108 protein-coding genes, 1 other RNA gene and 1 riboswitch (1 of these 110 cut by a window edge) are annotated in these 111696 nt (G+C 59.9%); of the genes, 47 read left to right on the plus strand and 62 right to left on the minus strand.

Going from position 1 to position 111696, the window contains the following annotated elements:
- Positions 1 to 3: 3 nt before the first annotated feature.
- Complete coding sequence (locus FAZ30_RS13735) at positions 4 to 774, minus strand: SDR family NAD(P)-dependent oxidoreductase (RefSeq protein ID WP_233578411.1); 771 nt, start codon at positions 772 to 774, stop codon at positions 4 to 6.
- On the minus strand, positions 774 to 1454 hold the full coding sequence (gene rpe, locus FAZ30_RS13740) for a ribulose-phosphate 3-epimerase (protein ID WP_124643410.1): 681 nt from the start codon (positions 1452 to 1454) through the stop codon (positions 774 to 776). Before rpe ends, FAZ30_RS13735 begins: the two co-directional genes overlap by 1 nt.
- Positions 1455 to 1559: 105 nt before the next feature.
- On the opposite strand from rpe, the gene apaG reads away from it, so the two are divergent.
- The 5 genes from apaG (at position 1560) to FAZ30_RS13765 (ending at position 9245) form a co-directional block, all read left to right on the plus strand.
- Positions 1560 to 1940 (plus strand): Co2+/Mg2+ efflux protein ApaG, encoded by a 381-nt coding sequence (gene apaG, locus FAZ30_RS13745; protein WP_103523610.1) that lies wholly within the window; start codon positions 1560 to 1562, stop codon positions 1938 to 1940.
- Between the two features lie 100 nt (positions 1941 to 2040).
- On the plus strand, positions 2041 to 3834 hold the full coding sequence (locus tag FAZ30_RS13750) for an ABCB family ABC transporter ATP-binding protein/permease (protein WP_124643411.1): 1794 nt from the start codon (positions 2041 to 2043) through the stop codon (positions 3832 to 3834).
- Positions 3835 to 4261: 427 nt separating this feature from the next.
- Entirely contained in the window at positions 4262 to 6673 is a 2412-nt protein-coding gene (locus FAZ30_RS13755; protein ID WP_168190848.1) for an EAL domain-containing protein, read from the plus strand.
- Positions 6674 to 6704: 31 nt separating this feature from the next.
- Positions 6705 to 7490, plus strand: coding sequence for an iron-containing redox enzyme family protein (locus FAZ30_RS13760; protein WP_124643413.1), 786 nt, complete (start codon positions 6705 to 6707; stop codon positions 7488 to 7490).
- Positions 7491 to 7787: 297 nt separating this feature from the next.
- Complete coding sequence (locus tag FAZ30_RS13765) at positions 7788 to 9245, plus strand: aminoacyl-histidine dipeptidase (RefSeq protein WP_137009634.1); 1458 nt, start codon at positions 7788 to 7790, stop codon at positions 9243 to 9245.
- Between the two features lie 143 nt (positions 9246 to 9388).
- Here the strand turns inward: FAZ30_RS13765 and xerC are convergent, their stop codons facing one another.
- The 4 genes from xerC to FAZ30_RS13785 form a co-directional block, all read right to left on the minus strand.
- Positions 9389 to 10273 carry a tyrosine recombinase XerC gene (xerC, locus tag FAZ30_RS13770; RefSeq protein WP_370449628.1) on the minus strand — a complete coding sequence of 295 codons (885 nt, stop codon included), beginning with the start codon at positions 10271 to 10273 and terminating at the stop codon, positions 9389 to 9391.
- Positions 10266 to 11117, minus strand: a complete 852-nt coding sequence (locus FAZ30_RS13775; protein WP_124643415.1) for an AAA family ATPase — start codon at positions 11115 to 11117, stop codon at positions 10266 to 10268. The genes xerC and FAZ30_RS13775 overlap by 8 nt, the downstream gene beginning before the upstream one ends.
- Before the next feature lie 131 nt (positions 11118 to 11248).
- Complete coding sequence (locus FAZ30_RS13780; protein WP_124643416.1) at positions 11249 to 11662, minus strand: TerB family tellurite resistance protein; 414 nt, start codon at positions 11660 to 11662, stop codon at positions 11249 to 11251.
- Positions 11663 to 11679: 17 nt separating this feature from the next.
- A complete protein-coding gene (locus FAZ30_RS13785; protein ID WP_124643417.1) occupies positions 11680 to 12108 on the minus strand; it encodes a thioesterase family protein in 429 nt (142 codons plus the stop codon).
- A 119-nt stretch (positions 12109 to 12227) separates the two neighbouring features.
- On the opposite strand from FAZ30_RS13785, the gene FAZ30_RS13790 reads away from it, so the two are divergent.
- The gene (locus FAZ30_RS13790) at positions 12228 to 12677 is read left to right on the plus strand and encodes a universal stress protein (RefSeq protein ID WP_124643418.1); all 450 of its coding nucleotides are present in this window, start codon (positions 12228 to 12230) and stop codon (positions 12675 to 12677) included.
- 102 nt (positions 12678 to 12779) lie between these two features.
- Here the strand turns inward: FAZ30_RS13790 and FAZ30_RS13795 are convergent, their stop codons facing one another.
- Together FAZ30_RS13795 and ffs are read right to left on the minus strand one after the other, a co-directional pair.
- Positions 12780 to 13103, minus strand: coding sequence for a helix-turn-helix domain-containing protein (locus FAZ30_RS13795; protein WP_103525020.1), 324 nt, complete (start codon positions 13101 to 13103; stop codon positions 12780 to 12782).
- A gap of 260 nt (positions 13104 to 13363) precedes the next feature.
- Positions 13364 to 13462, minus strand: an RNA gene (ffs, locus tag FAZ30_RS13800) — signal recognition particle sRNA small type.
- Positions 13463 to 13642: 180 nt separating this feature from the next.
- Between ffs and argE the strand changes: the two genes are divergently transcribed.
- The 3 genes from argE (at position 13643) to FAZ30_RS13815 (ending at position 16786) form a co-directional block, all read left to right on the plus strand.
- The gene (argE, locus tag FAZ30_RS13805; RefSeq protein ID WP_124643419.1) at positions 13643 to 14824 is read left to right on the plus strand and encodes an acetylornithine deacetylase; all 1182 of its coding nucleotides are present in this window, start codon (positions 13643 to 13645) and stop codon (positions 14822 to 14824) included.
- A gap of 123 nt (positions 14825 to 14947) precedes the next feature.
- Positions 14948 to 16336, plus strand: a complete 1389-nt coding sequence (locus tag FAZ30_RS13810; RefSeq protein ID WP_124643420.1) for a sodium-dependent transporter — start codon at positions 14948 to 14950, stop codon at positions 16334 to 16336.
- A gap of 192 nt (positions 16337 to 16528) precedes the next feature.
- A complete protein-coding gene (locus tag FAZ30_RS13815) occupies positions 16529 to 16786 on the plus strand; it encodes a hypothetical protein (RefSeq protein WP_124643421.1) in 258 nt (85 codons plus the stop codon).
- Between the two features lie 5 nt (positions 16787 to 16791).
- On the opposite strand, the gene FAZ30_RS13820 is transcribed toward FAZ30_RS13815, so the two are convergent.
- Complete coding sequence (locus FAZ30_RS13820) at positions 16792 to 17370, minus strand: DNA-3-methyladenine glycosylase I (protein WP_124643422.1); 579 nt, start codon at positions 17368 to 17370, stop codon at positions 16792 to 16794.
- A gap of 44 nt (positions 17371 to 17414) precedes the next feature.
- Positions 17415 to 17858 (minus strand): flagellar assembly protein FliW, encoded by a 444-nt coding sequence (gene fliW / locus FAZ30_RS13825; RefSeq protein WP_124643423.1) that lies wholly within the window; start codon positions 17856 to 17858, stop codon positions 17415 to 17417.
- Between the two features lie 182 nt (positions 17859 to 18040).
- On the opposite strand from fliW, the gene FAZ30_RS13830 reads away from it, so the two are divergent.
- The 8 genes from FAZ30_RS13830 (at position 18041) to FAZ30_RS13865 (ending at position 26687) form a co-directional block, all read left to right on the plus strand.
- Positions 18041 to 18847, plus strand: a complete 807-nt coding sequence (locus FAZ30_RS13830) for a ferritin-like domain-containing protein (protein ID WP_124643424.1) — start codon at positions 18041 to 18043, stop codon at positions 18845 to 18847.
- 36 nt (positions 18848 to 18883) lie between these two features.
- Positions 18884 to 19099, plus strand: coding sequence for a hypothetical protein (locus FAZ30_RS13835; protein WP_124643425.1), 216 nt, complete (start codon positions 18884 to 18886; stop codon positions 19097 to 19099).
- Positions 19100 to 19262: 163 nt separating this feature from the next.
- Positions 19263 to 19682: a hypothetical protein gene (locus FAZ30_RS13840; RefSeq protein ID WP_124643426.1), complete on the plus strand. Its 420-nt coding sequence runs from the start codon at positions 19263 to 19265 to the stop codon at positions 19680 to 19682.
- An 18-nt stretch (positions 19683 to 19700) separates the two neighbouring features.
- Complete coding sequence (gene trhP / locus FAZ30_RS13845; RefSeq protein WP_124643502.1) at positions 19701 to 21044, plus strand: prephenate-dependent tRNA uridine(34) hydroxylase TrhP; 1344 nt, start codon at positions 19701 to 19703, stop codon at positions 21042 to 21044.
- 912 nt (positions 21045 to 21956) lie between these two features.
- Complete coding sequence (locus FAZ30_RS13850; protein ID WP_124643427.1) at positions 21957 to 23057, plus strand: polyamine ABC transporter substrate-binding protein; 1101 nt, start codon at positions 21957 to 21959, stop codon at positions 23055 to 23057.
- Between the two features lie 289 nt (positions 23058 to 23346).
- Entirely contained in the window at positions 23347 to 24255 is a 909-nt protein-coding gene (locus FAZ30_RS13855) for an ABC transporter permease subunit (RefSeq protein WP_124643428.1), read from the plus strand.
- Positions 24256 to 24260: 5 nt separating this feature from the next.
- Entirely contained in the window at positions 24261 to 25097 is an 837-nt protein-coding gene (locus tag FAZ30_RS13860) for an ABC transporter permease subunit (RefSeq protein WP_124643503.1), read from the plus strand.
- Positions 25098 to 25229: 132 nt separating this feature from the next.
- Positions 25230 to 26687 (plus strand): DUF3138 family protein, encoded by a 1458-nt coding sequence (locus FAZ30_RS13865; protein WP_137009635.1) that lies wholly within the window; start codon positions 25230 to 25232, stop codon positions 26685 to 26687.
- 13 nt (positions 26688 to 26700) lie between these two features.
- Here the strand turns inward: FAZ30_RS13865 and FAZ30_RS20895 are convergent, their stop codons facing one another.
- Positions 26701 to 26829 (minus strand): hypothetical protein, encoded by a 129-nt coding sequence (locus tag FAZ30_RS20895; RefSeq protein WP_281279196.1) that lies wholly within the window; start codon positions 26827 to 26829, stop codon positions 26701 to 26703.
- Here FAZ30_RS20895 and FAZ30_RS13870 point away from each other — a divergent pair.
- Together FAZ30_RS13870 and argS are read left to right on the plus strand one after the other, a co-directional pair.
- Positions 26828 to 27862: an MBL fold metallo-hydrolase gene (locus FAZ30_RS13870; RefSeq protein WP_168190849.1), complete on the plus strand. Its 1035-nt coding sequence runs from the start codon at positions 26828 to 26830 to the stop codon at positions 27860 to 27862. The two genes, FAZ30_RS20895 and FAZ30_RS13870, sit on opposite strands and share 2 nt — an antisense overlap.
- Positions 27863 to 28038: 176 nt before the next feature.
- Positions 28039 to 29757, plus strand: coding sequence for an arginine--tRNA ligase (argS, locus tag FAZ30_RS13875; protein ID WP_137009637.1), 1719 nt, complete (start codon positions 28039 to 28041; stop codon positions 29755 to 29757).
- A 107-nt stretch (positions 29758 to 29864) separates the two neighbouring features.
- Here argS and FAZ30_RS13880 read toward each other — a convergent pair whose 3' ends face one another.
- The 5 genes from FAZ30_RS13880 to tyrS all read right to left on the minus strand — a co-directional run bounded on the left by FAZ30_RS13880 (position 29865) and on the right by tyrS (position 36660).
- Positions 29865 to 31661: an aminopeptidase P family protein gene (locus FAZ30_RS13880; RefSeq protein ID WP_205676601.1), complete on the minus strand. Its 1797-nt coding sequence runs from the start codon at positions 31659 to 31661 to the stop codon at positions 29865 to 29867.
- Positions 31662 to 31823: 162 nt separating this feature from the next.
- Positions 31824 to 33188 carry a DEAD/DEAH box helicase gene (locus tag FAZ30_RS13885; protein ID WP_124643431.1) on the minus strand — a complete coding sequence of 455 codons (1365 nt, stop codon included), beginning with the start codon at positions 33186 to 33188 and terminating at the stop codon, positions 31824 to 31826.
- A gap of 361 nt (positions 33189 to 33549) precedes the next feature.
- The gene (locus FAZ30_RS13890) at positions 33550 to 34338 is read right to left on the minus strand and encodes a hydroxypyruvate isomerase family protein (RefSeq protein WP_205676602.1); all 789 of its coding nucleotides are present in this window, start codon (positions 34336 to 34338) and stop codon (positions 33550 to 33552) included.
- 5 nt (positions 34339 to 34343) lie between these two features.
- Entirely contained in the window at positions 34344 to 35342 is a 999-nt protein-coding gene (locus FAZ30_RS13895) for an NAD(P)-dependent oxidoreductase (RefSeq protein WP_246043359.1), read from the minus strand.
- 40 nt (positions 35343 to 35382) lie between these two features.
- Positions 35383 to 36660, minus strand: coding sequence for a tyrosine--tRNA ligase (gene tyrS, locus FAZ30_RS13900; protein ID WP_124643432.1), 1278 nt, complete (start codon positions 36658 to 36660; stop codon positions 35383 to 35385).
- A 286-nt stretch (positions 36661 to 36946) separates the two neighbouring features.
- Here tyrS and FAZ30_RS13905 point away from each other — a divergent pair, with 286 nt between their 5' ends.
- Positions 36947 to 37588: a cytochrome b/b6 domain-containing protein gene (locus FAZ30_RS13905; protein WP_246043360.1), complete on the plus strand. Its 642-nt coding sequence runs from the start codon at positions 36947 to 36949 to the stop codon at positions 37586 to 37588.
- A 65-nt stretch (positions 37589 to 37653) separates the two neighbouring features.
- Here the strand turns inward: FAZ30_RS13905 and FAZ30_RS13910 are convergent, their stop codons facing one another.
- Entirely contained in the window at positions 37654 to 38091 is a 438-nt protein-coding gene (locus FAZ30_RS13910) for a c-type cytochrome (protein WP_137009639.1), read from the minus strand.
- Positions 38092 to 38187: 96 nt separating this feature from the next.
- Entirely contained in the window at positions 38188 to 38628 is a 441-nt protein-coding gene (locus FAZ30_RS13915) for a c-type cytochrome (protein ID WP_137009640.1), read from the minus strand.
- A 151-nt stretch (positions 38629 to 38779) separates the two neighbouring features.
- Here FAZ30_RS13915 and FAZ30_RS13920 point away from each other — a divergent pair, with 151 nt between their 5' ends.
- Genes FAZ30_RS13920 through FAZ30_RS13945 form a run of 6 tightly spaced genes read left to right on the plus strand, consistent with a single transcriptional unit; the run spans position 38780 to position 42855 of the window.
- Positions 38780 to 39214 (plus strand): Fur family transcriptional regulator, encoded by a 435-nt coding sequence (locus tag FAZ30_RS13920; RefSeq protein ID WP_137009641.1) that lies wholly within the window; start codon positions 38780 to 38782, stop codon positions 39212 to 39214.
- Positions 39202 to 40128, plus strand: a complete 927-nt coding sequence (locus FAZ30_RS13925; protein ID WP_168190850.1) for a CobW family GTP-binding protein — start codon at positions 39202 to 39204, stop codon at positions 40126 to 40128. The genes FAZ30_RS13920 and FAZ30_RS13925 overlap by 13 nt, the downstream gene beginning before the upstream one ends.
- 8 nt (positions 40129 to 40136) lie before the next feature.
- Complete coding sequence (locus FAZ30_RS13930; RefSeq protein WP_137009642.1) at positions 40137 to 40343, plus strand: hypothetical protein; 207 nt, start codon at positions 40137 to 40139, stop codon at positions 40341 to 40343.
- Positions 40340 to 41083, plus strand: a complete 744-nt coding sequence (locus FAZ30_RS13935) for a metal ABC transporter ATP-binding protein (RefSeq protein WP_137009643.1) — start codon at positions 40340 to 40342, stop codon at positions 41081 to 41083. The genes FAZ30_RS13930 and FAZ30_RS13935 overlap by 4 nt, the downstream gene beginning before the upstream one ends.
- Entirely contained in the window at positions 41083 to 41958 is an 876-nt protein-coding gene (locus tag FAZ30_RS13940) for a metal ABC transporter permease (RefSeq protein WP_124643439.1), read from the plus strand. Before FAZ30_RS13935 ends, FAZ30_RS13940 begins: the two co-directional genes overlap by 1 nt.
- A gap of 9 nt (positions 41959 to 41967) precedes the next feature.
- Positions 41968 to 42855 carry a metal ABC transporter substrate-binding protein gene (locus tag FAZ30_RS13945; RefSeq protein ID WP_137009644.1) on the plus strand — a complete coding sequence of 296 codons (888 nt, stop codon included), beginning with the start codon at positions 41968 to 41970 and terminating at the stop codon, positions 42853 to 42855.
- A gap of 57 nt (positions 42856 to 42912) precedes the next feature.
- Here FAZ30_RS13945 and FAZ30_RS13950 read toward each other — a convergent pair whose 3' ends face one another.
- Positions 42913 to 43584, minus strand: a complete 672-nt coding sequence (locus FAZ30_RS13950; protein ID WP_137009645.1) for a sulfite exporter TauE/SafE family protein — start codon at positions 43582 to 43584, stop codon at positions 42913 to 42915.
- A 298-nt stretch (positions 43585 to 43882) separates the two neighbouring features.
- Between FAZ30_RS13950 and FAZ30_RS13955 the strand changes: the two genes are divergently transcribed.
- Complete coding sequence (locus FAZ30_RS13955; protein WP_137009646.1) at positions 43883 to 44662, plus strand: enoyl-CoA hydratase; 780 nt, start codon at positions 43883 to 43885, stop codon at positions 44660 to 44662.
- A gap of 86 nt (positions 44663 to 44748) precedes the next feature.
- Here the strand turns inward: FAZ30_RS13955 and FAZ30_RS13960 are convergent, their stop codons facing one another.
- From FAZ30_RS13960 to FAZ30_RS13995, 8 genes are all read right to left on the minus strand, one after another.
- The gene (locus FAZ30_RS13960; RefSeq protein WP_124643443.1) at positions 44749 to 45531 is read right to left on the minus strand and encodes a peptidylprolyl isomerase; all 783 of its coding nucleotides are present in this window, start codon (positions 45529 to 45531) and stop codon (positions 44749 to 44751) included.
- 35 nt (positions 45532 to 45566) lie between these two features.
- On the minus strand, positions 45567 to 46355 hold the full coding sequence (locus FAZ30_RS13965; protein ID WP_124643444.1) for a peptidylprolyl isomerase: 789 nt from the start codon (positions 46353 to 46355) through the stop codon (positions 45567 to 45569).
- Positions 46356 to 46374: 19 nt separating this feature from the next.
- Positions 46375 to 46641, minus strand: a complete 267-nt coding sequence (locus tag FAZ30_RS13970; protein WP_124643445.1) for a BolA family protein — start codon at positions 46639 to 46641, stop codon at positions 46375 to 46377.
- Positions 46638 to 46940 (minus strand): YciI family protein, encoded by a 303-nt coding sequence (locus FAZ30_RS13975; RefSeq protein WP_124643446.1) that lies wholly within the window; start codon positions 46938 to 46940, stop codon positions 46638 to 46640. The genes FAZ30_RS13970 and FAZ30_RS13975 overlap by 4 nt, the downstream gene beginning before the upstream one ends.
- Positions 46940 to 47473, minus strand: coding sequence for a septation protein A (locus FAZ30_RS13980; protein ID WP_124643447.1), 534 nt, complete (start codon positions 47471 to 47473; stop codon positions 46940 to 46942). The genes FAZ30_RS13975 and FAZ30_RS13980 overlap by 1 nt, the downstream gene beginning before the upstream one ends.
- A gap of 68 nt (positions 47474 to 47541) precedes the next feature.
- Positions 47542 to 48483: an SPFH domain-containing protein gene (locus FAZ30_RS13985; RefSeq protein WP_124643448.1), complete on the minus strand. Its 942-nt coding sequence runs from the start codon at positions 48481 to 48483 to the stop codon at positions 47542 to 47544.
- A 2-nt stretch (positions 48484 to 48485) separates the two neighbouring features.
- Positions 48486 to 48923, minus strand: a complete 438-nt coding sequence (locus tag FAZ30_RS13990) for an NfeD family protein (RefSeq protein WP_124643449.1) — start codon at positions 48921 to 48923, stop codon at positions 48486 to 48488.
- 67 nt (positions 48924 to 48990) lie between these two features.
- A complete protein-coding gene (locus tag FAZ30_RS13995; protein ID WP_124643450.1) occupies positions 48991 to 49185 on the minus strand; it encodes a hypothetical protein in 195 nt (64 codons plus the stop codon).
- A gap of 40 nt (positions 49186 to 49225) precedes the next feature.
- On the opposite strand from FAZ30_RS13995, the gene FAZ30_RS14000 reads away from it, so the two are divergent.
- A complete protein-coding gene (locus tag FAZ30_RS14000; protein ID WP_124643451.1) occupies positions 49226 to 49816 on the plus strand; it encodes an IMPACT family protein in 591 nt (196 codons plus the stop codon).
- Positions 49817 to 49882: 66 nt separating this feature from the next.
- On the plus strand, positions 49883 to 50812 hold the full coding sequence (locus FAZ30_RS14005) for an exopolyphosphatase (protein WP_124643452.1): 930 nt from the start codon (positions 49883 to 49885) through the stop codon (positions 50810 to 50812).
- Between the two features lie 65 nt (positions 50813 to 50877).
- Here FAZ30_RS14005 and FAZ30_RS14010 read toward each other — a convergent pair whose 3' ends face one another.
- Positions 50878 to 51537: an HAD family hydrolase gene (locus FAZ30_RS14010; protein ID WP_124643453.1), complete on the minus strand. Its 660-nt coding sequence runs from the start codon at positions 51535 to 51537 to the stop codon at positions 50878 to 50880.
- Between the two features lie 113 nt (positions 51538 to 51650).
- Here FAZ30_RS14010 and FAZ30_RS14015 point away from each other — a divergent pair, with 113 nt between their 5' ends.
- The 3 genes from FAZ30_RS14015 (at position 51651) to FAZ30_RS14025 (ending at position 55241) form a co-directional block, all read left to right on the plus strand.
- Positions 51651 to 52292 carry a nucleotide-binding protein gene (locus tag FAZ30_RS14015; protein WP_233578415.1) on the plus strand — a complete coding sequence of 214 codons (642 nt, stop codon included), beginning with the start codon at positions 51651 to 51653 and terminating at the stop codon, positions 52290 to 52292.
- A gap of 182 nt (positions 52293 to 52474) precedes the next feature.
- Positions 52475 to 53425 carry a GMP reductase gene (locus tag FAZ30_RS14020; protein ID WP_124643455.1) on the plus strand — a complete coding sequence of 317 codons (951 nt, stop codon included), beginning with the start codon at positions 52475 to 52477 and terminating at the stop codon, positions 53423 to 53425.
- Positions 53426 to 53633: 208 nt separating this feature from the next.
- Complete coding sequence (locus tag FAZ30_RS14025) at positions 53634 to 55241, plus strand: methyl-accepting chemotaxis protein (RefSeq protein ID WP_124643456.1); 1608 nt, start codon at positions 53634 to 53636, stop codon at positions 55239 to 55241.
- A gap of 85 nt (positions 55242 to 55326) precedes the next feature.
- Here FAZ30_RS14025 and FAZ30_RS14030 read toward each other — a convergent pair whose 3' ends face one another.
- From FAZ30_RS14030 to lptF, 4 genes are all read right to left on the minus strand, one after another.
- Positions 55327 to 55776: a MaoC family dehydratase gene (locus tag FAZ30_RS14030; protein WP_124643457.1), complete on the minus strand. Its 450-nt coding sequence runs from the start codon at positions 55774 to 55776 to the stop codon at positions 55327 to 55329.
- Between the two features lie 95 nt (positions 55777 to 55871).
- Entirely contained in the window at positions 55872 to 58442 is a 2571-nt protein-coding gene (locus tag FAZ30_RS14035; RefSeq protein ID WP_124643458.1) for a [protein-PII] uridylyltransferase, read from the minus strand.
- 1 nt (position 58443) lies between these two features.
- A complete protein-coding gene (lptG, locus tag FAZ30_RS14040) occupies positions 58444 to 59520 on the minus strand; it encodes an LPS export ABC transporter permease LptG (protein ID WP_124643459.1) in 1077 nt (358 codons plus the stop codon).
- Positions 59517 to 60626, minus strand: coding sequence for an LPS export ABC transporter permease LptF (gene lptF / locus FAZ30_RS14045; RefSeq protein ID WP_124643460.1), 1110 nt, complete (start codon positions 60624 to 60626; stop codon positions 59517 to 59519). The genes lptG and lptF overlap by 4 nt, the downstream gene beginning before the upstream one ends.
- Before the next feature lie 203 nt (positions 60627 to 60829).
- Here lptF and FAZ30_RS14050 point away from each other — a divergent pair, with 203 nt between their 5' ends.
- The 4 genes from FAZ30_RS14050 to FAZ30_RS14065 are packed head-to-tail and all read left to right on the plus strand — an operon-like array spanning position 60830 to position 65361.
- Positions 60830 to 62395: a leucyl aminopeptidase gene (locus tag FAZ30_RS14050; protein ID WP_124643461.1), complete on the plus strand. Its 1566-nt coding sequence runs from the start codon at positions 60830 to 60832 to the stop codon at positions 62393 to 62395.
- Positions 62382 to 62804 carry a DNA polymerase III subunit chi gene (locus tag FAZ30_RS14055; protein WP_124643462.1) on the plus strand — a complete coding sequence of 141 codons (423 nt, stop codon included), beginning with the start codon at positions 62382 to 62384 and terminating at the stop codon, positions 62802 to 62804. Before FAZ30_RS14050 ends, FAZ30_RS14055 begins: the two co-directional genes overlap by 14 nt.
- Positions 62805 to 62821: 17 nt before the next feature.
- The gene (locus FAZ30_RS14060) at positions 62822 to 64810 is read left to right on the plus strand and encodes a hypothetical protein (protein WP_137009647.1); all 1989 of its coding nucleotides are present in this window, start codon (positions 62822 to 62824) and stop codon (positions 64808 to 64810) included.
- The gene (locus FAZ30_RS14065) at positions 64810 to 65361 is read left to right on the plus strand and encodes a cob(I)yrinic acid a,c-diamide adenosyltransferase (protein ID WP_137009648.1); all 552 of its coding nucleotides are present in this window, start codon (positions 64810 to 64812) and stop codon (positions 65359 to 65361) included. Before FAZ30_RS14060 ends, FAZ30_RS14065 begins: the two co-directional genes overlap by 1 nt.
- 62 nt (positions 65362 to 65423) lie before the next feature.
- Here FAZ30_RS14065 and FAZ30_RS14070 read toward each other — a convergent pair whose 3' ends face one another.
- The 5 genes from FAZ30_RS14070 to trxB form a co-directional block, all read right to left on the minus strand.
- A complete protein-coding gene (locus FAZ30_RS14070; RefSeq protein WP_137009649.1) occupies positions 65424 to 66257 on the minus strand; it encodes an alpha/beta hydrolase in 834 nt (277 codons plus the stop codon).
- 4 nt (positions 66258 to 66261) lie between these two features.
- Positions 66262 to 67665 (minus strand): PhoH family protein, encoded by a 1404-nt coding sequence (locus FAZ30_RS14075; RefSeq protein ID WP_124643466.1) that lies wholly within the window; start codon positions 67663 to 67665, stop codon positions 66262 to 66264.
- Between the two features lie 51 nt (positions 67666 to 67716).
- Positions 67717 to 68169, minus strand: a complete 453-nt coding sequence (locus FAZ30_RS14080) for a peroxiredoxin (RefSeq protein ID WP_137010238.1) — start codon at positions 68167 to 68169, stop codon at positions 67717 to 67719.
- Positions 68170 to 68245: 76 nt separating this feature from the next.
- Entirely contained in the window at positions 68246 to 68653 is a 408-nt protein-coding gene (locus FAZ30_RS20790; RefSeq protein WP_233578417.1) for a Smr/MutS family protein, read from the minus strand.
- Positions 68654 to 68888: 235 nt separating this feature from the next.
- The gene (trxB, locus tag FAZ30_RS14090) at positions 68889 to 69842 is read right to left on the minus strand and encodes a thioredoxin-disulfide reductase (RefSeq protein ID WP_124643469.1); all 954 of its coding nucleotides are present in this window, start codon (positions 69840 to 69842) and stop codon (positions 68889 to 68891) included.
- 115 nt (positions 69843 to 69957) lie between these two features.
- Between trxB and FAZ30_RS14095 the strand changes: the two genes are divergently transcribed.
- Together FAZ30_RS14095 and FAZ30_RS14100 are read left to right on the plus strand one after the other, a co-directional pair.
- Entirely contained in the window at positions 69958 to 70152 is a 195-nt protein-coding gene (locus tag FAZ30_RS14095; RefSeq protein WP_124643470.1) for a hypothetical protein, read from the plus strand.
- Positions 70153 to 70241: 89 nt separating this feature from the next.
- Complete coding sequence (locus FAZ30_RS14100) at positions 70242 to 70886, plus strand: tetratricopeptide repeat protein (protein WP_124643471.1); 645 nt, start codon at positions 70242 to 70244, stop codon at positions 70884 to 70886.
- A 64-nt stretch (positions 70887 to 70950) separates the two neighbouring features.
- On the opposite strand, the gene FAZ30_RS14105 is transcribed toward FAZ30_RS14100, so the two are convergent.
- The 6 genes from FAZ30_RS14105 to glnE all read right to left on the minus strand — a co-directional run bounded on the left by FAZ30_RS14105 (position 70951) and on the right by glnE (position 77402).
- On the minus strand, positions 70951 to 71550 hold the full coding sequence (locus FAZ30_RS14105) for a hypothetical protein (RefSeq protein WP_137009651.1): 600 nt from the start codon (positions 71548 to 71550) through the stop codon (positions 70951 to 70953).
- 98 nt (positions 71551 to 71648) lie between these two features.
- Positions 71649 to 72239, minus strand: coding sequence for a TetR/AcrR family transcriptional regulator (locus tag FAZ30_RS14110; protein WP_103525569.1), 591 nt, complete (start codon positions 72237 to 72239; stop codon positions 71649 to 71651).
- A gap of 8 nt (positions 72240 to 72247) precedes the next feature.
- Positions 72248 to 73300 carry a lipopolysaccharide heptosyltransferase II gene (gene waaF, locus FAZ30_RS14115; RefSeq protein WP_137009652.1) on the minus strand — a complete coding sequence of 351 codons (1053 nt, stop codon included), beginning with the start codon at positions 73298 to 73300 and terminating at the stop codon, positions 72248 to 72250.
- 125 nt (positions 73301 to 73425) lie between these two features.
- On the minus strand, positions 73426 to 73626 hold the full coding sequence (locus FAZ30_RS14120) for a zinc-finger domain-containing protein (RefSeq protein ID WP_124643474.1): 201 nt from the start codon (positions 73624 to 73626) through the stop codon (positions 73426 to 73428).
- Positions 73627 to 73676: 50 nt separating this feature from the next.
- Positions 73677 to 74600 carry a branched-chain amino acid transaminase gene (locus FAZ30_RS14125; RefSeq protein WP_124643508.1) on the minus strand — a complete coding sequence of 308 codons (924 nt, stop codon included), beginning with the start codon at positions 74598 to 74600 and terminating at the stop codon, positions 73677 to 73679.
- 87 nt (positions 74601 to 74687) lie between these two features.
- Entirely contained in the window at positions 74688 to 77402 is a 2715-nt protein-coding gene (glnE, locus tag FAZ30_RS14130; protein ID WP_281279199.1) for a bifunctional [glutamate--ammonia ligase]-adenylyl-L-tyrosine phosphorylase/[glutamate--ammonia-ligase] adenylyltransferase, read from the minus strand.
- A gap of 23 nt (positions 77403 to 77425) precedes the next feature.
- On the opposite strand from glnE, the gene FAZ30_RS14135 reads away from it, so the two are divergent.
- The 5 genes from FAZ30_RS14135 to FAZ30_RS14155 all read left to right on the plus strand — a co-directional run bounded on the left by FAZ30_RS14135 (position 77426) and on the right by FAZ30_RS14155 (position 85487).
- Positions 77426 to 81304 (plus strand): YhdP family protein, encoded by a 3879-nt coding sequence (locus tag FAZ30_RS14135; RefSeq protein ID WP_168190851.1) that lies wholly within the window; start codon positions 77426 to 77428, stop codon positions 81302 to 81304.
- Positions 81301 to 82107: a carbon-nitrogen hydrolase family protein gene (locus FAZ30_RS14140; RefSeq protein ID WP_137009655.1), complete on the plus strand. Its 807-nt coding sequence runs from the start codon at positions 81301 to 81303 to the stop codon at positions 82105 to 82107. The genes FAZ30_RS14135 and FAZ30_RS14140 overlap by 4 nt, the downstream gene beginning before the upstream one ends.
- 14 nt (positions 82108 to 82121) lie before the next feature.
- Positions 82122 to 83564 (plus strand): metalloprotease TldD, encoded by a 1443-nt coding sequence (gene tldD / locus FAZ30_RS14145; protein ID WP_137009656.1) that lies wholly within the window; start codon positions 82122 to 82124, stop codon positions 83562 to 83564.
- A 9-nt stretch (positions 83565 to 83573) separates the two neighbouring features.
- Complete coding sequence (locus FAZ30_RS14150) at positions 83574 to 84380, plus strand: substrate-binding periplasmic protein (protein WP_137009657.1); 807 nt, start codon at positions 83574 to 83576, stop codon at positions 84378 to 84380.
- 171 nt (positions 84381 to 84551) lie between these two features.
- Positions 84552 to 85487: a LysR family transcriptional regulator gene (locus FAZ30_RS14155; protein ID WP_137009658.1), complete on the plus strand. Its 936-nt coding sequence runs from the start codon at positions 84552 to 84554 to the stop codon at positions 85485 to 85487.
- 13 nt (positions 85488 to 85500) lie between these two features.
- Here the strand turns inward: FAZ30_RS14155 and FAZ30_RS14160 are convergent, their stop codons facing one another.
- A complete protein-coding gene (locus tag FAZ30_RS14160) occupies positions 85501 to 86217 on the minus strand; it encodes a cellulose 1,4-beta-cellobiosidase (RefSeq protein WP_137009659.1) in 717 nt (238 codons plus the stop codon).
- Positions 86218 to 86767: 550 nt separating this feature from the next.
- Between FAZ30_RS14160 and FAZ30_RS14165 the strand changes: the two genes are divergently transcribed.
- Positions 86768 to 87454 (plus strand): response regulator transcription factor, encoded by a 687-nt coding sequence (locus tag FAZ30_RS14165; protein ID WP_124643482.1) that lies wholly within the window; start codon positions 86768 to 86770, stop codon positions 87452 to 87454.
- Positions 87455 to 87456: 2 nt separating this feature from the next.
- The gene (locus FAZ30_RS14170) at positions 87457 to 88776 is read left to right on the plus strand and encodes a sensor histidine kinase (RefSeq protein ID WP_137009660.1); all 1320 of its coding nucleotides are present in this window, start codon (positions 87457 to 87459) and stop codon (positions 88774 to 88776) included.
- Positions 88777 to 88782: 6 nt separating this feature from the next.
- Here the strand turns inward: FAZ30_RS14170 and FAZ30_RS14175 are convergent, their stop codons facing one another.
- The 3 genes from FAZ30_RS14175 to FAZ30_RS14185 form a co-directional block, all read right to left on the minus strand.
- Positions 88783 to 89208, minus strand: coding sequence for a BLUF domain-containing protein (locus FAZ30_RS14175; RefSeq protein WP_124643484.1), 426 nt, complete (start codon positions 89206 to 89208; stop codon positions 88783 to 88785).
- A 2-nt stretch (positions 89209 to 89210) separates the two neighbouring features.
- A complete protein-coding gene (gene folE, locus FAZ30_RS14180) occupies positions 89211 to 89918 on the minus strand; it encodes a GTP cyclohydrolase I (protein WP_124643485.1) in 708 nt (235 codons plus the stop codon).
- 244 nt (positions 89919 to 90162) lie between these two features.
- Positions 90163 to 90363 carry a hypothetical protein gene (locus tag FAZ30_RS14185; protein WP_124643486.1) on the minus strand — a complete coding sequence of 67 codons (201 nt, stop codon included), beginning with the start codon at positions 90361 to 90363 and terminating at the stop codon, positions 90163 to 90165.
- Positions 90364 to 90533: 170 nt separating this feature from the next.
- On the opposite strand from FAZ30_RS14185, the gene FAZ30_RS14190 reads away from it, so the two are divergent.
- Positions 90534 to 91727, plus strand: coding sequence for a GGDEF domain-containing protein (locus tag FAZ30_RS14190; protein WP_137009661.1), 1194 nt, complete (start codon positions 90534 to 90536; stop codon positions 91725 to 91727).
- A 76-nt stretch (positions 91728 to 91803) separates the two neighbouring features.
- Here FAZ30_RS14190 and FAZ30_RS14195 read toward each other — a convergent pair whose 3' ends face one another.
- From FAZ30_RS14195 to FAZ30_RS14265, 15 genes are all read right to left on the minus strand, one after another.
- A complete protein-coding gene (locus tag FAZ30_RS14195) occupies positions 91804 to 92001 on the minus strand; it encodes a hypothetical protein (protein WP_137009662.1) in 198 nt (65 codons plus the stop codon).
- A 313-nt stretch (positions 92002 to 92314) separates the two neighbouring features.
- The gene (tssA, locus tag FAZ30_RS14200) at positions 92315 to 93406 is read right to left on the minus strand and encodes a type VI secretion system protein TssA (protein ID WP_124643488.1); all 1092 of its coding nucleotides are present in this window, start codon (positions 93404 to 93406) and stop codon (positions 92315 to 92317) included.
- Positions 93407 to 93474: 68 nt separating this feature from the next.
- Complete coding sequence (locus tag FAZ30_RS14205) at positions 93475 to 93738, minus strand: PAAR domain-containing protein (protein ID WP_124643489.1); 264 nt, start codon at positions 93736 to 93738, stop codon at positions 93475 to 93477.
- On the minus strand, positions 93735 to 95180 hold the full coding sequence (locus FAZ30_RS14210) for a hypothetical protein (RefSeq protein WP_137009663.1): 1446 nt from the start codon (positions 95178 to 95180) through the stop codon (positions 93735 to 93737). Before FAZ30_RS14210 ends, FAZ30_RS14205 begins: the two co-directional genes overlap by 4 nt.
- Positions 95181 to 95192: 12 nt before the next feature.
- Positions 95193 to 97838, minus strand: coding sequence for a type VI secretion system ATPase TssH (gene tssH, locus FAZ30_RS14215; protein ID WP_137009664.1), 2646 nt, complete (start codon positions 97836 to 97838; stop codon positions 95193 to 95195).
- A 44-nt stretch (positions 97839 to 97882) separates the two neighbouring features.
- Complete coding sequence (gene tssG, locus FAZ30_RS14220; protein WP_137009665.1) at positions 97883 to 98908, minus strand: type VI secretion system baseplate subunit TssG; 1026 nt, start codon at positions 98906 to 98908, stop codon at positions 97883 to 97885.
- Positions 98872 to 100731 carry a type VI secretion system baseplate subunit TssF gene (tssF, locus tag FAZ30_RS14225; RefSeq protein WP_137009666.1) on the minus strand — a complete coding sequence of 620 codons (1860 nt, stop codon included), beginning with the start codon at positions 100729 to 100731 and terminating at the stop codon, positions 98872 to 98874. Before tssF ends, tssG begins: the two co-directional genes overlap by 37 nt.
- Positions 100732 to 100770: 39 nt before the next feature.
- Positions 100771 to 102714, minus strand: coding sequence for a T6SS phospholipase effector Tle1-like catalytic domain-containing protein (locus FAZ30_RS14230; protein WP_246043361.1), 1944 nt, complete (start codon positions 102712 to 102714; stop codon positions 100771 to 100773).
- Between the two features lie 83 nt (positions 102715 to 102797).
- The gene (locus tag FAZ30_RS14235) at positions 102798 to 103445 is read right to left on the minus strand and encodes a DUF3304 domain-containing protein (protein WP_137009668.1); all 648 of its coding nucleotides are present in this window, start codon (positions 103443 to 103445) and stop codon (positions 102798 to 102800) included.
- A gap of 223 nt (positions 103446 to 103668) precedes the next feature.
- The gene (locus FAZ30_RS14240) at positions 103669 to 104430 is read right to left on the minus strand and encodes a DUF3304 domain-containing protein (protein ID WP_137009669.1); all 762 of its coding nucleotides are present in this window, start codon (positions 104428 to 104430) and stop codon (positions 103669 to 103671) included.
- Positions 104427 to 104882 carry a hypothetical protein gene (locus tag FAZ30_RS14245; protein ID WP_137009670.1) on the minus strand — a complete coding sequence of 152 codons (456 nt, stop codon included), beginning with the start codon at positions 104880 to 104882 and terminating at the stop codon, positions 104427 to 104429. The genes FAZ30_RS14240 and FAZ30_RS14245 overlap by 4 nt, the downstream gene beginning before the upstream one ends.
- Positions 104883 to 104900: 18 nt before the next feature.
- Positions 104901 to 105656, minus strand: coding sequence for a DUF4123 domain-containing protein (locus FAZ30_RS14250; protein WP_137009671.1), 756 nt, complete (start codon positions 105654 to 105656; stop codon positions 104901 to 104903).
- Complete coding sequence (locus tag FAZ30_RS14255; RefSeq protein ID WP_137009672.1) at positions 105656 to 108292, minus strand: type VI secretion system Vgr family protein; 2637 nt, start codon at positions 108290 to 108292, stop codon at positions 105656 to 105658. Before FAZ30_RS14255 ends, FAZ30_RS14250 begins: the two co-directional genes overlap by 1 nt.
- Before the next feature lie 274 nt (positions 108293 to 108566).
- Positions 108567 to 109967: an L-serine ammonia-lyase gene (locus FAZ30_RS14260; RefSeq protein WP_137009673.1), complete on the minus strand. Its 1401-nt coding sequence runs from the start codon at positions 109965 to 109967 to the stop codon at positions 108567 to 108569.
- A 607-nt stretch (positions 109968 to 110574) separates the two neighbouring features.
- Positions 110575 to 110662: riboswitch (glycine riboswitch) on the minus strand.
- Positions 110663 to 110810: 148 nt separating this feature from the next.
- Positions 110811 to 111452: an NAD(P)-dependent oxidoreductase gene (locus FAZ30_RS14265; RefSeq protein WP_124645511.1), complete on the minus strand. Its 642-nt coding sequence runs from the start codon at positions 111450 to 111452 to the stop codon at positions 110811 to 110813.
- A gap of 102 nt (positions 111453 to 111554) precedes the next feature.
- Between FAZ30_RS14265 and FAZ30_RS14270 the strand changes: the two genes are divergently transcribed.
- Positions 111555 to 111696: the 5' end (the start) of a LysR family transcriptional regulator gene (locus FAZ30_RS14270; RefSeq protein ID WP_124645510.1), read on the plus strand. It continues 764 nt past the right edge of the window; 142 of the gene's 906 nt are visible here — the first part of the coding sequence; the start codon lies at positions 111555 to 111557; its stop codon lies beyond the right edge, outside the window.

A 111696-nucleotide genomic window follows, 5' to 3' on the forward strand; every position in this document is an offset into this window, starting at 1 on the left:
AAGTCAGTTCTGGGCTTGATCCGGCAAATGGCGGATGTCGAGTACGGGGTGGTGGCCGAAGTCTGCGCTGAGCAGGTGGTCGGCCAGTTGGCGGGCGGCCTGTTGCGGCGTGCTGAGGCCGCCTTCGCGCTTGAGGGCGTCGAACCGTTCCTTGTTGGGGAACTGGGCCGGGTCACTGTCGCGAATGTGCGCCTGCATGTCGGTGTCTACCACGCCAGGATAGACGGCGGCAATCAGCGCCGGGTTGGCGCAGGCTTGCTGTTCTTCCGCCACATGGCGACAGAAGTGGTCGAGCGCGGCCTTGCTGCTGCCATATACGCCCCAGCCCGGGTAGGCTTTTACCGCCGCACCCGATGAGATGCACAGGATGCGCAGCTGACATTCCAGCTCGTCGCTCAGGCGCAGCAGGGCATCGGTCAGCAGCATGGGGGCTGTCAGGTTGATGGCGATGGCCTGCGTCAACTCGGCCGCCGGATAGAAGCCGGCACTGGCAATGGGCATGACCACGCCGGCATTGTTGATCAGCAGCAATTGCCGTACGGCATTCATCGGTAGCAGTTGCAAGGCCTCGGCCAGCAGGCCGTGCAGGGCAGGGCTGTCGGCCATGTCGGCGCGCAGGTAGTGCAGCTGTTGCGGATATTGCCGTGCCAGCTGGCGAAACCCCTCGCTATGCTGTCTGGCCAGTCCCACCACCACAAAGCCGCGCTGCAGCAGCTCGGCACACAGTGCCAGACCCAGTCCGCGCGAGGCTCCGGTGACGATGGCGGCCTGCATCAGGCCACCTTTGCCAGTTCGGCACGCATGGCGGCAATCACTGCCTGATAGTCCGGCTGGCCGTAAATGGCCGAGCCGGCGACAAAGGTGTCGGCCCCGGCGGCAGCCACGGCGGCAATATTGTCGACCTTGATGCCGCCATCGACTTCCAGCCAGATCTCGCCGCCATGCTTGGCGGTATACTCGTCGATGCGCTGGCGTGCGGCGCGTACTTTTTCCAGTGCATGCGGAATGAACGACTGGCCGCCAAAGCCCGGATTCACCGACATGATCAGCACCATGTCGATCTTGTCCATCACATGGTCAAGGTAAGACAGCGAGGTGCCCGGATTGAATACCAGGCCCGCCTTGCAGCCGGACTCCTTGATCAGGCCCAGGGTGCGGTCGATGTGTTCGGATGCTTCCGGGTGAAAGGTGATGATATCGGCGCCGGCCTTGGCGAACATCGGGGCCAGGCTGTCCACCGGCTTCACCATCAGGTGCACGTCGATGGGGGCTTGTGTATGCGGGCGGATGGCTTCACATACCAGAGGGCCTACCGTCAGATTCGGTACATAGTGATTGTCCATGACATCGAAGTGAATGATGTCGGCTCCGGCGGCGATGACATCGCGCACCTCCTGGCCCAGACAGGCGAAATCGGCGGAAAGGAGGCTGGGGGCAATACGGAAGTCGCGCATGGTCTACCTTGCAAACACGGATGGGGTCATGAAATGGCGTTTATTCTACCGCGCCCAAGGCCAAAGGCGGGATAAAATGCAGTACAACAGCACAAGGAAAACACCATGCCAGATAAAAGCTACCAGATAGAGGTGGAGGCCGAACCACATTACATCGCCGAGCAGTCCAACGTGGCGACCGATGTTTATGTGTTCGCATATCGCATCCGCCTGACCAATACCGGCAGCGAACCCGCCCAACTGGTTAGCCGCCACTGGATCATTGTCGATGCCAACAATCAGGAGCAGGAAGTGCGCGGCATGGGCGTGGTGGGCGAGCAGCCACGACTGGAGCCAGGCCAGTCCTTCGAATACAGCAGTGCCACCCACCTGAAGACGCCGTATGGTTCCATGCGCGGCAGTTACCAGATGCTGGCCGATGACGGCAAGCGTTTCGATGTGACCATCCCCGAAATGACGCTGGTGGCACCGCGCGTATTGCATTGACTCTGCCTGGGCCTGGTGCAGGCCGTTCCTGGAGCCGCCGGCCGGCGGCTTTGCTCATTTTCAGCGTCGGCACTGGCCGGCTTTTCGACAGGTAGTTTCCATGCGTTTCACCCATAGCGGTCCGGCTCCCGGCAATCGCAACGATTTGCAAACCCTCAAGACGCTGCTGCCTTATCTGTGGGCTTTCAAGGGCCGGGTCGTGCTGGCGCTGGCCTGCATGATTCTGGCCAAGGTGGCGGCAGTCACGGTGCCGCTCTATCTGAAAGACATCGTCGATCAACTCTCCGTGCCGGCCACCTTGCTGGCGGTGCCGGTGATGGCACTGGTGGGCTATGGCGTGGCCAGGCTCACTTCCAGTGTGCTGGGAGAGCTGCGCGATGCGGTATTTGCCCGGGTCATCCAGGGTGCGGTACGCAGTGTGGCGCGTAGTGTATTCCAGCACCTGTTTCGCCTGTCGCTGCGTTTCCATCTGGAGCGTCAGACGGGCGGCATGAGCCGCGACATCGAGCGCGGTACCAAGGGTATTGGTTTCCTGCTCAATTTCACCGTGTTCAACATTCTGCCGACATTGCTGGAAATCGGCATGGTGTCGGCCATTCTGTTTCGCCGCTATGCCTGGGAATTTGCTGCGGTAACACTGGCCACCATTGCCATCTACATCGTGTTTACCCTGGTGGTGACCGAGTGGCGCACCGTGTTTCGTCGCAGCATGAACGATCTGGATTCCAAGGCCAATGCCAAGGCCATCGATGCGCTGATCAATTACGAAACCGTCAAATACTTCAATAACGAAGGCTATGAAGAGGCGCGTTATGACCGCAATCTGGCGGCCTGGGAAGCCTCCGCCATCAAGAATCAGGTATCGCTGTCCATGCTGAATGCCGGGCAGGGCATCATCATTGCCAGCGGCGTCACCCTGATCATGGTGCTGGCGGCGCGTGGCGTGGTGAGTCACAGCATGACGGTTGGTGATGTGGTGCTGGTGGCTACCTTCATTACCCAGCTGTATGCGCCGCTGAATTTCCTGGGCTTTGTCTATCGCGAGATCAAGCACTCACTGGCGGATATCGAACGCATGTTCGGCCTGCTTTCCACCAATAAGGAAGTGGATGATGCGCCGGGCGCGCAATGGCTGGATACGCGACAGGCCAGTATCCGTTTTGCTGGTGTGGAGTTTGGCTATGACAGCAAACGCACCATTCTGCATGGTCTGAGTTTCGAGATTCCGGCCGGCAGTTCGCTGGCGGTGGTGGGTGCCAGTGGTGCGGGTAAATCGACCCTGTCGCGCTTGCTGTTCCGTTTTTATGATGTGGGTCGCGGCAGCATCAGCATCAACGGCACGGATATTCGCCAACTGCGCCAGGACAGCCTGCGTGGCCATATCGGCATCGTGCCGCAGGATACCGTGCTGTTTAACGACAGCATCTATTACAACATCGCCTATGGCCGACCGGACGCCAGCCGCGACGAGGTGATGGAAGCGGCGCGTTCGGCGCACATTCACGACTTCGTCATGAGCCTGCCCGATGGTTACGACACTCAGGTGGGCGAGCGCGGGCTGAAGCTGTCCGGCGGCGAAAAGCAACGGGTGGCCATTGCGCGCACCATTCTGAAAAATCCGCCCATCCTGATTTTTGACGAGGCCACCAGCGCGCTGGACTCGCGTACCGAGAAAGCGATTCAGCAAGAGCTGGCTGCGATCTCGGCCAATCGCACCACGCTGATCATCGCCCACCGCTTGTCTACCATCGTCGATGCCGATCAGATCATCGTGATGGAAGATGGCCGGGTGCTGGAGCGTGGCAATCATCGCGAGCTGGTGGAGCATGGTGGGCGTTATGCAGAAATGTGGCATCTACAGCAGGAACAGCAAGCTGGCGCGCTGACTCCTTAGGAGGCGGCCAGTTGAACCTTGCATAGAAAGCTGCTTCGGCAGCTTTTTTCATTGTGAATGCTGAAAATTCAACTGTTACAAGTACTTGTGCCAAATAGGGCTATATCTATTAAATGGCTATGTCAGATGCAAGCTGCCTGATATTGACAGTATGTTTAATTGACATTTAAATGTTAGTAACAAATATGGCGGATGATCCATAAGCGCCGCAGTAGATGGCGAGCAGTCCGCATTGGCAGTATGGCTTTTATCTGCCTGCCCTTGCTCTGAGGGCAGAGAGGGCAGCCGAGATGGATAGTGACGATGGCATGCCCCGGTATGCTATCTGTGGTAAAAATGACCCGGTGTGGATGATAATTCCATAAATGAGCAATGCAGCAAGCGGGGGGCAATCACTGCAATGAGTGCGTACGGCAGCCGCAGGCTGATGCGGGTAGTCTGGCCCTTTGTCGCTATTGTGGGCGCCTTGTTGCTGATCAGTGCCTTCAGCTTCAATGCCTTGTCCACCATCCGTGCCTATGTGGGCGGGGAGGGGCTGTGGTCGAAGGCGCAAAAAGATGCCATCTATTATCTGACGCGCTACGCCGGCAGCCGCTCGGAACAGGATTTTCAGGCCTACAAGGCTGCCATTGCCATCCAGCTGGGGGATAGGCAGGCACGACTGGCACTGGACCGCCCGCAGCCTGATCTGCAACAAGCCAGGGCCGGGTTGCTGCAAGGTGGCAACCATCCTGACGATATCGGCAACGTCATCAATGCTTTCCTGTGGTTTCGTCATGTCAGCTATCTGAGTCAGGCCATCCATTACTGGGAAATCGGCGACAGCTATATCATCGAGATTTCCGGCATTGCCGAAAGGCTGCATGACGGCTTTACCCGCAGCTACATCGGCGAAGATGAACTGATGGTCCTCAGTCGCCGTATTTCGGACATTAATGAAGAGCTGAAGGCTCCGGCGCGCGCCTTTTCCGAAGTGCTGGGTGAGGGTTCCCGTTTTGCCACCACCCTGTTGTGGTGGGTCAACCTGATGGCAGGGGCCGGCCTGTTGCTGCTGACCGTGCGGCAGGTGCAGGTGTTGCTGCGTCAGTCCGCCCGCTTTGAGGCCGAATTGCATGCCGAAAAGGAAAGGGCGGAAACCACGCTCAATTCGATTGGCGATGCGGTGGTCACCATCGATCTGTCCGGCAAGCTGCGCTACCTCAATGCTGTGGCGCACCATCTGGTTGGTGGTGCCGGCAAGGGGGCTATCGGTCGTTATTTCGAGGATGTGTTCTCGATGATCGACCTTTCCGGCAGCAGCATGGACCTGATTACCACCAGCCAGCTGCGGGCAAAGTGTGAAAGCAAGCAGACTTATCCCAGCCTGCGCTTGCAGGGGCTGGATGGCAGCAGTCACATGATCTCGCTGGTGGCCGCACCGATTCATAATTCGTTGGGGCAGGTTGACGGGCTGGTGCTGGCCTTGCATGACAAATCGATCGAGCAGCAGTACATCAATCATCTGTCCTGGCAGGCGGCGCATGATGCGCTCACCGGCCTGTATAACCGGCGGGAATTCGAACAGCGGGTCACCCGTGCACTCAGCCGGCTGATGGTGGCGGAAACATCGCATGCCCTGCTGTTTGTCGATCTGGATCAGTTCAAGTTGGTCAACGATACCAATGGCCATGCGGCGGGTGATGAGTTGTTGCGCCAGGTATGCCGGGTATTGCAGGAACAGCTAGGGCTGTCCGACGTGCTGGCCCGCTTGGGTGGCGACGAGTTCGGCGTCTTGCTGGAAGATTGCCGGGTGGACCAGGCACTGGACAAGGCGGATCGTTTGCGGCGCGCAGTGCAGCAGTCCAGCTTTCAGTGGGAAGGCATTCCCTTCTCCATCAGTGCCAGTATCGGCATGGTTTTCCTTGGTGAAGCCGGCGCCACCCTGGCCGAGGCGCTGCAGGCTGCGGATATCGCTTGCTACATGGCCAAGGAAAAGGGGCGCAATCGCATCCAGCTTTACAGTTCGAAAGACACCGAGCTGGCGGTGCGTTCGGTAGAAATGGCCTGGGTGCAGCGTCTGCGCACTGCCATGGAAGAAGAGCGCTTCTGTCTGTACAGCCAGGAAATCGTGCCACTGCGCCCTGTCGCTAAGGGGACAGGGCGGCACGTCGAAGTGCTGCTGAGGCTACGCGACGAAAGCGGCAACATCATCTTGCCGGGTTCCTTCATTCCGGCGGCCGAGCGTTTTGGCCTGATGCCGGATATCGACCGCATCGTCGTGCGCCAAACCTTTGAAACCTTGTGGAATATGCGTTCGCTGGGGGATCGGTCTATCGATGTCTGCGCGGTGAATCTGTCGGGTGCCACGCTGTGTGACGATAATTTTCTTGATTTCATCCGGCGGCAGTTTGTCAGCTATGACATCCCGGCCGGAATGATCTGCTTTGAAATCACCGAAACCAGCGCCATATCGAATCTGCAGCAGGCTACTCGCTTCATCAGCGAGCTGAAAGGCTTGGGCTGCCATTTCTCATTGGATGATTTTGGTGCAGGCATGTCGTCATTTGCCTATCTGAAGCATTTGCCGGTGGATTACCTCAAGATTGATGGCAGCTTTGTCAAGGACATGGTGGATGACTCGGTGGATCGGGCCATGGTGGAGATGATCAATCATATCGGCCATGTTACCGGCAAGAAAACCATCGCCGAATTCGTCAGTGCGCCAGAAATTCTGGCGGAGCTGCAAAGTATTGGAGTGGATTACGCTCAGGGGTATTTTATTGGCGAACCCGCTCCGTTCATCCCTCCCTTGCATGGCAGGCCGCAGTCGGTTTTGCACCGTCTGCCCGGCGGGGAGTGATACAGGCCCACAGTTGAGAAAGAGGTCCAGAATGAAAGACCAGCATCAATTTGTCAGAACCGGTCCCTTGATGGAGGTTGCCAGCTACCCGGAGTGGACGCAGGAAATGGTGCACTACTGCGATCGCTTCAAAAGCGAGGTGGTTGAGCACGATTTGTTCACCCAGATGAAGGAAGCGCGCCTGGAGCACTCCATACACAAGGCCTTCCTGTCCGGTGGCTGGCCGGTCATCGATCAGTTTCCCCAGTATATGGCGATGAATTTGCTGAAAATCCGCTATGGACAAGGGGAGGGGCATGATATGGCCCGGCGCTACCTGATCCGCAATATCCGTGTCGAGCAGAATCATGCCGACCACTGGGTCAACTGGGCAGCCGAATCTGGCGTGGATATCCAGGCCATGCTGCACAACCAGCATGCGCTGGAAACGCTGTCGTTAAGCCAATGGTGCTGGCAGGTATGTGACCGCGAGTCACTGGCGGTGGCCATGGCGGCTACCAATTACGCCATCGAAGGCGCGACGGGTGAGTGGTCGGCCCGGGTCTGCTCGGAAGACCGCTATGCCAATCTGTTTGACGAGGAAGTGCGCGGCAAGGCAATGAAGTGGCTGAAGCTGCATGCCAAGTATGACGATGCCCATCCGTGGGAAGCGCTGGAAATCATCGTCACCCTGGTAGGGCTGCACCCCAGCCAGGAGACCATCACCAAGTTGCGCAATGCCATCTGCAAGAGTCATCAGTTCATGCGCTTGCTGCTGGATCATTACATGCGCCCGGCCACACAGCTTGGCGGACGACAGCAATTGGCGCTTGCCTGACCCTTCCTTTGATCGTGGCCCGTACTCTGCTTGCCGGGGTGCGGGCCATGTTTGCTGTTGTCACACTGCGTTGTTGAGCGGCGAACTCTTTCCTTTCCTGATCTGCCCTGTACCGGCGTGCCACTGCCCTGGTTTGTCATTTGTCGCTGCGTGGCTGCATTGCAGCATGACCCCGCGTCGCTGTCATGATAAAGTCGATTGTGTACAAAACAGGGCTGTATGCAACAGTCTCTGCCACGTTTCATCGATGATGGCGACGTAATATGCCCATCAGCACGTCAAGACAAAGGATACATTGTGGTCAATATCGCCGAACTCCAGCCTCAGGCGGTCTGGGAGCATTTTCAGACGCTGTGCGAGATTCCCCGTCCCTCCAAACATGAACAGCAACTGCGCGACTATCTCAAGGGCTGGGCTGAGCTGCGTGGCCTGCAGACTGTTGTGGATGCAGCAGGCAACCTGATTGTGCGCAAGCCGGCTACCCCGGGTTATGAGAACCGGGTGGGCGTGGTACTGCAAGGGCATCTGGATATGGTGTGCCAGGCAAATGCCGGCACCGAGCACGACTTTTTCAAGGATCCGGTGCGACCTGTCCTGCAGGATGGCTGGCTGGTAGCAGAAAACACCACGCTGGGTGCGGATAACGGCATTGGCGTCGCCATGGGGCTGGCCGTGCTGGCCAGTGAGGATATTCCGCATGGCCCGGTTGAAGTGTTGATGACGCTGGATGAAGAGGCGGGCATGGGTGGGGCGCTCGGGCTGGAGGCTGGCCTGCTGCAAGGCAGCATGATGATCAATATTGATACCGAGGAGTGGGGCGAGTTCTATATGGGCTGCGCCGGCGGTGTCGATGTCAATGTTACCCGTGATTATCAGACTACCGCGCTGCCCGCCGCTTACGCAGTGAGTGCGCTGTCGGTGCGTGGCCTGAAGGGTGGCCATTCTGGTGCTGACATTCATCTGGGACGAGGCAACGCCAACAAGATACTGGTCCGCCTGTTGCGCGAATTGCAGGCAGATACCGATTTACGCTTGATCAGTTTCAGTGGTGGTACCGCCCGCAACGCACTGGCCCGCGAGGCGCAGGCTGTCGTGGCTTATCCGCAGCAGGATGACGCCAAAGTGGCCGCCAGACTGGATGCCTTCCAGGCCTTGCTGCGTTTCGAACTGGCCGGCGTGGACGAAGGCGTAGCGGTGGAGTTGGCTGCAGCCTCGGCTACCCAGGTGCTGGCTGCTGCGGATCAGCAGGCTATTCTGGCTGCACTGCATGCTGCCCCGCACGGGGTGAAACGCATGAGCCAGCGGGTGAGTGGCGTGGTGGAAACATCGAATAATCTGGGTGTGGTCCGAGTAGAGCAGGGCAAGGTATTTGCCAACCTGATGGTGCGTTCGCTGCTGGATTCCGGTACCTGGATGCTGGCGCGCGAAGTAGAAAGCCTGTTTGGGCTGGCTGGTTTTACGGTGGAGATGGAGGGCGGCTATCCGGGCTGGGCACCCAATCCACAGTCGCCATTGCTGGCGCTGTTCCAGCAGGTCTATGAGCGCGAATTTGCTGCCAAGTCCGGGGTGCAGGTGATTCATGCCGGGCTGGAGTGCGGCATTATCGGCTCCAAGTATCCTGACATGGACATGGTTTCCTTCGGTCCGACCATCCGCGGTGCGCATGCGCCGGGCGAGCGGGTCGAGGTGGAGTCAGTAGGCAAGGCCTGGCAATTGCTCAAGGCCGTGCTGGCTGCGTTGCCCGAGCGCAGCTAAGACCCGCTAGCAAACCCCCCGCGCCTGCGTTGCGCCTTGGCCCGGGTCCTCATCAAGGCTTTGTTCGCCGCGCTAAGCAGCCTTGCTGTTGTTGAAAAGCTCCGTTTGACGGAGCTTTTTCTTTATCCATACCGCGCTGGTGCTTAGTCTTTCTTTTTGGCGCGCGGGTGGGCTGCATCATAGACCTTGGCCAGGTGCTGGAAATCCAGTGCGGTGTAGATCTGGGTGGTCGACAGATTGGCATGGCCCAGCAGTTCCTGTACCGCCCGCAAGTCGCCGGAGGACTGCAGGATGTGGCTGGCAAAGGAGTGGCGCAGCATGTGTGGGTGAACGTGGCGGTCCATGCCTGTGCGAATCGACCACTCGGCCAGGCGCTTTTGTACCTGGCGGCCACCCAGGCGCTGGCCATGGCGCCCGACAAACACCGCCAGGCAGTCCGGAGTGCTTTGACGTTCTGCCAGCCATTGCTTCAGGTAGTCCAGTGCCGTGCGGCCTATTGGCAGCAGGCGTATCTTGTTGCCCTTGCCGCGTACCCGCATCAGTTGCTCGGTCAGGTCCAGGTCCGGCAAGTCCAGATTGACGGCCTCGGACAAGCGCAGGCCAGAAGAGTACATCAGCTCGAACAGGGCGCGGTCGCGCAGGCTGAGGCTGTCATCGGGCGCAATATGCTCCAGCAGGGCAGCCGTGCCATCTACCGGCAGTGCCTTGGGCAGGGGTTTGTCCTGGCGGGGCGCGCGCAGGCCCAGGCAGGGATTGCCGCTGACCCGTTGTTGCTGCAGCAGCCAGTCGTAAAACTGGCGCCAGGATGACAGCTTGCGCGCCAGGCTGCGGCTGCCGAGGCCGCGGGCGTGCAGGGTGGCCATTGCTTTGCGGATGTCGTCTGCTTTGATCTGCAGGCAATCACGTTCGCCAAGCAGTGGCTGCAGGCTGTGCAGATCGCGCAGATAGGCATCCAGCGTATGCGGGCTTTTCCCTTCCAGTCGCAGCTGGTCGGCAAAGCCCTGTAGCAGCGGGAGGATGTCAGCCACGGCGCAGCTTGGTCATTTGCGCCAGGCGCTCAAACAGCGACAAGTCCTGCTCGTTTTTCAGCAAGGCCCCGGCCAGTGGCGGCAGGCTGGCATTACCATGCCGGCTGGCCAGCTCTTCGCTGCTGATATTCTCGCTGCCCAGCAGTTTCAACCAGTCCAGCAATTCGGATGTGGTGGGCTTTTTTTTCAGGCCGGGCAGCTCGCGGATGGAAAAGAACACTTCCATGGCCTGGCGGATCAATTGCTGCTGTAGTCCCGGATAGTGCACGTCGATAATCGCCTGCATGGTTTCGTGGTCCGGGAAGCGGATGTAATGGAAGAAGCAGCGTCGTAAAAAGGCATCGGGCAGCTCTTTTTCATTATTCGAGGTAATGATGATGATGGGGCGTTGTCTGGCGCGCACGAATTGCTGGGTTTCATGGACGAAGAACTCCATCTGGTCCAGTTCGCGCAGCAGGTCATTGGGAAACTCGATGTCCGCCTTGTCGATCTCGTCGATAAGCAGCACCGGTGCTGTATCTGCTTCAAAAGCCTGCCACAGCTGGCCCTTGACGATGTAGTTGCCGATATCCTGCACTTTGGCGTCACCCAACTGCGAATCGCGCAGGCGGGATACCGCATCGTACTCATAGAGGCCGTGCTGGGCCTTGGTAGTGGATTTGATCGGCCAGACAATCAGCTTGCGGCCAAGGCCGGCAGCAATTTCTTCTGCCAGCATGGTTTTGCCGGTACCCGGCTCACCCTTGACCAGCAGCGGGCGTTGCAGGGTGATGGCGGCGTTCACTGCCATCATCAGGTCATCGGTGGCAACGTAGTGTTCGCTGCCGCTAAAACGTGTGCTCATGTGGGTTGGCCCGGTGGTGATGACAACACAAAGCCGCCAGGGTGTTCCGGGCGGCTTTCATTTGGCTGGCTGGAGCGCTGGGTGAGAGGTCCCGATCAACGGCCGGCCTTGTTTGCAACTGCAAAGGGCGCTCAGCGAACGAACTGGCGTTCCAGGTCTTCCAGGCTGATGTTCCATTCCTTCATCATGTGGCGCAGCAGGACAATTTCCGGGTCGCTGATGGTGCCATCCGATTTGCTGATGTCCATGGCCAGCACGCAAGTGAGAATGCGCTTGTTGTGGTCGGTGACTTCAGCCAGCATGAATTCGATGCGGTCGGTATCCAGCAGGTGGATGGTGCCATCCTGTTCGGCCTCGTCGGAAATGTCGTCGCAATAGTCCACCAGTACCTGGGCAAACTGTTTGCGGGGCAGGCCGATCAGGTCGTAGACGTTGACGTTCTCCAGCAGGTCCAGCTCACGCGGATCCATATTGCCGTCGGTAATCATGAACATCGCCAGCAGGCGGGCAATGGCTTGCGGACTGTTGTTTGGGTATGGACGCATGTCGGAATTTCCTGTTGTTATTGCTTATTGAGTTTGGCGACAAAGGCCGCCGGCATGGTGCTTACCTGACGAGTCTGGTAATCAAAGAAAACGATGCCGGTCTTCAATCTTGCCACTTCTTTGCCATTGTTGCCATCGATTGCCTGGTAGACGATGTCCAGTCCGTACTTGTTCAGGTCGCAGACGCCGAGCCTGAAATGCAGATTGTCGCCGTGGAAGGCCTCCGCGCGATACATGACTGCGGCATCCGCCATGATGATCCCCACGCCTTCTACATCCAGTTCGCTGTAAGCAAGGCTTTTCAGAAAACGCAAGCGGGCTTCATGGGCCAGGCGCAGAATGGCGTCATTGGCCATGTGGCCGCCGTAGTTGATGTCGCCGATACGGACATCCAGCACGGTTTCAAAAATGAATTGCTCTGGCAGGGCGATCTTGATGCGGGCCATGATTTCACCTGGGTAAAATGGCATTCAGTCTAATCGACTGTCTTAATCTGTATCAACCGCAGGTCGGGCTGGTTTGCTAGACTGTATGCATAGTACCAACACACCAAAAGGAGAGGGTTATGTATCAACGCATATTTGTGCCGGTGGATGACAGTGATACGTCCAACCTGGCACTGGCAGAGGCTTGCCGCCTTGCCAAGCATATGGGTAGTACCGTCCGGCTGGTGCATGTGGTTGACCTAGCGCAGTTTGGCTGGGGTGGCACAGAGTTTCTGGATGCGGCGGAGTTGCAAAAGTCCATCAAGCAGGCGGGTGAGCAGGTGCTGGGGCAGGCGCAAGCACTGGCAGTGGCTGCCGGATTGACGCCGGAGGTGAAGATTCTTGAAAGTTGGGGCGATAAAATCGCTTCCGTGCTACTGGACGACGCCAATAGCTGGGGTGCTGATCTGGTTGTGATGGGTACGCACGGCTGGAGTGGGCTGATGCATATCCTGATGGGTAGTGTGGCCGAGGGTTTGCTGAAGCAAGCGGATGTGCCGGTACTGCTGGTGCGTAATGCGGGTGAGTAAGCCTGCGCTGGTCGCCGTGTGCTGGTGGGTTTAGGCCAAGAAAAAGGGCAGTGGCAAGCAGCTGTTGAGTTGCTTGCTACTGCCCTTTGTCGGAGATGACTATCAGCTGGCTGCGGCTTCGGTCGAGCCTTCCTGGGCTTCCATCTGGGCACGTACGGCCTTACGCAGGCTCTTGTACAGGTCCGGATGGGTTTCCTTCAGGTATTCGACGATTTCAAAGTCTTCGCGGCGTACCTTGGACAGGTCGATCTGTTCAACATGGACCAGACGCAGCAGTTCACGCACTGGCTTAGGCATGTTGCGGCCGCTTTCGTAGCGGGAGCCACCAGACTGGGTAACGCCGATGCGGCTCCAGAATTCCTGTTGGTTCAGGCCGAGCTTGCGACGGATTTCACGCGGGTTGGTGATTTTTTCAAAGAGTTTCATGGGTTGTTCCTCTTAAAAGGCTAAACAGTATTGTATTGAATTATAGGTATGGTTTAGGACACTGCCCTATGTCCTAAAAATAGCAAAGAAAATCCATAAGGAATAATTCGGATGCAAAAAAAATCATTAAGTTCAATGATTTCGTGCATCTGGTTTTTCTTATGTTAGCGTATTCTTATCTAGAAATACAATGGAATCTTTGCTATTTGGCGTGAAATGGTATCGCCATGTCGTGAACATGTACATATGGGAAGGGAGGGGGTGGCGAGCCTGACCCTCGGCACTTGCACTAAGTAACTATGGCTGCTTCCTTCCGGACCTGACCAGGTTTGCTACCGTACAATGCGAGGAGACCCGCCGTAGAAGAATGCGAATCATAACGGGTTTGCCGCACTTTGCCAAGCATTTGCGTGCTTGCCGGCAGAAAAAATGGTCATGGTCTGGGGCTGTTGCGGGGGCATTCCGCAGGATGAGGTTGCCGATGTCGGCTTTGTCAGGGCAGACTCCAGGGATGACCGGACAATTATCACAGGACTCCCATGGCTCCTTCCTATCTGCCGCTGCTGCGAACCCTGCTTGCTTTTGATACCACCAGCCGTCATTCCAATCTGGAGCTGATCGACTGGGTGAGCCAGTATCTGGCCGGATTTGGCGTCAGCAGCCAGCGCACGCTGAACGATGACGGCAGCAAGTCCAATTTGTTTGCCCGCATTGGCGCGGAGGACTTGCCACTGATGCTGTTGTCCGGCCACACCGATGTGGTGCCGGTGGATGGACAGGCATGGAGCTCACCTCCCTTTGTATTGACCGATAAAGGCGATGGACGCTGGTATGGGCGTGGCACCGCCGACATGAAAGGCTTTATCGCCTGCGTGCTGGCGCATGTTCCTGACTGGGTGCGGCTGGCGCAGGAGGGGCGTTTGCAGCAGGGAATTGGCATTGCTCTGTCTTATGACGAGGAAGTGGGCTGCCTTGGCGTACCCCGCTTGATCGATGCCTTGTTGCAGCAAGGGGTGCCGGTGGCTGGCTGCATTATTGGTGAACCCACTTCGATGCGGCCGGTGGTGGCGCACAAGGGGATTGCTCACTATCACTGCCATGTGCAGGGGCGGGCGGCGCATTCCTCGCTGACACCGCAGGGCGTCAATGCCATTGAGTATGCTGCGCGGCTGATCACTCATGTGCGACGTCTGGCTGACACTGAGGCCTCGTTTGGCCACCATCAACCATTATATGATGTGCCGTTCACCACCTTGCAGACCGGTACCATTCATGGCGGTACGGCTAATAATATCGTGCCCAAGGATTGTGAATTCACTTTTGAATGCCGCTGGCTGCCGGGGGATGATCCGCAGCGCTTCGTCGATTCTGTCCGTGACTATGCTGACAATCTCTTGCTGGAGATGCGCCAGGTGGCACCGGAAGCCATGATTTCCATCGAACCGCGGGTGTATTGCCCGGCCTTCGAGGCCACGCCGGACAGCGAGGTGCTGCACTACGTGGAAAAACTGTGTGGTTGCCAGGGAGGTGATGGGGTGGCCTATACCACGGAGGCCGGCGTGTTCCATGCTGCGGGCATGCCATGCGTAGTGCTGGGGCCAGGTTCGATCGAGCAGGCACATCGCCCGGACGAATTTATTGAGGAGAGTCAATTGCAGGCTTGTTTTGACTGGTTGGGCCGTCTGACCGGCGAGTTGTGTCGCACAGCTAGCCAGGGCTAGAAAAAAATTTTGCATGGTCTGACAAATCACTTCAGAATCGCCGCTCCGGCGACCCCGGAACCAGAGGCTCCCGTTCAGGTTATCGCTTGAACGGGCTTGTTTTTTGTCGTGATGAGAGACCAAATGAAACAGGACAATAGATCCTCGGCCACCGTCGGTGCTGGCAAGGCGCGCGATGGTTTTACTTCAAGTTTTGGCGTATTGGCTGCCACGCTGGGCTCGGCCGTCGGGCTGGGCAATATCTGGAAGTTTCCCTATTTGACCGGCACCAATGGTGGTGCGGGTTTTCTGGTGGTGTATGTCTGTGCCACCTTGCTGGTAGGCTTACCCGTGATGATTTCCGAAATCATGCTGGGTCGCCGTGCCAAGTCTGATGCGGTGACGGCGCTGAAAAAGCTGGCTCCGGCCGGCCAGCCCTGGTGGTTGATCAGCGCTTTTGGTGTGCTGTCGGCCTTCCTGATCATGGCTTTTTACTCTGAAGTGGCGGCCTGGGTATTTGCCTATGTGTTCAAGGCCATTGGCGGGGGCATCCTGTCCAGTGATCCCAAGGTGACTTCGGCGGCGTTCGGTTCGCTGATTGCCGACCCGGTGCAATCGCTGCTGTGGCAGTGGCTGGTGCTGGCCCTGATCGGCGGCATCCTGCTGATGGGTGTGGCCAAGGGTATCGAGGCGGTGACCAAAAAGCTGATGCCCATGCTGTTTTTGCTGCTGCTGGTGATTGGTGTGCGCAGCCTGATGCTGCCGGGTGCCCTGCAGGGGGTTTCCTTTCTGTTTACCCCGGATTTTTCCAAGATCACGGCGGGAGTGGTGCTGACTGCGGTGGGCCTGGCCTTCTTCAAGCTGTCCATCGGCATGGGCACCATGATGACTTATGGCAGTTATTTCCGTGATGATCAGAACATTCCGGCTACCACCCTGCGGGTGATGTGTGCCGACCTGTTCGTTTCCATGCTGGCCGGCATCGCCATTTTCCCGGCGGTGTTTGCCTTCGGTTTCAAGCCGGAAGCCGGTCCATCGCTGCTGTTCATCACCATTCCGGCGGTGTTTGCCAGCATGCCGCTGGGCCAGCTGTTCATGGTGGCCTTCTTTGTGCTGGCAGCGATTGCCTCCACCGGTGCCATGTTGTCGATTCTGGAAGTGCCGGTATCGGTATTGAGTGAGCGTTTCGGCATCAGCCGCCCCAAGGCTACCGTGCTCAACCTGCTGCTGCTGGCCCTGATCGGCGCCACCTGCGCGTTGTCCAATAGCAGCATGGCCGAGTTCAAGCTGTTCGGCATGACCATGTTCGACCTGTTCGACTTTGTCACCTCCAACATCCTGATGCCATTGGGCGGGATTTTCCTGTGTCTGTTCGTGGGCTGGGTGTGGGGTTTCGAGCGCTTGAAGGCAGCGCTGTCCAATGAGGGGCAGTTGCGTAACGAGGCCCTGGTGCGCGTGCTGTTTGTGGTAGTGCGCTTTGTGTCGCCGCTGCTGATTCTGGTGGTGATGCTGAAGGGGCTGAAGCTGTTCTGATTCAGCGGCCATTCGGCATGGTGTTCAAGGGCCATCCCATGCCGGGTGGCCCTTTTTCATGGGGAAGCGTTGTATTCCTGCCGTATTTTTACTTACCGCTCATGCCTAATAGACTTTCAACTGGTGCTGAATAATAAATCGTGGAATGATGGCGATTCTCCTCATATCCATTGCGGATTGAAAGGATTTGTCATGAAGCACGGCAAGACCCTGTCTTTCAGTGTGCAGCAGCTGGATAGGCCGGAACAGCGGCAGGCCTTGTGTTCCGAGTTGTCAGCGCTGGTGCCGGACCGTTTTGCTGGTCCGTGGTCGGAAGAGGAACTGCAGGAGCTGATCCAGAGCTGGCGGATGATGGCCTTCTGTCAGGATGGGGGCGTGGTGTGTGCCCATCCCTTTCATTCGGCAGATGGGCTGTTCCGCACCGTGGTATTTGATACCAAGGCGGCTTGAGCCGTTCAGTGCGAGTGAGTCGGATGCAGGTGACAGCCCAGCAGGTGATCATTCACCACGCCAGTGGCTTGCAGGTAGGCGTAAATCACCGTACTACCAACAAAATTCATTCCGGCTTTTTTCAATGCCTTGCTGATGCGGTCGGATAGCGCGGTGCTGGCCGGGCATTCAGCCAGCGATTGCCAGTGATTCACCATGCTCTGGCCATCGGTATGCGCCCATAGCCATTGCGCAAAGCTGCCATGTTCTTGCTGTAATTGCAGGAATACCCGCGCATTGCGGATGGCGCTGTTGATCTTCAAGCGGTTGCGCACGATGCTGCTGTCCAGCATCAGTCTTTCCACATCCTCCTCGCCCATTTGTGCCACGCGCTGCGGGTCGAAGCCGTGAAAGGCGCGGCGGTAGCCTTCGCGCTTGCGCAAGATGGTGATCCACGACAGCCCGGCCTGTGCCCCTTCCAGAATCAGCATTTCAAACAGCTTGTGTTCATCGTGCTGGGGGCGACCCCATTCCTGGTCGTGATAGGCAATATAGAGCGGATCGTCGCCACACCAGGGGCAGCGGGGCAAGGCAAGAGCGGTCATGCGGGACTCCGGCACCGCCCGGCGGGCCGGGCGGCAGTGTTGGTTCAGCTCAGGTTGTGCATCAGAATGTCGCAGGACAGGCCGGTTTTTTGCAGGCCCTGGCGACTGGCCAGATTGAGTACCAGCGGGTTGCGGATATTGGCTTTCAGCTCGCCCAGCGCCGGGTGGGCTTCGGCTGCGGATTCTTCCTGATAGAGCAGTACCAGGATGACTGCGTCTTCCGGCTTGCTCAATTGCAAACGGGCCACTTCCTCATCGTTGAGTTCCACTTCATAGCGCACGCCCAGTTGCTGCGGCAGGGTGACACTGAGGGTGATGGCCGCGTCGTTCAGCGACTGCATCCAGTACACCGAGGGATTATTGCTGTCGGCATTGTGGAACAGTTTGAACTGGGTGCAGTTTTCCAGGGCGGGAATGCCCTGGTCAAAATTGATGATGGTGCTTTCATCCACTTCTACAGCACCGAGTTGGCTGGAATTGAACAGCATGACATTCTCCCTGTGGCAGATATTGGCATTATGCATCAAGCCTTATCCGGCGACGATCTCTACACTGCGGAAATCTGTCATGCGGCAGGGCAGGGGGTTGGTGGCCCTGTCGCCCGGCCGGCGTGCACTGATTTGATGGTAAGCCTGCCTGATCACGGTGCAAACGGCTAGAATGGCGCACCATGATGACGCCTACTGCTTTATATCCCCGGATTCAGGCGGCCTTGCTCAGTTCTGATGTGACAGACAAGCTGGCCGCCACGGAAGCCATTCATGCTGCCTGGCAGCGTGGTGAGCTGCTGCGTGAAGACGCACCCTTGACGCGTCTGCCGATGGCAGGCCATCCCGAGAAGCCTGAGCTGGTGCATGCCACCAAGGTGCCGCGCCGCCGTCCGGGTTCGCCGCAAGGCCAGCCCGCCATGCTGCATGCCATTGCCCATATCGAATTTAACGCCGTCAACCTGGCGCTGGATGCCGCCTGGCGCTTTCGCGACATGCCGGATGATTTTGTCAGCGACTGGCTGCGCATTGCGGCGGAGGAAGCTGGCCATTTCCGTCTGTTGCAGGGCAGGTTGCAGCAATTGGGCTATAGCTACGGCGACTTTCCTGCCCATAACGGTCTGTGGGAAATCTGCCATGTCACCGATCACGATGTGCTGGTACGCATGGCGCTGGTGCCGCGCGTGCTGGAAGCGCGTGGCCTGGATGCCAGCCCCGAGCTGCAACGCAAGCTGGCCAATATCGGCGATGAGGCCAGCATTGCCATTCTGGACATTATCCTGCGCGATGAGATCGGCCACGTGCAAGTGGGCAACCACTGGTTTCATTATCTGTGCCGGCAGCGTGCTCTGGGACCGATGGCAACCTTCAGCCGCCTGCTGCAAGAGTATGATCTGACGGCACATCGTGGCAGCTACAATGTCGATGCCCGACGGCTGGCGGGCTTTTCCGAGGCGGAGCTGCAGTGGTTGCAGCAAGCCAAGGACTGAGCACGCGGCTGGCTATTTCTATTCATGGAGTACTGCATGCTTTACCGGCTTTTGTGGCGCTTGCGCCAGCAACGCAAACTGGCCCTTGGTGGCCTGCTGCTGGCTACGCTGTTGTTTGTGCTGTGTGCGGCCAGCCTGAGTGCACTGGACTTTGCCAGTGCTCCGGTTGCCAGTGTGATCTGTGTTTTGCTCATGCTGCCGGCCTTGCTGGTGCAGCTATTGATGCTGTGGGTGCTGGCGCAAAAACCCTGACTGAAAAATGGCATTGAAAACAGTGATTTAATGTCGCATTGCTGCACGGCGTCAGGCTTGACGATGGCCGCGCAGACAGCGCATAATCGCGCCGCAACATAAGAAAAGGCCCCTGATACGGCGGGGCCTTTTTGTTTTTACAGTTTTCGGAGATACCCGAATCATGGACTATCAGGCGTTTTTGCGTCAGTTGGAATCCAGTACGCTGCCTGCATCCGACTTTACCCACCAGGCACATTTGTATGCCGCCTGGGCTTATCGCCGCCAGTACCCGGCAGCCGAAGCGGCAGTGCGCTGCGCGCGCGCCTTTTCGCGTTTTGCCATGGCGCAGGGGGCGGCGGAAAAATACCACCACACCCTGACCATGTCGCTGTTGTCCATCCTGTACCACCGCGCCCAGCAGCAGCCTGCCATGCTGGAAGACTGGCCCGCCTTCCTCGCGACCTGCGATGACGTGCTGCAAGATGCCCGGGCGGTGGTGCTGCAATATTACTCTGCTGACAGGCTGAACCAGGATGCCTCGCGTCGCGGCTTTGTCCCGCCGGATCGACTGCCGCTCCCCATTGCCTGCCTGTCACATTAAGGAAGCCAAGCCATCATGATAAAAGCCCCGGAACTGCTGCTGCCTGCCGGCACGCTGGATAAAATGCGCGCCGCCTATGATTTTGGTGCCGATGCCGTCTATGCAGGCCAGCCGCGCTACTCGCTGCGTGCGCGTAATAACGACTTCAAGCTGGAAGAACTGAAAACAGGTATTGATGAAGCGCATGCGCGCGGCAAGCTGTTTTTCGTGGCCAGCAATCTGCTGCCGCATAACAGCAAGATCAAGACCTATATGGCGGACATGGAGCCGGTGATTGCCATGAAGCCGGACGCGCTGATCATGGCTGATCCGGGTCTGATCATGATGGTGCGTGAGCGCTGGCCCGAGGTGCCGGTGCATCTGTCGGTCCAGGCCAATACCGTTAACTATATGGGCGTGAAGTTCTGGCAGAAGCTGGGCGTGTCGCGCATCATCCTGTCGCGCGAGCTGAGCCTGGACGAGATTGCCGAAATCCGCCAGGAATGCCCGGATATCGAGCTGGAAGTATTTGTGCATGGCGCGCTGTGCATTGCTTACTCTGGCCGCTGCCTGCTGTCGGGCTATTTCAATCATCGTGATCCCAATCAGGGCACCTGTACCAATGCCTGCCGTTGGGATTACAAGATGCACGATACCCAGGATGACGACGCCGGCGATGTGCAAACCATCAAGCTGGACTTCAACAAAGCCCTGGAAGAAGCCAACCAGAGCTTTGCTGCCTGCGGCGGTGCCGAGCGCCATCCGCTGGCCGACAAGACCTATCTGATCGAAGAGGGTAGCCGTCCGGGTGAGCTGATGCCCATCATCGAAGACGAGCATGGCACTTACATCATGAACTCCAAAGACCTGCGTGCGGTGGAGCAGGTGGAGAAGCTGGTGAAGATTGGCGTGGACTCGCTCAAGATTGAAGGTCGCACCAAGAGCCTGTACTACGTGGCGCGTACCGCCCAGGTGTATCGCCAGGCCATCGACGACGCTGTGGCAGGGCGTCCCTTCAATCTGGGCTTGCTGGCCGAGCTGGATGGTCTGGCCAATCGTGGCTACACCCCGGGCTTCCTGGAGCGTCATCAGACCCAGGATTACCAGAACTATCTGGATGGGCATTCCAAGGCCAAGCAAAGCCAGTATGTTGGCGATGTGCTGGAAGTCGATGCCGATGGCTGGGCGCTGGTGGAAGTGAAAAACCGCTTTGGAGTAGGCGATCGCATCGAGGTGATCCATCCGAACGGCAACCGTATCGTCGAGCTGAAGCAGATGACGCGCAATGGTGCGGCAGTTGAGCTGGCGGCCGGCAATGGCATGCAGGTACGTATTCCTGATATGGCCGGCATGGAAAAAGCCCTGTTGGCACGGTTGATCTGATCAAATGTAGCAGTGGTGTCGGAAGTTGCTAAAACGTGAGCGGATTGCCTGCAAGGGCCATCCGCTTTTCTTTCGCCTGTTGCCACGGCAAATGCGGACCGGATTTGATCTGTGGCAAATCTGCCTCAGCTTGCCGGGCGACAAGAAAAAATCTTTTTTGTCGGCCAGGCGGTGGCGGGCCGCGTTGAGTGTTCAGGGCCATTGTTGCCTGCCGCAGATAAGCAGGTAGGTGCGGGGCGTGTCCGGATCTTGCTAAAGCCTTGAAACATCAGGCTGAGCGCTGTTTTTGATCATATGTATAGGCAAATTTGCCCTGTACGGCGGTTTATGCTGAAGGAAATGATCAGATGTTCAGAATAGTAAACACGGACCGCCGTCAAGAGCATTCGGGTGTTGAATTTTTTGCGCTGCAAAATAAATTCATGTTGCGGCTGAATGTCTTTGTGGTTAAAAAGCTGTAACACCTCACCACAGATTGTGGATTTTATTAAACATTACAGAGGTGCTATCTACAGTGGAGGAGGCTTGGTAATGGGGAAGGTCTACCCTTGCGGGAAACAGGCAGCAAACGGTCAGTGCAATGCGCTGCCCTGCCAGCCGGTTTCCACAGGTTTCCTGTGAAAATAATAAATATAGGACGACTCGTGGCCTGCGCCGCAAGCTCGTTGTCTCTTGCCTGACACTTGCCGGGTCCAACTGGGATAGCAATAGCCAGAGTGGATAGGATGGGGTTATAACTGTTGTGCACGAATATTGCTTGATACCTATGCGTGCCATTGTTGCCCCAGGTTTGGCGCTGACCGGATTTGAGGGGAAAACCCCGGACGGTCAACAGGAGGTGCAGTTCATCAGGTCCCTGAGTCCCCAGACAACAGGGAGTTTATGGTCTTGCAATACATTAGGAAGCCTGTAATGAAGAAGAAACTTGTCAAGAAAGTGCTGTGTTCGCTGCTTCTGCTGTTGCCTAGTGCAGGCGTACTGGCAGAAGACAAGGTACTGAACGTCTACAACTGGTCCGACTACATCGCCAAGAGCACCATTCCTGGCTTTGAAAAGCAGTCCGGGGTCAAGGTCAAGTACGACGTCTACGACAGCGACGATACCCTGCAAGCCAAGATGATGACCGGCCGTGCCGGTTACGACATCGTGGTGCCTACTTCCAACTTCATGGCCAAGCAGATCGAGGCCGGTATCTACCAGAAGCTGGACAAGTCCAAGATCCCCAATCTGGCGAATCTGGACAAGGCGCTGATGGCCAAGATCCAGGATGCCGATCCGGGCAATGCGCACGGCGTGCCGTGGGCTTATGGTACCGATGGCCTGGGTTACAACTTCACCAAGGTCAAGGCCATCCTCGGCAAGGACACCCCGCTGGATAGCTGGGACATCCTGTTTGACCCGAAATACGTTTCCAAGCTGAAGGGCTGTGGCGTTTCGGTACTGGATCAGGCCAATGACGTATTCGCCGTTACCCTGCATCATCTGGGCAAAGATCCCAACAGCAAGAACCCGGCCGACTACCAGGCTGCCTTCGAACTGCTGAAGAAAATCCGCCCCTACATCACCCAGTTCAACTCTTCCGGCTATATCAATGACCTGGCCAACGGCGACATCTGCCTGGCGCTGGGCTGGTCTGGCGACGTTAACATCGCCAAGCATCGTGCTGCCGAAGCCAAGCGTACCTACCAGCTGGGCTATGTGATTCCCAAGTCCGGCGCACCGATCTGGTTTGACGTGATGGTGATCCCGAAAGATGCACCGCATGTCGATGCCGCCCTCAAGTGGATCAACTACATCGAAAATCCGGAAGTCAATGCCGCGATTACCGACGAAGTGTTCTATCCAACGGCCAATGCGGCTGCCCGCAAGTTCGTGAAGCCGGAAATCGCCAACGATCCGTCCATCTACCCGCCGGAATCGGTCATGAAGACCTTGTTCCTGCTCAAACCGCTGCCGTCTGACATCATGCGTCTGCAGAACCGTCTGTGGACCCAGTTGAAGACTGGCCGCTAAACCGTGTCCTGACCGGCCGGGTGGATGTTCGCCCGGCTGGTTCTGACCTGCACGGTCCCTTGGCCAAGTGCCGCAGGGATTGATGCAACAGCCGCTGCTACCGTATTGCCGGAACAGCAGATGGCTAAGAAAAAGTAGTACTGGAGTGAGGGTTACAGTCTGGTTCTGGAGAGCCGGGCTGTAGTGAAACGTAAGTCATCACATCAGGGCGAGTCGTGACAGGGCCTTGATATGATGGCTGTAAAGATGTGCTTGGCAAGCCGGTCCCACCGGCCAAGTGGTGCTAAACATGAAAAGTCTCAATTTTAGTCGATGGTTTCCGTCCGGCAGGACTACCGTCATTGGTGTTCCCTTCCTGTTTTTGTTTGTGTTTTTCCTGCTGCCCTTCCTGCTGGTAGTGGGCATCAGCTTCTCGCAGCAGCAACTGGGCATTCCGCCCTATACGCCGCTGACCAAGATGGAAGACGACGTCTTCACCCTGGTGCTCAATATCGGCCACTACAAGTTCATGCTGGGTGACGATCTGTATTTCGCCACCTATATCAGCTCGGTGAAGATGGCTTTTGTCTCCACCGTACTGTGCCTGCTGATCGGCTACCCCATGGCCTATTACATCGCCCGTGCGTCCGAGTCTGCTCGTGACACGCTGATGATGATGGTGATGCTGCCGTTCTGGACTTCCTACCTGATTCGCGTCTACGCCTGGATCGGCATTCTCAAGAACGATGGTTTCCTGAACCAGTTCCTGATGTGGCTGGGTGTCATCGATACGCCGCTGCGGCTCTATCACACCAACTGGGGCGTGTATATCGGCATGGTGTTCTCCTACCTGCCTTTCATGATCATGCCGCTGTATGCGCATCTGGTGAAAATGGACCTGCGTCTGCTGGAGGCCGCCTATGACCTGGGTGCCCGTCCGTGGAAGGCATTTGTCCAGGTGACCTTGCCGCTGTCGAAAAACGGCATCATCGCCGGCAGCCTGCTGGTATTCATTCCGGCGGTGGGCGAGTACGTGATTCCGGAACTGCTGGGTGGTTCGGACACGCTGATGATCGGCCGCGTAATGTGGGACGAATTCTTTAACAATATGGACTGGCCGATGGCTGCAACCGTGACCTGCGCCATGGTGCTGCTGCTGCTGGTGCCGATGGCCCTGTTCCAGCATTACCAAGCAAAAGTGATGGAGGAAGTGAAATGAGCACGATGAAACCCAGCAAGCCGCTGTCGTATGCGGTACTTGGCTTCGGCTACTCCTTCCTTTATCTGCCCATCGTGTTGCTGATCATCTACTCGTTCAACGAGTCCAAGCTGGTGACGGTGTGGTCGGGTTTTTCCACCAAGTGGTATTGGGCACTGCTGGAAGATGACGAGCTGATCAATGCCGCCCTGCTCAGTATCAAGATCGCCCTGATGACGGCTACCGCCGCCGTAGTGATTGGCACCTGGGCGGGTTTCGTGATGGCGCGGCTCAACCGCTTCCGCCTGTTTCCGTTGTTTGCCGGCATGATCAATGCGCCGCTGGTGATTCCTGAAGTGATTCAGGGTATCTCGCTGCTGCTGCTGTTTGTGGCCATGGAGCAAACATTCGGCTGGCCGGAAGGGCGGGGCGTGTTCACCATCTGGATCGGTCACGTGATGCTCTGCGTGTCCTATGTGGCCATCGTGGTGCAGTCCCGTGTGCGTGAACTGAACCGTTCGCTGGAAGAAGCTGCCATGGATCTGGGGGCGCGTCCGCTCAAGGTGTTCTTCGTGATCACCCTGCCGCTGATCTCCCAGGCACTGGTGTCCGGCTGGCTGCTGTCCTTCACCCTGTCGCTGGATGACCTGGTGCTGACTGCCTTCCTGTCCGGCCCGGGTTCCACCACGCTGCCGATGGTGATCTTCTCCCGTGTCCGTCTGGGTCTGAACCCGGAAATGAACGCCTTGGCCACCCTGTTCATCATCGTGGTGTCGGTAGGTGTCGTGGTGGGCAATCTGTACATGCGCTCGGTACAGCGCAAGCGTGATCGTGAAATGCAACTAGCCTTCAATCAGGCGTAAGCCGGGAAGACAAGTCGTAGGTAACGACGGGGGCAGCAGCAGGGATAACACAGCATTCCGGTTGCTGCCCCTTTTTTGTACGTGCAGTGAAAACAACGTGGTATCCATGCAGTAGTACAAGGGAGAAGTGTGATGAAGAAATTGTTGATCAGTGCACTGATCGCAGGTCTTCCCGGCGTAGCCATGGCTGATGCCAAGGGAGACGAGATCGCCAAGCTGAAGGCCCAGTTAGAGGCCCTGCAGGCGCAAATGCAGCAGTTGCAGAAAGCGGTGAATGCGGCAACCGCTGCCAAGGCGCCGGAGGCGGATGATGCCAATACCGAGCTGAAGCAGCGTGTGGCGGGGATGGAAATGAAGGTGGACAAGCTGACGACCGACGCCAGCGAAGGCCCGATTGCCGGCCTGAGCGTGACCGGCTATCTGGATCCCACCTATCTGTATAACCGCAGTGGCAAGAGCTCGGGCTTCCAGTTCGTCAACCACAATAGTGGTTATGCCTATACCAACAGCACCTTCGGCGATGTCTATCTGGACATCAAGAAAACCTTCGGGGTAGGCCCGATGGCGCCGAGTGCCGAAATCACCATTCTGCCTAATCGTGGTTCGGGCAATACCCTGCTGGATGGCGGTGGCACCAACAACATCATCAATACCGCGATGATCAACTTCCCGGTATCCGATACCACCCAGTTGGTGGCCGGCCTGATGAATAGCTTTGGTGGCTACGAAGTGCAGCAGTCTAACCAGATGAACACCATTACCCATGGCCTGCTGTATGACTTCAGCGATCCGGGCAGTTATGTGGGTGCCGGTTTCAACTGGGCGCATGGCGCGTGGGCCACCAAGTTCATGATTGCCAACGAGCAGTTCCGCACCTCGGCCAATTCGGTGGATACCAATAATGGCAAGTCGGCCAATAACACGCCCAGTGTGACCGGCCGCTTTGACTACACCTGGAGCAGTGCGCTGGATATTGGCGCTTCGGCCAATGTGGGGCGTCAGTCGCTGCTGGCGCATACCGATTCCAGTGGCACTGCAGACAAGACCTACGGCTATCAGGGCTCGTCCAGCAACCCGTATAGCAATTACTACTTTGCCGAGCTGGATGCCACTTACACCATGACCGACGGCGTGCTGAATGCCGAGCTGGATTATGGCCGGCAGAAACAGGCGGCCTGGAATGGTGGCGATGCCGTCTGGTACGGTTTCTCGCTGTTGGCACACCAGAAGTGGAGTAGCGAGCTGTTTGGCCGCATGGGTGCCACGCTGCGTTACGACTACCTGAATGACAGCAAGAACGGTGGCGGTGGCGGTGGTATTGCCCTGGGGCAGTCGAGCGGTGTTGATGGCACTAACGGCTTTGGCATCTCCCAGGCTTGCTTCAGCAATAGCACAGCCAATGGTACCGACTGCTCGGGCGCTACCCGTCAGGCGTTGACTGCGGCCTTGCTGTTCTACCCGACCGATCAGCTGACCCTGAAGATGGAATACCGCCACGACTGGGCCAATCGCGACGTGTTCCTGCGTAACGATGGTAACTATCGCAAGAGCAACGACATCTTTGCTGCTCAGGCGGTGTACAGCTTCTGATTGCTGGACTGCTTCACTGCTCGAATGGCCTCCACTGGAGGCCATTTTTCATGGGATTCCCTTTGCCGGTTTCCTGTTTTGGCTTGGCAAAGCAGGGCCGGGGCGGCACACTCAGGGCATTGTCCTTGTTGGAATGCTTCATGTTCAGACGTCCTGACTGGCTGGCCTCGCTGTTCAATCGTGCTCCGTATGCTGCAAAGCCGGCGGCGCGTCATCATGGCCCAGCCGGCTATCGCAATCTTTACCCTTTTGTCCTGCCTACGCTCGGCAGCTTGTTGCACTGGAAGCTGGCGCAGTGGTGGCGTCCGCGCCCGGATCACCGGCCGGAAATGGTCCCGCTGAGCGCTGGCGATGCCGCCGCCCTGTGTGCTAACCGTCAACGCACATCGGTGACCTGGCTGGGGCATGCCAGCAGCTTTGTTCAACTGGGTGGGCAGAATGTGCTGATTGATCCGGCGCTGTCGCCACGGGTGTCACCGTTTCGCCACCTGGGGCCGAAGCGGCAAGTGCCTTTGCCCATTGATTTGCCGGATTTGCCGCATATCGATCTGGTCTTGCTGACGCATCTGCATTACGACCATCTGGATTTCCCTACGCTCAAACGGCTGGCGCGGCAGCCAGGTGGGGCGCCGGATTTCGTGGTGCCGCTGGGCGTGGCACGTGCGGTGCGCGCTGCCGGTGTGCCGGCCGAGCGGATCGTCGAACTGGACTGGTGGCATGCGGTTGAGCGGGGCTCGCTGCGTGTGCTGCTGACGCCGGCACATCACTGGAGCAATCGTGGCCCGTGGGGGGATCTGAACAAGGCCTTGTGGGGTGGCTATCTGCTGGAAGGGGCCGGCTTGAAGATCTGGTATCCCGGCGATACCGGCTATCAGGCCGAGCTGTTTCATGAAATCGGCCTGCATATCGGGCCGGTGGATTTTGCTCTGCTGCCTATCGGGGCTTACGAGCCGCGCAAGGTGATGCGGGCGCAGCATGTCAATCCGGATGAGGCCGTGCGCATTTTCAAGCATGTGGCGGCGCGCAAGGCCTGGGCGGTGCACTGGGGCACCTTCATCCTCACCGACGAGCCAATACAGCAACCCATGGCGGAGCTGGCGATGGCCTTGCGCGAGCAGGAGGTCAGCCCCGCCGATTTCATGCTGCCGGCCATCGGGGAAACCATCTGGCTTTAGCTGTTCGGGGCTGGTGTGGTGCAGGATGGCGGTATTTTGCCCCTGATTGGCGCACAAGACGCCATTTTGCTGCGATGCAAACATTGCCCCTCAGGGCAGGGGGGCATACAATCGACAGTGTTATTTTTTCGAAAACGAAGGCTTTTTTTCGTTTTCACAGCAATATGGGGCTATGCATGACGATTCTGCAATTAATTAATGAACGGGTGCAGGCAGCGCTGAGCGCTGCTGGCGCGCCGGATGCGCCGGCGGTCATTCAGCCGGCTTCCAAGCCGGAATTCGGCGACTATCAGGCCAACGGCGTGATGGGTGCGGCCAAGGCGCTCAAGACCAATCCGCGCGAACTGGCGCAAACGGTGGTTGCTGCGCTGGATTTGCAAGGCATTGCCGACAAGGTGGAAATCGCTGGTCCGGGTTTCATCAATATTCATCTAGCCCCTGAATATCTGGCCCGACGCAGCGAAGTTGCCCTGAAAGATGTGCGGCTGGGTATTGCGCCGGTAGCGCCGCAACGCGTGATGGTGGAGTATTCCTCGCCTAATCTGGCCAAGGAAATGCACGTAGGCCACCTGCGCTCGTCCATCATTGGCGATGCGCTGGCGCGCGTGATGGAATTTCTTGGCCACGACGTGGTGCGTGCCAATCATGTTGGCGACTGGGGTACCCAGTTCGGCATGTTGACCGCCTACCTGGTGGAAATCCGCCAGGCCGGTGACAACGCGCTGGAATTGTCCGATCTGGAAACCTTCTACCGCAATGCCAAGGTGCGCTTTGACGAAAGCGAAGAGTTCGCCGACCGCGCCCGTGATTATGTGGTGCGTCTGCAAGGTGGCGATGCCGAGGTGCTGAAGCTGTGGGCGCAGTTTGTCGACATTTCGCTCAAGCATTGCGAGGCGGTGTACCAGAAGCTCAATGTCGGCCTCAAGCGCGAGCACGTGCGTGGCGAGTCCTCCTATAACGACGACTTGCCGGTCATTGTGGATGAATTGCGTGCCGCTGGCCTGCTGAGCGAAAGCGATGGCGCGGAGGTGGTGTTCCTGGAAGAGTTCCGCACCCAGGATGACGAGCCGATGGGCGTGATCATCCGCAAGAAAGATGGTGGTTTCCTGTATACCACTACCGATCTGGGTGCCGTGCGCTACCGTCACAAGGTGTTGAATCTGGATCGCGTCATCTACGTGGTGGATGCGCGGCAGAGCCAGCACTTTGCCCAGATGTTCAGCATCTGCCGCAAGGCCGGTTTTGCGCCGGAAAGCATGCTGCTGGAGCATGTCGGCTTTGGCGTGATGATGGGTGATGACGGCAAGCCGTTCAAGACCCGTTCCGGTGGCACCGTCAAGCTGATCGAACTGCTGGACGAGGCGGAAGAGCGCGCCTATGCGCTGGTTTCGGAAAAGAACCCTGATCTGTCCGAGGCGGCAAGACGTGAAATCGCTGCCACCGTGGGTATTGGCGCGGTGAAGTATGCCGACCTGTCGAAGAATCGCATGAGTGACTACATCTTCAACTGGGATACCATGCTGGCCTTCGAGGGCAATACTGCGCCTTATCTGCAGTATGCCTACACCCGCGTGCAGAGCGTGTTCCGCAAGGCAGAAAACGTCGATGCCAATGCGCCCATCGTGATTACCGAGCCGGCTGAGAAGCATCTGGCGGCGGCACTGGCGCAGTTTGAAGACACCTTGCTGTCGGTGGCCGATGGTTGCTATCCGCACTATCTGTCCAACTATCTGTACCAGATTGCCACGCTGTTCTCGCGCTTCTACGAGGCCTGCCCCATCCTGAAGAGTGAGGGTGAGGTGCGTGCCAGCCGTCTGCAGCTGGCTGCGCTGACTGGCAAGACGCTGAAGACCGGCCTCGACCTGTTGGGTATCAAGGTATTGGAAACCATGTAAGCCAGTGTTGCTGGCCTGACATGAAAAACGCCCTGAAATATCAGGGCGTTTTCTTTTGCTGATGGCCGGTGAGGCGCAACGCAGGAGCGGCGGTTCTGTTGGTGCGTCTAAATCGCCTGCGTATTGTGCAGCAGCCAGTCGCGGGCTGGGCCATCCACCAGTGGCAGCAGGCGGGTGCGTACTTCTTGGTGATAGTGGTTCAGCCAGTCCACCTCCTGCCGTGACAGCAGGCCGTGCTCGATGCAGCGGGTGTCGATAGGGCAGAGGGTGAGTGTTTCGAAGCGCAGGAAGTCGCCAAAGCCGTTCTGCTCGGCATCCACGTTCAGCACCAGGTTTTCGATGCGCACCCCCCATTGGCCGGGACGATAAATGCCAGGTTCTACCGAGGTGATCATGCCTTGCTGCATCGCCATGCTGGGGTCTGGCAGGCTGCGTGAAATGGTCTGCGGGCCTTCATGTACATTGAGGAAATAGCCTACGCCATGGCCGGTGCCGTGGCCAAAGTCGATATTGTGCTGCCACATCGGAGCGCGGGCCAGGGCATCCAGCATCGGCGACAGGGTGCCACGCGGAAAATGCGCCATCGACAGATTGATGGTTCCCTTCAAGACGAGGGTGAAGTCGCGCTTCTGCTCGGCGCTGGGCGTACCCACCGCCACCACGCGGGTGATGTCGGTGGTGCCGCCCAGATACTGGCCGCCGGAGTCGATCAGCAGCAGGCCATCGCCGCTGATGTGGGAATGCGCTTCTGCTGTGGCATGGTAGTGTGGCAGCGCGCCATTGGCATTGAAGCCGGCAATGGTGGCGAAGCTGGGCGAGACAAAGCCGGGGCGGCGGGCGCGGGCGGCGGTGATCTGCTCGTCGATGGTCAGTTCGGTGATGGTTTCGCGATTGACCGCGTTTTCAAACCAGGCAAAGAACTCACATAGCGCAGCGCCATCCTGCTCCATGGTGGCGCGCACCTGGGCGGCCTCGGCGGCGGTCTTGCGCGATTTGAGCAAGGTGCTGGGATTGATGGCGCTGATGACGGTGGTTTCTGCGGCAATCGCCTGGCGCAGGCCCAGCGTGATGCGGCGCGGGTCGATCAGGATGCTGTGGCTGGCGGTCAGTTGGCTGAGTGCAGTTTTGGCCAGGTGGTAATCCGCCAGCTCAATGCCGTCAGCGGCGAGTTCAGCTTGCAGTGTGGCATCCAGCTTGCTGGTGTCGACAAACAGTGTGGCTTGTTTCGGGCTGATCAGCGCATGGCTGATGAAGACCGGGTTGTAGCTGACATCGGCCCCGCGCAGATTGAACAGCCAGGCGATGTCGTCCAGGGTGGAGATGAAGTGATGACTGGCGGCTGTCTGTTGCATGGCCTGGCGCACGGCCAGCAGCTTGTCTGCACGACGGGTGCTGGCAAACGGAGCAGAGTGCGGGTAGATGGCAGCATGAGGCAGTGCCGGGCGTGCCTGCCAGATTTGCCCGACCAGATCGATGTCGGTACGCAGCTGCACACCCTTGGCGTGCAGGGTGGTTTGCAGGGCTTGTGCTGCCGCCAGGCTTAATACATCACCGTCTACGCTCAGCGTCTGGCCGTTGCCCAGCTGCTGTGCCAGCCAGTCCAGATGCTGGGTGCTGGCGGCGGTCTGGATTTTCATCAGGGTAATGCCGCTACCCAGCAGCTCCTGTTCGGCTTGTTCCCAGTAGCGGCTGTCGGCCCACAGGCCGGCCTGGTCCAGGGTCACGATCAAGGTGCCCATCGAGCCCTTGAAGCCGGACAGCCATTGTCGGGCTTGCCAGTGTGCGGGCAGGTATTCCGACAGGTGGGGGTCGGACGACGGGATCAGGCAGGCATCAATATGATGTTGCTGCATGGCCTGACGCAGGGCAGTCAGACGCTGGGGAATGGTGGAGAGGGTGGTCATGCGAGCTCCGATACGGGTAGTGCAGATATTCTGGGCGTGCTTGCCGCGATCTGACAAGCCAGTTTATACCGGTGCCTGCATGAGTTTTCCGAATGCCAGCCTGGCTGTGGGCATGAAAAAAGGCGATCCGGAGATCGCCTTGTTCAATCCACTGCGTATTGCTTAGTCAGCGCGCTGGGTGCTGCGCTGGCCTTGGCTGGCGCTGGACGAACGCGGACCGCGCTTGTCGTAGCTGCTGCTGCCAGTGCCACGGCCGTAGCCACCTTCGCGACGCTCGCGACCGTAGCCATTGCCACTGCTGCTGCTACCGCTGCCACGGCGCTGACCTTGGCCTTGGGCACCGTAACCACCCGGCTTGCCGTTGCGACGCGGGCCTTTCGGCGGGCGACGGGTCGGTTCCAGGCCTTCGATGACGCCTTCGGTGATCTGGCGCTTCAGGTATTGCTCGATACGGCGAACCTTGTGGAATTCTTTCGATTCCGCCAGGGTGATGGCGGTGCCATCACGACCGGCACGACCGGTACGGCCGATACGGTGCACGTAGTCTTCAGCTTGCTTGGGCAGGTCGAAGTTGACGACGTGGGTGATGGTCGGTACGTCGATGCCGCGAGCAGCAACGTCGGTTGCAACCAGGATTTTGATACGGCCACGACGCAGGTCGTTCAGGGTACGGTTACGCCAGCTTTGCGGCATGTCGCCATGCAGGCAGGCGGCGGAGTAACCCTGGTCGGACAGCTTGTCGGCCAGTTCTTCGGTGTAGGCCTTGGTAGCCGAGAAGATCACGCACTGATCAAAACCCGATTCTTTCAGGATGTGATCCAGCAGACGATGCTTGTGGTTCAGGTCGTCAGCGTACAGCAGGTGTTCTTCGATGGTGCCGCCGGAGGTTTCGGTACGGGCGATTTCGATGCGCTGCGGATCGCGGGTCATCTTTTCGGCCATGCGACCAACGGTGCCGTCCAGGGTGGCGGAGAACAGTACGGTCTGACGGGTTTCCGGGGTGGCCTTGACGATGGTTTCGATGTCATCGATGAAGCCCATGTCCAGCATGCGGTCGGCTTCGTCCAGTACCAGCATTTCCAGACGGGAGAAGTCGATGCGGCCGGAGCGCATGTGGTCCATCAGACGGCCCGGGGTAGCCACGATCAGGTCGATCGGGCGGGACAGGGCGCGGGTCTGGTAGCCGAAGGAAGCGCCACCAACCAGGCAGGCGGTTTTCATCCAGCGCAGGTCCTTGCCGTATTCCAGGGCGTTTTTCTCAACCTGTTGCGCCAGTTCGCGAGTCGGGCACAGCACCAGAACGCGCGGACCTTGACCCTTGCCAGTGGAGCGCTCGGACAGCTTGGTCAGTGCCGGCAGCAGGAAGGCTGCGGTCTTGCCGCTACCGGTTTGGGCGGAAACCAGCAGGTCGCGGCCAGCGATGGCAGCGGGGATGGCTTCGGCTTGTACGCCGGTGGGCGAGGTGTAACCAGCAGTTTCGAGTGCGCGCAGAATGGTCGGGGCAATGCCCAGATCGGAGAAATGCATAATATCCTTTCAAACCGGAGTAGAGCCGGTGTCGCTTGGCCAGGAGATGTGGCGGTTAGCAGCCTCGTATGAGGCTGTCGGTCATCGGCACCAACCTGTGCAAGCGGCGAACAGCAGTCCAGTCAAAAGAGACACTACGTGGACGAAGCCTGGAATATCGGTCAGGGACGATGAAGCATCACACCGGCAATGCTGCAGAACAGCTGCAAATACTGCCGGTGGAAATGGAAATCAGAAGGGTTGGCACTTTACGGTAAAATTAAAGCGTTTGCAAGCTGTTTTTGCAAAGTGCTTGGCTAAGTGATTGATTCACCGCCAGGTGATGTCGCAAAAAGAGAAAAATTGCATATTTCTGCAATATTCAGCCCTGCTGGCCATTCATGGCTTGCTTTGCCAGTAATGGCTGCAGCCATTGCACTGCACCATCGGTATCGCGATATTCCGCGCCACTCCAGTAAGCATAGGGCAGGCTGGCCAGCTGTGCGAACAGGGCGGCGAAATCCAGTGCGCCACTGCCCGGTGCGCCGCGTCCCGGCACATCGGCAAACTGCAGGTGGCCGATGCGCTGCCAGTGTTGGCGCAGCAATGGCTCCAGTGCTTCGCCCATGCGGGCCATGTGATAGAGATCGATCTGCCAGTAGAGATTGGCATGTGCTGGCAGTTGCTGCAGCTCGCTGAGCGTGCTGATGAGAAAGTCCGGCATGTCATGGCGGTTGATGGCTTCCACCGTGGTGCGTATCTGCTGCCGGCCCAGCGTGTCAGCGGCCAGTAGCAGATTGCCATGCAATACGGCGATGGCTTGTTCACGGCTGCAGCCGGCGGCCAGCCGCCCTGGCAGGATATTGACGGCTTCCACACCCAGAGCGGTGGCGTAGTGCAGGCATTGCTGCAGTCCGGCGGCGAATTCCGCTTTCCGACCCGGCGTGCCGGCCAGGCCGCTGCCACCTTGCATCAGGTCGCCGGCCGGGGCGTTGATCAGCACCAGCTTGAGCTGGTTCTCTCCCAGCCATTGCTGCAGTTGTTGCACGCTGTGCTCGTAGGGAAATTGGATTTCCACTGCCTGAAAGCCTGCCGCGTGGGCAGCGGCAAAGCGCTGTGGCCAGGGCAGGTGGGCAAACAGCATGCTCAGATTGGCCGATAGTTTCAGCATGGGGCTTACTCCTTGTCCTGGTAGAGATGAATGACGCTGCTCAGATCGGCGTTGCTGTGGCCTTGTGCCGCATGCAGGCGCATCAGCTGGCTGGCCAGTGCGGCCAGCGGGGTGGCGGACTGGCTTTGTTTGGACAGCTGACCCGCGTTGTCCAGGTCTTTCAACAGGGTGGCGACCTTCCACTGCACCGGCTCCGCCTGCCGTGCGGCCATACGCGGGGCCAGGATCTGCAGCGGCAGCGAGTCGGCAAAGCCGCCAGCCAGCGCGGGGGCCAGCAGGCTGGCATCCACGCCATTGTTTTCTGCCAGCGCGACCGCTTCGGCAATCAGCATGGCATTGGCTGCCACGATCAGCTGATTGCAGATTTTGCTGACCTGGCCGCTGCCGACCTCTCCCATGCGGGTGATGCGCTGTGACAGCGGCTGCAGTGCTAGGCTGGCCCGGCCGATATCCTGCGCGCTGCCACCGGCCATGACCACCAGCGTGCCTTGTGTCGCGCCATTGACACCGCCGGATACCGGCGCATCCACCCAGCTGGCACCTTGCTGCTTTGCTCGTTCTGCACAGCGGCGGGTGGTGTCCGGGTCGATGCTGGAAAGGTCGATGATCAGTTGTCCGCTGCGCAGGCTGCTTTGCAACTGGCTGAATACGGCTTGCACGGCGGCGGCATCGGCCACGCACAGCATCAGGATGTCGCTGCGTTCCGCCAGTTCGGTCAGTGATGCACTGACATGCAGGCCCTCCGCACCGGCCTGTTGCAGCTTGTCGGGCGAACGGTTCCATACGCTAAGGGGAAAACCGGCGGCTTGCAGCCGTCGGCATAGGGGCAGGCCCATCAGGCCCAGACCGATAAAGCCGATTCTTTCCATGATGCTTGTCTCGCTGGCAGGGTGAGGTGGCGGAAATTCTAGCGGCCTGGCTGGTGTGCCGTCGAGCGCTGCCGGGCAGCAGCTGGCGTTGAAAATGGCGGCATCGCTACGCTGTGTGCGTAAGGATGCCGCCATGAGCGAGCTGCGGTTTTGGCCAGCCTGCTTCAGGCTGAAATCAGGCCTGCCATTCGATCAGGGCGTAGTTTTTCTTGCCGCGCTTGAGCAGGCTGTAGCGGCCAAATAGACGGTCAGCGGCAGTGAAGCGATGCTCGATGCTGTCTGCCTTGTTGCCATTGATGCTGACTGCGCCGCTCTGGATGAAGGTGCGTGCCTCGCTCTTGGACTTGGCCAGACCGCCATTGGCAACGGCGTCGATCAGGCTGTCGTCGGCACTGTTCAGTACAAAGTGCGGCAGGCCGTCCTGTGCCAGCTGGGCGAAGTCGTCTTCGGTCAGGCTGGACAGATCGTTGCTGAACAGGCTCTGGGTAATGCGCTGGGCGGCGGCCAGTGCGGCTTTGCCGTGTACCAGTTCGGTCACCTGTTCGGCCAGGATGCGCTGGCCTTCCGGCTTGCCTTCGCGCACCTTATCGGCCTCTTCGATGGCGGCAATCTCGGCGACCGACAGGAAGCTGAAGTAGCGCAGGAATTTGTACACGTCGGCATCAGCCGTGCCCAGCCAGAACTGATAGAAAGCGTAGGGCGAGGTTTTGCGTGCGTCCAGCCAGATGGTGCCGGATTCGGTCTTGCCGAATTTGGTGCCGTCCGACTTGGTGACCAGCGGCATGGTCAGGCCAAACACCTGCTGCTGGTTCAGGCGACGGGTGAGGTCGGTGCCGGCCGTGATATTGCCCCACTGGTCGGAGCCGCCGATTTGCAGCTTGCAGCCCAGGCGGCGGTTCAGTTCGGAGAAGTCATAACCCTGCAGCAGGCTGTAGGAGAATTCGGTGTAGGAAATGCCCTGGTCGTCGCGGCTGATACGCTGCTGCACGGCTTCTTTCTTGATCATGGCATTGACCGAGAAATGCTTGCCGATGTCACGCAGGAATTCCAGCGCGCCCATGCCGCCAAACCAGTCGTAGTTGTTGGCCATCACCGCGGCGTTGTCGCCTTCGAAGGACAGGAAGGGTGATACCTGGGCGCGGATTTTTTCCACCCAGCCTTCGATGATGTCCGGGGTGTTCAGCTTGCGCTCGGTGGCCTTGAAACTGGGGTCGCCAATCATGCCAGTGGCACCGCCTACCAGGGCGATGGGGCGGTGACCGGCTTGCTGGAAGCGCTTGAGCATCAGGATGGGAACCAGGCTGCCGATATGCAGGCTGTCAGCCGTGGGGTCGAATCCGCAATACAGGGTAAGCTGTTCCTTGGCCAGGAGTTCGGACAAGGCAGCGGCGTCTGTGGTTTGCGCGATCAGGCCGCGTGCCTCCAGATCTTCCATCAGTGAAGCTTGGGTCATTACATTCTCCAACTCAATGCGTGAAAACACAGCCGCAGCGGGCTGTCAGTGCGGTAGCCGGTATCCGCTCCGGGCAGGGCTGGCTGCGCAGGGGCGGGCGGCGAAAGGGCTAATACTACCCGAAAAGCGCGGATTTTTGGATCCGAAACCGGCAAATGGCCGTGTCTGGGCGGTGTCGCCGTCCGGCTGTTAACAGAGATTAAGGAGTCGGGAGTAGGCAGTATCGTGCTGGCTGGTTACACTTTTCACTTTGAACAATTGCCGAGCGAGGGAGACGATGGTGCAGATGATCAAGGTGTGGGATGCCCCGACACGGTTTTTTCACTGGAGCCTGGTGGCGCTGTTTGCCGGCATGTGGTTCAGCGGCGAACAGGGTGGCGATTGGCTGCACTACCATGTGCTGTGCGGCGAAGCCGTGGCGGCGTTGCTGCTGTTTCGTTTGATCTGGGGTGTGGTCGGCAGCCAGACTGCCCGCTTCAGCCAGTTTGTCAAAGGGCCGGCAGCCATCCGTCGCTACCTGCAGGGTGGGCAGCAGGAGCAGCCCGGTCATAATCCACTAGGTGGCCTGATGGTGGTGGCCTTGCTGACCGTGTTGCTGTTGCAGGTGGCGAGCGGCTTGTTTGCCAGTGATGTGGACAGCTATACCTTCGATGGCCCGCTGGCCAAGCTGATTGCCAGTGGCCTGTCCGAATCGATTACCGGTTTTCACAAATTGCTGTTCAACTTCATCCTGCTGCTGGTGGCCATGCATGTGGCAGCCATCGTGGCATACCGGGTGTTAAGGAAGCAGAATCTGGTCAAGCCGATGCTGACTGGCTATCAGGAGGTGTCCGGCGATGTAGCGCCGCTGCGCTTCCGTTCCGGGCTGCTGGCAGTGCTGGCCTTGTTGGCGGCCGGTGGTGGTGTTTTTCTGCTGACCCGCTTGTAAAAAACGGCGGGTAAGTCATAAAAAAGCCCTGCACTGCAGGGCTTTTTGCATTGGTGGGCTGCTGCTTATTTTTCCGGGCCGCGGAAACTGTCGTGACAGGCCTTGCAGCTTTGCGCCACGACGCCATAGCTCTTCTTGATGCTGGCGAGGTCGCCGTTGCGTGCGGTGCTGTCTAGATCGCTGACGGCCTTCAGGAAAGTATCGCGTGCTGTCTGGAATTTGGCCGGCTGGCTCCAGATTTCCGGCTTGGCGCGGCTCTTGGCATCAATGCTGCCAGCCGGGAAGTGATTGAACGGCTCGCCGGCAATCTGCTTCAGCGAGTCGGCCATGACGATGAATTTGGCCTTGTTGTAGGGGTCGCGTTCGCGTACCACCATGCCCATGGGTTCGAAGGCGCGCAGCACCTTCTTGAAGCTTTGAGTGCGGATTTCGGCGGGCGAATCGGCCATGGCAGCCGGAATGGCCAGTGCGGCAAGCAGCAGGGCGGTAACAGTCTGTTTCATGTTGGCGCTACGGTGGTTGGAACTGCGTTGTGAGGAGACTTCATAAAAAAAGTTCAGCAACTTCGCTGAACTTTTGCTGATCAAGCCCTGAGTTTATCAGTCTTTGCGGAAGCCGTCGTGGCAGCTCTTACAGGTTTTTTGCACTGCAGCAAACTGATTCTTGATGCTGGCCACATCACCGTTGGCAGCTACTTGCTTCAGCTTGCCGGTTTCGGCCTTGAAGTTGTCGACAGCCTTGGTCCAGTCGGCGGCCTTGCTCCAGATTTCCGGCTTGGCATCGGTCTGGTGCTTGGCCTGGCCGCTGGCGCTGCCGGCCGGGAAATGCTGCCACGGCTGCTGGGCGATTTGGTCCAGGTGGGTGGCCAGCTTGCTGAATTCATCTTTGTTGAAGGCGTCACCCTTCACCATCTTGCCCATGGCTGCGGCATCTTTCTTGAACTGCTTGAAGATGGTCTGCCGTGCGGCAACCGGATCATCCGCGGCAAAGGCCGGGCTGGCCAGTAGGGCGCAAAGGCTGAGCATGAGGATTTTTTTCATGTGGGCTCCTTGGTGAGGGTGGCTGCCTGGAATGTCGGCAGACCAACAGGCTAGCATGACTGCCGCGCCGACAATACCCACTAAGTGTTAATGGTTGTATTGATGTGATGTTATACAGTAACATTCGGTTCATTGTGACGGGAATAGGCCTATGAACAGCAATCAATATCTGCAGGCGGCCGAGCTGCACTGCGAGCAACGTGGCTGCAAGCTGACTGCGCTGCGCAAGCAGGTGCTGGAGCTGGTGCTGCGCCATGAAGGTGTGGTGAAGGCTTACCAGGTGTTGGCCGACCTGCAAAAAGAGCGCGGTGCGGCGGCACCGCCCACTGTGTATCGCGCGCTGGATTTTCTGGTAGAGCAGGGGCTGCTGCATCGGGTCGATGCGCTGAACGGCTTTATCGTCTGTGACCATTTCGAGTGTCAGCACGAAAGCATGATTCTGGTTTGTGAAACCTGCGGCAAGGTGCAGGAGGTGGATGTGATGGCGGCGCTGAATGGCCTGCGCGATGTCGCCCTGGCCGCCGATTTCACCCTGAGTCACCAGAACCTGATGCTGACCGGACTTTGCAAGGCATGTCGAATATGAAAAAAACCATCGTCAATCTGTTTACCGGCTTTCTCGGCGTGGGCAAGACCACGGCGCTGCGCCATCTGATCGCTACCCGTCCGGCTACGGAAAAATGGGCGGTGATCGTCAATGAGTTCGGCGAAGTCGGTATCGATGGTGCCGCGTTGATGAATGATGAGCTGCCGGTGGCGGAAATTGCCGGCGGCTGTCTGTGCTGTGTGGCTGGCCCGCAGATGACGGCCACCGTTGCCACGTTGTTGCGACGTGAGCGGCCGGACCGTCTGCTGATCGAGGCCAGCGGGCTGGCGCATGCCGCTGGCGTCATCGACGAGCTGCGTGCCAAGCCGCTGGGCGATGCGTTGGAAGTGGGGGCGGTGCTGACGCTGGTTGATCCGCGCCAGTTTGTCAGCCCGGATTATCTGCGCCAGCCGCTGTACCGCGACCAGGTAGCCATTGCCGATGTGCTGGTGGCCAACAAGACCGACATGGCCGATGTGGAAACGCTGGAAGCCTTCCGTGCCCAGGCCGGCAAGCTGTTTCCGCCCAAATCGGTGGTGGCCGAGGTGCGCGATGGCCTGCTGGATGTGAGCTGGCTGGATGCCGCCGTGACTCTCAAGCCGCGTTATCGGCCGGCGATTACCGCCGACAGCGGCAGTGGCTGGGATTCTGCCGGCTGGACCTTCTCGCCAGAGCAGGCCTTCAGCGGCGAAAAACTCACCGATTTCTTCGACACCTTGCCCAAGCTGCTGCCCGGCCTGGTCAGGGCCAAGGGTGTGTTCAAGGTGCTGGACAGCTGGGTCTGGCTGAACTGGGTGGAAGGGCAGTGGAGTGCCAGCCAGGTGTCATGGCGGCGCGACAGTCGGTTTGAACTGATTGCCCCGACACTCGATAACGCAAAAGTAGAAGCGGCCTTGCAGGCCTGCTTCGAGTAAGTACACACATGAAACATCAACATTCAAGCGATGATGCGCAGCACGGCCATGCCCATCATCACGGCGCGGCAGCCCATCAGCATCTGACTGCCGCCAATCTGCGTCCGCCGGTCAGCCTGCTGGCCATGTCAGCCTGGCAGCGCCTGGTGCTGGCCCTGCTGGTGCTGGCTGGTTTGTGGGGCGTGGTGCTGTGGGCCTTGCAGGAGGCAGCATGACAGTCATTCTCGACAACCTGACGGTGTCTTATCAGCGCCACCCTGCGGTCCATCATGTCAGCGGCAGCTTTGCCACTGGCGATGCCACGGCCATTTTCGGGCCGAACGGTGCCGGCAAGAGCACCTTGCTCAAGGCCATGATAGGTGCACTGACGCCTGACTCCGGTCATGCCCGGCTGGAAGGCTTTGCCCGCCAGGATATTGCCTATCTGCCGCAGCAGTCGGAAATCGACCGCTCGCTGCCGGTCAGTGTGCTGGATCTGGTGGCCACCGGGCTGTGGCATCGCACCGGCCCCTTTGGCAAGGTGGGGCGGGTCGGCCTGGGCCAGGCCATGGATGCACTGGAGCAGGTGGGGCTGGCCGATTTTGCGCCGCGTGCCATCTCTGCGTTGTCCAGCGGGCAGTTCCAGCGTGTGTTGTTTGCTCGCATCCTGCTGCAGGATGCGCGGCTGATCCTGCTGGACGAGCCGTTTACCGCCATGGATGCCAAGACCACCTTCGATTTGCTGGAGCTGGTCCGTCGCTGGAAAGAAGAAGGTCGCACCATCATTGCGGTATTGCATGACTACGAGCAGGTGCGGGCCTACTTCCCCCACACCTTGCTGCTGGCGCGCGAAGTGGTGGCCTGGGGGCGCACCGAGCAGGTGCTGACCGATGCCAATCTGAAACGTGCGGTGGATACCGCAGCCCACTGGCAGGACCGCGCTGCGGTTTGTCAGGTAGACGGGGTCAATGTCTGATGCAACACCTGTATGACTTGTTGATAGCTCCTTTTGTCGATTTCGCCTTCATGCGCCGCGCGCTGGCCGGTTGCCTGGCGCTGTCGCTGGGCAGTGGCCCCATCGGCCTGTTTCTGGTGATGCGCCGCATGAGCCTGATGGGCGATGCCATGAGCCATGCCGTGCTGCCCGGCGCGGCGGTTGGTTTCATGCTGGCCGGCCTCAGTCTGCCGGCCATGAGCCTGGGCGGCTTTGTTGCCGGGGTGCTGGTGGCTGTGCTGGCTGGCCTCGCCACCCGCTTTGCCGGTATCAAGGAAGACGCCAGCTTTGCGGCTTTCTACCTGTTGTCGCTGGCCATTGGTGTGCTGCTGGTGTCCAAGAGCGGCAGCAATGTCGACCTGATGCACATCCTGTTTGGTTCGGTGCTGGCGGTGGATGATGCGGCGCTCTATCTGGTGAGCGGCGTGGCCTCGGTCACAGTGATCAGCCTGGCCTTTATCTATCGCCCCATGCTGCTGGAAAGCCTGGATCCGGTATTCCTGCGCTCGGTGGGTGCCCGCGGCGGCTTGTGGCACATGGCTTTCCTGATGCTGGTGGTGCTGAATCTGGTTTCCGGTTTCCAGGCGCTGGGTACGCTGATGGCGGTGGGCCTGATGATGCTGCCGGCGATCACGGCGCGGCTGTGGTCGGAATCGGTGGAGGGCATGCTGGTGATGGCGGTGAGCGTGGCCTTTGTCAGCGGCATGGCCGGTTTGCTGCTGTCTTACCATTTCGAGTTGCCGTCCGGTCCCGCCATTATTCTGGTGGCTGGCCTGTTCTATCTGTTTTCCCTGCTGTTCGCTCCGGCGGGCGGTGCCTTGCCGCGTTATATCCGTGCGCGGCATTTTGAATCCTGAGGAGATGGCATGAAAAAAAGCCTGTTTGGCTTGTTGCTGCTGAGTCTGCCGGCCTTTGCGCTGGCGGCGAAGCTACCGGTGGTGGCCAGTTTCAGTATTGTTGGCGACATGGCCCGTGAAATCGGCGGCGATCGGGTGGATGTGGTGTCGCTGGTTGGTCCGGATCAGGATGCTCATGTGTTTCAGCCATCGCCTGCCGATGTGAAGAAACTGTCGGCCTCCCGGCTGTTTGTCACCAACGGTTTGGGACTGGAAGGCTGGATGGGACGCCTGACCAAGGCTTCCAGTTTCAGGGGTGTGCTGGTTGAGGCGGGCAAGGGCATCAAGACGCGCATGGCGCCAGAGGAAGAGGGCGAAGCGCATGGTCATGATGCGGTTGACCCGCACGCCTGGCACGACCCGCAGCGCGTGCAGGTGTATATCCGCAATATCACCGCCGGCCTGATCAAGGCTGACCCGCAGGGTAAGGCAGATTACACCCGCCGTGCGGCGGAGTTTGCGGCCAAGGTCAAGCAGCAGGACGACTGGGCGGCCAAAGAGTTTGCGGCTATTCCTGCGGCCAAGCGCAAGATGCTGACCTCGCACGATGCCTTCGGCTATCTGGGTGAGCGCTACGGCATCAAGCTGCTGGCTATCCAGGGGGTGAGCACAGAGGCCGAGGCCTCGGCCAAGGGCGTAGCGCAACTGGTGCGGCAGGTACGGCAGGAAAAGGTCAGTGCTGTCTTCATGGAAAACATGACCGACAAGCGCCTGCTGGAGCAGCTAACCCGCGAGGCCAAGGTGAAAATCGGTGGCGAGCTGTATGCTGATGCGCTGTCCAAGCCTAGTGGCCCGGCTGGCGATTATCTCAAGCTGTTTCACTACAATGTGGAAACCATCCTGAAGTCCATTCGCTGACTTTGCAGTCGCTCGCGTCTCAAGCCAAAAGCCGTCGCACTAGCGTGACGGCTTTTTTTAATGACCGGCCGCCAGTAGCAGCAAGCGCGTCAGCCCCATGCCAGCCACCAGCAAGCCAGCCAGCAGGCGCACCAGCCTTTGCTGCAGCCACTGGCGCAAGGTATCGGCAAACACGCCCATCAGCAGCAGATTGGGCAGCGTGCCCAGGCCGAAGGCCAGCATCAGCAAACCGCCCTGAGTGGCTTTGCCACTGGCCAGGGCGGACAATGACGCACTGTATACCAGACCGCAGGGCAGCCAGCCCCACAGCGTGCCAGCCAGCAGTGCGCCGCGCGGGCTGCGGATGGGGAGCAGGCGTGTCAGCAAGGGTTGCAGGCGCGCCCATACCGGGCGGCCCAGTTTTTCCAGTGCGGTAATGGCGGAAGACAGGCCGGCCAGATACAGGCCCATGGCGATCAGCATCAGGTTAGCCAGTACCAGCAGGGCAAGCTGTGCCGGCCGTGCGGTCAGCAGGCTGAGGCCGGCACCAGCCAGGCCACCAAGTGCGGCTCCAATCAGCACATAGCTGCCAATGCGTCCGACATTGTAGGAAAGCAGGATCAGCCAGCGCTGTTGCCCGGCCGGCAGGTTCAGGGTGAGTGCGGTGATAATGCCGCCGCACATGCCCATGCAATGCCCGCCGCCCAGCAGGCCAGTCAGGAAAATGATCCAGAAATTTGTTTCTAACATGCGACAGCCTGTTGCTTAAACCTCTATTCTAACAGAGCGGCCAGCGGGCCGGATTGCCTGAATATTAGGCAAATTGTGACATGGTAATAGTAAAAAAAACGCAAATTCTGTTTGGCATTTATGTGCGCAGCCATCTAGAAAAAAAGTTGAGCATATTGGCAATCCGCGCTGGAAAAAGGTGGTGCAAGCCCTGAGAATGCTCATTCTTTCCTGTCGGTATCGGGGATGGTCTGGTTAACAAGGCCACGCGGGCAGGAGCCGCAATGTGTACGACCCATAGAGAAACTGAGGAAACTACATGGCCAAGTATTTGACGCTTGAACATCTGGGCCAGTCTGCAATCATCACCATCAATCACCCTCCCGCCAACTTGTGGACCATCGCCAGCCTGCAAGAGTTGGCCGAGCTGATGTCAGCCCTGCAGTCGGACAAGAGCGTGCGCTCGGTAGTGATTACCGGAGCGGGCGAAGCCTTTTTCTGTGCGGGGGCTGACCTGAAACTGCTGGCTACCGGCAGCAAGCAGGAGGCCACGGCACTGCTGGATGCTTTTGCAGCTGCTTTTGCCGCCGTGCGCAGCTACACCGGCGTTACCGTGGCTGCCATCAATGGCTACGCGCTGGGCGGCGGCCTGGAGTGCGCGCTGATGTGCGACTACATGGTGGTGGAACGCGGTGCCAGGCTGGGCCTGCCGGAAGCCAAGGTCGGCCTGTTGCCGGCAGGTGGTGGCTGCAAGAGGCTGGCTGACAAGGTGGGTGTGTCCTGGGCCAAACGCATGATTCTGGGCGGTGAGATTGTCGACGCGCAAAAGGCCTACGATATTGGTCTGGTCGAGGAGATTGTCGACCCCGGCTTTGCCAAGATCATCGCGGTCAGTCTGGCTGGAAAAGTGGCCAACCAGGCACCGCTGGCGGTGGCTCGCGCCCGGCAGCTGATCGAGGACAGCGTGAATCTATCGCTGGAGCAGCATCTGCAGCAGGGGCGGGCAGCCTTGCTGGAACTGGTGGGTGAAGAAGAGCAGCTGGAAGGCGTGGCGGCTTTTCTGGGCAAGCGCGCACCGGGCTGGTCCGACGAGAACTGACCCCGCCAGAAGCAAGCCAGTAAAAAAGGGATGCGTGAGCATCCCTTTTTTATGTGCGTCAGCCAACAGGCCGGGCAGGTGGCAGATTACTGCTGGATCTTGGCCTGGGCTTTCAGGTCGCCCACGTATTTTTCGATACGTGCACCCATGATGCGCTGGGTCAGCTGCGGGCGGGCATCGTCCAGCGACGGCACATTGCGTTCGGTGCGCACGTCGTCCAGCTTGATGATGTGCCAGCCAAACTGGGTTTTCACCGGCTTGGCAGTGACCTGACCCTTGCTCAGCTTGGCCATGGCCTCGGAGAATTCCGGTACGAAAGTACCGGCTTCTTGCCAGCCCAGATCGCCACCAGTGGCCTTGCTGCCCGGATCCTTGGATTTTTCCTTGGCCAGCAGGTCGAAGGCCTTGCCCTTGCGCAGGGACTCGATCACGGCCTTGGCTTCCGCTTCGCTGGCTACCAGGATGTGACGGGCGTGGTATTGCTTGGTTTCCGGTACCGAAGCCACCAGCTTGTCGTACTCAGCCTTCAGCTGGTCGTCAGTCACCGGGTTGGCTTTCTGGAAGTCCTTGATCACACGGTTGGCCAGGGCCATGGCTTCCATGTTCTGCAGTTCGGCCTTGAAGTCGGCAGCTTTGTCGATGCCCTTCTTGATGGCTTCCTGGCGCAGTACTTCTGCGGTAATCAGCTGATCCTTGACCATGTCCTTGGTCTTGTCGTCAGCGGCCTGACCCTGGGCTGCCATCATTTGCACGACGGCATCGATGCGGGCCTGGGAGATTTCATTGCCATTTACGGACGGGCCGGCAGCCAGTACGACGGTGGTGCTCAGGGCGGCCAGCAGGGCGCTTGCCAGCAAAGTCTTGCGCATGATGTATTCCTGTTGTTACTTGCAGTGGTGTGGTGTTACTGGATTTTCGCCTTGCCGCGCAGATCTTCCACGGCCTTGCCGATGGCTTCTTCCTGCAGCTGACGCTCGATTTGCGGTTTTACTTCTTCCAGCGGCGGCAGCTTGGCATCGCGTACATCGTCAACCTTGAACACGATCCAGCCCACGCGGGTCTGCATCGGCTTGCTGCTGATCTGGCCCTTGTTCAGACCCTTCAGCACTTCTGCCAATTGCGGCTCCATGCGGGCCAGATTGCCCCAGCCCATGTCGCCGCCATTTTGCTTGGCTGCCGGGTCGATCGAACGGCTCTTGGCCAGTTCTTCGAACTTGCCGCCCTTTTTCAGGCTGTCGATGATTTTCTGTGCTTCGGCTTCGCTAGCCACGGTGATCTGGTGCGCATGCACGTCTTTGGTGCCAGTGAACTTGCTCTGGGTCTGGGCGTAGCGTTCCTGCAGCTGGGCATCGCTGATTTTCACCTGCTTGACCAGGTCGGCAAACAGCGCTTCACGCAGCATGTCCTGGCGTACTTCGTCCAGACGCTTGGTAAAGGCCGGCTGCTGGTCCAGCTTGCGGCTCTGGGCTTCCTGCAGGATGACTTCGCGATTGATCAGGGTGTCCTTTACCTGCTGGCGCAGGGCCGGGGAGTCTTGCACATTGCCATTGCTGTTCTGAACCACCAGGGCAACGGCGTTGTCCAGGTCGGTCTTGTCGATAGCCTTGCCATTGACCATGGCAATGGATTCAGCCATGGCTGGAACACTGATGCTGGCTGCCAGCAGCAGGGCGGCGATACGGGAGTTTTTCATGGATAACTCTTTCTCGAAGTCAAAGTTCGTCGGGTGTCAGCGCACGAATAGCCAGTGCATGAACCTGGGTTTTCATCAGATCGCCCAGCGTGGCGTATACCAGACGGTGGCGGGCCACGCTGTTCAAGCCGGTAAAGCGGCTGGAGACAATCAGGACATCGTAGTGGCCGCCACCGGACCGCGCGCCGGCATGACCGGCGTGGGCGGCGCTGTCGTCATGGATTTCCAAGTGTTCGGGCTGCAGTGCCTGCAGGGCCGCTTGCAGCAGGGCGACGCTGTCGCTCATGCCGGGAATACCTTGCGGAAGGGCTTAACTTCCACCGCGGCGTACACGCCGGCGGCAACATAGGGGTCGGCATCGGCCCAGTTGCGGGCTTCTTCCAGACTGGAGAATTCGGCCACGATCAGGCTGCCGCTAAAGCCGGCACTGCCCGGATCAATGCTGTCGATGGCCGGGCAGGGGCCGGCCAGTACCAGGCGGCCTTGTTCCTGCAGGGCGGAAAGACGAGCCAGATGTTCAGGACGGGAGGCCAGCCGCTTGTCCAGACTGCCGGGATGATCCTGGCCGCTGATGATGTACAGCATTATTTTTTATCCTCGATGTATTTGGACAGGAACAGGCTTTGCGCGATGACGAATACCACCATCAGGCCCAGACTGCCGAACAGCTTGAAGCTCAGCCAGATTTCACGGCTGAAGTTGAAGGCAACATACAGATTCAGTGCGCCCATGGCGCTGAAGAAGGCGGCCCAGGCATAGGCCAGCTTGCGCCAGATGACTTGTGGCAGCTGGATTTGTTCGCCCATCAGCAGTTTCAGGCCGTTCTTGCCCAGCAGGTCGCTGACCAGCAGGGCAATGGCCATCAGCCAGTACAGCACGGTGAATTTCCAGATGATGAACAGATCGTTGTGCGAAATGACGGTAGCCGCACCCAGGGTGACGCTGAGGATCAGGTTGATCCACTGCATGGCGTCCACCTTGCGGTGTTTGAACCAAGTCCAGGCGAACAGCAAGGCGGTGGCGGCAACCAGCACCTTGGTGGCGAGGAACATGTCGTGGGTGATCAGGTAACTGCCGAAAAACAGGGCTACCGGAAGAAAGTCGGATAAAAATTTCATGCGGCTGATTATGGGGGCAGCCTGCCCGTTATACAAGACAGGGCAAGGCTGACGTCATGTTGAAAATGTTAACGATTGCTTTGCTTCACCACGCTTAGGGCGGTGGCCACCAGCGAGCTGACATCGGCCACATTGGCGGGCAGGATGACGGTGTTGTTCTGCTTGGCCAGCTGGGCGAAGGCCGCGACATATTGCTCGGCTACCTTCAGGTTGACCGCTTCGATGCCGCCGTCCACCTTGATCGACTCGGCCACGCGGCGCACGGCGTCGGCCGTGGCATCGGCCACCAGGCGCAGTGCCTCGGCCTCGCCCTGGGCCTTGTTGATGGCGGCCTGCTTGTTGCCTTCGGAATTATTGATGGTGGCCTGCATCTCGCCCTGTGATTTCTGGATGGCTGCTTCGCGGGCACCGTTGGCCAGGTTGATCTGCTCCATCTTCACCCCTTCGGACTGGGCGATGCGGGCGCGCTTTTCCCGCTCGGCGGTGATCTGTGCCTGCATCGAGTGCAGGATGTCCTGCGGCGGTACCAGGTCCTTGATTTCATAGCGCAATACCTTCACCCCCCAGTTGATGGCGGCTTCATCGAGCGAGGCCACCACGATCTGGTTGATCTCGTCGCGTTCTTCGAAGGTTTTGTCCAGTTCCATCTTGCCGATGACCGAGCGCAGCGTGGTTTGCGACAGCTGGGTGATGGCCAGCAGGTAGTCGCTGGTGCCATAGGACGCGCGCTGCGGATCGGTGACCTGGAAGTACAGGATGCCGTCCACTTTCAGCTGGGTATTGTCGCGGGTGATGCAGATCTGGCTGGGTACATCCAGCGGTACTTCCTTCAGGCTGTGCTTGTAGGCCAGGCGGTCGATGAAGGGGATGAGGATGTTGAGGCCCGGCGTCAGCGTGGCGTGATAACGGCCCAGGCGTTCGACAATATAGGCATGCTGCTGCGGGACTACCTTGACCGACTTGATGATGAATACCACTACGGCCAGGAACAGAATGATGACGAATTCCATGATTATCGGGTTTCCGTTTGCGTGAGGGAGAGAATCAGCACATTGCCGTCGCGGCTATGGATATAAGCCTGCATGCCTACCTGCCAGGGGCCGTCACCGGCAAGCTGAGCCTGCCATTCGGTGCCGCGATAATGTACACGGGCCAGTCCGCCATCCAGCAGTGCGCTGATGCGTACCGTCTGGCCGATATCAGGATCATCCGCCGGCCGAATAGTGTGATTGCTGCGGCGCTGACGGGTGCGCCAGCGTGCCACGCAGAACACCCCGATGCTGCCGCTAAGGCTGGCCAGCAACCAGCAGATCGCCTCGCTGGCACCGGCCAGGCTACCCAGCCCGGCAACCGCCAGGGCAATCGCCAGCACCAGCAGGTAGAAGGTGCCCGACATGAATTCTGCAATCAGTGCCAGCAGGGCGGCGACCAGCCAGATGGTATGGGTCAAGGTTAAGCGTCTTTCATGACGATAGATTTGGCATTCTCATGCCGAATGCGGCGGCTGACAACTGCTTTCAGTAGTGATCACGGTCGGGCAGGTATCTGGCCAGCACGGCTTCTTGTTCCCTATCAAGCCAGCACTTGTCCAGTGCCAGCCAGAGTGCTTCCACTAACAGGGCAAGGACAATCAGCAGGGCTTGCATGGTGTGGCTCCCTTTGGTGATGTTGGCCTGCTTGCGCAGGCAGCTGGTGTGGAATGGCGTTACCATGCAGGCCAATCCATCAGCTTTGACCATGGAAAGCGTAATAATGTTTCAGCTGGCAGCGCCTGTCGTGGCGGAAATCGAAATCAAGAAAAGCCGCTTCATCGCCGCTTTGTATCCGGTACAGAGCCGGGATGAGGCCCTGGTGCATCTGGCCGCCCTGCGGCGACAATGGCCTGATGCCCGCCATTACTGTGCGGTGCTGCTGGTGAGTGGTGACTCCATGCTGGATGATGACGGCGAGCCGTCCGGTACGGCGGCCCGCCCCATGTACAACGTGTTGATGCACAAGCAACTGCACAATGTACTGGCGGTGGTGGTGCGCTATTTCGGCGGTATCAAGCTGGGGGCGGGTGGCCTGGTGCGCGCCTATACCCAGGCGGTCAATGCGGCATTGCAAACGGCGCTGCTGCAGCCGGTGGTGCTGATGCAAAGCTGTCTGGCCCGGGTGGGTTTTGCCAGTGAATCACGCTTGCGCCATTGCTGTGCCGAGCTGGCAATCAGTGTGATCGCGGTCGAATATGGCGAGCATGTCGTGTTGACGCTGTCGATGCCGCAGGCGCAGAGCCAGGCGCTGCAAACTCGCTTGTACGATCTGCTGGCGGGTGAGGTATATTTCATGACGGATGAGAGTTGATGTGGCCTGTCGCCGCGGGGTGGCAGGTTTGTATCGCGGGTATGTTTTGATCTCGGGGAGAAAATAATGTCGCAACAGCAATACCGCCTGGTAACGCGCAGTGATTTTGACGGCCTGGTCTGCGCCGTGCTGCTGAACGAGCTGGGCATGGTGAATGAAATCAAGTTTGTTCACCCCAAGGATATGCAGGATGGCAAGGTGGAAATCACCGAACGTGATATCACCACCAATCTGCCGTATGTGCCGGGCGCCTATCTGGCCTTTGATCACCACCTGTCGGAGACGCTGCGCAACGGCCAGCACGATAACCACATCATCGATCCGTCAGCACCATCCGCGGCGCGTGTGGTGTACGACCATTTCGGCGGCAAGCAGGTGTTTACCCGTATCAGCGACGAAATGATGGATGCGGTGGACAAGGCCGATTCTGCCCAGTTTTCCCGCGACGAAATCCTTAATCCAACGGGTTGGGTATTGCTCAATTACCTGATGGATGCCCGCACCGGGCTGGGCCGTTTCCGCAATTTCACCGTCAGCAACTATCAACTGATGATGGACCTGATCGGCTATTGCCGCGATCACAGTATTGAAGAAATTCTGGCCCTGCCCGACGTCAAGGAGCGGGTTGATCTGTATCGGGAATACGAAGAGCAGGCCCGCGAACAGATCCAGCGCTGTGCCCAGGTGCATGACAATCTGCTGCTGCTTGATCTGCTGCAGGAAGAAACCATCTACCCGGCCAACCGCTTTCTGGTCTATGCCATGTACCCGCAGTGCAATATCTCCATCCACATGATGTGGGGTCTGAACAAGCAGAACATCGTGTTTGCCACCGGCAAGTCGATCATCGACCGCGGCTGCCGTACCAATGTTGGCGCGCTGATGCTGCAATACGGCGGTGGTGGCCATGAGGCAGCCGGTACTTGCCAGATTGGCGTCGAGCAATATGAAGATGTACGTGACGAGCTGATCGCCCGCATTTGTGCAGAGGGTTGAAGCCCGGCAAGGCGTGAAAAGGGGCCGCTGCATTGCAGTGGCCCCTTTTCCTTGGGAGCAGTGGTTTACAGTGTCTGTAGCAGTGCCAAGGCCTGGTGCAGGTCTTCGCATACCGCCAGCGCACCGGCTGTTTCATGTGCGGCTGGCTTGACCATGTCCGGCACCAGAATCACCCGCATGCCGGCAGCCAGCGCCGCCTGCATGCCGATCAGCGAATCTTCCAGTACCACGCAGGCTTGCGGTGTGATGTCCAGCAGGGCTGCTGCGGCCAGATAGACGTCTGGTGCGGGTTTGGTATTGGCTACTTCGTCGCCGGCAACGGTGTGCTGGAAATAAGGCCCCAGCCCGGTACGTTGCAGTTTGAGATCACACATCAGGCGCTGGGTGGAGGTGGCCACTGCGTGTGGAATGGCCTGGCTTTGCACCCAGTCCAGCACCTCGATGATGCCGGTCTTGAGCTTGAGTTCACCCGTGCTCATCAGCTGATGGTAGTGGTGGCGGCAGCGCTGGCTCAGTTTCTCGGCAAGGCTACGGTCCTGAAAGTGGGCAGCGACATGGTCGAGGCTCTTGTTTACCGACAGCCCGACCATGCCCAGGATCACATGTTCGGGGATGGGAACGCCGATTTCAGCGGCAGCGCGCAGCCAGGACTGGCCGCTGACGCTCTCGGTGTCGATCATCAGACCATCCATGTCGAACAGGATGGCTTGCATGTTTGAATTCATTGGTTTGCTTTCCTCCAGCGTGTCAGCCTAATGTGGCAAGCCCCTGCCTGCAAGCATGATGACTCTGGTATAGTGGGTCGATCACCAAGTGAGCGAGGTCCATTGTGCAGTCTGTGCTGGTAGCGAATCCTAAGGGTGGTAGTGGCAAGTCAACTTTAGCCACCAATCTGGCAGGTTACTTTGCCTGTTCCGGTCGTAATGTCATGCTGGGCGACGTGGATCGTCAGCAGTCCTCATTGCGCTGGTTGCAGGAAAGGGCTCCGACATTGCCGGCGATTCAGGGCTGGGAAGTGTCTGCCGGTACGCCGGCCAAGCCGCCCAAGGGGACTGAAGTCATCGTTCTGGACAGTGGTGCCGGCTTGCACGGCAAAAAAATGGCCTCCCTGATCGCGCGGGTCGAGCGCATCATCATCCCGATTCAGCCTTCTCCTTTCGATATGTGGGCCAGTGGCGAGTTTTTTGAACAGCTGCTGGCGGAAAAAGCGGTCCGCAAGAACAAGGTATTCATGGCTGTAGTTGGCATGCGGGTTGATCCGCGCACCCGTTCGGCCAAGGAGCTGGAGCGTTTTCTGGCCGAGCACGATGTGCCGGTACTGAGCTGGCTGCGTGATACCCAGCTGTATGTGCAGGCGGCGGCTTCTGGCATGACCTTGTTCGACTTGCCAGCTTCGCGCACCCAGAAGGATAGGGATGCCTGGAAGCCCATTTTGCAGTGGTTGGGCGAGCCGCAAGATGGTTGCTGGTTCGATAAATAAATCTTCACTTGAAGAAATAATTGCTTGACGTGAAGAAATTGCCGGCGTAGATTTGGTTCGACATTGCGTGCGAGCCCAAGAGAGGCGTCGCAGGAGAATCCGTAAACGGGAGCCCATGAGGCTCCCGTTTTTTATTGGGGCCCCTGCATTTTTATCGACTACAGCCTGAAGGGAATACTTGCATGATTACTACCGAACTGAACTATGGCGACGTGTACCTCGTCCCCAAGAAAACCGTTGTCGACAGCCGCAAGGAGTGCGATACCTCGGTGCAATTCGGACCGCGTCGCTTTGACATGCCGATCTACCCTTCGAATATGAAATCGGTAGTCGATGAGGAAACCTGCGAAGCGTTTGCCCGCCTGGGCTGGTTCTACACCATGCACCGCTTCAATGTGGATGCTTGCCGCTTTACGGCAGCCATGCAGGAAAAAGGGCTGTTTGCTTCCATCAGTGTTGGCGTCAACGACGATACCTTGCAGCAACTGGCTGAGCTGAAAGCCGCCGGTCTGACGCCGGAATACATCACCCTGGACGTGGCCAATGCCTGGTGTGTCAAGGCCGAGCGCATGATCAAGCACATCAAGCAGCAGTTTCCCGGCAGCTTCCTGATTGGCGGCAATATCGCCACGGCCGAGGCAGCGCGTGATCTGGAAAGCTGGGGCTGCGATGCCATCAAGGCGGGGATTGCCGGTGGTCGTGTCTGCATTACCAAGAACAAGACCGGCTTTCATCGCCCGATGGTGAGTACGGTCAAGGACTGCGCTGCTGCGGTGCAGGTGCCGGTGATTGCCGATGGTGGCATCGTCGAGCATGGCGACATGGCCAAGGCCTTGGCCTGTGGTGCCAGCATGATCATGGCGGGCTCGCTGTTCGCCGGCTATGACGAGTCTGCCGGTGAAATTGTTGAAATCAACGGCAAGCATTACAAGGAGTACTTTGGCAGCGCCTCGCAGTTCAACAAGGGGGCTTATGTGAATGTCGAGGGCAAGAAAATCCTGGTGGAATACAAGGGGAGTATTGGCAAGCTGCTGCGTGAACTGAAGGAAGACCTGCAGTCATCGGTGAGCTATGCCGGCGGCCGTGATTTGGCAGCCTTGAAAAGCGCAGCCATGATCCAGGTTTCTCGCTGAAACTGTCTGTTGCTCAGGTCGCCAGTTTGTGTACTGGCGCTTGGTGCCAGCTGTTAATCCATACCCGCCTTGCGCGGGTTTTTATTTGTGCACGTGGCTGGTAATTGATGGCAGGTTTCATATGCTAAGGCTAGTGCTTTGTTGTTAGAATGAGCTGATTAAATAATTTGTTTCAAATAATTAAAATTAGCGTAAGAAAACACATCAAATGAAGATCAATCTGCCTGTCACCACCAATGAGTTGAGCGTCGATCCTGTCAATCCCATCGTCACCAAGACGGATGTGAAGGGCAGCATCACTTACGCCAACCGTGCCTTTATTGAAATCAGCGGTTTTAGCGAAGCTGAGCTGCTGGGCAAGAACCACAATATGGTGCGGCATCCGGACATGCCGGTGGAAGCCTTCGCTGACTTGTGGGATACGGTAAAGGCAGGCAAACCCTGGCGCGGCATTGTGAAAAATCGGGCCAAGAACGGTGACTTCTACTGGGTGGAAGCCTATGTCACGCCGATTACCGAGCACGGCCGCATCGTGGGTTATATGTCGGTACGCTCCAGGCCGTCACGGCAGGATGTGGACGGGGCGGCTGCGCTATACCGGCAAGTGATGGACAAGCAGGCGACCCTGCCTTCCACGCTGCAGCGCTATGCCAGGCAGCGCGATGTGCTGAAAATCGCCCCGGTACTGGCCTTGCTTGGCTCGACAGTAGCCGTGGTTTCGTTTTTCCTGCCTGACTCCATGCAGCTGGTGCGTGAAACCGTGGGGGTGGGCGGCAGCCTGCTGGCACTGGGGAGTGCTGCCTGGGCTTGGTTGCGCATACGTTCTGCGCTGGCTGTGCTGGATGGCCGTTTCCAGGACTTGCAGGAAGGCCGGCTGGATCATGCCATCCAGGCGCATGAAGGTGGCTTGCTGGGCAAGGTGCTGGCTTCGCTGGAGGCCTTGCGCATTCATTACCGCGCCACCATTGCCGATGTGATGCGCGCCAGCCATTACACCAAGCAGCAGGCACATGGGCTGCTGGATGACATGCATGCGCTGCAGGAGCGCTCGGTGGAGCAGCGCCAGGGCTTGAATCAGATCAGCCACAATATGGAGTCCCTCAGCCTGGCGGTGCAGGATGTGGTGCGCTTGGCCGAACACAATCAGCAAGACTCGCAACACACCCAGCAGGTGGCGCGCGAAGGGCGGCAGACCATGGATGCGGCGACGACAGCGGCGCAGCGGGCGGTGAGCGTGGTGTCGCAGTCACGTGGTGCCATGGTGGAGCTGGACGAAGCGATGATCCGCATCCGCAGCATGACCACGCTGATCCGCGAGATCGCCGATCAGACCAATCTGCTGGCGCTGAACGCGGCCATTGAGGCCGCCCGAGCCGGAGAAATGGGTCGCGGCTTTGCCGTGGTGGCCGATGAGGTAAGAAAGCTGGCCGAGCGCACCACCAAGACCACAGACTCCATTGGCGGCATCGTCGAGGAAATCGGCAAGATTACCCATTCGGCCGTCAGCAGCATGGATGCCACGGTGGAGGAGGTGGATGAGGTCAATGGCCAGATCCGTCTGTCGTCCGGCAATCTGCAGGGCCTGATCGAGGCGGCGGAACAGTCCAGCCAGCAGGCGCAGCAGCTGGCGCGGGAGATGGGCAGCAAGTCCGACTCCATCAATGTGATGGCGGCAGCGCTGGAGCAATTGAATGCGCTGTCCGAACAGGATCTGCACACCACGCAGTCGATTGGCGACAGTGCCAGCCATCTGGCCGAGACCTCGGTCGATCTGGCGCAACTGACCGATACCTTTAGTAAATGGCAACAGCGCTGAGCGGCTACTGACGCTGGCTGAGCATGAAAAAACCTGCCCTCCCTTGCGGACGGCAGGTTTTTTCATGCGTGGTGACGGGCGGTGCTCAGGATGTGGGGTGGCAGGCAACCCAGATCGAGGTTTCCAGCTGCATGGCGATGTCGTCGTGCTGGTTGCGGGTAGTCCAGCGCAGTTGTACGACGCCAAAACCCGGCTGACTGCTCGAGCGTTTGCTGGTCAGCACTTCGATTTCCGCACGCAGGGTATCGCCCGGGCGGGTGGGCTGTGGCCAGCGCACTTCCTTGATACCCATGCCGATCAGGCCATTGGCGACATTTTTCAGCTCGCTGGCGGTGATCAGGCTCATGGTCAGGCTGCTGGTGTGCCAGCCTGATGCCGCCAGCCCGTTGAAAAAGCTGGCCTTGGCGGCTTCCGGGTCGGTATGGAAGGGTTGCGGGTCGAATTGGCGGGAGAAATGGATGATTTCGTCCTGCGTGATGGTGTGGCTGGCGGTGTGAAACCGGCGGCCGGCGGTCAGGTCTTCGAAATAGAGCATGGCATTACGTTTGCGTAAGTTGATCGCTCAGCATACGGTGGCCGGGGCCTGCGGTCAAAGCCTGTGCCGGGCTGCGGTGGGCGGCCTGGCAACATTCAGATGCGTAGGGCGGCGATCAGCGCACTTTCCAGTGCCAGCACCGTCTTGTTGTCCTTCAGGCCGGGGCCGCTGATCAGGAAGGAGTCTTCCGCACGGCTGCCCAGGGTCATGATCTTGGCCGACTGCACGCTCAGACGGTAGTCCGCCAGCACCTTGGCAATGCGGGCCAGCAGGCCGGGCCGGTCGCCGGCGACGATGGACAGGACATAGTAATTGTCCTTGTCGTCCGGGCGGATCAGCACTTGCGGCGCGATGGGGAAGTGCTTCAGATGGCGGCTGATGCGGCCGTTGGCTGGCGGTGGCGGTGGGGTTTCCAGTCGCAGGCACTCGGCCAGTTCGAATTCGATGAAGTTGATCATGTCGCGATAATCCCCGTCGTGGTGCTCGGGAATGAAGACATGAAAGGTATCCAGCGCATAGCCGTGGCGCGTGGTGTAGACCTTGGCATCGGCAATGCTGTAATTGGTGCGGCCGAAAAAGGCACAGGTACGGGCGAATAGCTCTGGCTTGTCCGGGGTGTAAATCAGTACCTGGATGCCTTCGTGGTCGTCCGACAGCCGGGCGCGCACCATGGGCGTTTCGATGTTGACGAAACGGTTGAGGATGCGGGCGTGCCAGGCGATTTCCTTGGCCTCGTGGCGCAGGAAGTACAGCATGTCCAGCTGCGACCACAGCTTTTGCTCCACGCCGGCCGGTACGGCATACAGGCGCAGCAGGCTGAGGGCTTGGGTCTTGCGTTCTTCCAGTTCCGAGTTCAGGTCCACTTCGCCGCCGCGCAGCAAGACGCGCAGGGTGGCGTTGTACAGGTCTTCCAGCAGCTTGGCTTTCCAGGCATTCCATACCTTGGGGCTGGTGCCGCGAATGTCCGCCACCGACAGCAGATACAGTGCCGCCAGCCGGCGCGGAGTCTGCGTCAGTTCGGCAAAGCGCTGGATGATGTCGGGGTCGTAGATGTCCTGCTTCTGCGCGATGCTCGACATGGTCAGATGCTGCCCCACCAGCCACACCACCAGTTCGGTATCTTCGGCCGACAGTTCGTGCTGTTCGCAGAACTCGCGGGCATCGACCATGCCCAGGGTGGAGTGATCGCCGCCGCGGCCTTTGGCGATGTCATGGAACAGGCCGGCCACATACAGCACTTCCGGGCGCTCGAAGTCGTTGATCAGCTTCGACAGGAAGGGATATTCGTGGTTGAAGGCGCTGATGGCGAAGCGGCGCAGATTGCGCACCACCATCAGGATGTGTTCGTCCACGGTGTAGACATGGAACAGGTCGTGCTGCATCTGGCCGACGATACGGCCAAAGCCCGGCAGATAACGGCCGAGTACGCCGTACAGATTCATGCGGCGCAGGCAGCGGGTGAGGCCGGGTTCGCGCAGCATCTGCATGAACAGGCGACGGTTTTCCTGATTCTTGCGGAAGCGGTCGTTGATATGGCTGCGGCCATGCCACAGCGCACGCAACATGCGCGGGGCAAAACCGGTCAGTTCCGGATTGCGTTGCAGCATGTAGAAGGCTTCCAGAATGGCTGACGGCTCTTTCTCGAATACATCCGGTCGGCGGATGCCCAGCATGCCGTTGACCGAGTAAAAGCGTTCGTTCAGGTTCTGGGTGATGCGCGGCACTTGCGAATACAGCCGGGCACGCAGATTGGGCAGCAGGATGCCGTTGAGCTGGCTCACCGTCTTGGCCGAGCGGAAATACAGCTGCATCACCTGTTCGCTGGCGCGCTTGGCTGGGGTGTCCTGCAGGCCGAAGGCCAGGCCCATGCTTTGCTGCAGGTCGAAAATCAGCCGGTCTTCGCGGCGGCGCGCCAGGATGTGCAGGTCGATGCGTAGCCGTTGCAGCTGGCGGTCGCTATGGTGGATCAGCCTGGCTTCGGCCTGGGTCAGAATGCCGCGCTGGACCAGATCGCTCCAGTTTTCGCCCAGCCCGATGGCCTTGCTGATCCACAAGATGGTGTGCAGATCACGCAAGCCGCCCGGGCTTTCCTTGATATTGGGTTCCAGATTGTTGGTGACGCCAAAATGGCGGTTGTGACGCTGCTGCTGCTCCAGTGTCTTGCCCTCGAAGAAGGCGAGCGGATCGCGCTGGCAATCGAGACGGGAAATCAGCAGATGGTAGGGCGCTGCCGCGCCGGCAATCAGGCGGTTTTCCAGCAGATTGGTTTCGATGGTGATGTCTGCAGCGGCTTCCTGCAGGCATTCTTCGACGGTGCGTACGCTGTGGCCGACTTCCAGCCCGATATCCCACATGCGGCTGATCAGTGCCGCCACCCGCTCTGGCAGCGCGGCCGGGGTGGGGCTGGGCAGCAAAACCAGCACGTCGATGTCGGAACAGGGGAATAACTGACCACGGCCGTAGCCGCCGACGGCAATCAGCGTGGCATCGGCATCCAGCCCTGCCTGTTGCCACAGCTGTTGCAGGATATGGTCCACCGCCAGACTGTGCTGCGCCAGATAGTGCTGCGGGTCGCGTTCGCCCAGATAGTGCTCAACCAGCTGTTGGCGCTGGCTGGCCAGCTGTTTGCGCAGGTCCTGGGTCAGGTCGGTGGTGGATTCTTCCATGTCAGCGTCTTTCCTGTTTCAGGATGAGGGCGATGCCGGCGAACAGAAACAGCAAGGTGGGCACTGTGGCCGAAATCACCGGGTTCCAGCTGTACAGCAAACCCAGGTGACCGAACAGGCGGTTGATGAAGTGGAAGCCCACCCCCAGGCAGATGCCGGCAAACAGCTTGAGGCCGAGCTGGCCGTGGCGGCGCTGCTGCGGCGTGAACGCCAGGGCCACCAGTGCCATCGACACGCAGGCCAAGGGGTAGAACAGCTTGCCCCACAGGGCGATGTCGTAGCGCTGGGTTTGCTGTTTGTTGGCACTCAGGTGTTCGATGTATTTGACCAGGCTCATGGCCGACATTTGCTCTGGCACCACCAGCAGCACATTCAGGATGTCCGGCTCGATGATGGAGGTCCATTGCGCCAGCGGCACCGACTTGCTTTCGGTGTGATCGGCATACAGATGGGTTTCCACCACATTGCTCAACTGCCAGATATGGGTGCCGCGCAAGAAGCTGCCACGTTCGGCATAGCGGGTGGTGACCAGCTGGTAATTGTCGTCATAGGTATAGATGCGCACGCCAAGCAGGGTGGTGTCCGGCAGCATTTCGTGCACATTGATGAAATTATTGTTGTCCTTGACCCAGATGCCGGAGCGGAACTCCTGCGCCACCATCGAGCGCATGGCCGACAGTTTCATGCGCTCGGCCTGTTGCAGCGAGTAGGGGCTGATGAATTCGCCCAGCGCGGTGGTCAGGATGGCGAAACCCAGTCCAAACAGCAGCAGGGTGCGGGCAATCTGGCCGAGGGTGATGCCGCAGGTGCGGATCACCGTGTATTCACTGGAGCTGGCCAGCTGGGTCATGGCCACCATGCCGCCGATCAGCACCGCCAGCGGCATCAGCTCGTAAGCATGGCCGGGAGCCTGCATGGCGATATAGGCCAGCATCTTGCCAATGTGGTAGCCGCCCTGGTTCAGATCCGGCACTTCATGGATGATGTCGAAAAACCCGTAAAGGCCCAGCAGGGCTGCCAGGGTAAACAGCGTGGACTGGGTCAGCGCGCTGATGATGTAGCGATAAATCAGTTTCATCGGGCTCTGTGCTTGTGCAGGAAGTATTTCAGGGTCTGGCGCACGGTATTGGCCGGGCGGTCGCGGTATTTCAGCAGCAAAACGGCAATGATCAGCACAATGACATGCACCACCAGAATGCTGGCCATGCCCACCTTGCCCTGGGTAATCCAGTTGCGCACCAGGGTCAGGCTGTTCTGGTAGAGGAAGAAGCCGAGCAGGGCGACGACCAGATTATGGGCATGGCCGCTGCGTGGATTGTAGTAGGACAAGGGAATGGCCAGGAAAGCCAGCACCAGGCAGCTTAGCGGCATGGACAGGCGCCATACCAGCTCCGAGCGATAGGCCGGGTCGCTGCTGCCAATCAGCGTGCTGGTGCTTTGCGCCTGACGGTTGTTCGGGCGCGAGGCCAGCTTCTGGTTATTGCCCACGACCACGCTATAGCGCTTGAAGCTGCCGACTTCGTAGTTGGACTGGCCTGGCTCGCCCACGTAGCGCCGGCCATCTTCCAGCACCAGCACCCGCTCGTTGTCATCGTTGACGGTAATGTAGCCGCGCTTGGCAAAGATGCTGGATACTTTGCCCTCGCTCATGTCCTGCATGAAGATGTTGGTGGCCGAGCCATGCTCGCCGCCATAGCTTTCGATGAAGTACACCTTGCTGCCAGAGCCACTTTCCTTGAATACGCCCGGCGCAATGGCGCTGATCTCTTCGCGCCGCTTGAGGATTTCGGCATAGACTTGGCTGCGTTCTTCTGCCCAGGGTGCGATATACAGCGAGACAATGCCCACCAGCAGGGCCAGCGGAATGGTAAAACGCATCACCGGCCACACCCAGTCGCGCAGCGACAGGCCAGAAGACAGCCAGACCGCCATTTCGTGATCGCGCCAGATACGGGTCATCACCACCAGCACGGTGACGAAAACGGTGAGGATCATCAGCAGCGGAAACAGGCCGAGCGCCCAGAAACCGATCAGTGCAGTAACCGCCTCGTTGGCGATTTGCCCTTCGGCGGCGCGGCCCAGCAAATTGATCGCCTGGGTGGAGAGAATGATGGCCAGCAGGACGACAAATACGCCCAGGGCGGTAAAAGTCAATTCTCGGGTCAGGCTTTTACGAAAAACCATTTATCAGTGCCTTTTTGACTTTTTGTGACTAGCGTAGTGATAATTTGATTTGATAACTCTGAAACGCCGTTTTCGGCAAATTTCGGGATGGACGCAGCTTCTGTCTTCGCCTGCTACAGGCAGGGCTTTCCGGCACAAAAAACGGTGCAGACAGCCTGTCAAGAAGTGGAACAACTGACACTCGCATTACACGGGAGTACAAGATGGAATTTAACATAAAAAGCGGCAGCCCGGAAAAACAGCGCGTTGCCTGCGTGATAGTAGGTGTCTATGAATCGCGCAAGCTGACCTTCGCAGCCGATTTGCTGGATCGCATCTCCAATGGCTTCATCAGCGATGTCATCCGCCGCGGCGATATGGAAGGCAAGCTGGGCAGCACGCTGCTGCTGCATTCGGTGCCGCACACCCTGTGCGACCGTGTCATGCTGGTGGGTCTGGGCAAGGAACGCGATTTCCGTGCCAAGGAATACCGCGAAGCGGTACGCAGCTCCATCCGCAGCCTGACCCAGACCTCGGCCACCGAGGCCGTCAGCTATCTGACCGAACTCACCGTCAAGAAACACGATGTCGAGTGGATGATCGAGCAGGCCACCGTGGTCACGCTGGATGTGCTCTACCGCTTCGACCGCTTCAAGAGCAAGCAGGACGAAAGCGTGCGCGAGCCGCGCAAACTGACGCTGGCAGTGCCGCGTCGCAGCGATCTGGCCGATGGCGAGAAGGGCCTGCAGCGTGGCCTGGCCATTGGCAACGGCATGAAGCTGGCCAAGGATCTGGGCAATCTGCCGCCCAATGTCTGCACGCCCACTTATCTGGCCGACGAGGCCGAGCGCATTGCGGCTGACTTTGGCTGCGGTGTGGAAATCTATGGCCAGACACAGCTGGAAGAGCTTGGCCTGGCGTCTTTCCTGTCCGTGGCGCGTGGCAGCGTGCAGGAGCCCAAGCTGATCGTGCTGCAATACCAGGGTGCCAAGGACAAGAATGACCGTCCGCTGACGCTGATCGGCAAGGGTATCACCTTTGATTCCGGCGGCATTTCGCTCAAGCCGGGCGAAGGCATGGACGAGATGAAGTACGATATGTGCGGCGCAGCTTCGGTACTGGGTGCCTTCCGCGCTGCAGTGGAAATGAAGCTGCCGATCAATCTGGTAGCCATCGTGCCAGCCTGCGAAAACATGCCGGCCGGTAATGCCGTCAAGCCTGGCGACATCATCACCAGCCTGTCTGGTCAGACCATCGAAGTGCTGAATACCGACGCGGAAGGCCGGCTGATCCTGTGCGATGCCCTGACCTTCGCCGAGCGTTTCAATCCGGATACCGTGATCGACGTGGCTACCCTGACCGGTGCCTGCGTGATTGCCCTGGGTCACGTGGCCACCGGCCTGTACAGCAACCAGGACAGCCTGGCGCGTGAACTGCTGGCCGCCGGCGAAGAAGTGGCCGACCGCGCCTGGCACATGCCGCTGTGGGATGAGTATCAGGAATTGCTCAAGAGCCCGTTTGCCGACATGGCCAATATCGGCGGCCGTCCAGGTGGCAGCATTACTGCCGCCTGCTTCCTGTCGCGCTTTGCCAAGGCCTACGACTGGGCACATCTGGACATCGCCGGCACCGCCTGGAAGAGCGGCAAGGACAAGGGTGCCACCGGTCGTCCGGTGCCGCTGTTGGTGCAGTTCCTGCAGGATAGAGCCGACATCGCCCTGGGCAATGTAGTGCGCCGTGGCCGTCCGCGCCGTGAATCGCCAGAAATCGTTGAAGATGACGCGGATTGATTTTTATACCAATGTGGCCCAGCCGCAGGAGTTCGCCTGCAAGCTGGCCGCAACGGTATTCCGCAAGCAAGAGCGCCTGCTGGTGTGGCTGGAAGATGAGCGGGCGCTGGACACCTTCAGCAACCGGCTGTGGTGTCTGGGCGATACCCAGTTCATTGCCCATTGCCGGCTGGATGCGGCCGAGGCGGCACAAACACCGATCTGGCTGACGGCCGAACTGCCGCCTACACTGCAGCATCCGGTACTGCTTAATCTGGGGGCGGAATTACCGCCCGCACCGCAGCATTTTTCCCGTATTCTGGAGATAGTGGGAACCGATGAGGCCGCTCTGGCCACAGCGCGCTACCGCTTCAAGGCCTATCGAACTCTGGGCTATGAAATCCAACATCACGACATGAGCCACAAGTGACCATGAACGAGTCGCCAATGCCTGATCTGCCCTCCTGGGACGAGCTGGACCTGCCGGTACTGGATGAAGTGGTGGATGAGTCCGCCGTGCCGGTGCTGGCTGAGGAAGTGCTGGATGTGCCGGATTTTGACTTTTCCAGCGAACTGGACGTGATGCAGCAAAGCCTGGTACCGCCAGGTCACGGTATGGCGGAGCTGGAAATTCCGGAATTGACGCTGGAGGATCTCGACGTCGCCAGCCCGGCGGTCGCACCGGCTGCTGCCGCGCTCGACCTGACGGCCTTGCCGTCGCTCGATCTGGATGAGCCGCTGGCAGATGAGCTGTCGCTGCAACAGGTCTTGCCGGACGAGCAGCCGCCGGCCGCGCAAGCGGCGGGTGTGTCGCTAGTCTTGCAGCCGGAGGCACCGGTGATGGCGGTGGATGGCTTCGAATTCATGCTGGACAGTCATGCGCCGGCAGCGTCGGTGCCGGATAGTCAGCCCGAACCGTCATGGCCTGTCGCTGCATCCGGCGAGTCCCCCCTGTCCGACTTGGCTGCCCCGCAGCAACTGGCCGAGCGCCTGGCGCAGGTGTGGCAAATACCGGTCGAGCCGCCAGTTACTGTTGATGATGCGGTGCCATCTGCACCATCGGTCGAATCCCCACCGGCTTTGCCAAGTGGTTTGTCCATTTCACTGGATAGCCTGCCTGATGGCGTGCTGGGTGGTGGCGTGGGCAAGGTGGAGGAAGCCAGGCCGTCTGCTGCTGAATTGCTGGCCCGCGCACAAGCGCTGGTGGCGGCGACGCCCAGTTCTCTGGACGAGGTATTGCACGCGGCCGAGCTGACGCTGGCGCAGGAAGAAAGCCTGCAGCGCTTTCATGCGGCACCGGCCGCTGCGCAGCACACCTTCGCTTCGCTGGGCGAGGCCGAGTTGCAAGCCGCCATGGCCGGCCTGCCGGGAATCGTGGCTGCAGACAACCAGGAAGAAGACTGGCCCAGTCTGGGTGATGTCGACCGTCTGAACGAAACCGAACTCGAATTGCCGGAAGAGGCGGCTGTCCAGGCCGCCGCACCGCTGCTGCAAGCCGAATGGCAGGACGAGCCGCCGGAGCATGCAACGCCGGATAATGCAGTCGCTTTGCCAGTGCTGGAGCAGGAAGAGGGCTGGCCCAGCCTGGGTGATGTCGACCGCCTGAATGAAACCGAAGTGGAATTGCCAGATGAGGCTGCGGTGATGGCGGCGGCTTCGCTGCTGCAAGCTGAATGGCAGGACGAGCCGCCGGAGCACGCAGCACCGGATAGCGCAGTTGCTTTGCCAGTGTTGGAGCAGGAAGAGGACTGGCCAAGTGTAGGCGAGGTGGACAAGGAGAGTGAAACCGAGGGGGATGGCGAGCCGGAGGTACCGGCAGCCAAGCCTGCCGTATCTACTGTGCAGGGCCTGTTTGCCGAGTCACCCTTTGCCAGCGAACGTCAGCCAACTGCGCAAGTCGACATGCCGGTCATTCCCGACTTGCCAGACGAGGTGCCGGCCCTGCCCGAGCAAGCGCCAGAGCCGGCATTGCTGCCTGCCGTGGCGCAGGTAGTCGAGCCGCCGTTGCTGGAAGAGCTGGCGGGTGCCAGTTTTGCTGCGGCCATGCCGCAAACGGTAGCTCAGCCCATTGAGGATGCTGGCAAGGCGGTGGAAGTGCTCAATGTCGCCGCCGTGACCACGGCCACAGCGGCTACCGCGCTGATGAATCCGCTGCGCAAGCCTGATGCCACCGTGGCGGTGGTGGATGAGCGTGCGCTGGTGGAGGCGATGTACGAAAAGCTGCTGCCACGGATGAAGGTGGAGCTGTCCTTGTGGCTACAGGATGCGCTGGAGCTGCAGGCCAAGAACATGTTGTCCGGTGTGATGCAGCAATTGAAAGAAGACTACGACATGTTGTTTGGTGAAACACTGAAAGAAAGCCTGCGCCAGGCCATTCTGGCGCTGGGGCGCGAGCAGCAGGGGCCGCATGATGCCCCGCGAGGGGAGCAGGACTGATGGGGCATAGACTGTCACGCATTGTCACCCGTACCGGGGATGATGGCAGTACCGGGCTGGGAGATGGCAGCCGCGTGGGCAAGGATAGCCCGCGGGTGCGGGCGCTGGGTGATGTGGATGAGCTGAACTCGGTGATTGGCGTGCTGCTGGCGGAAGACTTGCCGGAAGAGGTCGCGCAGCGCCTGCTGGCCGTGCAGCATGATCTGTTCGATCTGGGCTCCGAGCTGGCCGTGCCGGGTTATGCCGCGCTCAAGCCTGAGCATGTGGTGATGCTGGAGGAGTGGGTGGAGGTCATGAATGCCGACCTGCCCATGCTGAAGGAGTTCATCCTGCCGGGTGGTTCGCGCCAGGCGGGTCTGGCGCATCAGGCCCGATCAGTATGCCGCCGTGCCGAGCGTGCCGTGGTGACTGCGGCGCATGACAGCGAGGTGTCGACGGCTGCCCGTCAGTATCTCAATCGCCTGTCCGATGCGCTGTTTGTACTGGCCCGTCACCTGAACAAGGCCCTAGGCCGGCCTGATGTGCTGTGGCAGCCGCATCGGCGCGACTGAGTGCACGGGTAGGCAGAAAAAAGCCGCGAGGGGTCTCGCGGCTTTTTTCATGCGGGCGGCGGTCAGGCCGGTGCGTGGCAGCTTTGTTCGGTTTTCTGTGGCAGATGCAGGGTGTCCAGCCATTGCAGCAGCCGTTCGGCGGTACGCTCCCAGCGGGTGTCCAGCATCATCATATGGCCCATGTGTGGAAGGATTTCCGCATTGACATCCAGACGCTCGGCGGTGGCCACTACATCTTCCGGCGAGATCAGCATGTCTTCTGCCGCGCCCAGTACCAGTGCGGGCAGAGGTTGTATCGGGCGGATGGCCAGCGGATTGACCAGCGTCATGTCCATGACTGCGCGCTGGCTTTCCTGTTGGCAGCACTGCGTCAGCAGCGCTGTCGTGGCCTCTGGCGCATCGTGTGACAACAGCAGGTCGCGCAGCTCGCTTTCCGCCGGGTTGTAACTGCCTTGCTGATACAGGTTCAGGTTCAGCAGCAGCCCCGGTGCCTGGGTCAGCAGGCGCAGGCTGGAGGAGGCCAGCCCGGTGGGCGGAACCGAGGCGAGGAAGGCGGCGGCTGGCAAGGTACGGCTGGTCAGGTATTGTTGCAGCACGAAACCACCCATCGAGTGGCCGATCATGATGGGCGTGCGCTTGATGCGTTTCACCGCGGCGTCCAGATTGCGCACGTAGTCATCAATGCTGATGGCGGACAGGTATTGCTGGCCATCGCTGTCGCCGTGGCCTTCCAGGCTGATGGCCCAGCAGTCGAAACCCTGCTGCGCAAACCAGGGCAGGAAAGTGCGCTGCCAGCACCAGGCGGCGCAAAACGCGCCGTGGACAAACAAAAGGGGCGGAGCGTCGCGCTCCGTCCCTTGAGCTGCCTCATGGATCAATTCGAGGCGTGGATGCATTTAGTCAAAGTACCTCACCAGCATGATCTGCCAGACGTGAACGTTCCCCGCGTTGCAGGGTGATATGGCCGGAATGTTCCCAGCCCTTGAAGCGGTCGACCACATAGGTCAGACCGGAACTGCCTTCTGTCAGGTAGGGGGTGTCGATTTGCGAAATATTACCCAGACAGACTACCTTGGTTCCCGGACCTGCACGAGTGATCAGTGTCTTCATCTGCTTGGGCGTCAGGTTTTGCGCCTCGTCGATGATCAGGTATTTGTTGAGGAAGGTACGGCCACGCATGAAGTTGAGCGACTTGACCTTGATGCGTGAGCGTACCAGGTCGCGGGTGGCGGCACGGCCCCAGTCGCCGCCATCGTCATCGCTCTTGTTGAGCACGTCGAGGTTGTCCTCCAGCGCACCCATCCACGGGGCCATTTTCTCTTCTTCGGTACCGGGCAGGAAGCCGATGTCTTCGCCTACCGGCACGGTGACCCGGGTCATGATGATTTCCGAATACAGCTTCTGCTCCAGTGTCATCGCCAGCCCGGCGGCCAGGGTGAGCAGCGTCTTGCCGGTGCCAGCCTGACCGAGCAGGGTGATGAAGTCCACTTCGGGGTCCATCAGCAAATTGAGGGCAAAGTTCTGTTCGCGGTTGCGCGCGGTAATGCCCCAGACATTGTTTTTGTGGTGGCTGTAGTCTTTCAGCGTCTGCAGGACGGCGACTTTGCCCTCGACCTTGCTGACACGCGCTTGCAGCGGCTGCGGGCCATCCTGCCACAGCATCTGGTTGATGTGCAGGTTGGGAACGTCCGGGCCTTTGAGCTGGTAATAGCTGCGGCCCTGTTCCTGCCAGGACTTCATGTCCTTGCCGTTGCGTTCCCAGAAGGTCTGGTCGACTTCGCGGGTGCCGGTATAGAGCAGGTCGGAATCCTGCAGCACCTTGTCGTTGAAATAATCTTCGGCATCCAGCCCCAGTGCGCGGGCCTTGATGCGCATATTGATGTCTTTGGACACCAGGATGACCGAGCGCTCCGGATGCAGCTCTTTCAGCGCCATCACGATGCCAAGAATCTGGTTGTCGGCCTTGCCGACCGGTAGTGATGCAGGCAGTACGCTGTGAATGGCCTGGGTCTGCAGGATGAGTTTGCCGGTAGCCGCTTCGCGGCTGGCATTTTTCAGGGTGATGCCGGCTTCGATCTTGGTTTCGCAGCCGCTGACGATGTCGTCGAGGAAACGGCTGGTCTGGCGGGCATTGCGTGCCACTTCGGACATGCCGCTCTTGTGCGCGTCCAGCTCTTCCAGGGTGATGATGGGGATGAAAACATCGTGCTCTTCAAAGCGGTACAAGCTGGTAGGGTCGTGCAGCAATACATTGGTGTCCAGAACGAACAGCTTGGTGGTTTTGCTTTTCTTACGGCTTACCATGATGGACCCCTTGGTGATGCAGGGCCCGGTCGGCAGACCGGGGCACTGCGTTTAGAGAGTGTTTACAAAGGCAAGAACTTCAGCGGCGTGGCCGGGTACTTTGACCTTGCGCCACTCACGAACAATCATGCCGGCGGCATCGATCACGAAGGTGCTGCGCTCGATTCCCCTTACCTGTTTGCCGTACATGTTTTTCATTTTGATGACATCAAGCAGGGTGCAAACCGTTTCCTCCGCATCGGACAGCAATTCAAACGGCAATTCCAGCTTGGTTTTGAAGTTTTCGTGCGATTTCAGACTATCGCGGGAGATGCCGACAATGCTGACACCTGCTGCGGCAAACTGGCTGTGCAGGTCACGAAAATCCATGGTTTCAGTGGTGCAGCCGGGGGTGTTGTCCTTGGGGTAGAAGTAAATCACCAGTGGCTTGGGGGCTGCAGACAGGGAAAACGTGGTGCCGGCTGTGCCGGGCAGGGTGAAGTCGGGGCAGGCTGTACCTGACATGCAAGACTCCTGATGGTGGTGGTTGATGGGAATGCAACCGCCTTGCTTTGAGCTTAGCGGAAATTTCTTACTATTGTCATCCGGATTCTGAGCCGTATTCTTCGTGCTGACCACGTCGTATCAACACCAGTAGCGCGCCGTCGCCGCCCATTTCCTCGCTGGCCTGGCAAAACGCCAGCACCTCCGGGTGATGGCTGAGCCAGGAGCGCACCAGCTTTTTCAATACCGGCTGGCCGTTGGAGCCAAAGCCCTTGCCGTGAATGATGCGCAGACAGGGGCCACGCCGCCGCGCGCGGTGCAAAAACAGCGCCAGTGCATCCTGCGCCTGGTAGCGGTCCATGCCATGCAGGTCCAGCTGGCAGGCTACCGGCCAGTGGCCATTGCGCAGGCGCTTCAGGGTCTGGCTGGGCATGCCGCTGCGGCAGAACTGTCCCAGGTGCTCGGCGGGTTCGAACAGGCCAACCATGTGGCGCAGTACTTCCATTTCGCTCTGGCGGGAGAGTCCGTGCTGGGCATGCCGGTGCTTTGGGTGCGGGCTGGGTTTTCTGGGCTGGGGAATGTGGCGTGGTGGGCTTTTCAGCGGGATGACATCGCTGAACAGCTGTTTGAAGTCGGGCTCGGGTGGGGCGGGCGGAGGGGATGCGGGCGCGGCAGACGTGTCACGTAGACGCGTCTGCCGGCGGATTTCCTTCAATGTGTCCTTGAAGGCCTTCAAGATATTACTTCAGGCTATCTAGATAGCGCTCGGCATCCAGGGCGGCCTGGCAACCGGAGGCCGCGCTGGTGACGGCCTGGCGGTAGATGTGGTCCTGTACGTCGCCGGCGGCGAAAACACCGTCCACGCTGGTCAGGGTGGCATTGCCTTCGCGGCCGCCACGGGTAATCAGGTAGCCGGTGGCATCCATTTCCAGCTGGCCCTTGAAGATATCGGTATTCGGCTGGTGGCCGATGGCGATGAACACGCCCATCAGCTTGATGTCTTCCGTGCTGCCGTCGGTAAATTTGAGACGGGCACCGGTCACGCCGCTGTCGTCGCCCAGTACTTCATCCAGGCTGGCGTTCAGCTTGAGGGTGATCTTGCCTTCAGCTACGCGCGACATCAGCTTGTCGATCATGATCTTCTCGGCGCGGAAGCTGTCGCGACGGTGAATCAGGGTGACATGCTTGGCGATATTGGCCAGATACAGTGCTTCTTCCACGGCGGTGTTGCCGCCGCCCACCACGGCAACATCCTGGTTGCGGTAGAAGAAACCATCGCAGGTGGCGCAGGCCGATACGCCCTTGCCGGCAAAGGCTTCTTCGGAAGGCAGGCCCAGGTATTTGGCGGAAGCGCCGGTGGCGATGATGAGCGCATCGCAGGTGTATTCGCCGGCATCGCCAACCAGGCGGATCGGTTTTTCATGCAGATGAGTGGTGTGGATGTGATCGAAGATCATTTCCGTACCGAAGCGCTCGGCATGCTGCTGGAAGCGCTGCATCAGCTCAGGACCCATCACGCCGCTGGCATCGGCAGGCCAGTTGTCCACTTCGGTCGTGGTCATCAGTTGGCCACCTTGAGCAAGGCCGGTGATCAGCACAGGCTTCAGATTGGCGCGGGCGGCATACACGGCTGCGGTATAGCCGGCAGGGCCGGAACCAAGGATCAGGAGGGGGCTGTGACGGGTGTCGCTCATCGTGGTATTCCTGTTTTAGGTCGTTGGGTTGTCATTTTAGCAGCTTTGCCATGACAGGATGGCGCAGGCCGTCTAAACTGATCTGGTAGCATTTGTTGACTTGGGAGGTGAGGGCATGGACGGAATAAGTCAAGTAAGCGGACAGAATGTTTCATCGGCGACCGAAGTTTTCGCCCTGAAAAAATCCCTGCAGGCCAGTGGCCAGTCGGTGTTGTCTCTGGTGCAGGGTGCAAGCGATACCGGCACCCAGATCAGCCAGGCGGCGTCCAATCCGGCACATTTGGGACAAAGCGTCGACGTCAGGGCCTGAGTCGGTAGCAGTCAGAAGCGGCGCAAGCCGCTTTTTTTACGTCTGTAAGAAATCGGCAGCCGTGGCGACCAATTTGCAGGAGGTGCCACATGCATTGCAAAAATGGAGTTGTCCTGCTGCTTCTGTTCGGGCTAGCCATGTCGGCCGTGGCTGCGGAAAAGCCGTCGTTGCCAGGGTGGGCCAGTTATCAGGCTGGAGATTATGCCGCTGCCTTCCGCACGTTCAAAGCCGGGGCCGAGCGTGGGGATAGGGTGGCGCAATATGATCTGGCCATGCTGTACTGGCGTGGCGAGGGCGTGCCGCGCAATCGGGAACTGGCCCTGAAATGGCTGCAGCAAGCGGTGGCCGCACAATTGTCATCGGCACAGTACGTACTGGCACAGGTCTATGAAAGTGGCGATGGCTTGCCGCGTGACATGCAGCGGGCCACCCGTCTGTTTGAAGCCGCTGCCAGGCAGGGGCATCGTGATGCGCAGGTGAGTGTGGCGACCCAGTATTACCTGGGGCGTGGTGCCCGGCAGGATTATGCCACTGCGGCGCGCTGGTATCTGGCGGCGGCCGAGCAGGGCGATGTGGGCGCGCAGTATCTGCTGGCCAGCCAGTATGAGCATGGGCTAGGCGTGAAGGAAAACTGGCGCGAAGCCATGCGCTGGTATGCCCGCGCCGGTGAGCAGGGAGATCGTGCCGGCCAGCTGAAAGCCAAGGCGTTGGCGGCTGGGCATGTCGGGCAATAATGGGGCGACAAAAGCAAACGAGCACCGCGGGGCAGAGCCGCTGTGCTCGTTGTTGATGGCAGACTCAGGCGCTTTCGCTGATGCGCCGGCTGCTGGCCTGGGTGGATGTTTCCAGTAGCGACTGATTGTTCTGGTACTGCGCCACGGCAATCTGGCCGCTGCTCTTCTGGCTTTCCAGCGTTGCCTGTGCCTTATTCTCTGGCGTGGTCACCGTGCTGCTGGCAGTGGTCTGTGTGCTGTCTGGTCTGGCTGTGCCGCTGGAGCGGCTGCTGGCGGCTGCCGGTGTGCGCTCGCTACGGTTCAGGGCGGCGCTGGTGCTGTCATTATTGCTGCGGGTGTCGCTGCTGGCCTGGCTGGCATTGACCGTGGCGGTCGAGCTGGTGCTGCTGCTTTGGCTGGCGGCCAGTTGCCGGCTCAGTTCCTGTTCGATCTGCAGGCGGTTCTGGCTTTGTTGCGAGCGGCTGTTGCTGCTGCTCGGTGCTTGTTGGCTGACTGCTTGTGCCTGCAGCTGCTCGGTATTGCCCTGAGTACGGGTGGATTGTGTGGTACTGGCGGTTTCCGTGCTGCTCTGGCTGGTGCTGGCGGCGCGGGAGTTGCGGCCCTGCTGTAGCAAGCTGGCGGTGGTGCTGGCGCTACTGCTTTGCAGACGATGGATGCTGTCCATGATCGCAACTCCTGTGGTTTGGTGCTAACCCTGTGATTTTAGAACACTTTGCATTGGTTTTGCTGAAAAAATGAGCGTCAGCCTGGTGCTGTGTGGGTTTACTTCAACAAAACCAGCGCCAGCATGCGCTCGGCCAGCTCATCGACGCTCAGCTCGCCCTCGGATTTGTACCATTGCACTGACCAGTGCAGGCTGCCCAGCAAGGTGCGGCGTAGCAGGCGGGTATCCTGCTTGACCAGTCCGGCAGCGGCGGCTTCGTCCAGCACTTCCTGCCACAGTGCTTCGTAGCGGTCGCGCAGCACGATCAGGCCCGGTTTGGCGGCGGCGGAGACGCTGCGCCATTCGTACAGCATGACTTCCAGTGCCGCCTGGTTGTCGCCCAGCAGTGAGCTGAGGTGGACATGAAACAGTGCGGACAGCTTGTCGCGCGGGTTGCGCGCCCTGGCGATGGCTGCGCCCAGTTGCTCGGTGGTGGCGCTGATGCCCAGTGCCATCACGGCGACCAGAATTTCTTCCTTGGTACGAAAATGATAGAACAGGCTGCCGGATTGCAGGCCGACGGCATTGCCCAGGTCACGTACCGTGGTGCGTTCGTAACCCTGGTCGCGAAACAGTTTGGCTGCAGCGCGCACCAGTTCCATGCGGCGGCTGTTTTCTTCGGGCTGATTGTTTTTGTCTTGTACGCTCATGGTCCAGCCTATGTGCTGCGGGTCAGTTGAATGGGGGCGGTGTGCAGCTCGGGCAGAAAGCGCTGCGCGGCCTGCCAGGCGAGGTCTGGTTGCAGCTGTTCCAGGCAGTTGGTGTGCTGGTAAGGACAGTTGCGTTCGAAGCAGGGGCTGCAGTCCAGGTTAAGGCTGACTACGGCGGCCTGCTCGGACAGTGGTGGGGTGAAGTCCGGGCTGGATGAGCCATACAGCGCAACCAGCGGCTTGCCTAGTGCGGCGGCGACGTGCATCAGACCGGAGTCGTTGCACACCGCCAGCCGGGCCAGGCCCATCAGGTCGATGGCTTCTTCCAGTCCGGTGCTGCCGCACAGATTGATGGCTTTGCCATCTGCCAGCTGGGCAATCTGGGCGCCGATTTCCTGATCCTTGCTGGAGCCGAACAGCCAGACGGCGAAGCCGGCGGCATCAAAGCGTTTGGCCAGTTCGGCAAAGTGGCGTGCCGGCCAGCGTTTGGCCGGGCCGTATTCCGCGCCAGGGCAGAAGGCGACTACCGGGCGGCTGGTGTCCAGTTGCAGGCGGCTGGCGGTCTGTTGCCGGCTTTGGGCATTGGTCACCAGTGCCGGGTGGGCGATGGGGCGTGGCAGCGGTTTGTTGCGGTCTTCGGCCAGGGCGCAGAAGCGCTCAACCATCATCGGCAATTCCTGCTCGTCCAGCTCGCGACTGTCGTTGAGAATCCAGTAGCGCGATTCACCGATGAAGCCGGTGCGCAGTGGAATGCCGGCAAACAGCGGAATCAGCGCTGATTTGATCGAGTTGGGCAGGACAATGGCCTGGTCAAAGCCTTCAGCCTTGAGCTTGCGGGCAGTCTGCCAGCGCTCGCGCAGGCGCAAGGCGCCGTGGCCAAAGGGGTTGAGGTGGGCCTTGGCGACCTCGGGCATGCGTTCCAGCAAGGGCAAGGTCCAGGCTGGGGCAAATACGTGCAGCTCCAGGCCGGGATGGCGTTGGTGCAGGCGCTGATACAGCGGCTGGGCCATGACGCTGTCGCCCACCCAGGAGGGGCCAATGACCAGTATCTTTTTCTTCATGAAGTTTTCCGCTTCCAAATCAGCGCCATCCTGCAGGATGGGGCAGGGTGGCCCTGATTTGGTGGCCGATCAAGCGAAAAAGGTGCGGGGGCCCGCACCTTTCGCTTGCTGACTGCTGCCGGGGCTCAGTGATGATGACCAACCGGGCCGGTCAGCTTGTACTGGGTGCCGCAATAGGGGCAGAGTGCTTCGCCGGTCTTGTGTACGGGCAGGAAGACGCGCGGATGCGAATTCCAGGCCACCATGTCCGGCATCGGGCAGTGCAGGGGCAGGTCTTTGGCGGTCACTTCGATGACGCGCCGGGTGTTTTCTTTCAGTTCAGCCATGGTCTTTCCTTGTAAGGCCGGCGCTGCCGGCCCTTGCTGCTTGGATGAGTTTACTTGACGTAGGTCAGCCAGTGTTCGTGTTCGGCATCGAGGCCCTTCACGATATTGAAGTATTTCTGCTGGATGGCTGCGGTGATCGGGCCACGGCTGCCTTCGCCGATGGCGCGGCGATCCAGTTCGCGAATCGGGGTGACTTCGGCGGCGGTGCCGGTGAAGAAGGCTTCGTCGGCGCTATACACTTCGTCGCGGGTAATGCGTTTTTCAATGATTTCCAGGCCCTGTTCCTGCGCGATCTGCACCACGGTGTCGCGGGTGATGCCTTCCAGCGCGGAGGTGAGGTCCGGGGTGTACAGCTTGCCCTTGCGCACGATGAAGATGTTTTCACCCGAGCCTTCGGCCACGAAACCGTCCACATCCAGCAGCAGGGCTTCGTCGTAGCCGTCTGCCGTGGCCTCGTTATTGGCGAGGATGGAGTTCATGTAGTTGCCGTTGGCCTTGGCCTTGCACATGGTGATGTTGACGTGGTGGCGGGTAAAGGACGAAGTCTTGACGCGAATGCCCTTTTCCAGACCTTCTTCCCCCAGATAGGCACCCCACGGCCAGGCGGCCACGATGATGCGCACGTCGTCTTTTTTCGGGGCCACGCCCAGCTTGCCCGAACCATAGAAGGCCATGGGGCGGAAGTAGCAGGATTGCAGCTTGTTGGCTTTCACCACGTCCAGGTGGGCCTGGTTGATGTCGTCCTTGCTGAAGGGCAGGTCCATGCCCAGGATTTTGGCGGAGCGGAACAGACGATCGGTGTGATCCTGCAGACGGAAAATTGCCGGGCCTTTGGGGGTTTCATAGGCACGCACGCCTTCGAACACGCCCATGCCGTAGTGGAGGGTGTGGGTCAGCACATGGGTGGTGGCGTCGCGCCAGTCAACCAGTTTGCCGTCATACCAGATGAATCCGTCACGATCTGCCATCGACATCTTGGAGCTCTCCGTCATTGTGTTTTGTATCCTGCCGATTATACCGTCCGCCGCCGTCTTGTGAACCGTCCGCAGCGAAAAACGGCATCAGCCCAGACTGTCCGGTCCGAAAACCTGCAGCCATAGTTGCTGCGCCTGCTGGTAGTGCGCGCGCAGCCGGTCGTTGACTTCCACCTTGCCGCTTTCATTGAGTCGGGCGGCATGCTGCAGCTTGCGGTAGTCGCGGTAGGCGGCGCGGCCTTGTTCGGCCAGTTCGTGGCTGATCAGTCCGGCCTCGGCGGCAACGGCCAGCAGGGCGATATTGCCGGTATTGCGGGTAAAGGCGGGTAGCTGGCCGGCATGGGCCAGAATCAGGTATTGCACGATGAATTCCACATCAATGATGCCACCGCGAGCATGCTTGACGTCGTATTCCTGCGCCGGGTGGCTTTCCAGCATGCGCTGGCGCATGGTCAGCACTTCGCTGCGCAGCTTGTCCAGATCGCGGGGCTGGGTCAGTACGTCGTGGCGGATGGCTTCGAAACCTTCGCCGATATCGGCCGCGCCGGCGACATAGCGTGCGCGGGTCAGTGCCTGATGCTCCCATACCCAGGCCTGTTTTTCCTGATAGCTGCGGAAGGCTTGCAGCGAGCTGACCAGCAGGCCGCTGGCACCGTTGGGGCGCAGGCGCAGGTCGATATCGTACAGAATGCCGGCGCTGGTGGCGCTGGTCAGCCAGGTGGACATCTTGCGCGCCAGACGCGAGTACAGGTCGGTGGCGTCCGGGTGATCGTCGTCATACAGGAAGATGATGTCCAGGTCTGAGGCGTAGCCCAGTTCTTTGCCGCCCAGCTTGCCGTAACCGATGATGGCGAAGCGCGGGGTGTCGGTGTGGCGGCTGGGAATGTCCAGCCAGGCATGGCGCAGCGTGGCGTCCAGCACGGTGTCGGCCAGCAAGGATAGCTGGTCGGACAGTGCCTCCACCGTCCACATGCCGGCGATGTCCTGTGCGACCAGGCGGAAGGCCTGGGCGTGCTGGAAGTGGCGCAGGGTGTCCATCTTGGCCTCGACGTCGCCCTCGCATTGCTGCATTTGTTCTTGCAGCTGGCTGGCCAGCGCCGGCCAGTCCGGCGTGGCGTACAGCACGCGGGCATCCAGCAGTTCGTCCAGCAGGATGGGGTGGCGGGTCAGGTAGTTGGACACCCAGGCACTGGCCGAGCACAGGGTGGCCAGTCGTTGCAGGGTCTGCGGGTATTCGGTCAGCAGTGCCAGGTAGGAGGCGCGCCGGCTGATGGCCTCCATCAGGTTGATGATGCGCGACAGGGTGGCCGCCGGGTTGGGGAAGTGGGTGGACACTTCGATCAAGGGCGGGATCAGGGCGTCGAATTTCTTGCGGCCAGCCAGTGGAATCTGCTGATAGCGCTGGCTCTGCGCCAGTGCGCGCAGCTGCCCGGTGACGCCACTGACATCATCAAAGCCCAGGCTGGAGAGTTGTTCTGCCGGGTCCTGTTCGCAGATGTCGCGCCACAGGCAGGATAGCGGGTGGTCCGGTGCGGTTTCGGTTGGCAGGATGAATACCTGTTCGAAGTGGCGCGTGACCTTGCGGCGCTCGCTGTTGAGGGCGTCGAGGAAATCCTGCCAGCCGGCAAAACCCATGCTGCTGGCGATCTTGCCCTGGTTTTCCTCGCTGGTGGGCAGGGTCTGGGTTTGCTGGTCGTCCAGGTATTGCAGGCGGTGTTCCAGATTGCGCAGGAAGGCATAGGCTTCCTGTAGTTCCTGCACGGCAGCCGGTTCCAGCAGGCGCAGCTCGGCCAGGCGGTTGAGCGTGGCGCGGGTGCTGCGCAGTTGCAGGCTTTTGTCGCGGCCACCGCGAATCAGCTGGAATACCTGGGCAATGAATTCCACTTCGCGAATGCCGCCCGGCCCCAGCTTGATATTGTCCACCATGTCGCGCCGGGCCACTTCGCGGCGGATTTGTGCATGCAGCTCACGCATGGCGCCATAGGCGTTGTAGTCGAGATATTTGCGATAGACGAAGGGGCGGACCATGTCGGACAGCCCCGCGATGTCGCCGGTGAGTGCCTTGGCCTTGATCCAGGCATAGCGTTCCCATTCCCGGCCCTGGGTCAGCAGATAGTTTTCCAGTGCGGCAAAGCTCATCACCAGCGGGCCGGAATCGCCATAGGGGCGCAGTCGCATGTCGACGCGGAATACCTGTCCATCCAGCGTCACGTCATTGATCAGGCTGATAATGCGTTTGCCAACCTGGCTGAAGTACTCGTGGTTGCTGAGCTTGCGCGGGCCGCTGGTTTCGCCGCCTTCGGGATAAATGAAAATCAGGTCGATGTCGGAGGAGACATTCAGTTCGCCGCCACCCAGCTTGCCCATGCCGATCACGATGAGTTGCTGCACTTCACCGCTGTCTTCGCCAAGCGGCTGGCCGTATTGCGGTAGCGAACGGCAGGCGCAGGCCAGGGCTTGTTGCACGGCAAATTCCGCCAGCAGGCTGATGGTACTTACCACCTCGTCCAGATCAGCCAGTCCGTTGTGGTCACGGCAGATCAGGCGTGCCATCACCGCCTGGCGCAGGCTGCGCAGCGGCGGCGTCATGGCCTCTGGTGTGTCAAACGCCTCCCAGTCGGCAAAGCCGGCCATTTCGGCGCTGCCAAATGGCTGAGCCAGTCTGTGCTGCAGCAGGGTTTGCTGCTCCGGTCGCGCGCTCAGCAAGCGGTCCAGATAAAGTGAAAAGGCACGGCTCTGGGCAATGGCATGATCCGGGTTTGCTGGCATAATGACGAGGCGCTCGTTAGGGTCCTGTAACACTTCATTGTATCGGTTTAGCTCATTTGGAAAAGCCCCCGCATCTGTTAGCCAGAGTCCACGTCATCGGTTTGCTGCGCAAATCGCTGCAAGCCCTCGGCCTGTTGCTGCTGCTGGCACTGCTGGTGGTGGGGGGCGGCTTTGCCGTTTTCAACTGGTGGTTCTTGCCGCGGCTGGAGCAATTTCGGCCCCAGCTTGAGCAGAGTTTGTCGCAGGCTACCGGCCGCCAGGTGTCGGTGGCCTCCTTGTCCGGCCAGTGGCTGGGGGTGGCTCCGCAGTTGCAACTGCGTGGCTTGCGCATTGCCAATCCGGTTACCGCCGATGCGCTGACCTTGAAGCAGGTGGCGGTGGTGCCGTCATGGTGGTCGCTGCTGTCATGGGAGCCGCTGTTTTCCAGCGTGACCATCGATGGGCCAAGCGTGGCCCTGCTGCGCCGGGCCGATGGCCATGTGCTGCTGAATGGCTTCGACATGAGCGCGCCGGCGGCCCAACCGCAAGCCGAAGATAGCGAGCCGTCTGCCAACTGGTTGCTCAAGCACAGCCGTATTGACATCCGCCAGGCGCGCATCAGTTGGGAAGATCAGGCATTGGGCCTGCCGCGGCTGGATTTGCAGCAGGGGCAACTGACGCTGAGCCAAACCCTGCTGGGTCACCGTCTGACCTTGTCCGGCCTGCCAGCGGCCACGCTGGGTAAAGGTTTTGACATGGAGCTGGCCTGGCGCGGCAATGATTTTCGCCAGTGGCGCAACTGGGCGGGCAATATGCGCATACGCCTGAACGGTGCGCAGGCTGGCATGGTGTCGCGCTATATGGAAAAGATCGGCCTGATCAATAAAGGTGAAGGCAGCGGGACGCTGGAGGCGGATTTTGCCGATGGCCACATCAACAGCCTGAGTGCCGATGTCCGCATCCATGACGCGGCCTATACCCCCAGGGATGCGCGCACGCTGGTGTTGCCGGCCATCAGCGGCAAGTTGCAGCTGGAGCGGTCGGCCAACGGCAGCTATGCCATCAATGCCTCCAATCTGACTTTGGCCAGCGCCACCGGGCTGGCCTTCGACAAATCTTCCATCCGTGGTGACTGGACGCCGGGCGAGCAGGGGCAGGGCAAGCTGACGCTGGATAATGTCAATGTTGCCCATCTCACACCGTTTATTCATGCGCTGGGCGGAGATGGCAATTCCTTGTTTGCCCGTTTCGCACCCAGCGGGCAGCTGAAAAACCTGTCGTTGAGCTGGCAGGGGCCGTTGCAGTCGCCACGCCAGTATGCGGTGGCCACCCGCTTTGAACAGTTGGCCTGGCAAGCGTTTTCCTCTGTGCCCGGTGTCAGTGGCGTCACTGGCGAGCTGAGCTTTGGTGAGCAGGGCGGCCAGTTGAAGCTCAATAGCCGACATGCCGCGCTCAATTATCCGGCGGTGTTTCCGCAGCTACTCGACTTCGACCGGCTGGATGGCCGCGTGGACTGGCGCAATCACGGCCAGCAGACCGATGTCGAATTTCACGATGTGGCTTTTGCCAATGCCGACCTCAGCGGCCATTTCGGCGGTCGCTACCAGCATGATGGCAATGGGCCGGGTGTGGTCGACTTTACTGCCGACGTCGACAAGGTGGCCGCCGTGCGTGTGCCTGCCTATCTGCCGCATGCGGTGGGGCAGGATACCTTGCGCTGGCTGAATGCTGGCTTGCAGGGCGGCACCGCCAGCAATGTCCGCATGGTGCTGAAGGGTGATCTGGCCAACTTCCCCTTTGCTGGTGGCAAGGGTGGGCAATTCAGCGTTGATGCCAAGGTGGAGCAAGGCCGTTTGCTATATGAAAAAGGCTGGCCAACCATCGACAACATCCAGGCCGATCTGGGGTTTCACAATGAAAAGATGCTGATTGCCGCGCGCAGTGGCAGCACGCTGGGTGTGCCACTGAGTGGTGTCAAAGTCGGGATTGATGACCTGGGTGCGGCCAATTCCACGCTGACGGTAGAAGGACGGGCGCAAGGACCGCTGGCCAGCATGCTGAAATTCACCACCAGCAGCCCGGTTGATGGTTGGCTGGATGGTTTTACCGGTGGTATTCAGGCTGGTGGCAATGCGGCACTGGATCTGCATCTGGGCATTCCCTTGTCGGGCAAGCAGCCGGTCAAGGTGCGGGGTGACATTCTGCTGTCGGGCAATCAGCTGGCGTTCAAGGGTTTGCCGATTCCACCGGCCAGCAATGCACATGGCACGCTGAGCTTTACCGAGTACGGCGTGGAATCGAAGGGCGTGCAATTTGCCGCGCTGGGCGGCCAGTTCCAGTTGAAGGCAAGCAGTACGCCGGCCGGTCGCATGAGTTTCGATATTCACGGCGACGCCGACAGCCGCCAGGCACTGGGCCTTTATCTGCCCTTGCTGGCACCCTATGTCAGCGGGCATTCGCCATTTTCGGTGCAGTTTGTCGTGCAAAAAGGGCTGGAAAACCTGACGGTGCAATCCAGCCTGGTCGGTACTGCCATCACTGCTCCGGCACCGTTGGGCAAACCGGCGGCAGACAGCTTGCCCTTGTCCTTGCGTTTTGCCCAGGGCAAAACTGCACAGCAGCCGTTCCGACTGGATTTTGACGCTGGCAGCGTTGCCAGCGGCAGCCTGTTGCTGGATGGTCATGGCAACCTGAAAAGCGGAGTGGTCGCTGCCGGACGCGCCCTGGGCAAGCAGCCTGACGAGGGGCTGGCGCTGCGATTGGCAGCGCCGCAAGTCGATCTGCAGCGCTGGGTGGCGGCGATTGCCGGCCCAGGTGGCAGTCAGGGCGGAGCAGAGGCGGTCCGGCAGATCGACCTGCCCTTGCTGATCGAAGTGGAAAGTCCGCAACTGGAAGGGTGGGGCGGCACCTTGCATCAGGTCAATGCCAGTCTGAGCAACCGGCGTCTGCGCAATGGCTGGTCGCTGGATGTGCGTGCACGCGAGTTGAGCGGCAGTATTGACTACCTGCCGGCAGGCAGTGGCCTGGTGCGGGCCAATCTGGCTTACGCCATCCTGCCGTCGCCCGACAAGGGTGCTGGCGACGAGGCCGACACGGGCATGGTGGACAAGGGCGACTGGCCGGAACTGGATATTCGTGTCGGCGACCTCATCTACCAGAACAAGACAGTTGGCAAGCTGGAACTGCGCGCACGCCGCGAAGGGCGCGACTGGGTGCTCAATCCGCTGCGCCTGCAGGCGGTGGAAGGCAGTCTGCAAGGTAGTGCGCGCGTGCGGCGTGGCGAAGCCGGCAAGGAAGTACAGGCCCGCTATCAGCTGGAGAGTAGCGATGTGGGCAAGCTGTTGGCGCGCATCGGCCTGCAGGATACCTTCCGCAAGGGCGAAGGCAGCTTGTCCGGTAATATGAGCTGGCCGGGCGGCCTGTTTGATGTCAGTGCCAGCCGTTTGTCCGGCGAGATGACGCTGGCGCTGAAAAACGGCCGGTTTGCCAAGGTTGACCCCGGCGTGGCGCGCCTGCTTGGTGTCATCAGCCTGCAATCGCTCAGCCGCCGGGTGAAGCTGGATTTCACCGATGTGTTCAGTGACGGCTTCGCCTTCGATACCATCAATGGCAATGCCAGGGTGAGCAAGGGTGTGTTTGTTTCTGATAATGTGCACATGAAAGGGCCGGCTGCCGATGTCTCGCTTAGCGGCCAGGTGAATCTGGCCAGTGAAACCCAGGATGTGCGCATCCGGGTACAGCCGCATCTGGCCGAGAGCGTGGCGCTGGCTGCCGGGGCCGCACTGCTCAATCCGGTGGTGGGTGTTGCGGCGCTGGCCGCCCAGAAAGTATTGCAGGACCCGTTCGGCAAGATATTGTCGGTCGACTATGCCATTACCGGTTCCTTTGCCAATCCCAAGATCGACAAGCTGGCAGCGGACCCTTTGAGAAACACCAAGCGGATACTCACACCATGAAACAGAAATTTATCGCCGCCGCCGTGCAAATGGTGTCCGGCACGGATGTTGCCGCCAATCTGGCCACGGCGGCGCGGCTGGTGGCCGAGGCGGCTGCTGCGGGAGCCGGTTTTGTGGTGCTGCCGGAGTATTTCTGCCTGATGGGCAGGCAGGATGGCGACAAGGTGGCCATCAGCGAAGAGGCCGGTCACGGGCCCTTGCAAGCGGCGCTGGCCGCCATGGCGTGTGACAACAAGGTATGGCTGGCTGCCGGCACCATTCCGCTGCGTTGCCCGGAACCGGGCAAGGTATTCAACAGCACGCTGGTGTTTGATCCGGCAGGGCAGCAGGCTGCCCGTTACGACAAGATTCACCTGTTCGGCTATACCGGCAATGGCGAACGCTATTGCGAGTCGGACAGTATTGCGGCGGGTAGCACACCGGTAAAGGTGGACATCGGTCTGGCCGAAGTCGCCTGCGGCATTTGCTATGATCTGCGCTTTCCCGAGCTGTTCCGCCAACTGGCCCCGTTTGATGTGATGATTCTGCCGGCCGCATTTACTGCGACCACCGGCGAAGCGCACTGGGAGGTGCTGCTGCGCGCCCGTGCCATCGAAAACCAGTGTTATGTGATTGCCTCCGGCCAGGGTGGCACCCATGAAAACGGCCGCAAGACCCATGGCCAGTCCATGATCATCGACCCCTGGGGGCGCATTCTGGCGCAACAAGCCCTGGGCGAAGGTGTGGTACTGGCTGAAATCGACCCCGCATTGCTGCATTCGGTGCGCAGTGGCCTGCCGGCCCTGACGCATCGCGTGCTCTGACAGAAAGACCCACCATGCAAGACGCATTCCGCATTGCCGATCAACTCCTGCTCGCGCCTTATGGCGTGGACGAGTCCGTGATCGAAGCCACCTTCTCGCGCATGCGCCAGCATGCTGTCGACTATGCCGATCTGTATTTCCAGTACACCCGCAGCGAGGGCTGGAGTCTGGAGGAAGGCATCGTCAAGTCCGGCAGTTTCAGCATCGATCAGGGCGTGGGTGTCCGCGCCGTTGCCGGCGACAAGACCGCTTTTGCCTATTCCGATGATATCGGTGCCGAAGCCATTGGCCGTGCAGCTGATGCGGTACGTGCCATCGGTGCGATTGGTGGCGATGGCTCGGCCGGACGGCAGTCGCCGCAGCGCGGGCGTGACCTGTACCCGGCCATCGACCCCTGTTACAGCCTGGAAGCCGCGGCCAAGGTCGCTCTGCTGGAAAAGGTGGAAAAGCTGGCCCGCGCCATGGACCCACGGGTGATCCAGGTGATGGCTGGCGTGGCTTCGGAATACGACGTGGTTTACGTGGCACGGCATGATGGCGTGCGTGCTGCGGATGTGCGCCCGCTGGTGCGGCTGTCGGTGCATGTGATTGCCGAACAGGATGGCCGCCGCGAACAGGGTTCCGGCGGTGGCGGTGGTCGTTTTGACCTGACCCGTTTCGACGATGAGCTGGTGGAACTCTATGTGCGTCAGGCAGTGAACCAGGCGCTGATCAATCTGGAAGCTCGTCCGGCCCCGGCCGGCCAGATGACGGTGGTGCTGGGTTCCGGCTGGCCGGGTGTGCTGCTGCACGAGGCCATCGGTCATGGCCTGGAAGGCGACTTCAACCGCAAGGGCACCTCGGCCTTCTCCGGCAAGCTGGGCCAGCGTGTGGCGGCAGCCGGGGTGACGGTGGTGGACGACGGTACGCTGGATGGCCGACGCGGTTCGCTGGCCATCGACGACGAAGGCAACCAGACCAACCGTACCGTGCTGATCGAAGACGGCATTCTCAAGGGCTATATGCAGGATGCGATGAATGCGCGCCTGATGCAGGTGGCTCCCACCGGCAATGGCCGGCGTGAGTCTTATGCCCATATCCCGATGCCGCGCATGACCAATACCTATATGTTGGGTGGTCAGCACGATCCCAAGGAAATCATCGCCTCGGTCAAGGATGGTCTGTACGCCGCCAACTTTGGTGGTGGCCAGGTGGATATCACCAGCGGCAAGTTTGTGTTCTCGGCTTCGGAAGCCTGGCGCATCGAGGACGGCAAGCTGACCTATCCGGTCAAGGGCGCGACCCTGATCGGCAATGGCCCGGATGTATTGGGCCATGTGTCGATGATAGGCAATGACATGGCGCTGGATCAGGGCGTGGGTGTCTGCGGCAAGGAAGGCCAGAGTGTGCCGGTGGGAGTGGGACAGCCTACCTTGCGCATTGACGGCGGCCTCACGGTTGGCGGCACTGCCGGCTAGCCGGATTGCATGCTGATGTGGCATAGCAAGGCCATGCGTGTCGGCAGCGGGTTGCTGCTGGCATGTCTGTTACGCGTCGCCGATGCCTCTGCCCAGGACTTTGTCGTGGCGGTGGAGGAGTCGGACAACCATCCCTTCGAGTACGCACGGGGGGATGGTGCGGAGCATGGCGGTTTCCATCTGGAGGAAATCGACCAGGTGACGGCCAGCCTGGGCTGGCATGTGGTGTACAAGCCCATGCCATGGCAGCGCGCCCTGCGCAGCCTGCAACTGGGCCGGGTGGATGCGCTCAGTTATCTGGCGCGCACGCCAGAGCGCGAGGCCTATACCGTCTTCATGCCGGCGGCCATTCAGCACCGCCAGTATGCCGGGCTGTTTGTGCGCCGCAGCCAGCGCCGGCATTTTCCTGAAAGCAGCCAGCCCTGCACGTATGCGGGTTATCGCATGGCTGCCGCCAGCAATTACTTTTATGGCGAAGTGGTGCAAAAAGCCATGCATTCCTGCTGGCAGATCGAGATGACCGCCAGCTCCAAGGAAGAAGTGTTTTCCAAGCTATTGGCCGGCCGCATCGATATCGCGGTGGCGTATGGCACCTCTTTGCAGTCGCTGGCAGCCAGCATGCCGGAGCTGGAAACGCAAGTGGTGGCCCTGCGCCAGCCGCGCTGGCTGATCGGTGATTTCTACCTCGGTTTTTCCCGCAAGGCGATGTCCGCTCAGCGTATTGCCAGCTATCTGCAGGCGCAGCAGCAGTTTCGCGCTGGCAGCAGCTATCAGCGGCTGGTACGCAAATACAATATGAAGGAATTTCTGCCCTGAGCGCAGAGTGGGCGAGCCAGCCATACCGCAGCGCGCCATGTTCGCCAGCGCCTGAGCGCCGTGCAGCAGGCCACCACCCAGGCCGTGCTGTCGTCCTGAAAATTCAAGCATGTCCCAGCTATTTCCACTAAATGATTGATAACGGTAGCCGCCTGCTGCCAGGGGAGGGGAATGGTCCGACTGGAAGATCTGCAGATATTGCTGCATACCGCACAGCTGGGCAGCCTGTCCGCCGCCGCCCGCCTGCTTGATGTCAGTCCGGCGGTGGCCAGTGCCGGGCTGAAGCGGCTGGAAGCCGAGCTGCATACCCGGCTGCTGGTGCGCTCCACCCGCAGCTTGCGGCTGACGGCCGATGGCGAGCGCTATCTGGCGCATGCCCGTGCCGCCATCGAAGCATTGCAGGCGGGCGAGCAGGCGCTGGCGGCCGGGCAGCAGGCGCTGCATGGCCAGCTCAGCCTGTCCATGCCTTCGGATATTGGCCGTCAGCTGTTGCGGCCGTGGCTGGATGATTTCCTCGCGCTGCATCCGGCGGTGCGTTTGCAGCTGCACATCAGTGACCGGCTGGCAGATCTGTACCGCATGCCGGTGGACGTAGCCTTGCGCTATGGTGTGCCGGAGGATTCCAGCCTGGTCGCCCTGCCGCTGCTGGCGGACAACCGGCGGCTGTTGTGCGCGGCACCAGCCTACCTGGAGCTGCATGGCTGGCCGCAGCGACCGGAAGATCTGGCCGCGCATGAGTGCCTGCGGCTGGTGCTGGGAGATGCCTTGCACGAGCGCTGGCGGTTTGCGCGGCATGGCGAGTGGTCGGTGGTGACAGTGGGTGGGCGACGCAATAGTGACGATGGTGAAATCGTGCGCCGTTGGGCGGTGGCCGGGCTGGGCATCGCCTACAAGTCGCAGCTGGATGTGCTGGATGATGTGCGCAGCGGTCGGCTGCACGCCCTGCTGACAGATTACCAGCCGGAGCCGACGCCTTTGTACCTGGTGTGTCCGCACCGGCTGATGCTGTCGCCCTTGCTGATGCGCTTGCGCGAGTTCCTGCAACAGCGGCTGCAGGATTATGTGGCGGGAGAGGGCGCAAGCCTGCCGCAAGCGGGCTTGCGCTGACGGCACGCAGCGTTCAGATCTGCGTGCTGAGCAGATTGCCGACCGAAGACGAATAGCCGTTGCTCTGGCTGTTCTGCAGGTTCTGCAGCAGAGCGTTCAGGAAGGATTGCAGATTGGCGGAGTTGTTGCTGCCAGAATTGCTGCCCGAGCTGCTCGAGCTGGTGTCGCTACTGCCATTGGCCTGCTGCACGCTGCTGAGCAGATTGTTGAAGTCGCTTTGCAGCGTATTGAGCGCGCTGGAGCTGCTGCTGGTCGTGCTGCTGCTGGAGGAGCTGGACAGCTGCTGAATCAGGCTTTGCAGCTGGCTTTCGGCATTGCCATAGGCACTGCTGCTGGTGCTGCTGTCGGAACTGCTGGTGTTGCTGGATTTCAGCGCGTTGAACAGATCATGCATGAAGGTATGCATGGCCTGCATCGGGTTTTGTGCGCTGCCAGTGCTGCCGTCGTTGTCGCCGTCATCATCCGGCGGTGGCGGGGCTTGCGTGCCGGCCAGTGCGCTGTTGCCCGAGCCACTACTGGTGCTGGTGCTATTGCTGCTGGATGGTGGCTGCAAGGAGATACCCAGCTGGCTGAGTGCCTGCTCCACGCTTTGCATGAAGGCGTCGTTGCCGCCACGGTGCTTGCCGTGGTGACGGGTTTCGCTGCTGCTGGACGTGCTGCTGGTCGACGTGCTGCCATTGAGCAGGCTGCTGTAAATCGACGACGTGCTGCTGATGCCCGAAATGCTCATGATAAGGCTCCCTGTGCTTGCTTGTGACTTGTGCAGTAAAGCCACCTCCAGAGATCAGGACGCGGCATTGCGCCTGCCTACACTGGCAAGTTTCAGACCAGCAGCCCTGCTGGGAAATGTAAATATTCGTCAGTAAATGTTAAGAAGTGTTGGCACAACCAGGGCTTGAGCCTGATTTTGCTAATATCCTGCCGGCGACTGACCGAGCTGGATGGCTGGTCTGGCAAAATTTGCCGCTGATGCAGGCAACAGCCGGAGGCATTGCCGGGCCGCCACGGCATGATCTGGCGCGGCACGGCCTGCAGCCGGCAAGAATTGCCGCTGTAGTGGGGCAGCCGCCAGAGGTGAGAGAGGGACCCGGGCAAGCGGGTGGCGGCTGCTTGGGAAGCAAGATGCGGGACATGGCGGTTAAGGAAGGTTAATACCCGGTAAAGCGCTATAAATCAGTGTAAAAGCCAGTAAAACTTCCCCCGCAAGCGGCCGTGATGTGGATCATGTCTGCCGACAGCCCCGGGAGAGCGGGGCCTGCACAGAATAATCAGGATGGAAAATGCGAATACTGCTGGTAGATGACGATATCGAGTTGGCCGACATGCTGGGCAGCTATCTGGAGCGGGAGTCCTGCCTGGTTCAGAAAGTGAGCGATGGCACCAGCGCCGTGGTACAGGCCTTGTCCGGCCAGTTTGACCTGATGGTGCTGGATGTCATGATGCCGGGCCTCAGTGGCGTGGAAGTGCTGCGACGGGTGCGCGAACACAGCATGTTGCCGGTACTGATGCTGACGGCGCGTGGCGATGATACCGACCGCGTGCTGGGCCTGGAGCTGGGTGCGGATGACTATGTGCCCAAGCCTTGCACACCGCGCGAGTTGCTGGCCCGCATTCGTGCCATTTTGCGCCGAACCGGTAACCAGGTGCAGCCGGCCCAGGAAAATGATGTTTTGCGCGAAGGCCCGCTTGCCATGTGGCCGGGCGAGCGTCGTGCCCAGTGGGCTGAAGAAACGCTGGAGCTGACCAGTACCGAATACAGCTTGCTGGAATTGCTGGTGCGCCATGCCGGCCAGCCGGTGGGCAAGGATGTGCTGTCCAAGCAGGCGCTGGGTCGGCCGCTGGCACGTTTTGACCGCAGCGTCGATGTGCACATGAGCAGCATCCGGCAGAAGCTGTCGCGGGTGGCGCCTGGCCGCATCTGCATCCAGACCGTGGTGCGCCGCGGCTATCAGTTCATCAAGGCCTGAGTATGGGACGCCTGTTCTGGAAACTGTTTCTCATTCTGTGGCTGGCGCAGATCAGCACGGTGTTCGGGGTGGGCGCGGTGTTCTGGCTCAGGCATCGCATGGAAAGCGCTGCGGCCATCGAGCAGCAGCATCCCATGGATACGGTGGTGCTGGACATGGCCGCGGCGGTGCTGCGGCGCGAGGGTGTCGCCGGCTTGCGTGCTCATCTGCAAGACATGAGTACCAAGGCGCGCAACCATCTGCTGGTGTTGGACGATCAGCAACACGAGCTGCTGGGCCGGGCGCTGCCTGCGCCGGACCGGCTGGGGCTGCGGCCAATGCGCGAGGTGACGCTTGGCGCTTCCGCTCATTACCGCTTGCTGCTATTGCCGCCCGGGCCGCACGGCAGCATGCCTGGTGGCGGGCCGGAGCATGGTCCGGGAGAGCCCAGCCCTTTCCCCTTGTTGCCTATCATTGGCGCGCTGTTGGCCAGCTTGTTATTCGGTGCCATCCTGGCGCGCTACCTGTCCAAGCCGATCCGGCTGATGAGCGAGGCGTTCCAGTCGGTGGCCAGGGGTGAGATGGATGTGCATCTGGCCAGTGACCTGGGCAGCCGGCGCGATGAGCTGGCCGATCTCGGGCGCGATTTTGATGGTCTGGCCCATCGCTTGAAGCAGTTGATTACCGGCCAGCGCCGGCTGTTTCACGATGTCTCGCACGAGTTGCGCTCGCCCTTGGCCCGGCTGAATGCCGCAGTGGACCTGGCACGACAGCAGCCGGAAAAACTGGAGGAATGGCTGGACCGCATCGAGCGTGAATCCGGGCGCATGGATGCGCTGGTGGGTGAAATCCTGGCGCTGGCCCGGCTGGATGCCGAAGCATCGCAACACCCGGCGGAGTGCCTGCCGGTCGATGTGCTGCTGGAAGAGCTGATTACCGATGCCCAGTTCGAGGCCGAAGCCAATGGCACCAGCATCCTGCTGCTGCAAGAAGATGCGGCCGAGGTGATGGCGCAGCCGGAGCTGCTGTCTCGCGCACTGGAAAACGTGGTGCGCAATGCCATTCACCACACCCGCAAGGGTGATCCGGTTTCACTGGCCGTGATGCGTGGTGCTGCCGAGGTGACGATTGCCGTGAGCGATTGCGGGCCGGGCGTGCCGGAGCATGAACTGAAAACCATCTTCGAGCCGTTTTTCCGCAGCGAGCAGAATACCCAGCCCGGTGGTTACGGCCTGGGGCTGGCCATGGCGCAGCGCATTGTCGAGGCGCACCAGGGCCGGATACAGGCGGTCAATCTGCCGCAGGGTGGTTTGCAAGTGAGCATCACCCTGCCGCTGGCCTGAGCAGGCTTAGCCGCGCGAGCGCAGGCCGCCCGAGCTGCCCAGTTCGCTGAGCAGGCGCGTGGTGGTGCTGCCGCTCAGGCGGAAGGGGTCCAGTACCGGACTGGAAGAATGCCGCAGCAGGAGTGCGGCATTTTTCTTGTCGATGGGGGCCTGCGCCATCGACCAGCTGGCGAATTCGCGCTGATCGATTTCCTGGTAGGCCAGCAGGGTGACGTCGCGATGGCGGTCGTCACGGCAGATGTGCTGGTACAGGGCATTCACTTCGGCACGGCCACCTTCCAGCGCCTGCACGAAGACATCGTCGCCATAGCACAGAACCCCGGTAATACCGCTTTGCGGATTGTGCTGGTGGGCGGCGTCCAGGATGTGTTTCACCAGTTCGCTGGTGATCGGGCTGCAGCTGCGGCTGGCGTAAATGAGTCGGACGAGCATGGTCAGTTTCCTCTGTGCATCAGCGACAGGAATTCCCGGCGCAGATTGGCGTCGCGCAGGAAAGAACCGCGCATCACGCTATTGGTCATTTTCGAATTGTTGTCCTTCACGCCGCGCCAGTGCATGCAGAAATGATCTGCTTCCATGACGATGGCCAGGCCATCCGGCTGCAGCTTGTCCATCAGCAGGTCGGCAATCTGCATGACCGCTTCTTCCTGGATTTGCGGGCGGGTCATGATCCAGTCGATCAGGCGCGCGTATTTGGACAGACCAATCAGGTTGGAATGCTCATTCGGCATCACCCCGACCCAAACCCGGCCCATGATGGGGCACAGATGGTGGGAGCAGGCACTGCGTACCGTGATGGGGCCGACAATCATCAGCTCGTTGAGCTGTTCGATATTGGGGAATTCGGTATTCGGCGGGCTGGCTACATAGCGGCCACGAAACACCTCGCGCACATACATCTTGGCCACGCGGCGGGCGGTGTCCTGGGTGTTGTGATCGTTGACCGTATCGATGACCAGGCTTTCCAGCACAGCCTGCATTTTTTCTGCCACTTCCTGCTGCAGCAGGTCCAGCTCATCGTCCTGGATGAAGTCGGCAATATTGTCATTGGCGTGAAAGCGTACACCCGCCTGTTGCAGGCGGTAGCGTATGCGCGATGAAACGCTGGCCGTCGTCATGGCCTTGTCGTCCGGTTTACTCATGGTGGGGGTGGCCCTATCTGGATGGCTGGCTTGTTCTGGGTAAGGGGCATTGCAAGTCGCTACAGCGGTGGTGCCAGGCCTGATGTGCCAACCGCTCTTAGCCGTGATGTGTGGGGACTGCTGTCTATTCTAGTGGCTGCCGTTTGCTGCTGCCGGCCCTGCCCTGAATGGTAATGCGCTTGTCCGGCAGGGGGAAGGAAAAATCCGACCTTTCCAGTCTAGATGGTGTCGTCGCTGGCTGCTTTCAAGAGGATGCGGCGGTTTTGTGCTGCCGATACAGGCAGGGCTGGCCGGAGGCTTCCAGCACGTCCTGGCAGGGCTGGCGCTTGCTCTTGATCTGCAAGGCATGGCAGGCATAGGGGAAGCGTGCGTCGTGGCTGATGTAATAGTGGCGGCAGCCCTGACAGCGCAGACGGGCAGCCGTGGTATGGCTGGTGGTGGGCATGGGATGGTGTGGCAACGGGTCGTGGGTGGATTGTGCCGCGAGTGGTGCGGAATGTGAATATTTGTTTTAAATGATGATGGCGGCTGTCATTTTTGATATAAAGCTACATTGCCCCCTGCCGTTTTCGTCTGACTTCTTTCGACGGCTCAAAGCGGCTGACATCGATCACTATGAATATCAACCCCGTATTGGTGCTGGCACCCATCTTCCTCACCACCGAGTTGCTGAGCCTGGCACTGTGCATGGTGCTGGCTTCGCTGCGCAGCAGCGGGCTGCCCGGTGTGCGCCAATGGCTGCTGGCCAATGTGGCGGTGGTGGTCTACCTGCCATTGCTGGGTTTGCGCGACATCATTCCCGACGCCTTATCCATCGTGCTGGCCAATGGCATGCTGGCGCTGTCGGCTGCTTGCTATTACGCCGGCTGCGCCCACTTCCTCGGCCAGCCGCCACGCTGGAAATACCTGCTTGCAGGAGCCGCACTGCAAGTGCTGGCGGTGGTCTACTGGCGTTATGGTTTCAACAGCCTGCCTTTGCGGGTGATGGCGGTTTCTGCTTATGCTGCGGTGGTTTGCACGGCCACCGCCTGGCTGATGCTGCGGCATTACACCGGCCGCCGCAACAGCGTGCACTACCGTCTGCTGACGGGCTTGTCCTGCCTGTTTGCCATGGCACAGATCGTGCGCAGCATTTATTTCGGCATGATGCAGCCCGAACCTACCCACATCATGCTGGCCAGTGGCTGGAATGTAGTGTTGCTGTGTATCGGCGCGGCCATCATGCCGGCCTTATCGATGGCCGCGGTGCTGATGTTGCACGAGGCATTGCAGACCGAGGCCGAAGAGGCCGCCAATCGCGACTTCATGACCGGCGCCTTGTCACGCAAGCATCTGTTTGCCACCGGCCAGCAGTTCATTCTGCAGGCGGCAGCCACCCGCCGTCCGCTGACCCTGCTGCTGATCGATCTGGATCATTTCAAAATCATCAATGACACCTATGGCCACGCGGCGGGCGATGAAGTGTTGCGGGCCTTTGCCGACATGGTGGGCGAGCATTTGCGCGGCCGCGATGTGCTGGGCCGGCTGGGTGGCGAGGAGTTTGCGGTATTGCTGCCGGATGCCAGTGTCGCATCGGCGCAGCTGGTGGCCGAGCGGCTACGCTTGCGCGCACAGCAGCATCAGGTAGTCAGTAGTTTTGGTACATGCCACTACAGCATCAGCATAGGTGTGGCCGGCTGGCTGGGCGGGGAGAGCTTCGACCAGCTGTGCCAGTGTGCGGATCAGGCCTTGTATCAGGCCAAGAATAGCGGTCGCAACCGGGTGCATACCAGTCAGGCTGAGCTGGCGTTGCTGCCGCAGTCGGCCTGAGCTTGCGCTTTTCGCTGGCTGTATCGTGGCCAGCGCTTGGCGGTTGAGGCGAGGCCGGCGTCTGGCGGGGAAGGGTTCAGGCCTTGGTGTCGACGCTATTGCCCAGATGGCTGGGGTTGCTGACGTATTCGTAGACACCGACACCCAGGGCGGCGGCGGCGAGCAGTGGGTGGGCTTCTACCACCGACGCCGCCTCGGTCACCACGGAAGCGGTGGCCTTGAGCATCGCCCCACCTGATGTGCTGATGAAAGAACCTACCGCTCCCAGAAACATGGTTTTATCCCTTAGAACCTGCTCATCGTCTGCTGGATTGAGTCGAGATGGGGCTGAGATTGCGTTGAAAACACCTGCGGAATGCTCATTTACTCTAGGTAAACTCTGCTTCCTCACTTGTTTTCGGTCGTTTTCGCCTTGTCTCACTCTAGCTCGCGAGCCTTTGAACAGGCTCTTCGTGCATTTCAACTGCTATCGGCAGCCATGCAGCGGGCTTGAGGCGGTTTACCCGGATTTACACCGGGCAGCCGGCAGGCGTTACCAAAAGCAGGTTTGCCCGGCCGGCCCTTGCTGGAGGCCTGGCTGGGCAGCGTTAGTCAGTCTGCTTGCGGACATCCAGTAATTCTTGCAGCTGCGACAGGGTGGAATCGTCCTTGACCACGTGTTGCAGCCATTCTTCCAGGCTCATTTCCGCCCAGCGGGCCGCCCGTTCCGCCAGTGCTGCCACCGGGCTGTGTGGTTCATGTACGCGGAAATAGCGGGCGACTTCGCCCAGCATCTGCACTGCTTGTTCACGGCTGTGGATCTGGCCGTCAAAGTTAAGCGGGTGCGCCGGGGCCGGGTGATGGATGGTGGCGGTGGGCATGGCGGGTCTGCTCTCCTGCGGGGCGGGCTGAGGCCGCGTGGTAGTCGGGGCGGCTTCCGGTGTGGTCTGCTTGCGATAACGCAATACCAGGTCCTGGCAGGCGTAGATGGCATTGCGGGCGTCGACCAGGCTGGGCGCATGTTCGCCAAAACGCTGCTCCAGTTTCTGCTCCAGCAGTTCATAGCATTGATGCGACTGCACCAGTTGCTCGTGGACCGTGCTAAACCAGCCTGCACCGCAGAGGGTGGCGGCTTTTTCAAAGCTTTCCCCCGGCAGCTTGCCTTCGGCAATGGCGGCCTCGCGCGCGGCGGCATCCTTCAGCCCCAGATTGTCCACTTCCCGTGATTGCTGCCAGTCGTTCCAGCCATAGCCGCCAAACTCGGGCTTAATGAGTGGCGTGGCACGGATGGCGGCTGCCAGTTGCTGATTCAGCCATTCCAGCTTGCCGATGCGTTCGTCCAGATCTTGCGGGTCCAGCTCGGGATAGCCGCTGGCCCAGTATTGATCCAGCCAGCCATTGAGCAGGCTCAGTCCCAGCGGCAGGCTGGCAATGCCTTGTTGCTGCAGCAGGGCTTCCGCCAGCCAGACAATCAGTTGCAGATCCTTGCTTTGTTGGCTTAAGGCCTGTTCGCACAGCCGTATGACCTTGGGCCATTCGGCTAGCTTCAGGGTCTGTTCCCATTCGCCCTGGGCCAGGCCGGGGTCGTCGCTGCGGCGGGCTTCGCGAATCTGGTCGAACAGCACCGAGTAGCTGAGGTCTTCGCCCGCCGGCTGCGAGCCGGCAATCGGTGCCAGCAGTTGTTCAAGCTTGTCTTGCATGAGGTGTCCTGAAAAATGGAGTGGCTGGCTATCCATGGTTAGCCAGCACTTTTGTTTTGCTGCCGGGCTTAGCCCTTGCCGACTTCCGGCATGGTAGAAATCAGTACCGCGCCGCAGCTGGTTTTGTGGCCTTCCAGGGCCACTGGCTTGCCACCGACCAGCCAGGAGGAGTCACCCTCGACGATGCTGCAATTGCTATGGCCATTGCGTGGACAGCTGACACTGTCACCGAGGCAGGCCACCTGCTTGCCAAACAGGGTGGTAGAGGAGGCGGCGCTGAGCACATTGCCGCCATGATCGGTAGGGTCGCCAAGACGGATGACGCGTTTCATGCGGGTATTTCCTCCACGGTGGGACGTATCACGCTCAGGCAGGCTTCATCGTGGCTGAACTGCACCAGCATGACGGGCGCACCCAGCTGGGTGCTGCGGGTGATGGCCTGTGCGGTAAGCAAGGCCGTGGTGGCTGCGCCGACATTGCCCCATTCGCGCACGCTGTTGCTGGCCTGATCGATGGGATGCAGCTCGATCTGATGGCGGCTGAGCGCACCGGACAAGGCTGAGAGGCGGGTACCGCCCACATCGACATCGCCGCTGTTATGGCTGAGCCAGGCCAGGCTGGTGGCGCGGTTGTTGTCTGGCTGGGCGTCTTCCTCGCTGAAGGGGTAGTCCAGCAAGCGGCCGTTCACCAGAGCATTGTCCAGCAGGCTTTGCAGCTGGCGGGCCAGCTGCATGGCGCGCATGGCTGCCGGGCCACGGCTGGCGGTGGCCAGCTGGGCGAGCAGGGGCAAGGCTGCCAGTGAAGCCTGAAAGGATGGTGGGACCGGCCCCCATTCCGGCGAACCGGCCACGGTATTTTTCTCCCAGTACGGCTGGTAGGGGTCTGGCTGGTCATCAACTGCCGTATTCACCGGGCTGGCGGCTGCATCTTGCTGCGGCAGGTCGCTACGCAAAAACAGCATGGCTACCAGGGCAATGCCGGGGCGGCCGCGCCATGCCAGTTCCGGGTCCGGGCTGTTTTCCTGCCATGGCTCGTCGTCTTCCTCAAAGGGCAGACCAGGCGCATCGGCGGCCAGCACCACCAGGCCGGGCAGCTCGGGCGTTTGTTGCAGCACTTGTGCCACCCGTTCCGCCAGCGGGCCATTGCCGGGAAGAAAGCGGCAATCCTGCGAAGGTGCTTGTTGCAGGCCAAGGCTTTGTTGCACAGCTTCGAGCTGGGCCGTCTTGAGAGCGTCAAGTTGCTCTATGCCGGACAGCGTGGGAATGACCTCGGTATACAGTGGCAACCAGGCGGCCCCGGCGGCCTCAGCATACAGTCGTGACAAGGCCTCCTGCAGCAGCGGCGTGATGGCATCCAGCACGTTGTCTGCTTCGATATCGTCCTGGCTGATGCTTTCCCACTCGTAAGCGCTGTCGGTTTCTGTCAGCCAGTCGGCCTCGTCCTTCACCGGCAGTGCCGTGCCGTACAGCCAGCGGCAGTCTATGGTGTACTGTCTTTCGCGCAGGGCGTTCTGGTGCTGCTGGCGGGCAGCCTCGCGGGTGGCGGTTCTTTCGGCTTCGGCACTGGCGGCGGCGGCTTGCTGCGCCGCCTGCTCGCGCCGCTGCCGCAATACGCCCCACCAGCGAATGGCCAGCGTGGCCGCGACCGGCGGCACGATGTGCAATAGCAAGATGGCCGAAGGGCTGATGCGCTGCCAGCTGAGCGGCAGCACCAGCCATAGCAGCCCCCACCAGCCTATGGTGAGGCCCCCAAGCAGGGCGGGTAGTCTCCACATGGTGCCGGGTCCTTAGCTCAGACGCACTTTGATCTGCTCGCCCTTGAGCGAGACGGCGATTTTCTTCACCGGCTTGCCGCTGGCCATGCGGCCCAGCAAGTCACTGGAGATTTGCGCCAGCAGGGTGCGGGTGAGGATGGCATCGGCATTGCGCGCGCCACTGTCCACATCCATGCAGCGTGCGGCGATTTGCTCGGCCAACTCCTGCGGGAATTCCACCTTGGCACCGTGATTGTTGGCGATGCGCTGGCGAATCTTCTCCAGCTTGAGGGCAACAATGGCCTGCAGGACTTCGTCGCTGATGGGGAAATAGGGGACGATATCCAGCCGGCCCAGCAGGGCGGGTTTGAATACCTGCTGCAAGGTGGGCCGCAGGATTTCCACCAGGTCGGCGGCGGTCGGCTCGCGGTTCTCGCCTTCGACCGTGACGCCGTGTTCGCAGGCGCGCATCACCAAGTCGGTGCCGGTATTGGAGGTCAGCAGGATGATGGTGTTCTTGAAGTCCACCTCGCGCCCTTCGCTGTCTTCCAGCTGGCCTTTGTCAAAGACCTGGAAGAACAGCTCCATGACGTCGGGGTGGGCTTTTTCCACCTCATCCAGCAGCACCACGGAGTAAGGCTTGCGGCGTACGGCTTCGGTCAGTACGCCACCTTCGCCGTAACCCACATAGCCCGGAGGCGAGCCTTTCAGCCCGGATACGCTGTGCGCTTCCTGGTATTCGGACATATTGATGGTGATCAGATTGCGTTCGCCGCCATAGAGGGCTTCGGCCAGCGCCAGTGCGGTTTCGGTCTTGCCCACGCCGGATGGGCCAACCAGCATGAATACCCCCTTGGGCTTGCCGGGGTCTTCCAGATTGGCCTTGGCGATCTGCACCCGCTCGGCAATCTGCGCCAGTGCATGTTGCTGGCCGATCACCCGCTCGCCCAGCAGGCTGGCCAGCCGCTGCACCTGTTCCAGCTCATTGCTGACCATGCGGCCCAGCGGAATGCCGGTCCAGCCGGAGATCACGTCGGCGATGACGCTTTCGTCCACGCACTCGAAGGCCAGCGGTTGCTGCTGTTGCAGGGCGCGCAAAGCCTTGCGCTTGAGCAGCAGCGGGCTGGGCTTTTTGCTGCTGGGCTTGGCGCTGTCGGTTTGCTGCTTCAGCGCTTCGATTTCGCTGACCAGCTGTTGCTGCTCCTCCCAGGCGGCGTGCAGCTGCTGCAAGTCCTGCTGCAGCAGGGCGTGTCGGGTCTGCAGCTCGGCAATGCGTTCGGCATGGCCTTCTTCGCGCTGCAAGGCGGCAATTTCACGCTCGATATTAGCCAGCAATACGCTGACATCTTCCACCGGGCCTGGCTTGCCGGCGCGGGACAGGGCGACGCGGGCGCAAGCGGTATCCAGCACGCTGATGGCCTTGTCCGGCAGCTGCCGCCCGGTGATGTAACGGCTGGACAGGTGCACGGCAGCGGTAATGGCTTCGTTGAGGATGTCCACCTGATGGTGATCCTGCATGGCCTGGGTAAGCCCGCGCACCATCTGCACGGCGATGTCGGGTACGGGCTCTTCCACTTTCACCACCTGGAAGCGGCGTGCCAGGGCAGCATCTTTTTCAAAGTATTTCTTGTACTCGGCCCAGGTGGTGGCGGCGATGGTGCGCAATTCGCCACGTGCCAGCGCCGGTTTCAGCAGATTGGCCGCGTCGTTCTGGCCGGCGGCACCACCCGCGCCAATCATGGTGTGGGCTTCGTCGATAAACAGAATGATGGGCTGCGGGCTGGCCTTGACCTCGTCGATGACCTGACGCAGCCGGTTTTCAAACTCGCCCTTGACGCTGGCGCCGGCTTGCAGCAGCCCCAGGTCCAGCGTGCGCAGGGCCACGCCCAGCAACACATCCGGTACTTCCTGCCGCACGATCTTGCGTGCCAGCCCCTCGACCACGGCGGTTTTGCCCACGCCCGGTTCGCCGGTCAGGATGGGGTTGTTCTGACGGCGACGCATCAGGATGTCGATCATCTGGCGGATTTCACCATCGCGCCCCAGGATGGGGTCGATCTTGCCGGCGCGGGCCTGGGCGGTGAGGTCTATCGTGTACTTGTCGAGCGCCGGGCTGCCACGGCCTGCCGGGCGCGCTGCGGCGCTACCGGGCTGCTCGTTGCTGTCGTCGTCGGCTTCCTCGTCGCCGCTGAGGCCGCTGGCCGCTTCGCCGCCGTGCTGGCGCAATTGGCGGTAAGCGCCTTGCAACTGGCTGGAATCCTGCCGGGCCAGGCTGCGCGAGCCGGATTGCAGCGCATTGCGCAGGGCGTCATCGCGCCACAGCACTAGGAGCAGGTCCAGGGTGGAGATACTGTCCTGGCCATATTCCATGCTGGCCAGCAACCAGGCCTTTTCCAGCCATTGCGGCAGCCAGGCGGACAGCACCGGGTTGCGGGTATTGCCGCTGCGGAAGGCGTCCAGCGCAGCATCCAGCTCGCGGTTGACCTGTACCACCGGTAGGCCTAGTGCCTGCAGCGCAGACAGCGCGGCATTGTCTGCCTGGTCCAGCATGGCCAGCAGGACGTGTTCGATTTCCACTTCAAAATGGGTGCGCGCCAGCGCGCGGCTGGCAGCTTGCTCTACTGCCTGGCGTGCGGTGGGGGTGAGTCGTTCGATAAGGGATTTCAAAGATACCGACATAGGTTTTCCAATAAGCACAATTCAAATCAACAAGCCTGCTGCAATCATTGCAGCAGGGCGTAACGCATATCATCCGGGTCGCGCTGTTGTGCGCCCAGCCAGCAACTGCCGCCCAGCCGCAGGGCGTTGTCTGCAGCCAGCCGTGCCGGTGGTACGGCCTGTTTCTGCAATACCAGGCAGACATCCACCGCCAGATTGTGGCCGACGGCAAACTTCAGCAGCGCCTGCAAGGCCTGTGCCGCCTGGCCTCCCGGTTGCAGGGCGTCGTAACGCTGGCGGTCCATGCTGCCCAGCCGCAGCTGCAGCCTGGTTTGCCGGTCCCATACCCGTGCGCCGGCCAGCACCGAAACTCCCAGCTCGCAGGCATGGCCGCCCAGGCGGCTTTGTTCGTCCTGCGGAATATTCATCCATTGCCCGACAAACTGCTGCAGGCTGGCCGATACGCCGAAGAAGCCTTCCACCAGTGCCACCAGTGCCTGTCCCGACAAGGGTTTCTGGCTGAGCAGGCCGGCAAAGTAGACGAACAGATTTTCGTCTATGCCATTGTCACCTTGCAATTGCTGGCGCAAGGATTGCAGACCCAAGCCGCTCAAATCCAGCAGATTCCGGCTGAAGTCGTCTTCTTCGCCGGCCTCCACGCGAATCCAGTAACGGTATTTTTGCCAGGCCGCAAAAAACAGCGCGGCAGAGCGGTGGCTGAACAGGTCGAGAAAGGCGTGCAGCGAGTCGTCCTTGTATTGCTGGCGACGCTCCAGCAACAGCTCGGTATAGGAGGTGGGTAGTACACCGCTGGGACCGGTGAGGCCGATGAAGCTCTGCGTCATCTCGGCCAGGGTGTCACTCTCCTCAGCCGTGGCAGGTGGCCGGTAAGACTGCAGTTCGCTGGGTGGAAAACTGAGCGAGGCCAGGGTGCGGAAACGCAAACGCGGCGGCAGCGCGGCGCGGCGGCTATCGCGCTTGCGCGCACTCAGCCCCAGCAGCCGCACTGCCTGGAAAAAGCTGAACTGGCTGGCGTCTTGCGCCAGCTCTGCGTTCAGATCACGAGGGCTTCGCCGGCGCGGGCTGGCCATGTCGCTACCTCCTCGTCTTGTTGCACCGTATGCACGCGCAGACGGCTGAAACTGTTGGGACTGCAATAAAGCGCAAAGAAACGCTCCAGTACCGAGGCAAACAGGTAAACGCTGCCGCCCACGTAATAATCAGCATCCAGCGTCAGCTGGATTTCACTGCCACGCACAAAGCCGGAGAAGTCCCGGCCACTGACCCGGCTAACTGCCGCCTGGCTGCGGATGCCGACAATGCCCTGGATCTGCCGGGTATTCACTGCCGAGTCCCCCAGGTTGTACAGCGTCAGCATTTCCTGGATCGCCTGACAGCCGGAATCGACGATGGACAGGTAATTCAGCGACAAATGCGAAATCAGCCGCCACTGCACCGCCCGCCCCAGCGGGCTGCGCTGGCTGGCGCTGGGCTTGCGCAATAGCCGCACCCGTTTCACTACCGAATGGCCGGGCAGGGAAAAGTCCGTGCGCTGGGTGGCCTGGCTGCCACCAAAGGGAATCTGCTCCGGCAGGTCGCGGTTGCTGCACAGCAGGCTCAGGCTCAATACCTCGCTGGCTGGCCGCACCGCATTGAACTGCAAGTCCACCAGATGCAGTTCCATTTCACTGCCCTTGTCACTCTGGCGGCGCGAATTTTCACGGCTGGCGTGCCAGTAAAAGCGGGGAGCCTTGATATGGCTGCCATGGCGGGTGGCGTAGAAGGGGGCGACTTCTTCGCTGCGTTCGCCTTCGGCGGATTTCTCTACGCGGACGACCCGCTGCAGCTGTACCACTTCGTAGGCCAGCGGCTTGCGCGCATCCACCACCACCGGATAGCTGGCTTTCTGATGGGTCACCCGGATGGGTTCACCCGGCTGCTGGAACAGATTGACGATGGGCGTGCAGCCCAGCTTCAGGTGCTGTGCCTGCAACTGCGCCAACAGCCGGTGGTGGCGTTCGCTGTCCGGGTAGCGTTTCAGCATGATCTGCACGACCAGCTTGTCGCCAGGCAGCCGGCTGGCCGGTTTCTCCAGTTGCAACAGGTCGACAAACAGGAATTTGTCCGGGTAGCAGAAGTATTCGGTCAGCAGGCGATAGCCCATGAATGAACGCTCGTCATACTCCAGCATGCCTTCGTCTTTGCCAAAGCCCACCGGCTGCAGGCAGGAGGCGGGCAGCACCCGCGTGCGTGCCGGGTCCTCGCTGCCATCGCCTACTCGTACGCCCAGCGCATTGGACAGCAGCATTTCATACAGCAGGTGCATCAGCGCCGGCTCGCCATCCAGGAAGAAGCGCAGCGATTGCAGGCCGATATCGCATAGCGGCAAGCCGCCCTGGCTTTGCAGCTCGAGAGTGAGGATGGCGGCGGCGTCCGGTGCCAGTTGGCGCAGATAAGGCGAGGCGCTGGTCAGTTCCAGCCGGGCCTTGTCCAGCGTCAGCGGATACAGGTCCACCGGATAGGCACTGCGGAATTTGCACACCACGCCCTGCATGGCCGGGGCATGCACCGGCTGGCCGCGTTCCACCCGGTAGCGCTTGGCAATTTCCGGCCGCAGGGGGTCGCACTCAAACTGCACGATGCTGGCCGATGGCACGGGCTGCAGATAGTGCGGGTAGAGCACGTCCAGGAAACTGCCGGCCACTTCCGGATAGTCATCATCCAGCTTTTTGTGGATACGGGCGGCCAGCAGCGCAAACGACTCGATCAGCCGCTCGGTATGCGGGTCCTCGCACTGGTCGCCTTCCATATGCAGGCGACCGGCAATCTTCGGATAGCGCCGGGCAAACTCACCGGATAACTCGCGCAGCTGGCCCAGCTCGCGTTCGTAATAGGGGAGGAGGGATTCAAGCATTCAATTACACTCGGTTTCCATGAAAGCTGCGTGGATCACTCAGGCCACCGCGGTTTCTGTTGATGGTGAGTTGCGCTGGTTCAGGCGCGTCAGCAGCACGGAGTCGGCCCCGGCATATACTTTGCGGTAGCGCAGGTAGCCGGCGCCAATCAGGAATGGTTCCTGCCCTTCGGTGACTGTCTGCGGAACCTGAGTGCCTTGGGAGTCCTCGTACAATTTCACCCAGCCTTCTTCTTCCTTGGTCAATCTGCCGTTGGCTTTTTTCTTTTCGCTCAGCTCTTTCAAGCCCGCCAGAATCTCCGGGCTCTCCTTGCCGGTAATCCGGAACCAGGCATAGGAGTCATGCACATAGTCGGTAAACAGGCGATTGACTGCTGGCGGCAGGAATTTGCTGTCCGTGCCTTTGGACAACTCTGGCCAGATTTCCACCAGCTCTGCCCAGTCCTTGACCACTTTCGGGTCCCAGGTCGGGGGGTAGTAGTCGCGTGTGGTACGGCCGATGCTGACTTTGTCCTTTTTCATCCAGCTGCGGAAATAGCCCAGATGCTCGGCCATCTTCTGGTTGCCGCCCAGCAGGTCGTTGACATCACCGTTGTCAGCCGCTTGCAGGTTGGGAAAGCGCTCCAGCAGGGCCGCACGGTCCTGAATGCCGGCCCAGCTCAGCCGCCAGGCGACATAAGGCCAGTACATATCGCGTAGCAGGTCCTTGTATTTGACCGGCTTGTCCTTGTCCGCGGGGTTTTTGCGTGGCAAGGCTTCCAGGAAGGCATTGAAGTCTTCGATCAGCTTGGCATCCACCTGCATGCGGTACTGCACTGCTGCGGGCATCTTTTCCGCTTTGAGTGGCACGCCGGCCAGCCTTGCCTTGCGGTACATCACCGCCAGAGTAATGCGGGACAGTTTTTCTTGTCCTCTGTTGGTGGTGCCGCGTCCCTGTTCCTTGGGCAGGTAGCCACCACCAATATCGGAGTGCACGCCGGGAAACATGATTTCCTCGCAACCGGCAGGCAGCCCGGCCTCGGTTTCGATGGAATCCAGCGGGAAGCTACGGCGGATTTCATGTGCCGATACCAGGTGCACACAGGGCATGCCTGGCGGTACGCGCAGCGATTGTTCGGCATCCGCCCATTCCGCATGGCCATCAAACAGCAGGGTGGAGGCCGCCAGCCCCACCGAGGCCACCGTGTCGAATATGCCAAGAAAGTCAAAGGTGACCGGGAAGCCACCCAGCGTCATGCCGCTCTGATTGGCCAGCTCGGCGTCCAGCGTGCACATTCTTTGCATCCAGTTACTGAAGGAGCGCGCCTTGGTCGCGCCGCGCGAGAAACCGAACACCGACAGATGAATGTTGCCCACCTTGCCTTTGCTCATATTGGCCGGTTTTTCCCCAGGGGCATGCATGAAGGGGGCAATGGCTGCATGCAGTCTTTTCAGTACGCCGCGCAGTTTGTCAAAAGTGTTCTGCTGGGCGTTTTCCATTTGGCGCGCAGTGATCCAGCTACCATCTTTCAGGCTCCAGCCGGTAATCACCATGCCACGGCTCAGGCTGAGAATCTCGGCATCTTGCAGCAGGACACTGCCGAGAAAATAGAAATGGACATTATTGATCGCCTGCATCAGGCCCCACACGATACGCTCATGTCCATACAAGGCCATGGCCGCACCCATGGCAGCATCGCGCCCTTGGCCGCTGTCCTTCACCTGCGGGAAGGGGGTACCCACCCCTGGTATGTATACCTTGAAGAAATGGGGATAGTCGGTTTCCACATTCTCCCATTTCGTTTCACTGGTAATGACGCCGGGTACCGACTGCCCCGGGTAGCAGTCGTATAGTCGTGCTACATTGGAAAAACCTTCATTGCTCTGGCACAGATTGTAGTTGTTGCGCGTGCCATCAAAGAAAAAGCCGAAAAACAGGTTGGCATCGCAACTGGCCGTGGGGGTGCAGATGGGTGGGAGTTCTCTTGATGAGTACTTTCTCAAATCTCTTGTGTCTTCCTTTGAGAAAAAAATATCAAACTCGCATGGGTTGGACATGTTTGGCAAAAATTTATCTGCGAGCTTTGTCATGGTCTTTTACCTCGAAATTTTAATTCTTCTTGAATCGAGTCAATTGCCTCTTGGTAGCTGTTCTTTTCTTTAATATCGGTTTTGCTGTCTCGAGCCTCAATCATTTTTTTTAGTTGTTTTTGTAGTAAAGAATTATCTCTGTCCCATATTTTTCTGCGGTATTCCAGCGATGGCTTGGGACCACCTTTGATCTCTCCCGGCCAGTTGGGGTTTTCCGGTGAGTAATTGCTTACCGTGACCAGCACCTTGTCCGGCGACATGATCTGTATCCATACCCGGGCTGGCGTCGTATAGCGTGGTACGTCCACCTGATGCGGAATCACCGGAATTTTTTCTTTATCCCACTCTTCCAGTGTTTTTGCCTTGGTGCCAGCCTGGGTCAGTACCACCATCTTCATGCCCGGTTGCCATTTTTCCGGCAGGGCAACGCAGCACATGGTACCGCTGCCGCCATAGGCGGATACCCTGTCCATCGCCTCGAATGTCTTGATGTCATCCGGCATGGCAATGCCGACTGCATCGTAGTCGTCATCGGTGTAGTTGATGGCGGTAAGCGCAACCCCCATTTTCTGCTGTCCCAAGGCGGAGCAGGCGCTGAGCAAGAGTGCGCTCGAGATCAGCAGTAGAATTCGTGATGGCGACATGGCAGGCCTTTAAATTAATTGGCGATATTTTTGCTAAATAAAATTGCTAAGCAAATATTTTTTATTTGACTATTTTTATCTGTGTATCTTGTTGGTGAAAAATCGCAATAATATGTTTATTGCTGTTGCGTTGGATTGATGCGGGCTCGAAACATTGTATATGATGCATTGCATTAATAAGCTATCTTTGCATTGTGCAGGCTGAGAGGGTTGCATGGTATGGTTATGGCTCTATTTTCATGTAGTATTCGAGATATTCTATTGATTCTTGTAGTGATTTTTTATATGTATTTATTAAATATTCTCTATATTTCGGATCATCTTTTCCCTTGAATACTTTAACTTCGCTTGCATTGTATTGAGAGTCCAATTTCCATTTTTCTTGCAGGTCGGCTGTGTCAATATTGCTCAGCTGTCGTTTGAATAAATCAACTGCATTCTTTCGTTCAGTAATCGTTTCTTTCCATTTTTTTCTGCGATATTCCAACGATGGCTTGGGGCCACCTTTGATCTCTCCAGGCCAGTTGGGGTTTTCCGGTGAATAATTGCTCACCGTAACCAGAACTTTTTCTGGCGACATGATCTGTATCCATACCCGTGCTGGTGTCGTATAGCGGGGTACGTCCACCTGATGGGGAATCACCGGAATTTTTTCTTTATCCCACTCTTCCAGTGTTTTTGCCTTGGTGCCAGCCTGGGTCAGTACCACCAACTTCATGCCTGGTTGCCATTTTTCCGGCAGGGCAACGCAGCACATGGTGCCGCTGCCGCCATAGGCGGATGCCCTGTCCATCGCCTCGAATGTCTTGATGTCATCCGGCATGGCAATGCCGACTGCATCGTAGTCGTCCTCGGTGTAGTTGATGGCGGTGAGCGCAACCCCCATATAGTTTGGGCCGAGACTCACGCAGCTGCTGAGCAGCCCCCCAGTCAGTAGTGCGCTGCAGAGGCGTGCCAGCATATTGCGGTACAGCCGGTCATTCATGGCGTGGCGGGTTTCTTTTCCAGCTCGACATCCATGCCCATCATGCTGATGATCAGCAGGTAATCGCTGTGCATCTCATGGCTACGTCCGTTGGCGGCGTTCAGGACGCTGCCTTTGGCAAGCTTGATCAGGGCAATCTTGTCCCCCACCAGTGCTTGCGATTTCACCGTGCTGGCATCATTCATCAGCCAGTCACGCAGTGCCTGGCCGGTGGTTTCCAGCTTGGTGGGGACGGGGTCTTCCCAGCCAAACTGCTTGGATACCAGCCCGTATTCTTCCCCCCGCTTCACAATGGTGACCAGGGTTTGCGCCTGGCCATTGGCGTCATAAAGCTGCGGCATGCGTTCATTCGGCACCATGACATACTCTCCCAGCCAGTCATCGGCCTTGGCCAGTGGGGACAGCAGCAGGGCCAGTAACAGCGCACAAGAACGGAACCATTTATTCGTCATTGCCTTCTCCTTGTTGCATCATGTGCCGGGCTGCAAGGCCGCCAGGCAGTGGGTGAATCGGCTATCAGGCGCATGCTGGCCGGCACGGTCGGCTTGCTGCAAGGCGCTTTCCACAGACGGGTAATGATCGGCCAGCACGGCAGGGCTGATATGGCTGTGGTACTGCAGCTGGTATAGGGTTTCGTCGGCTTCGCCTGCCCGGATCAGTGCCAGCGTCTGTGACTGATCCAATTCGACTTTTTCCGCTGCAGCCATGTCGCTGCTGCTTACGGGCAAGCATTCCCACCCGCCGCCACGCAGCGGCAGCAGGCAGCGTGTGGCCGGGCCAAACAGCTGTTGGTGTTGGGTATCGCTGAGAACGGCCACGATATCTTTTAGCCGGCGTGTGTCCGGATAGCGCAGATTGAAGTACATGTCATCGGCCTTGACCACGCACCAGGGGTAGAGGCGCTGCGCCAGTGCCTGCAGGCTCTCCGGGCTGTGCCACAGGCTTGCCATCGGCATGCCATCGCAGTGGCTCAGCAGCTTGCTGACCGGTTCGAATGCCAAGGCATCGAATTGCACCAGCAGGGGAGAGGCTGCCATCAGGTCGTCGCTACCGTCATTGCTCTGGGTGAAAATGCTGAGCCAGGGCAGGCCGCTACGGCGCACGCGGCGCAGAATGGCCGGATTGAGTGCGCCATCCAGCAGCAAGTAGTCATTCCCGCCGCTGTTGTCAGGCTGCTGCAATAGTTGCTGCAGTGTGGCCAGATCAAAAGAATGAATCAGTTTCATCACTGCACCTGGCTAAAGGCCGAACCTGCTTTGGCGCTGCGCAGCAGGCAGGGGATGCAGACTTCCTTGGGGAAAATCGGCATCGGAATATTCATGCTGTCTGGCCCGCTCCAGTCATGGCTGCCACCCTTGAAGCTGACGGTGCCGGGGGCGTGCAGCTCGATCTTGCCATCCTTGATCCGCACATAAGCGCCGCCGCTGGTCAGCAGGATTTCCTTCTTGCCATTGAATTGCTGCTTGCCCTTGGCCGAGGTAATGGTCAGGTCCTTGTTCGCCGTCAGTTCCATCGCATCACTCTGAGCTTGCACCTGCACCTTGCCCTTCGCGGCGATCAGTTTCAGCGCGATCTGGTCTTTCACCCCCGCCACGAACAGGCTGATGTGCTGGCCGACGTTGTGCAGCCAGCGGCGGCCGGTGGTGTGGTTGGCGTCGCGCTGGGCGATGAGGTTGAGGTTGCTCCCGGCAGAGAGGGTGTGGCTTTGTTCGGTCAGGCTGGCGATGCCGGCCGGGGCGGACAGGATGAGCAGGGCTTGTTGGCCGCTTTGCTCTTTGGCGGTTTTGCCGTCTTTGTCGGTGTTGCTGCCGGCTTCCCAGGCTTTGACGGCGGCGGCGTGATGTTGCAGGTGGCCGCTGTCTTTCTTGCCGTCTTTGCTGTTCTCCGGCTTGATGCCGTCCGGCCCGGTTTCCATGGTGTCGGCCAGTTGGCCAGTGGCCACTTCCGCCAGGCTCTGGCTGAGGCTGAGGGCGGCGTCGAGCTGGCTTTGCGCATGGTCACGTGCCAGTTGTTTGCCGGAGGCGCCGTTTTGCGCTTCGGTGCTGATGAGCAGGCCGTGGCCGGCGCGGATGGCGCCGTGCTGGTCGGTGCGCAGTTCGAAGCCTTCACCGCGTGGCTGGGCTTTGCCATTGCTGCGCGGGTGGGTGAGGAAGCCTTGGTTGAGCTGGGTTTTGCCGGGTTCGCTACTGAGTTTTGCCCGCACTTCGCCGGGGGTGTCGTCGAATAGCAGCTCGTTGTACTGGCCGCCCTGGTGTTCTTTGGATTTGATGCCAGACAGGGTTTTGTTGGCCGGCAGTGCACCCGCGCCGCTGAAGGCCGGGGTGGCGTGGCTGCCGTTGTACAGCACACCAACGATGACCGGGCGGTCGATATCGCCTTCGATAAAGTCGATCAGCACTTCCTGACCGATGCGCGGGATGAACTGGTGACCCCAGCCAGCACCGGCGCTGGGCATGGCCACGCGCAGCCAGCAGGAGGATTTGTCATCCTGATTGGCACCGATGCCGGGGTGTTCGTCCGGCCGTTGCCAGTGGAACTCCACCTTGATGCGGCCCAGTTCGTCGGTATGGACTTCTTCGCCAGCGGGGCCGACCACGGTGGCGGTCTGTACACCTTTGGAGGTGGGCTTGGCTTGGACGCTGTGGGCGTAAGCCGGTGTCAGCGGAATGCCGCGACGCTGGGCGGTGATGTTGGTCTGAAAGGGGCTGCTGTCTGGTGTGCTGGCGTCCTTGCCCAGCAAGCCACGCAGACTGCTGGCCAGATCGCCCGGCAGATTGTTGTTGGCGCGGAAGGTTTGGCCGGTGACCACGAATTCGCGCTGCTCGCTGCTGTCGCCCTCGTGCGCCGGGTGTTCGTCCAGGCGGAACCACTGGCCGGCCTGCAGGCTGCGTACTGAGCCGCTGCCAGAGAATTGCTTGGCCTGCACATCGTGTGCCTGCTGGCGCAACTGGGCGTACTGGCTGAGCTGCTCGGCATCGCTGGCGTAGTACAGCGACTGCGGATCGTAATCCTGCAGGGTGGATTGCAAGGCATCACCGCTACGGCCTTGCTGGATGCGGCTTTGGTCGCCGGTGTGCTGGGTGCTTACCGGCTGGTAGTCGAAACTGGCCAGTGCGACATTGCCGGACACCACCTGGCGCGCGGTGCTCCAATCGGTCAGGCCGTCTTCGTCCTCGGTGGCATCGCTGCGGTGAAAGCGCACGCGCTCGCTGGCCGCCGGCGGCAGGCTGTAAGCGTCGTCGAACACCACCAGCTTGACCTGCGGATGCTCGCCATCGACATGCTCGAAACGCCAGGCATAACCTTCTTCGTGCAACAGCCGTAAGATGAAGTCGAAATCGCTCTCGCGATACTGCAGGCAATAACTGCGCGGGCTGGCTGATGCGGTGTGGAATTCCAGCGTCTGCACCTGGGCAAACACCGGATTATTGGCCTGATGCTCGGCCAGGATCTGTTTGACGATGTCCGGGACGGACAGGTCCTGAAACACCCGCGAGGTGCGGCGCAGGCGCAGCAGGGCAAACGGCGGTTCGATGGTGAGGCCATACTTGGCAAAGCCGCCATCAGAACCCAACAGCTCGGCGCGCGACACCACGCCACAGCGCACCACCTCGCTGCCAGCGGCATCCAGCACCCCGAGACGGGCGGCTACGCCCAGCAGCGACTTGAGCTCGATAGTGCCGTCGGGCGACAAACAGCTCAGCTGATAGCGATAGGCTTCCGACACGCCCTCGCTGCCATCCAGGGTGTGCGGCAGCAACTGCTCGGTGGCGATCTGCCCGCCATCCAGCTGCAGGGTAAGCAGGCGCTGGTGCTGGGAAAAGGCGGCGGCGAAGCTGGCGAGCAGTGCAGAAAAGTCCATGGCGTCTCATCACGTCTGCTGACGTGAATCTTCACATTCTGTTGAAAGTTCAACAGTTTATGCGCCTAACATGCGCCGGGCAAGGTGGAATGGCATGAATGCGTAGTTCTACTGAGTTCTACGCGTGGTTTGCGCTGTTGTGGAGGATACGGTGTGGCGGTGCGATGTCCGCATGAAAATGCCTGGGCAGAGGGGCGGTCAGCGGCCCAGACATAAAAGAAAACGCCGTGGATGGTAAGGCCGCGGCGTGTTGTCTGTTACTACCTGACTCGGTTCAACATTCCACTACGTTGACCGGTACTTCGATCACATTGATGGCCAGCCCGCCACGGGCGGTTTCCTTGTATTTGGTGCTCATGTCGCGGCCGGTGTCGCGCATGGTCTTGATGACGCGGTCCAGCGATACGCAGTGCTGGCCATCGCCGCGCAGCGCCATGCGGGCAGCGTTGATGGCCTTGATCGAGGCCATGGCATTGCGTTCGATGCAGGGGACTTGCACCAGGCCGCCGACCGGGTCGCAGGTCAGGCCCAGGTTGTGCTCCATGCCGATTTCTGCTGCGTTTTCCACCTGTTCCGGCGTACCGCCCATGACTTCAGCCAGTGCACCGGCGGCCATGGAGCAGGCCGAGCCCACTTCGCCTTGGCAACCTACTTCCGCCCCGGAAATCGAGGCATTCAGCTTGAACAGGATGCCGATGGCACCGGCGGTCAGCAGGTAGCGCACGATGCCGTCTTCACTGGCACCCGGTACAAAGCGCGAATAGTAGTGCATGACTGCCGGGATGATGCCGGCGGCACCGTTGGTGGGGGCGGTGACGACGCGGCCACCGGCGGCATTTTCCTCGTTCACGGCCAGCGCATACAGATTGACCCAGTCCATTACGGTGAGCGGGTCGCGCAGCGCGGCTTCCGGTGCAGCCAGCAGCTTTTGGTACATATCGGCGGCACGGCGTTTTACCTTCATGCCGCCAGGCAGAATGCCTTCGCGCTGACAGCCACGTTTGACGCAGGCCTGCATCACCCCCCAGATGGTCAGCAGGTCGCGGCGTACTTCTTCCTCGCTGCGCCAGGCCAGTTCGTTTTCCAGCATGATCTGGCTGATGCTTTTGCCTTGCGCCTTGCACAGGGCCAGCAGTTCGGCGGCGGTATTGAACGGGTGTTTGAGTTCGGTGACGCCGGGCGGTGCAAAGCCGGCTTCGATGGCGGCTTCATCCACGACGAAACCACCCCCCACCGAGTAATAGGCGCGTTTGGACAGGCTATTGCCGGCGGCGTCGTAGGCTTCGAAGATCATGCCGTTGGGGTGGTAGGGCAGGGTTTTGCGCTTGTGCAGGATCAGGTCTTCGGCCTCGTTAAAGGCGATATCCTGCTGGCCCAGCAAGTTCAGCCGCTTGCTGCTGCGGATTGCCGTGAGCAGGTCTGGCACGGCATCGGTATCGACCAGGTCGGGCAGTTCGCCGGCCAGGCCCAGCAGCACGGCGGTATCCGAGCCGTGGCCCTTGCCGGTGGCACCCAGCGAGCCATACATCTCGCTACGCACGCGGCAGGTGGCGGCCAGCAGGCCGTCTTTTTCCAGCCGTGCGACAAACTGGCGGGCGGCGCGCATGGGGCCGACGGTGTGCGAGCTGGATGGGCCGATGCCAATCTTGAACAGGTCGAAAACGCTGATAGCCATATTGCTCTCTTGTCTGCTGCAGGCAGGCCGTTTGGCGGCGCTGCCGGTGTTTCGGGTGCGGGCCGCTCGCTAAAGGATGGCCCGTTGATGTGTGTGTCAGCCTGTCATGTTTTGTGCGCGTGGACTGTTCTGCTTCCGGCCATCAGGCGTCGTGAAGCGTCCGGTCCGCTGCTTGTCCGCGGCGGGATAGGCCGTGGTGCGGGGCTGCTCATGGTGGCTGGCGCAGGGATGACAGGCTGGAGGGGCGGCAGGAGGGCAGGCTCCATCGCTCGCAAACCGGGCAGGCCGACGCATGCTGACATGAATGCAGTCACTGCCCCCTCTGTCCTTTTGCCTGAGAGATTGCGACAGCGTGGGCTGTCTCGGGCTGCTGACAAAGTAATTTGATAGGATTGCACAGGACCCGGCAAAGCCGGGCCTTCCGGCTCACTGATTGATTCCGCAGCCTTCCTATCTATTCCCAATCCCCCCGCCCTTGCCCTGCAAGGGAGCCTCGCTTTCTTTTCAGAAAGCGAGAGGGGTTTGTCAACAATCTTCGACAGCGTGGGCTGTCTTTTCCTTCGGCGAGGCCGGGCGTGGTGGCCCGGTCCTTCTCTCCAGAGAGCCAGACGACGGCGCGGTTCTTTTGCCTGAGAGTTTCTGGGGCGATACCCCTTCGGCGTCACCGCAAAGGTGATCTCTCCCGCGCCATCCAGTACGGCTGGCTGGCACTGTAGATAAGCTGCCCAAGCCTGTCAACGCCAATATTGGCGCGTGTTTCAATGTGCAGTTGCAGCATGCGGATGGCAATAAAAAAGAGCTGCGCGCAGTGCGGGCAGCTCGGCAAGGAGAATGGTGGAAAAACTAGTTGGCGACGGTAAAGCGCTGGCGGCTGTGGCGTGACGTTTCCACCTCGTCGGCGATGGCTACGGCGAGGTCGGCCACGCTGATGCCGGCTGGTGCTTCACCATCCATCAGCAGCTCTTCGCCACCCACGCGGTACTGGCCGCTGCGCTCGCCCGGTGCCAGCAGGGCTGGCGGCGACAGGAATACCCAGTCCAGTACAGTCTCGCTGCGCAGGCTATCGAGTGCCTGGCGTGCGCCTTCGGCCCCTTCCTTGTATTCGGCAGGGAAGTGCGGGGTGTCGATCAGTTGCAGGCCCGGTGCCACGAACAGGCTGCCGGCACCGCCCACCTCCAGAAAGCGTGTCACCCCGGCCTGCTTCACCCCGGCGACGATGGCGTCATGCCCCTGAATGAACAGGGTGCGAATGTCGCTCTTGTCCCAGCCGGGGTTGAAGGCGCTGATCGCGACGTCGTGGCCGGCGACGGCGCTGGCAATGGCGGCGGCGTCATAGGCATCGGCCTTGATGGCCTGCAGTTGCGCATGCTGGGGCAGGCGTTCCGGACGGCTGACGATGGCGGTAACTTGATGCTGGCGGGCCAGCAGCTCTTGCAGAATGGCCGAGCCAACAAAACCGGTAGCGCCGATCAGTGCGATTTTCATTTTGCTTTCCTTTCGATAGTGGATGGAAGCAACTGTAATCGCTTGCGAATCCACTGATAATCCGTCAATACTGGCATTAATAAATTAGCTGGACTTAATAATATGGAAATGTTGCGGCGTATGGCGGTGTTTGCCACCGTGGTGGAGCAGGGCTCGATGATTGCCGCCTCACGCGAGTTGGGCATGACCCCGTCGGCGGTGAGCCAGCACATCAGCAAGCTGGAGGCCGAGCATGGCGTGTCCT

The sequence above is a fragment of the Aquitalea aquatilis genome, from assembly GCF_005155025.1.
In the GTDB taxonomy this organism is placed as follows: Bacteria; Pseudomonadota; Gammaproteobacteria; order Burkholderiales; family Chromobacteriaceae; genus Aquitalea; species Aquitalea aquatilis.

Bases quoted from the DNA above. Each gene is read 5' to 3' on its own strand.
- FAZ30_RS14195 (WP_137009662.1), bottom strand. From the start codon at position 92,001: ATGTTTCTGGGAGCGGTAGGTTCTTTCATCAGCACATCAGGTGGGGCG.
- FAZ30_RS14185 (WP_124643486.1), bottom strand. From the start codon at position 90,363: ATGCCCACCACCAGCCATACCACGGCTGCCCGTCTGCGCTGTCAGGGC.
- FAZ30_RS14120 (WP_124643474.1), bottom strand. From the start codon at position 73,626: ATGGCTGAACTGAAAGAAAACACCCGGCGCGTCATCGAAGTGACCGCC.
- FAZ30_RS14000 (WP_124643451.1), top strand. From the start codon at position 49,226: ATGTTTCAGCTGGCAGCGCCTGTCGTGGCGGAAATCGAAATCAAGAAA.
- FAZ30_RS14265 (WP_124645511.1), bottom strand. From the start codon at position 111,452: ATGAAAATCGCACTGATCGGCGCTACCGGTTTTGTTGGCTCGGCCATT.
- FAZ30_RS13785 (WP_124643417.1), bottom strand. From the start codon at position 12,108: ATGGCCCGCATCAAGATCGCCCTGCCAGAGCAATTCATTTTTGAAACC.
- FAZ30_RS14010 (WP_124643453.1), bottom strand. From the start codon at position 51,537: ATGAATTCAAACATGCAAGCCATCCTGTTCGACATGGATGGTCTGATG.
- FAZ30_RS13890 (WP_205676602.1), bottom strand. From the start codon at position 34,338: ATGCTGAAACTATCGGCCAATCTGAGCATGCTGTTTGCCCACCTGCCC.
- FAZ30_RS13885 (WP_124643431.1), bottom strand. From the start codon at position 33,188: ATGCATTTCTCCGATCTGGGCATTGCCCCGACCATTCTGCGCGCACTC.
- FAZ30_RS13775 (WP_124643415.1), bottom strand. From the start codon at position 11,117: ATGAGCACACGTTTTAGCGGCAGCGAACACTACGTTGCCACCGATGAC.
- FAZ30_RS13760 (WP_124643413.1), top strand. From the start codon at position 6,705: ATGAAAGACCAGCATCAATTTGTCAGAACCGGTCCCTTGATGGAGGTT.
- FAZ30_RS13855 (WP_124643428.1), top strand. From the start codon at position 23,347: ATGAAAAGTCTCAATTTTAGTCGATGGTTTCCGTCCGGCAGGACTACC.
- FAZ30_RS13980 (WP_124643447.1), bottom strand. From the start codon at position 47,473: ATGAAATTTTTATCCGACTTTCTTCCGGTAGCCCTGTTTTTCGGCAGT.
- tssG (WP_137009665.1), bottom strand. From the start codon at position 98,908: ATGGCCAGCCCGCGCCGGCGAAGCCCTCGTGATCTGAACGCAGAGCTG.
- FAZ30_RS14140 (WP_137009655.1), top strand. From the start codon at position 81,301: ATGAAACAGAAATTTATCGCCGCCGCCGTGCAAATGGTGTCCGGCACG.
- FAZ30_RS13905 (WP_246043360.1), top strand. From the start codon at position 36,947: ATGATCAAGGTGTGGGATGCCCCGACACGGTTTTTTCACTGGAGCCTG.
- FAZ30_RS13755 (WP_168190848.1), top strand. From the start codon at position 4,262: ATGCGGGTAGTCTGGCCCTTTGTCGCTATTGTGGGCGCCTTGTTGCTG.
- FAZ30_RS13995 (WP_124643450.1), bottom strand. From the start codon at position 49,185: ATGGTAACGCCATTCCACACCAGCTGCCTGCGCAAGCAGGCCAACATC.
- FAZ30_RS14235 (WP_137009668.1), bottom strand. From the start codon at position 103,445: ATGTCGCCATCACGAATTCTACTGCTGATCTCGAGCGCACTCTTGCTC.
- FAZ30_RS13915 (WP_137009640.1), bottom strand. From the start codon at position 38,628: ATGAAAAAAATCCTCATGCTCAGCCTTTGCGCCCTACTGGCCAGCCCG.
- FAZ30_RS13835 (WP_124643425.1), top strand. From the start codon at position 18,884: ATGCTTTACCGGCTTTTGTGGCGCTTGCGCCAGCAACGCAAACTGGCC.
- FAZ30_RS13735 (WP_233578411.1), bottom strand. From the start codon at position 774: ATGCAGGCCGCCATCGTCACCGGAGCCTCGCGCGGACTGGGTCTGGCA.
- tldD (WP_137009656.1), top strand. From the start codon at position 82,122: ATGCAAGACGCATTCCGCATTGCCGATCAACTCCTGCTCGCGCCTTAT.
- FAZ30_RS13830 (WP_124643424.1), top strand. From the start codon at position 18,041: ATGATGACGCCTACTGCTTTATATCCCCGGATTCAGGCGGCCTTGCTC.
- lptG (WP_124643459.1), bottom strand. From the start codon at position 59,520: ATGAAACTGATTTATCGCTACATCATCAGCGCGCTGACCCAGTCCACG.
- FAZ30_RS13790 (WP_124643418.1), top strand. From the start codon at position 12,228: ATGTATCAACGCATATTTGTGCCGGTGGATGACAGTGATACGTCCAAC.
- FAZ30_RS13950 (WP_137009645.1), bottom strand. From the start codon at position 43,584: ATGTTAGAAACAAATTTCTGGATCATTTTCCTGACTGGCCTGCTGGGC.
- FAZ30_RS13920 (WP_137009641.1), top strand. From the start codon at position 38,780: ATGAACAGCAATCAATATCTGCAGGCGGCCGAGCTGCACTGCGAGCAA.
- FAZ30_RS14245 (WP_137009670.1), bottom strand. From the start codon at position 104,882: ATGACGAATAAATGGTTCCGTTCTTGTGCGCTGTTACTGGCCCTGCTG.
- FAZ30_RS14240 (WP_137009669.1), bottom strand. From the start codon at position 104,430: ATGAATGACCGGCTGTACCGCAATATGCTGGCACGCCTCTGCAGCGCA.
- tssF (WP_137009666.1), bottom strand. From the start codon at position 100,731: ATGCTTGAATCCCTCCTCCCCTATTACGAACGCGAGCTGGGCCAGCTG.
- FAZ30_RS13895 (WP_246043359.1), bottom strand. From the start codon at position 35,342: ATGGCGGCATCCTTACGCACACAGCGTAGCGATGCCGCCATTTTCAAC.
- FAZ30_RS13910 (WP_137009639.1), bottom strand. From the start codon at position 38,091: ATGAAACAGACTGTTACCGCCCTGCTGCTTGCCGCACTGGCCATTCCG.
- tssH (WP_137009664.1), bottom strand. From the start codon at position 97,838: ATGTCGGTATCTTTGAAATCCCTTATCGAACGACTCACCCCCACCGCA.
- FAZ30_RS14095 (WP_124643470.1), top strand. From the start codon at position 69,958: ATGGACGGAATAAGTCAAGTAAGCGGACAGAATGTTTCATCGGCGACC.
- FAZ30_RS14155 (WP_137009658.1), top strand. From the start codon at position 84,552: ATGGTCCGACTGGAAGATCTGCAGATATTGCTGCATACCGCACAGCTG.
- fliW (WP_124643423.1), bottom strand. From the start codon at position 17,858: ATGCTGTTCAATTCCAGCCAACTCGGTGCTGTAGAAGTGGATGAAAGC.
- FAZ30_RS14030 (WP_124643457.1), bottom strand. From the start codon at position 55,776: ATGCTCTATTTCGAAGACCTGACCGCCGGCCGCCGGTTTCACACCGCC.
- FAZ30_RS14150 (WP_137009657.1), top strand. From the start codon at position 83,574: ATGCTGATGTGGCATAGCAAGGCCATGCGTGTCGGCAGCGGGTTGCTG.
- FAZ30_RS13870 (WP_168190849.1), top strand. From the start codon at position 26,828: ATGTTCAGACGTCCTGACTGGCTGGCCTCGCTGTTCAATCGTGCTCCG.
- FAZ30_RS13810 (WP_124643420.1), top strand. From the start codon at position 14,948: ATGAAACAGGACAATAGATCCTCGGCCACCGTCGGTGCTGGCAAGGCG.
- FAZ30_RS14055 (WP_124643462.1), top strand. From the start codon at position 62,382: ATGACGCGGATTGATTTTTATACCAATGTGGCCCAGCCGCAGGAGTTC.
- FAZ30_RS20895 (WP_281279196.1), bottom strand. From the start codon at position 26,829: ATGAAGCATTCCAACAAGGACAATGCCCTGAGTGTGCCGCCCCGGCCC.
- FAZ30_RS13955 (WP_137009646.1), top strand. From the start codon at position 43,883: ATGGCCAAGTATTTGACGCTTGAACATCTGGGCCAGTCTGCAATCATC.
- FAZ30_RS13815 (WP_124643421.1), top strand. From the start codon at position 16,529: ATGAAGCACGGCAAGACCCTGTCTTTCAGTGTGCAGCAGCTGGATAGG.
- FAZ30_RS13865 (WP_137009635.1), top strand. From the start codon at position 25,230: ATGAAGAAATTGTTGATCAGTGCACTGATCGCAGGTCTTCCCGGCGTA.
- FAZ30_RS13880 (WP_205676601.1), bottom strand. From the start codon at position 31,661: ATGACCACCCTCTCCACCATTCCCCAGCGTCTGACTGCCCTGCGTCAG.
- waaF (WP_137009652.1), bottom strand. From the start codon at position 73,300: ATGAAGAAAAAGATACTGGTCATTGGCCCCTCCTGGGTGGGCGACAGC.
- FAZ30_RS14250 (WP_137009671.1), bottom strand. From the start codon at position 105,656: ATGAAACTGATTCATTCTTTTGATCTGGCCACACTGCAGCAACTATTG.
- FAZ30_RS13985 (WP_124643448.1), bottom strand. From the start codon at position 48,483: ATGGAATTCGTCATCATTCTGTTCCTGGCCGTAGTGGTATTCATCATC.
- FAZ30_RS13850 (WP_124643427.1), top strand. From the start codon at position 21,957: ATGAAGAAGAAACTTGTCAAGAAAGTGCTGTGTTCGCTGCTTCTGCTG.
- FAZ30_RS14050 (WP_124643461.1), top strand. From the start codon at position 60,830: ATGGAATTTAACATAAAAAGCGGCAGCCCGGAAAAACAGCGCGTTGCC.
- argE (WP_124643419.1), top strand. From the start codon at position 13,643: ATGGCTCCTTCCTATCTGCCGCTGCTGCGAACCCTGCTTGCTTTTGAT.
- FAZ30_RS14035 (WP_124643458.1), bottom strand. From the start codon at position 58,442: ATGGAAGAATCCACCACCGACCTGACCCAGGACCTGCGCAAACAGCTG.
- FAZ30_RS14005 (WP_124643452.1), top strand. From the start codon at position 49,883: ATGTCGCAACAGCAATACCGCCTGGTAACGCGCAGTGATTTTGACGGC.
- FAZ30_RS13975 (WP_124643446.1), bottom strand. From the start codon at position 46,940: ATGCTGTACATCATCAGCGGCCAGGATCATCCCGGCAGTCTGGACAAG.
- trxB (WP_124643469.1), bottom strand. From the start codon at position 69,842: ATGAGCGACACCCGTCACAGCCCCCTCCTGATCCTTGGTTCCGGCCCT.
- FAZ30_RS13930 (WP_137009642.1), top strand. From the start codon at position 40,137: ATGAAACATCAACATTCAAGCGATGATGCGCAGCACGGCCATGCCCAT.
- FAZ30_RS14160 (WP_137009659.1), bottom strand. From the start codon at position 86,217: ATGAGCATTTCGGGCATCAGCAGCACGTCGTCGATTTACAGCAGCCTG.
- argS (WP_137009637.1), top strand. From the start codon at position 28,039: ATGACGATTCTGCAATTAATTAATGAACGGGTGCAGGCAGCGCTGAGC.
- FAZ30_RS13840 (WP_124643426.1), top strand. From the start codon at position 19,263: ATGGACTATCAGGCGTTTTTGCGTCAGTTGGAATCCAGTACGCTGCCT.
- FAZ30_RS13795 (WP_103525020.1), bottom strand. From the start codon at position 13,103: ATGAAACTCTTTGAAAAAATCACCAACCCGCGTGAAATCCGTCGCAAG.
- FAZ30_RS13970 (WP_124643445.1), bottom strand. From the start codon at position 46,641: ATGAGCGACAGCGTCGCCCTGCTGCAAGCGGCCCTGCAGGCACTGCAG.
- FAZ30_RS14065 (WP_137009648.1), top strand. From the start codon at position 64,810: ATGGGGCATAGACTGTCACGCATTGTCACCCGTACCGGGGATGATGGC.
- FAZ30_RS13780 (WP_124643416.1), bottom strand. From the start codon at position 11,662: ATGCGTCCATACCCAAACAACAGTCCGCAAGCCATTGCCCGCCTGCTG.
- FAZ30_RS13945 (WP_137009644.1), top strand. From the start codon at position 41,968: ATGAAAAAAAGCCTGTTTGGCTTGTTGCTGCTGAGTCTGCCGGCCTTT.
- FAZ30_RS13940 (WP_124643439.1), top strand. From the start codon at position 41,083: ATGCAACACCTGTATGACTTGTTGATAGCTCCTTTTGTCGATTTCGCC.
- FAZ30_RS14255 (WP_137009672.1), bottom strand. From the start codon at position 108,292: ATGGACTTTTCTGCACTGCTCGCCAGCTTCGCCGCCGCCTTTTCCCAG.
- tssA (WP_124643488.1), bottom strand. From the start codon at position 93,406: ATGCAAGACAAGCTTGAACAACTGCTGGCACCGATTGCCGGCTCGCAG.
- FAZ30_RS13820 (WP_124643422.1), bottom strand. From the start codon at position 17,370: ATGACCGCTCTTGCCTTGCCCCGCTGCCCCTGGTGTGGCGACGATCCG.
- FAZ30_RS14260 (WP_137009673.1), bottom strand. From the start codon at position 109,967: ATGGCTATCAGCGTTTTCGACCTGTTCAAGATTGGCATCGGCCCATCC.
- FAZ30_RS14070 (WP_137009649.1), bottom strand. From the start codon at position 66,257: ATGCATCCACGCCTCGAATTGATCCATGAGGCAGCTCAAGGGACGGAG.
- FAZ30_RS14060 (WP_137009647.1), top strand. From the start codon at position 62,822: ATGCCTGATCTGCCCTCCTGGGACGAGCTGGACCTGCCGGTACTGGAT.
- FAZ30_RS14125 (WP_124643508.1), bottom strand. From the start codon at position 74,600: ATGTCGATGGCAGATCGTGACGGATTCATCTGGTATGACGGCAAACTG.
- FAZ30_RS13925 (WP_168190850.1), top strand. From the start codon at position 39,202: ATGTCGAATATGAAAAAAACCATCGTCAATCTGTTTACCGGCTTTCTC.
- FAZ30_RS14190 (WP_137009661.1), top strand. From the start codon at position 90,534: ATGAATATCAACCCCGTATTGGTGCTGGCACCCATCTTCCTCACCACC.
- FAZ30_RS14100 (WP_124643471.1), top strand. From the start codon at position 70,242: ATGCATTGCAAAAATGGAGTTGTCCTGCTGCTTCTGTTCGGGCTAGCC.
- FAZ30_RS14165 (WP_124643482.1), top strand. From the start codon at position 86,768: ATGCGAATACTGCTGGTAGATGACGATATCGAGTTGGCCGACATGCTG.
- FAZ30_RS13935 (WP_137009643.1), top strand. From the start codon at position 40,340: ATGACAGTCATTCTCGACAACCTGACGGTGTCTTATCAGCGCCACCCT.
- tyrS (WP_124643432.1), bottom strand. From the start codon at position 36,660: ATGACCCAAGCTTCACTGATGGAAGATCTGGAGGCACGCGGCCTGATC.
- FAZ30_RS14080 (WP_137010238.1), bottom strand. From the start codon at position 68,169: ATGTCAGGTACAGCCTGCCCCGACTTCACCCTGCCCGGCACAGCCGGC.
- lptF (WP_124643460.1), bottom strand. From the start codon at position 60,626: ATGGTTTTTCGTAAAAGCCTGACCCGAGAATTGACTTTTACCGCCCTG.
- FAZ30_RS14210 (WP_137009663.1), bottom strand. From the start codon at position 95,180: ATGTGGAGACTACCCGCCCTGCTTGGGGGCCTCACCATAGGCTGGTGG.
- FAZ30_RS14175 (WP_124643484.1), bottom strand. From the start codon at position 89,208: ATGCTCGTCCGACTCATTTACGCCAGCCGCAGCTGCAGCCCGATCACC.
- FAZ30_RS14075 (WP_124643466.1), bottom strand. From the start codon at position 67,665: ATGGTAAGCCGTAAGAAAAGCAAAACCACCAAGCTGTTCGTTCTGGAC.
- rpe (WP_124643410.1), bottom strand. From the start codon at position 1,454: ATGCGCGACTTCCGTATTGCCCCCAGCCTCCTTTCCGCCGATTTCGCC.
- FAZ30_RS13750 (WP_124643411.1), top strand. From the start codon at position 2,041: ATGCGTTTCACCCATAGCGGTCCGGCTCCCGGCAATCGCAACGATTTG.
- FAZ30_RS14110 (WP_103525569.1), bottom strand. From the start codon at position 72,239: ATGAGCGTACAAGACAAAAACAATCAGCCCGAAGAAAACAGCCGCCGC.
- FAZ30_RS14020 (WP_124643455.1), top strand. From the start codon at position 52,475: ATGATTACTACCGAACTGAACTATGGCGACGTGTACCTCGTCCCCAAG.
- folE (WP_124643485.1), bottom strand. From the start codon at position 89,918: ATGAGTAAACCGGACGACAAGGCCATGACGACGGCCAGCGTTTCATCG.
- FAZ30_RS14205 (WP_124643489.1), bottom strand. From the start codon at position 93,738: ATGAAACGCGTCATCCGTCTTGGCGACCCTACCGATCATGGCGGCAAT.
- FAZ30_RS14025 (WP_124643456.1), top strand. From the start codon at position 53,634: ATGAAGATCAATCTGCCTGTCACCACCAATGAGTTGAGCGTCGATCCT.
- FAZ30_RS14170 (WP_137009660.1), top strand. From the start codon at position 87,457: ATGGGACGCCTGTTCTGGAAACTGTTTCTCATTCTGTGGCTGGCGCAG.
- FAZ30_RS14105 (WP_137009651.1), bottom strand. From the start codon at position 71,550: ATGGACAGCATCCATCGTCTGCAAAGCAGTAGCGCCAGCACCACCGCC.
- apaG (WP_103523610.1), top strand. From the start codon at position 1,560: ATGCCAGATAAAAGCTACCAGATAGAGGTGGAGGCCGAACCACATTAC.
- FAZ30_RS20790 (WP_233578417.1), bottom strand. From the start codon at position 68,653: ATGGAAGTACTGCGCCACATGGTTGGCCTGTTCGAACCCGCCGAGCAC.
- FAZ30_RS13860 (WP_124643503.1), top strand. From the start codon at position 24,261: ATGAAACCCAGCAAGCCGCTGTCGTATGCGGTACTTGGCTTCGGCTAC.
- FAZ30_RS13960 (WP_124643443.1), bottom strand. From the start codon at position 45,531: ATGCGCAAGACTTTGCTGGCAAGCGCCCTGCTGGCCGCCCTGAGCACC.
- FAZ30_RS13965 (WP_124643444.1), bottom strand. From the start codon at position 46,355: ATGAAAAACTCCCGTATCGCCGCCCTGCTGCTGGCAGCCAGCATCAGT.